We start from the raw sequence: 115,343 nt of genomic DNA, 5'->3' as shown, positions 1-115,343 counted from the left end.
TTTCCTTGATTCCCGGTTTTCCACCCTGCGCACAGCTGTCACCCATTCGTGTGGAAACGAATGCGGCAGCTTCACATATCAAGGAATCTGATAATGCGCAGCATCAATCCGTACAAAATTTGGCTTTCCCCTCTACGCAATTCCCAATCGCGTAACACCCTCCCCGACCGCCTCTCCCTCATCGGAGGTGGCCAATGACCGATCAACCCGAACTCAAAACCATCGGTTTCACCCCTGCCATCTACTGCTCCGATCAACCTCTGTTCCACGTCACCTGCAATGTCCCCCTCGGCGATGCGTTGGCCATGGCTTCTGATTTTCTGTTTCTCGCCAAGGCGCTGACCAAGGATGCGGCTTACGCCAAAGACTCGGATTACCACGCCTGGGCCGCGCATTATTTGACGGCGATGAGTAAGGCGGTGGTGGATGATGCGGTGAAGGTGCTGAATCGGGATCGGGATAATGAGCTGGCGTCCAAGCGGGCGGGGGCAAAGTCTGAGGGGCTGGGGGATCGGACGACTTAGGATGATGCCAGGGCCTTCCGCATTGATGTTGGCAGGTCTGGCGCTTTCGCGAGCAAGCTTTGTTCCTACAGGGTTTGCGGTGAATTGACTGGCATTGTTAGCCCCGAGTTCTTTCGGGGCTTTCAAACCTGTTGGTAAACACCACACCACCGCGCATGGATTTTCAGGAGTCGATGACTTCCTCCCCTTCCAGTACCAACCAAGCATAACTTCACGCCGTCGGCTTACCCGACTCTTCCCGCCCCGCCGCCCGAACTGCAACTTCTATCGCTCGAACGCTGATCGCCGCAAATATCGCCGTCATCAGCACCCCGTTGAACCCCAGCAAAATCGCCAGAATCCGCGAGACGCCCAGTTTCGGCACGAGTTCTCCATAGCCGATGGTCAAACCGGTCACGAAGCCGAAATAGATGCCGTCCAAAGGATCCCAGCCCTCCAGGTAGCTGATGATCAGGCCGAACAGTACGACCAGCAGAAACAGTACGGAAAAAATCGGCCAGACAACGCGCAAATAGAACCCGATGGCTTTGAAGAATTCTCGACGGACGTGCGATGCATGAGAGGGCTTCATGTCATGGGCTTCCTGAGGTTTGCCTGAACGGTAGGCGTGTTCGCATCCCATCAGCTTGGCACAGGCGCTGGAAACTGGTGGCCAACGGATCCATTTCACTCCCGCCTTGATCAAATCTTTGTCTTCCAACCCGCCCATGACGTCAACCAACGGAGGGGACAACGCCTCTGGCAGTGCTCATCTAGACTTAATGGATAGTCGTAGGCAGAACTGAACACGTCGCTTTGGTGCGGTCGAATCAAAAGCAGCGTGGCAAGCTGCTTCAATGCCCTATAAAAGGTGCGGCGAAGACCGTGCCGGGCACAACAAGATGCCCGCTCAGGGTGCCCTGGCCGACGGCCTGAAATTGCCACGATTCCGTGACGTGGTGTGAGTGCCGCAGCCGACACTTTCGGACGACCGACAACCCTCTGGTTTGTCCGTGACCGTGAGGAATGCTGAATGCCTGATGAGATGTTGCAATTGCCGATGGTCAACAGCGTGCTGGAGCGCCACAAGGGCTCTGCTGGCGCACTGTTGCCGATTCTTCATGAGATTCAGGAGGGCATCGGTTACATCCCCGATGCGGCCGTCCCCGAGATTGCCCACGCGCTGAACCTGAGTCAGGCCGAGGTTCGCGGGGTGATCAGCTTTTACCATGACTTCCGTACCGCGCCGCCGGCCCGGCATATCCTGCGGCTGTGCCGCGCCGAGTCGTGCAAGAGTCGCGGCGCCGAGCAGCTTGCGGCGCAGTTGCGCGAACGTCTGCAACTGGACGATCACGGCAGTAGCGCCGACGGCAGCATCAGTTTGCGTCCGGTGTATTGCCTCGGTGCTTGCGCCTGCTCGCCCGCTCTGGAACTGGATGGCCAAGTGCATGCGCGGCTCAGTGCTGAGCGTCTGGATGCCTTGCTTGATGCTTGCCGGGAGGACGCATGATGCCGCGCCTCTATCTGCCCTGTGATTCTCTGGCCCGCGCCGTGGGTGCCGACGAAGTGGCGGTCGCCCTTGCCGCGAAGGCCCAGGAACACAACTTGCCGCTGGACTTGCAACGCACCAGTTCGCGCGGCCTGTATTGGCTGGAACCGCTGCTGGAAGTGGACAGCCCGCAAGGCCGGATCGGCTTCGGCCCGCTGACCGCCGCCGATGTGCCGTCCGTGCTCGAAGCACTGAAAGGCGAGCCATCCGCGCATCCACTGGCTTTGGGCCTGGTGGAAGAACTGCCTTATCTGAAGACTCAACAACGCCTGCTGTTCGCCCGCGCCGGCATTACCCGGCCGTTGTCCCTGGATGATTACCGGGCCCACGGTGGCTTCGAGGGTTTGACCCGCGCCGTCGCAGTGGGCGGCGAGCAGACCGCGACGGAAGTGTTCGATTCAGGCCTGCGTGGCCGTGGCGGCGCGGCGTTCCCGGCCGGGATCAAATGGCGCACGGTGCGCGCTACCGAGGCTGCGCAGAAGTACATTGTGTGCAACGCCGACGAAGGCGACTCAGGCACTTTCGCCGACCGGATGTTGATGGAAGGCGACCCCTTCCTGCTGATCGAAGGCATGGCCATTGCCGGCATCACCGTCGGCGCCAGTTACGGCTACATCTATGTGCGCTCGGAATACCCACAATCCGTGGCCACATTGCGCGAAGCGTTGGACATCGCCCGGTCCGCCGGTTACCTCGGGGCCAATGTCGGCGGCAGCGGCCTGGCCTTCGATATGGAAGTGCGGGTTGGTGCCGGCGCGTACATCTGCGGTGAGGAAACCGCGCTGCTGGACTCGCTCGAAGGCAAGCGCGGAATTGTCCGCGCCAAGCCGCCGATTCCGGCCTTGAAAGGCCTGTTCGGTTTGCCGACGCTGGTGCACAACGTGCTGACCCTGGCCTCGGTGCCGCTGATTCTGGCCAAGGGTGCGCAGTACTATCGCGATTACGGCATGGGCCGTTCCCTCGGCACGATGCCTTTCCAATTGGCGGGCAATATTCGTCACGGCGGGCTGGTGGAACGGGCTTTCGGCCTGACCCTGCGGGAACTGGTGGAAGACTACGGCGGCGGGACCGCCAGTGGCCGGCCGCTGAAGGCTGCGCAGGTGGGCGGCCCGCTCGGCACGTGGGTGCCGCCGTCGCAATTCGATACGCCGCTGGATTACGAAGCGTTCGCCGCCATTGGCGCGATGCTCGGCCACGGTGGTGTGGTGGTGGCGGATGACACGGTGGACATGGCCCAAATGGCGCGTTTCGCCATGCAGTTTTGCGCCGAGGAATCCTGCGGCAAATGCACGCCGTGCCGCATCGGCTCGACCCGGGGCGTGGAGGTGATCGACCGCCTGCTCGCCGCGCCAGACCAGAGCGGTCGCGAAGAGCAGGTGATCATCCTCAAGGACCTGTGCGACACGATGCAATACGGTTCGCTGTGTGCGTTGGGCGGCATGGCCCCGTTTCCGGTGGCCAGCGCCCTCAAGTACTTCCCCGCCGACTTCGGTCTGCAATCTTCGGAGGCCGACCAATGATCACTCTCTTCGACCCGAAAACCGATATCGACCTGGGCACTCCTGCCCGCGACAGCGACGTGCAGGTGACCCTGAACATCGACGGGCGCAGCATCAGCGTGCCCGAAGGCACCTCGGTGATGCGCGCCGCTGCGCTGCTGGGCACCACCATTCCGAAACTGTGTGCCACCGACAGCCTGGAAGCCTTCGGCTCCTGCCGCATGTGCCTGGTGGAGATCGACGGCATGCGCGGCTACCCCGCGTCCTGCACCACGCCGGTCACCGAAGGCATGACCGTGCACACCCAGACGCCAAAACTCGCGACCCTGCGCCGCAACGTCATGGAGCTGTACATCTCCGATCACCCGCTGGATTGCCTGACCTGTTCGGCCAACGGCAACTGCGAGCTGCAAACCGTCGCCGGCCAGGTCGGCCTGCGCGAAGTGCGTTACGGCTATGAAGGCGACAACCACCTGGCCGACGTGAAGGACACCTCCAACCCCTACTTCGATTACGACCCGAGCAAGTGCATCGTCTGCAACCGCTGCGTGCGTGCCTGCGAAGAAACCCAGGGCACTTTTGCCCTGACCATTACCGGACGCGGTTTCGAATCCCGGGTCGAGGCCGCCGGTGGCGAGAACTTCCTCGACTCGGAATGCGTGTCCTGCGGCGCTTGTGTGCAAGCCTGCCCGACCGCGACCCTGATGGAAAAAAGCGTGGTCGAACTGGGCCAGCCCGAACGCAGCGTGATCACCACCTGTGCCTATTGCGGCGTGGGTTGCTCGTTCCGCGCCGAGATGAAAGGCGACCAGTTGGTGCGCATGGTTCCAGACAAGAACGGCCAGGCCAACCACGGCCATTCCTGCGTCAAAGGACGCTTTGCCTGGGGCTACGCCACCCACCCGGATCGCATCACCACACCGATGATCCGCAAAAACATCACCGACCCCTGGCAGGAAGTCAGCTGGGATGAAGCGGTGACCTACGCCGCCAGCGAATTCCGTCGGTTGCAGCAGAAATACGGCCGCGACTCGATTGGTGGCATCACCTCCAGCCGTTGCACCAACGAAGAAACCTATCTGGTGCAAAAACTGGTGCGCGCTGCGTTCGGCAACAACAACGTCGACACCTGTGCGCGGGTCTGCCACTCGCCGACCGGCTATGGCCTGAAACAAACCCTTGGCGAGTCCGCCGGGACCCAGAGTTTTGATTCGGTGATGCAGGCCGACGTGATCCTGGTGATGGGCGCCAACCCCAGCGACGCCCACCCGGTGTTCGCTTCCCAACTCAAACGCCGCTTGCGTGAAGGCGCGCGGCTGATCGTCATCGACCCACGACGCATTGATCTGGTGGATTCGGTGCATGCCCGCGCCGAACTGCACCTGGCCCTGCGCCCGGGCACCAACGTCGCCATGCTCAACGCCTTGGCCCACGTCATCGTCACCGAAGGCCTACTCAATCAGCCCTTCATCGACGCCCGTTGCGAAGGCACGGATTTCGCCCACTGGAGCGAATTCGTCAGCCGCGCGGACAACTCGCCGGAAGTCCTCGGCGCCATCTGCGGCGTAGACCCTGCCGACATCCGCGCCGCCGCTCGCCTGTATGCCACTGGCGGCAACGCGGCGATCTATTACGGCCTGGGCGTCACCGAGCACAGCCAGGGCAGCACCGCCGTCATGGGCATCGCCAACCTGGCCATGGCCACCGGCAACATCGGCCGCGAAGGCGTGGGCGTGAACCCGCTGCGCGGGCAGAACAACGTTCAGGGCTCCTGCGACATGGGCTCCTTCCCCCATGAGCTGCCCGGCTACCGGCACATTTCCAACGAGGTGGTGCGGACCCAGTTCGAACAGGCCTGGAATGTCACCCTGCAACCCGACCCGGGCCTGCGCATTCCCAACATGTTCGAGGCTGCGTTGAGCGGTAGCTTCAAGGGCTTGTATTGCCAAGGTGAAGACATCGCCCAGAGCGACCCGAATACCCAACACGTCACCGCAGCCCTGTCCGCCATGGAATGCATCGTGGTGCAGGACATTTTCCTCAACGAAACCGCCAAGTTCGCCCACGTGTTCCTGCCGGGCAGTTCGTTCCTGGAAAAAGACGGCACCTTCACCAACGCCGAACGACGCATCTCCCGAGTGCGCAAAGTCATGGACCCTCTGGGCGGCAAGGCCGACTGGGAAGGCACCGTGGCCCTGGCCAACGCCCTGGGCTACCCGATGAACTACGCGCATCCATCAGAAATCATGGATGAAATCGCCAGCCTGACGCCGACCTTCACCAACGTCAGCTACGCCGAACTGGATCGCCACGGCAGCCTGCAATGGCCGTGCAACGCCGCAGCACCGGACGGCACGCCGACCATGCACATCGAGGAGTTCGTGCGCGGCAAGGGGCGCTTCATGCTCACCGGCTACGTGCCCACCGAGGAGAAGGTCAACAATCGCTATCCGCTGCTGCTGACCACCGGACGCATTCTCAGCCAGTACAACGTCGGCGCTCAGACACGGCGTACCGAGAACGTTGCCTGGCACGACGAAGACCGCCTGGAAATCCACCCGACCGACGCCGAGAGCCGTGGCATCAACGAAGGTGACTGGGTCGGCATCGGCAGCCGCGCCGGCCAGACCGTACTGCGTGCGCGGGTCACCGAACGGGTCGCTCCGGGCGTGGTGTACACCACGTTCCACTTCCCTGAATCGGGGGCCAACGTGATCACCACCGACAACTCCGACTGGGCCACCAACTGTCCGGAGTACAAGGTCACGGCCGTGGAAGTCAGCCGCGTCTATCACCCGTCCGAGTGGCAAAAACGCTATCAGGAATTCAGTGACAACCAACACCGCCTGCTCGACGAACGCCGTAAGGCGCGTGGCACTAAAGCCGAGGTACGCCGATGAGCACTGAAAACCTGATCAAAATGGTCAACCAGATCGCCCAGTACTTCGCCACCGAACCGGATCAGCAACAGGCCGTGCTCGGTGTGCGTAATCATTTGCAGATGTACTGGACGCCCGGCATGCGCAAGGAATTGCTGGCCTGGCAGACGGAGCATCAAGGGGCAGACTTGCATCCACTGGCACAAGCGGCGGTCAGTGGCGCGGGCTGGGAGGCTTAGGCTCACACGATCCGTTAAGCCGTCACGCAATTTTTTGTAGCAGCTGGCGCAGCCTGCGTTCGGCTGCGCAGCAGTCGTGAAATAAGAAGATGCGGTGTTTCAGGAAGACCGCAAGCTCAGGTTTTACGACTGCTACGTCCGATCGCGGCCCGAACCGAACGCAGGCTCCGCCAGCTGCTACAAGATTGCGTCATTGCAGAAATTGCTTAACTGTCTGGGCGTTGGATGCACCGGCAACACCACCAACGCCTCCAACCCACCCTTCGACCGATTACGCAGTGTCAGCTCGCCTCCGTGTTCCAGCACAATCGCCCGCGCCGCTGACAACCCCAAACCAACACCCCCGGTGCTCTTGTTCCGCGAACCTTCCAACCGGAAAAACGGCACGAACACTTGTTCAAGGCTGGCCTCCGCAATCCCCGGCCCACGATCCAGCACTTTGATCCGCACCTCGCCAGCTGCGGGGCTCAGTTCAATCGCCGGCTCACTGCCGTACTTGATCGCGTTATCCAGCAGATTGGTCATCACCCGCTTAAGCCCCAACGGTCGCCCGAAATACACCCACCGCAGCGGCCCGCTGAACGTAATGTCGACGCCCTGATCCCGATAATCGTCCAGCAGCGTTTGCAGCAATTCCGCCAGATCGAACTGGGTCGCAGGCTCAAGCCGCGCATCATCGCGAAAGAACTCCAGCGCCGAGTTGATCATTGCCTGCATTTCATCCACGTCACGAAACAACCGCTGCTGTTGCTCGCTGTCTTCAATGAATTCCCCCCGCAAGCGCATCCGCGTCAGAGGCGCGCGCAGGTCGTGGGAGATGGCGGCGAGCATTTGCGTGCGGTCGCGGATGAAGTGCTGCAGTTGGGCCTGCATGGCATTGAACGCGAGGATCGCCTGGCGGATTTCGTGGGGGCCGAGCGGTTCGATCGGCGGTGCGCGAAAGTCCACTCCGAAGCGCCGGGCGCCCTCGGCGAAGTGCTGCAACGGTGTGGCGAGGCGCCGGGTGGCGATCAGTGCGACCACGGCGGTGGAGATCAGCACCAGCAGGATGACGATCAGGTAGCGTGGCGTTTCGTCGAGCCCCCAACTGCGCGAGGGCGCGGAGAACATCAGCCATGTCGAATCCGATAGCTCGATCAATAACGCGTAATGGGCATCGGCCGTGTGTTCCGTCCAGTCGGCCGGTTCATAGGCTTCGATGCGTCGGTCAGGGGTCTTGAGCATGGGCTGCAGAATGGTCGAGCCGATGCCGGATTTCGGATCTTCCACGGCGGGCAAATTGAGATCGTGCCTATCAGGATGCCAACTGACGGTAAAGCCGTTCTCGCTGGCCGCTTGCGCCAATGAGTTGCGCAGGGGCGCCGGAGCGGCCTCGACCACACGAGTGATGGCGGCAGCTTTTTCCAGCAGGCCGATTTCGGTCAGCGGCGGGCGCGCCCAGACGCCGGCCAGTTGGATAAACAGCCCATTGAGCGCCAGTGAAATGAGCATGGCCAGGATGATCGTCAACGCGATCCAGCGCGCCACCGTATCTTGCGGCCAGTCTCGGGCGCGCATCCGCTTCAACCCGCTCATCGCCGCGTCACGCTGGGCGTGAACAGGTAACCGCCGTTACGCACCGTGCGAATCATCGCCGGCCGCTTGGTGTCGGACTCGAGTTTGCGGCGCAGGCGACTGACCTGGACGTCGATGCTGCGATCGAACGCTTCATGACAATGCCCGCGCGCCAGGTCCAGCAATTGCTCGCGGGTGAGAATGCGTTGCGGGTGTTCGACGAAGACCAGCAGCAAGTCGAACTCACCGGCCGACAGCGGAATCATCACGTTGTCCGGCGAGCGCAGTTCACGTCGCGTGACGTCCAGGTGCCAGTCGGCGAAGTCGATCAGCGGCCGTGGCCGTTCCTGCAATACCGGACGGCGCTCATCCACGCGGCGCAGCACGGCGCGCACTCGGGCCAGCAGTTCACGGGCGTCGAAGGGTTTGGTCAAGTAATCGTCGGCGCCCAGTTCCAGGCCGACGACCCGATCACTGAGTTCCCCCATGGCGGTGAGCATGATCACCGGTATCGCGTATCGGATCCGCAGTTGCTGGCACAGGATCAGCCCGCTGTCCCCGGGCAACATCACATCAAGAATGATCAGGTCTGGCGGCTGTCGCTCGATGGCCGCCCACAGCGACGCGCCATCGGTGGCGACTTCGACGCTGTAGCCGTGCTGCACGAAGAATTTTTTCAGGAGATCGAGGACTTCAAGGTCGTCGTCCACAATTAAAAGGCTGTTCACCAAAGGTCACTTAAGGGGCGAATGGAACCGCCATCTAAAACCATTCACGGCAGCGCGTCATATATTTCAATCCTGTAATAAAACGTCAGCGGCGCAATAAACCAGACATCTTTGCGCAAGGCTTGGGGCTCAGCATCTCGGCGAATTCCTCCCGAGAATCGCATTCATGTTGCCTTTCAATTGTGCTCCCTGGCTGACCCGCAACACCTCGATTGCCGTGCTGGCCGCCGGGTTGGCGGGTTGCAGCAGTCAGCCGCCGGCCACCGATGTGAGTTGCGCCGACATCGCCTACACGGTGTACGACCCGGCGGAACCGTTCAACCGTGGGGTTTTTGCGTTCAATCGGGTGGTGGATGACTATGCCCTGGCGCCGGTCGCTCGCGGCTATCGCTACTCGCCGGACTTTTTCCAGACCGGTGTGCATAACTTTGTGGCGAACTTCGGCGAGCCCAAGGTGTTCATCAATGACCTGCTGCAAGGCAACCCGATGCGCTCGGCCAATACCCTGGGGCGTTTCGTGCTGAACACCACGGTCGGTGTAGTGGGCTTGATCGATGTCTCCGGCATGGCCGGCATCCCGCGTCACGACGCGGACTTCGGCCAGACGTTCGGCGTGTGGGGCATCGGCAACGGGCCGATCGTCGAACTGCCGTTGCTCGGCACTTCCAACAGCCGCGACGCCGTCGGCCGGGTGCTCGGTTTTGTGGTCGATCCGTTTGGCAGCAACAGCGATACCGTGGACACGTTATCCACTATCAGCACGGTCGGCGGCTTCGTCGATGGCCGCGCAGAAGCCTTACCGCTGACCGACAGCCTGCAAAAACTGCCGGACTACTACAGCGCGTTACGCAACGTGGTCGCCGAACATCGTGCCGCTTACGTCGCCGATGGAAAACAAGGCTCGGCACAAACAACCAAACCTCAATGCACAGGAGCACCGGCCGATGGTTTCTGAAGGCAATGGCCTGATTCTGCAGCAACGGGTCACCCAGCAAGACCCGGCCACTCTGCACTGTCGGGAAATCACCCTGCGCCTGTCGGCGGACTGTCGCCATCTGGTGCTCAGCCGCTACACCGAACACTATGGCCCGGCGCAAGTGCGATGCATCGAGCGGAGCCACACGGTGTCCGTCACAGAGCTGTTTCGCTGGCTGGTGGCCAATGGCGAGACGGATGTAATGACGGCGGGCAGCGAGCAGTTGCCTTGACTGTCAGATTCGAGCCAGTTGCGTTTCATTGACATCAGCTGCGTTATCATCGCGCGCTTCTCTGTTCCAGAAACCCGGATGTCCATGTCTTTGCCGCTGCCTGACGATCACCAATCCCTGCCCCCTGTCCTGGTCGGGCCGCTGTTGCGGCGTCTGGAGCCCACGCGGCTGGTGATGTGGCTGGTGGGGTCGCGGGCGCTGTCGCTGACGTTGCGTCTGCAAGACCGCGACGCTATCCACCTCGACGCGAGTCAGTGCACGGTCATTGCGGTGGGCACCCAGGCCTTTGTTCATTTGATCGATGTGTCGCTGGACGCCGCCCTGCCCTGCGACACGTTAATCGAATACGACCTGTTGATTGACGACGCCGGCATCGCCGCTTGGGCCCCGCACTTGCTGTACGCAGACGCCCGTAGCCCAAACTTCGTCCTGCGTACACGGGCCGATCATCTGTTGCACGGTTCCTGCCGCAAACCTCACCACCCGGCCACGGACGGTTTGCTGTGCGTCGATCGTTTGCTGGAGGCGGAGCCGGATGCACACAAACGCCCGGCGCTGTTGATGATGAGCGGCGATCAGGTGTATGCCGACGATGTCGCGGGGCCGATGCTGCGAGCCATCCATGCCTTGATCAAGCGGCTTGGGCTGTTCGAAGAGCACCTCGAAGGCGCAGTGGTCAGCGACAGCGCCAAACTCTACGAGCACCCCGCCAGCTACTACCATCGTGCGGATTTGTTACCGGCGCTGGAAAGCAACAAAACCCTGCGCGAGCGATTTTTCGGTGGGGCGCGTAAGCCGATTTTCACCAGCAGCAGTGCCGACAACCATCTGGTGACGTTCGCCGAAGTCATGGCCATGTACCTGCTGGTGTGGTCGCCGATTGCCTGGACATTGATCGCCCCGCAACCGCCGGTACTGACACCGGAAAGACGCGAGCGTTATGCGCTTGAGCAGACGCGCATCGATGGCTTCAAGGCCGGCCTGGGAGGTGTCGCCCGAGCGCTCGCGCACCTGCCGTGCCTGATGATTTTCGACGATCACGACATTACCGATGACTGGAATCTTTCCGCGCAATGGGAGGAAACGGCCTACGGCCATCCGTTCTCCAGGCGCATCATCGGCAATGCACTGATTGCCTACATGCTGTGCCAGGGCTGGGGCAACAACCCGGATGCGTTCGGCGCTGTGCTGAAGAAGGCCAGCGGATTGAGCGCGACCGGACATGACCGCTACCTCGACAGTGACATTCAGGACGAGTTGATTGACGAACTGCTGAGATTTCAGAACTGGCATTACGTGCTGCCCACCAGCCCGGCCATCGTCGTACTCGACACCCGCACCCGGCGCTGGCGCAGCGAGATGAACCTCAAGCAGCCTTCGGGTCTGCTGGACTGGGAAGCCCTCAGCGAACTGCAACAGGATCTGCTCGATCACCCGTCGGCCATCATCGTTTCGCCGGCACCGATTTTCGGCGTCAAACTGATCGAAACCGTGCAGCGCGTCTTCAGCTGGTGCGGTTATCCCCTGCTGGTGGACGCCGAAAACTGGATGGCCCATCGCGGTGCAGCCCAGGTGATCCTGAACATTTTCCGACACTCGCGTACACCCGGTAATTACGTGGTGCTGTCGGGCGATGTGCATTATTCCTTCGTCTACGAAGTACTGATCCGACACCGCAAGGGCGGCCCGCGCATCTGGCAGATCACCAGCAGCGGCATCAAAAACGAATTCCCGCCCGCGCTGCTCGAGTGGTTCGACCGCCTCAACCGCTGGCTCTACTCGCCCCGCTCACCGCTGAACTGGCTGACCAAACGCCGGCGCATGCGCATTGTTCCGCATGTCCCGGAACATGCTGAAGCGGGTGAACGGCTGTGGAATTCGGCGGGGATCGGGCAAGTGTTCTTTAATGAAAAAGGACAGCCGCTGGAGATCTATCAGCACAACTCAAACGGTTCGCCGAAGACCCGGATGGTTGCGCCTGTGAATGACGACTGAAGGCTGATCGTTCCGACATTTGATCGGTGTCGCTCATGAACCTCACCCGAACCCTGATCATCGGCAATTCCGGTTCCGGCAAAAGCTGGCTGGCGGAACGACTGGCCAAACACCTGCAAGTGCCGTGGGTCGATCTCGATTCGATTCACTGGTTGTCCGATGAACACAGCATTCCCCGCCCCCGTGCCGAGGCGCTGGGCATGGCACGGGTGGTGGCCGGTGAAGAGCGCTGGGTGATCGAAGGCGTTTACGGCTGGATCACCAGCGAACTCTTGCCCCGGGCGACAGCACTGATCTGGCTGAGTGTTGAAGAGGAGGAATGTGTTGCCAACATTCGTCAGCGAGAAGCGCAGCGGGACGAGAATGACGAGTTGTTGATTGCATTGCTCGCTTGGGCCGGCAGCTATCGCACGCGCGAAGATTCGAGTGGATTTGCCGCGCATCAGCATCTGTTCGAAGGGTTTGGCGGTTCGAAACTCAAGCTCAGGGATCGAACCGAAATCACAACATTCGCGAACACCGTGTTACAAGCCAGCTAACTCACAGTGTTTCGATCGTTCCCACGCTCCGCGTGGGAATGACTCTTGTGACGCTCTGCGTCACGCTTTTTAGGACGCGGAGCGTCCTGGGCTGCATTCCCACGCGGAGCGTGGGAACGATCAATGGTGTATCAGGCCGCGCTCACTGCCCGGCAAACCCCTCTGACAATCATCTCCACTTCCCGCTCATCAATCGTCAGCGGCGGCAGCAAGCGAATGGTCTTGCCTCGTGTCACGTTGATCAACAAGCCGTGATCCCGTGCAGCGATCGATCGTTCCCACGCTCCGCGTGGGAATGCCTCTTGTGACGCTCTGCGTCACGCTTTTTAGGACGCGGAGCGTCCTGGGCTGCATTCCCACGCGGAGCGTGGGAACGATCAATGGTGTATCAGGCCGCGCTCACTGCCCGGCAAACTCCTCGGACAATCATCTCCACTTCCCGCTCATCAATCGTCAGCGGCGGCAGCAAGCGTATGGTTTTGCCCCGTGTCACGTTGATCAACAAGCCGTGATCCCGCGCGGCGATCAGGGTCAGGTCGCGAATCGGTTGTTTGAGTTCGATGCCGATCATTAAACCCTGTCCGCGGATAGCCAGGACGTTCGGGTCGTCCGCCAATTCGATGCGCAATCTGGCGAGCAAACGTTCGCCCTGAAGTTTGGCGTTTTCCAGCAGTCCTTGTTCTTCGATGATCTCCAGCACGGTGCAACCCACGCGGCAGGCCAGTGGATTGCCGCCGAAGGTGCTGCCGTGACTGCCGGGGGTGAAGAGGTCGGCGGCTTTGCCCCGGGCCAGGCAGGCGCCGATGGGAATACCGTTGCCCAGACCTTTGGCCAGGGTCATGACGTCTGGAACGATGCCTTCGTGCTGAAAGGCAAACCACTGGCCGGTGCGGCCGATGCCGGTCTGGATTTCGTCGAGCATCAGCAGCCACGCCTGCCGAGTGCAGCGTTCGCGAATGGCTTTCAGGTAACCGGGCGGGGCCATTTGGACGCCGCTTTCACCCTGAATAGGTTCCATCAGGATCGCCACGATGCGCGGACCGTGGGCTTGTTGCACCTTGTCCAGCGCCTTGAGATCGCCGAAGGGCACTTTGACGAAATCCCCCGGCAACTCGTTGAAGCCCAGGCGCACGGCCGGGCCATCACTGGCGGACAAGGTGCCCAGCGTGCGGCCGTGAAAGGCGTTCTCCATGACCACCACCAGCGGTTGTTCGATGCCTTTGTGCCATCCGTACAACCGTGCGAGTTTCAATGCGGTTTCATTGGCTTCGGCACCGGAGTTGTTGAAAAAGGCTCGCTCCATGCCCGCCAATTGCGTCAGTTTCTGCGCCAGCCGCTGCTGCCAATCGATGCTGTAGAGGTTGGATGTGTGCAACAGCAGCCCGGCCTGTTCACTGATGGCCGAGACTATTTTCGGATGGCAGTGACCGACGTTGGTCACTGCCACGCCCGCCACCGCGTCCAGGTATTCACGACCGGCCTGATCCCACAGGCGTGTGCCCAGGCCCTTGCTGAAACTCAAGGCCAAGGGTTGGTAAGTGCTCATCAGGCAGGCGGCGGTCATGACATCAAGCTCCATCAATGGTCGGTGTTTTTGCAGTATGGTTAGCCACCTGAGCTGGATAAACGCTGCAACACTTCAATCATTTTAAAGCTGGACTTGATAATGGACTTATTCCAGGCAATGACCGTTTACGTGCGGGTGGTGGAAAGCGGCAGCATGACCGCCGCCGCGCTGCAGTGCGAAATGTCCACCACCATGGTCGGCAATCACCTGCGGGCGTTGGAGCAACGCCTGGGTATGCGCCTGCTCAACCGAACAACGCGACGCCAGCGGTTAACGGAATTCGGCACCGCTTATTACCAGCGTTGCCTCGAAGTGCTGGGGTTGGTGGCCGACTCCGAACGGTTGGCCGAGCAGGCCCTCGACGAACCGAGTGGAACCCTGCGCATCACCGCGCCGCTGACCTTCGGCACCGAAAAGCTGGCACCCGCCCTGAGTGAGTTCACTCTGCTGTGTCCACGCGTCAAATTGGATGTGGTCCTCACCAATCGCCGTCCGGACCTGCTCGAAAACGGTTTCGACGTGGCGTTTCGCCTGGGCAATACCCAGGAGACCCACCTGATCGCCCGTCCACTCCTCGACTACAACCTGACCATGTGTGCATCACCGGAGTATTTGGCGCGCAAAGGCACACCGGAAAAACCTGATGATCTGCAACACCATGACTGCCTGTCCTTTGCCTATCCGGCCGGGGATGACTGGCAGTCGGTGGAAAAACACTGGCGCCTGACCGGTCCCGAGGGAGAAGTGGCGGTAGCGGTCAATGGACCGATGTTGATCAACAGTTCGGCAGCACTGCTTCAAGCGGCGCGAACCGGCATGGGCATCGTGGTGCTGCCTGATGCGTTGATGGAGCAGGATCTCAAGGACGGAAAACTGGTGGCATTGATGCAGAGTTACTTGCCGCCAAGCCGACCGATGAACCTGATGTATGCCCAGGATCGTTACCGTTTGCCAAAACTGCGTAGTTTCGTCGACTTTGCCTTGCAGAGATGGGGCAAGTACTAGCCGACCGAATACCCCATCGACTAATCTCCTCGACGTGCGGGTCACTTGGCTATCAGGGCGACAGGGAGTGCGGAGATGGGTGAGGCGTCGAATATCGAGCCGTTGAAGTTCAATCTGTCGGATTTGAACGAAGACATGCTGCACACCATTATGGAACTGGTCAGCGACGGCATCTGGGACTGGAACGCCAACACCGGGTTCGTCTATCGCAACCCCGGGTGGTACGAGATGCTCGGCTACCCGCCTCATTCCCTGAATAACAACGTGTTGACCTGGGAAAACGTGATCCACCCCGACGATTACCCGCAGGTCATGGCGCTGTTCGACGACTATCTGAGTCAACGCGCGCCCGGCTATCAGGCCGAATATCGCTGTCGCATGCAGGACGGCAGCTACACCTGGATCGAAGACCGTGGCTACGTACTGGCACGCAATGCCGACGGCTCGGTGGCGCGAATGGTCGGCGCACACCGCAGCATCGACGACAAGAAGCGCCTGTACGAAGCGCTTGAACGGCGCAACCAATCCCTTGAAGCAATCGTTGAAGAACGCACCCGAGAGTTGTCTCGCGTCAATCAGCAACTGCAAATCCAACTCGAAGAAAACCGCAAACTGGCGGAAACCGACGCACTGACCTCAATCGCCAATCGCTATCTTCTGGAAAAAGCCCTGCCCCAGGAATGCGAACGCGCCCAGCGCTTTCGACAACCGCTGTCGTTGATCGCGATGGACATCGACGACTTCAAGAACATCAACGATCACTATGGCCACGCGCTGGGTGATGCAGCATTGGTGCAGGTGGTCGATAGCGTGAAGCACTGCGTGCGCGAGGGCGATCTGCTTGCGCGTTGGGGTGGCGACGAGTTCATCCTGATCCTGCCCAACACGCCACTCGCCAACGCTCGGGCGCTCGCCGAGCGTATCCGCCATGGCCTCGCATGCCTGGTGCCCGTGGGAGATTTTCCAATAACCATGAGTTTCGGCGTGGTTCAGCGCTTTGACGAAGAACAACAGACCGGGTTGCTGGCCCGGGCCGATCAGGCGCTGTATCGGTCGAAGATCGCGGGCAAGAATGTGATTTCGGGGTAAGGGCTATGCCCGTCAACCCTTACATCCCCGCCTTCACCAACACCGGTTTTTCCTGATACCGATCCGGATAAAGTTTTTTCAGCTGCGCGACCTTCGGCAGATCGTTGATCACGATGTAGGGATAGGTCGGGTGCTCGGTCAGAAAGTCCTGATGTTCCTCCTCGGCCGGGTAGAAACCGTTGTAGGTTTCCAGCGTGGTGACAATGGGTTTGTCGAACGACCGGGCAGCGTCCAGCTGGGCGATGTAGGCCTGGGCGACACGTTGCTGTTCGCTGTTTTCCGGGAAAAGCGCCGAGCGATACTGAGTGCCGTGGTCAGGTCCCTGGCGGTTGAGTTCGGTAGGGTTGTGCGCCACCGAGAAGTAGATTTGCAGCAAGGTGCCATAGCTGACCTGACGAGGATCGAAGGTGACTTCGACAGCTTCCGCATGACCGGTATCGCCACTGCTGACCCGCTCGTATTGGGCGGTGCTTGCAGCTCCACCGGCATAACCGGAGACCGCTTTCTTCACCCCTTTCACATGCTGGAACACGCCCTGGACGCCCCAGAAGCAACCGCCGGCAAAGACTGCCCTTTCGCTGTCGGCCTGGGTGGTTTCGTCGAGGGCGGGTGGAGGAATGATGACCGCGTCTTGCGCCGCACCGAAAGAGAACGCCAGGCATTGGCCGATGACACCGGCGGCGACCAGGCCCAACAGGGTGCGGCGCCAGGTAAACAGGGTTTTCATGAGGCTGATTCCTGAATGAATTAAATGAGTTCAACCGAACGTAGGAACGAAGCGCCGGGACGCGGCCGGGCATGGGCCTGCAAAAGTGAGTGAAAGTAAGTACCCGCGGATCAAGTTGCCTTTGGCACAAAAGTCATCGCCAGGCCATTCATGCAGTAGCGCAAGCCGGTGGGTTGGGGCCCATCGTCGAAGACATGGCCCAGATGACCGCCACAACGCCGGCAGTGGACTTCCTCACGCAGCATCCCGAAGGCGCGGTCCTGACGAGTGGCCACAGCGTTGTCCAGCGGTGCCCAGAAGCTCGGCCAACCGGTGCGGCTGTCAAACTTGGTCGCAGAAGAAAACAGCGGCAGGCCGCAACCGGCACAGGCAAACGTACCTTCACGGTGCTCGTTGTTCAGCGGGCTGCTGTAGGCCCTTTCGGTGCCCTCCTCGCGCAGGATTTCATACTGCTCGGCGCTGAGCATGGCGCGCCATTCGCTGTCGCTGTGAGTCACCTCGAACACCTCCGCAGCGCTGGCGTTACTGACCAGCGCAGAACTTGCGGCAAATTTTGGCAATACACCGATGACCAGGGCTGCAGCGCCTAGCCCGCCGCTCGCTACGAGAAACTGTCGCCGTGAAAACATGGTCGTCTCCGAAAATTCCAGGTGCCTGTCATGGAACACAGCCTAGGCTTGGGTTGATCGCCAAATCCTCACGAGAAGTTAAACAATTCGTGATAACTCAGGCCCCGGAAAACCCGCACAATGCGCTCATTGCGCCGAAGGATTGAGCTTGATGGAACAGACCAAACGCGTCCTCGTGGTCGAGGACGACCTGCATATCGCCGACCTTATCTGCCTGCATCTACGTGATGAGCAGTTCGAGGTGGTGCACTGCGCCGACGGCGATGAAGGCATGCGCCTGCTGCAGCAAGGAAGCTGGGACGCTCTGATCCTCGACCTGATGCTGCCCGGCGTCGACGGCCTGGAAATCTGCCGTCGCGCCCGCGCCATGGCCCGCTACACACCGATCATCATTACCAGTGCGCGCTCCAGCGAAGTACACCGGATTCTCGGGCTCGAACTCGGCGCCGACGATTACCTGGCCAAACCCTTTTCGATGCTCGAACTGGTGGCGCGGGTCAAAGCGCTGTTGCGACGGGTCGATGCCATGGCCCGCAATCTTAAAATGGACGCTGGCAGCCTGATCATGGACGGCCTCTCCATCGACCCGATCACGCGCGATGTGTCCCTTGACGGTCGCCGCCTCGACCTCACGCCACGGGAGTTCGACCTGCTGTATTTCTTCGCCCGTCAGCCCGGAAAAGTGTTCTCGCGCATGGACCTGCTCAACGCCGTCTGGGGCTACAGCCACGAAGGCTACGAGCACACGGTCAACACTCACATCAACCGCCTGCGGGCAAAGATCGAAGCCGATCCGGCACAACCTGCGCGCATCCTCACGGTGTGGGGGCGAGGCTACAAATTCGCGGCCAGGGAGGAGCAACCGTGAGACTGACCCTGACTCAGCGCCTGTCGCTGGTGTTCGCCGTGTTGCTGCTGGTGTGCTGCGGCACGTCGGCCTGGATGCAGGTGCGGTCCAACAAGATGCATGAGCTTGAGGTGGTGCAAGGGTTGTCGCGGGACCTGGCCCGGCACATCGCCCATGACACCGTGCTGATGGACGCCAAAGGCCTGATGCCCGACGCCGTGCGCGACCTGTTCAGCCAACTGATGCTGGTCAATCCCAGTGTCGAGGTCTATCTGCTCGACCCCGAGGGCCGGATTGTCGGCAGCGCTGCGCCCGAGGGTCGGATACGCCGGGAGCGGGTCGATCTGGCGCCGATCCAGCGCCTGATCAAGGGCGACGCCCTGCCGGTTCTTGGCGACGATCCGCGCAGCGTCGATGGCCGCAAAGTGTTCAGCGCCGCGCCATTGCAGGTCGATGGCAAACAGGTGGGTTATCTCTATGTGGTGCTGCTGAGCGAAGAGCACGACCGCTTCGCCGAACGCGGTGCCACCAGCGCCGCCCTGAATACCGCACTGTTGTCCATCGGGCTGGTGGCGTTGCTGTGCCTGATTGCCGGTCTCACGGCGTTCGCCCTCATTACCCGACCTTTGCGCCGTTTGACCGAAACCGTCAGCCGGTTCGACATTAATGGCGCTCCGGTGACCCCGCCGGCATCCGTCCCGGTGGAAAAGGCCGCCAGCCACGATGAAATTGCCATACTCGACGCGACCTTCCGGCAGATGCAGGCGCGCCTCGGCGAGCAATGGCGTTCGTTGACCCGCCAGGATCAGGAACGCCGCGAACTGGTGGCCAATATCTCCCACGATCTGCGCACGCCTCTGGCCTCGCTGCACGGTTACCTGGAAACCTTGTCGCTCAAGGACGCCACGTTGTCACCCGCCGACCGCCGCCGTTACCTGGGCATCGCGCTGGACCAAAGCCGCAAGGTCGGTGGGCTGGCGCAATCGCTGCTGGAACTGGTGCGCCTGGAACATGGTTTCGTGCAACCGGTGCTGGAGCGTTTCTCGTTGACCGATCTGGTACAGGACATTTTCCAGAAATTCGAACTGACGGCCGAGGCGCGCCAGGTCGAACTGAAGGCCACTTTTGCACCCAATGTTTCGGCGGCCTGCGCCGACCTTGGATTGATCGAACGGGTGCTCACCAACCTGTTCGACAACGCCCTGCGCCACACCCCGCCAAGAGGAGAAATCGAGCTCAGCCTGCGCCCTCAAGGACCGTTTATCGAAGTCACCGTCAGCGACACCGGCCCCGGCATTGCTGCCGAATTGCGCGAAGGTCTGTTCCTGCGCCCGTTCAACATTGGCGGCGCACGGCGTGATGGCGGACTGGGATTACGGATCGTGCACCGTATCCTGCAATTGCATGGCCGCGAGATCCAGCTGATTGAGGTTCCTGGCAGGGGCGCGACCTTCCGCTTTTCGTTGGCGGTGGATCAGCAAACAGCCGAACAATTGGCGGTTCGGTCGATGAATCTGAATTCGCTGGGGAAATAGTCGGCTGCCTGAGCCACAACAACGACTAATATCCCGGCTCCCATTTCGGCAAGGATGCTGCGCGATGCTCAATACCCTGCAAAACACCCCATTGTGGGTTTACGCGATATTTCTGCTGCTGTGCTACTACGGTGTCAAAGCCCTGTCCCCGAGCCGTGAAAGCAAAACTTCATTGCTCGTCACGGCGCCGATCTTGCTGGGCTGGTCACTGTATTCGCTGAACCTGACGCTGAATCCACTGCTATCGGTCAGCTGCTGGCTGGCCGCCGTCATCCTGGGCAGCCTCGCGGCGTTGCTGGTTTTCCCACGCAAGGGCATCGAGCTGGATGCTCCGCAAACCGGCCTGATCGTGCCGGGCACCGCAAAAACCCTGGTGCTGTATCTGCTGTTTTTTGCGGTGAACTATTACTTCGGTTACCAGGATGACGTTCACCCGGAAATGACCGCCACCCTTGAGATGTTGCTGCTCAAGGCGTCGGCTTCCGGCTTTGTCTGTGGGCTGATCAGCGGTCGGGCGTTGACGTTTTATCGTTTGCTGCTGTCACTTCAGGCAAAACGCCCCCCGATAGCCGCCGGTTAAAAGCCGCTGTACCAAAAATGATGACCAGCCGCCTGTTCATCCGTGACAACGCCGCCTCGGTCCAATAGATTAGGCGGCCTGAAAAGGCCCAGAGCTTTCTCGCCTCAATCCAAGTTAAAAGAAGTAGTGAAATTTCAATGTCCGATTCCAATACCGCTGAATCCGTAGTCACCTTGTCGTCCAAAGCGGAATACGAAAACTCCATCAATCTTTCACAGCACGTGCCCCAGGCCAAGACCATCAGCGAGATGGTCCTGGACGCTTTCCAGTCCACCCGGGAAAGCGACCAGATCCGCGAGCTGCGCGCCGCGATTCGCCAGGCTCACGACAGCTTCGACGACGATAAAGCCTACGAATTGATGGGTGAACTCAAGCAGCTCAAGGACGCCGAAGCTGCCGACATTGCTGCCCTGGAAGACTTGAGCAGCAAATTCCCGATCAGCCGGATTCTCTCCAGCTTCAAGGATGATCCGGCATTTCAGGAATTGGTCTATGGCCTCGCACTGAAAGTGCTGAACCAGACCCACCAGGCCATCAGCAACCCAAGCAGTGGCAAAAGCAAAGTGGCTCGCGCCAAGAAAGATGTCGAAGTGTTCACCATCAGCAAAGACGGCATCAGCGTCACACTGCCGTTGCGCACCCCGCGTTCGCGACTGAACGTTGACCGTGAAGCGCTGGAATTCCTGGGCTTCACCTTCGTCGGCGAAGGCGAAGAAGCGGAGCTGGAAAGCGAGACCTTCCTGGACAATGCCGGGGCCGAACAAGCGGTTAACCGCAAGAACATCATCACCGCGCTTCAGCAACAAACCGCGTTCGATGGCTACAGCATCGCCGCTCAGTAACACGCACCATCAGCGGCGCTTCGGCGCCACTGACCCAAGAGCCCCGCCCTAGAGCGGGGCTTTTTATTGCCCGTGGTTTTACAAAACCCACAATTTCCTTTCCTGTCATCGCCGCCCACACCGCGACAGTTGCAAAGTGCCACCCCGTTCGGCAATCAATGCCCACAGGCACTCATGCCACGGTGATTCGGCGCCAAAAAAACACTTTTCCTTAACCCTTCAGCACCACGGGTCCGCCTGCAGGGAGCGTCAACTCACTTTCCAGCCCAAGACTTCAGTGGTGCGATTGCTGAGGTCATCATGAACACAACTCCCCTTTACCGTCAGTTGGCCAACCACTACCTCGACGCGATCCGCAGCGGCACCTTGAAAACCGGTGAACGATTCCCCTCCATTCGGCTGATGATGGAAAAACATGCCGTTAGCCTGTCGACCGCCGTGCAGGTTTGCCGGGAACTCGAGGACTGTGGCGTGCTGGAAGCCCGGCCGCGCTCCGGCAACTACATTCGCCAGCCCGATACGTTGCGCAAACCCGTCCCGATCGCTCCCCCGCCGCCGCTGGACACCGGTGTCTATGTCGGCATTCACGAGCAGGTGTCATCAGTACTCAAGGCCAGTCAGCGCGCGACGATCAAGGTCAATTTCGCCAGTGCCTTCTGCGCGCCGGAACTCTATCCGTTGAAGATCCTGCAAGACCATATGATCAAGGCACTGCGTCACGATCCGCACTTGCTCGGTGCGGCGGGTTCCACCTGTGGCAATAGCACGTTGCGCAGTATTCTTGCGCGACGGGCGCTGACCACAAAGGCCAACCTGCCAGCGGAAAAAATTGTGATCACCAACGGCGCGACCGAAGCGATCAACCTGGCTTTGCGCGCAGTCACTCAACCGGGCGATACCGTCGCGGTGGAGTCGCCGACCTTTTATGGTTTGCTGCAAATTCTTGAAAGCTTGAATCTACGGGTACTGGAAGTACCGGCGACTTCGCATGCCGGCATCAATCTGTTCGCCCTCGAACAATTGCTACAAGGCCCCGAACGGATTCAGGCGCTGATCGTCATTCCCAATCTGCAAAATCCGCTGGGCAGCATCATGCCCGACGCCAACAAGGCGCGGCTGGTGCAGCTGTGCGCCGAGCATGCCACGGTGCTGATCGAAGACGACACCTATGGCGATCTGGTGGATACCGAACAGCCGCTGTCCACGCTCAAGCACTGGGACCGCACCGACAACGTGATCTATTGCGCCTCCCTGAACAAAACCCTGGCACCGGGCATTCGCCTGGGCTGGATCAGCGCGGGGAAATGGCACGACCGCGTGGAAATGCTCAAACACACTCAATCCCGGGGATGTGAGGCGCTGTCGCAACTGGCGGTCAGTGCGTTCATGAAGACACCGTCCTACGAACGTTACCTGCGCCGCTTGCGGAAAATCCTGACTCACCAACGCCAGCAAATGAGCGCTGCGATCCTTCGCTATTTTCCCGCCGGCACCAGCGTGACCACCCCTCGGGGCGGTACGTTGTTATGGGTGGAATTGCCGCGCCAGCATTCATCCATGGCGTTTTTCCATGAGGCATTGAAGGCCGGCATCCAGATTGCACCTGGGGATATCTTTTCCAATGCCCAGCGTTTCAATCACTTTGTGCGCATTGGTTGCGGTGCGCCGTATTCACCGCGGATTGAGGAAGCGCTGGCGACCCTCGGCCAACTCCTCAAAAACCAGGACTGAACACATCCTTGTAGCAGCTGCCGAGCCTGCGAGGCTGCGTTCGGCTGCGCAGCAGTCGTAAATCCTGCCATTTCGGTTTACCTGAAACACCGTAGTGGATGGTTTTACGACTGCTTCGCCGCCGAACGCAGGCTCGGCAGCTGCTACACGGTTTAGTGTTGGGTTCAGAGGGGGCTTTGGTGCAGGCAAATGATGTGCGGATCGTTATTCCAATGCGGGAAACGTTCAGCGATTAGAGGATCATGGCCGGGGATGACGTGATCTTCGCCGTCGGCAAGGCTGTCGATCAAGCTGAATGCTTCAAGCGTCTGCGCCAGATCATCCAGAATCGGAAACGGACTGCGCTGACGGATGTTCGCCCACAAGTGCGCGGCATCCGAGGCCAGGACAATCCACCCGCGCTCAGTGTTCACCCGCACCACTTGGCTACCCGGTGTATGCCCGCCCACCGGGTGCAACGTCACACCGGGAATCACCTCGACCGTGCCGGTGTGCAAACGCATCCGGCCTTCAAACAACGGCGGAAGCGCCGACATCACGTCGTCGACCTCGTAGGTTTTGTTAACCGTGTGATGGGCCATTTTCGGCCCGGTGCAAAAGCGCAGTTCCGCTTCTTGCAAATGCACCATGGCCTTGGGGAAAAGCCCCAGGTTGCCGGCATGGTCCCAGTGCAAATGGGTGAGGATCAGGTTGTCGACCTGCGCCGGATCAATATCCAGTTGGCGCAGGGATTCTTCCGGCAGGCGATACATCTGACGGTTGCGCCGATCCGCCGTGGCAGGTTGAAAACAGGTGTCGACCACGATCGCTTGCTGCTCGTTACGAATGACCCAGAAGTAATAATCCAAGGGCATCGACGCATTCGGATCACCGCAGCAAGCGTCGTATAGAAAGTTCTCCCGGGCGGTGCGCTGGGCATTGGCGCCGACACGGATCGCGAACACTTCGTACACAGGAACGGACATATTCACCTCCGGGTTCAGGCCGCTGCGGTGGCTTTGAGGGTCGGACGAAAGTCGAAATCAATCTCGTCGCTGATGCCCAGATCCTGGGCCAGACGATGCAGGCCGCTGTAGTCACGCATGATCGTGGCGTTCTTGTTGCTCTCCCGGGTGTCAGCGATGATCACCGCGGCGTCCTCGACCCCAAGCTGCGTGAGAATTGCCTCCCACATCGAGTAGTCCTGGGCGACAAAGGCACTCAGCGCCACCGACAACGTGCGAGTAAAAAACGCCCGATGGGTCGGCTGCATGTTCGCGTACATGACCTTCGCCACTTCCGCGAGAATCTTGCTGTGGGCATATTCATCGCGGTTATGCAGTTCGGCCACGCGGCGGTTTTGCGGTTGAATGCTCCGGTCGTCGGCCAACAGATCCAGATAAGCATTGACGCTGATCTCGGCCACCACCGCAAAGGTGATCGCTGCGAGGTCGCGCTGCCACTGCTCCGGCAGTTCTTCGCGAAGGGCGATCAGCCGCAGATAGGTGACTGACGGCGGCAACTCCAGATCCTGATCGAGTGCCCGCTCCAGCTTGGTCCGTTCGATGGCCCGCAGGTGCATGAGCGTGTGGTAGTGCTCGTCGATCAACGTCTGTTGCATGGCCTCGCGAAAATGCCAGTCGTCCTTGCCCAGGTATTGATTGGCGATGACGCTCAGCGCCGGGTTCACCACGTGTTCTTCGGCGGTCACCGTGCGCAGGTTGTAGCCGATCCAGCCCCAGGTCACCACGGTGCTCTTGAGTTCATCGCTCAGGGCCTGGAATTTCGGATGATGGAAAAACGGCACCATGCACTCCGGGTAATCCGGGCGCGTGGGATCGAACGCTTCGCTGGCCTCGGCCTTGTCCGGTGCGCACACCGTGGCTCTTTTGGTCCAGGCCTGATTGAGCCGCACGACCAGTTGATGATCGACCTTGGCGATCTCGATTGCTGTTTGCATGACGCGATACCTGTAGGACGCGTACCCGATGACGGGTACGCCAATGAAATTAAGGGCGACGGATGAATCAGGCCAGCCAGTAGCGGGTCAGGTTTCGCGCCGGGTCAGTGTATCGGCTGCGGGCATGGATCATCCGCCAGTTGTCCCAAATCAGCAGGCACCCATCGGGAATCAGCACCGGTGTGTTGTGCTCAACGAAATACGCTTCGCCCAGGACTGCAAACCTGGCCAGTGGCGACGAGCTGTTGGCGACTTGCGAGTGAAGCAGATCGTCCTTGGAAGGATTCACATCACCGTAGTGAAACTGGTTGTAGCTGAAGCGGAAAATGTCCCCGTCCTCTGTAGGCGTCAGGATGTATTCCTTGACCCGGCGTTGCGCGGCCTCACCGGGCTTGGCGGTGGCGACAAACTCCACAGGCGTGTCGTCGATCCATTCACGCAGCTCGGGATCGGTGCGCTCAAGGAACGCCAGCAATTCATACCCGTCCACCAACCCCGTGTGTCCGCCACCGCACGTGGCCTGTTGATGACAATGCAACGCCAGGTAGCGCGGCGGCGGACCGTACACTGGCGCTTCGGTGTGTGGGCCGATGCCGTTCATGCTCTGGGAATACGGCAAGTCTTCGTACCCCGGCTTGCGGGTGATGGCGAATGCGGTCTGCCCGTTGAATTGTGGTATGACCGAGCCGAACGCTTGCAGCGTGCCGAGCACATCGTCGGCGAACTCATCCGACGTCAACACCGTCCAGCCTCGCGCCGACAATTCTTCGTGGCGGTGGCCCAGTGAAACGTAAGGTTTGGACGCGACAATCCCTTGATCTGACATGGTGAGATTCCTGGCTGTTTATCAGGCGTTGACGGTTGAGGTGTAGGCGGCAATGAAGTCGCGACAGGCGTTGCCCGGTCGATAGCGATGTTCATCGATGAGCTGCACGGGGGTGATTTCGGCCGCGGTACCGGTGAGAAAACACTCGTCGAAGTCGCCAAGCTCCGTAGGAACAATGGTTCGCTCGACCACTTGGTAATCCAGCGCCTTGGCGAGTTCGATGACGGTCTGACGGGTAATGCCGTTGAGGAAACAATCCGGCACCGGGGTGTGCAACGTCCGACCCTTGACGAAGAACACGTTGGCGCTGGTGGCTTCGGCAACGTTGCCGCGCCAGTCGAGCATCAAGGCGTCGTGATAGCCGTTGTTTTCAGCATCGTGCTTGCTCAGGGTGGCGATCTGATAATGCCCGGATGCCTTGGCTTCAAACGGGCTGCAGCTCGGTGGCGGACGACGCCACTCGGCGGTCTTCAAGCGAATGCCGGCCATGTGCCCGGCCGGGTCGAAATAGCTCGGCCATTGCCAGCAGGCGATCGCCATATGGACGCTGTTGAAGCGGGCCGAGGTGGAAATCATTTCACTGCCGCGCCAGGCCACTGGCCGCAGATAACCGTCGACCACGTTGTTGCGCTGCAGCAGTTCATGGCTGGCCGCTTCCAGCTCGGCCAGCTCATAGGGAATGACAAAATCCATCAACCGGGCCGAGCGATACAAACGCTCGCTGTGTTCGCGCAGTTTGAAGATCTTGCCGTTGTAGACACGTTCCCCTTCATACACCGTGCTCGCGTAGTGCAAACCGTGGGTCAGCACATGCAGCCGAGCCTGGGACCACTCGACGAACTCGCCGTCGAGCCAGATGTAACCTTTTCGCTGATCAAACGGAATACTGCTCATGTCCATATCTCCTGATGAATCGTCCTACGCCGTTTCGAGCAGAACCGGTATTAATTCGGGCGCCGGCGCAACCACACGATCAGGCTCGGACTGAAAGAAGAACGAGCGCTCACCGAACGCCGGCCGCAACTCATCGAACCAGGTCGCTTGCGGATCGAAGCGCGCGTAGAACGTGCGCAACACCCATCGCGGATCGCGAGCCTGGAGAAACTGCAGCACGAAGACTTTCTCCCCGGCCACGGTTTCGATGCCGTTGATCAATACCTTGCCGTAGAAGGTGCTCATGGACGGACCGCGAACCGTGCGCGCCAACCCGGACACCGAGCGATACGCCGCCTGAAAGATCTCGAATGCCCGGGCCAGCGGCATCGCGAAGTAATGACTGGGGCCGGTATCGCGCTCGACAAACATGTAATAAGGCACTGCGCCGAGCCGCACGCCTTCGGTCCAGAGCGCCGCCCAATCCGCGGGGTTTTCGTTGATGTGCCGAATCACTGGAGCCTGCATGCGCAACGTCGCACCGCTGGAACGAATACGTTCGATGGCTTGGCGGGCGATGGCCTGGCGGATCTCCACCGGGTGGTTGTAGTGCCCCATGATCGAAAGGTTTTTCCCCGCCGCGACGATTCGCTTGAACAGCTCCAGCAACTCGGGCGCGTCCTTGTCGCTGACAAACCGTTGCGGCCAATACGCCACGGATTTGGTGCCGATGCGGATGTTTTTCAGGTGGGGCAAGTCCAGCAACGGCTCGATGTAACCGGCCAGCGAACGGGTGTTCATGATCATCGGATCGCCCCCGGTGATCAGCACGTCGGTGACCTCGGTGTGCACCCGCAGGTAACTCACCAACTCCTGGGATTCGCGCGCATTGAACTTGAGTTCTTCTTCGCCGATGAACTGCGCCCAGCGGAAACAGAACGTGCAGTAGGCGTGACAGGTCTGACCGGCACCGGGGAAAAACAGCACGGTTTCGCGGTACTTGTGCTGTATGCCCGGCAGGACCTTGCCATCAAGAGTCGCGCCGTTATGCGTCAGTTGCCCGGCCGGATGCGGGTTCATGCGCAACCAGATCGCCTCGATCCGCCGCTTGATGGCGGCAGTGTCATCCAGGTCGATCAGTTGCTTGAGCGAGGCGTATTCGTCCGGCAGCAGCATGTCCTTGTGGGGAAAGGTCATGCGGAAAATCGGATCGTCCGGGATGTTGCTCCAGTCGATCAATGTGCCCAGTACGTATTCATTGGTGCGAAACGGCATGACCCGGGCCACGACGGTCATGGCTTCCTGCAACGCCGGCGTGAGTTTCTGCCAGTACGGCGTGTCTCGAATGGTGCGTGAGTTATAAGGCTTGTATCTTTCCTGCTCCGACATTCCCTGCATGACAGCGCTCCTGGTGATTGGCTGGCAGTTCTTACTGGATGGCCGGCGCTGCGCGCTCTATGTCCATCCATGCCCGAACACTGTCGCGATCCCACTGGCGGCGGACGTACGCGGCGAGTCGGGAGGGAACCTCATCACCATTGGCGACCAGTCGGTTGAGCATGATTGCCAAGTCGGTGTCGGCAATGCTCCAGTCACCGAACAGATGCTCGGCGCCGCCCTCCAGCAACCGATCGGCGACAAAAAATAACCGGTCGACGGCGGCCAGGGCATCGTCGGACAGCGGGGTATCTTTTTTGCCGAAATAAATAAGATCCGCCGGGCGTTCTTTGCGAATGACCAACAAATCACTGCGCAACCAGGCCTGGAGTTGACGGGCTCGGGCGCGCTGCTTGATGTCCAGCGGCAATAGTCGGTTATGCCCCGGCGCTATTTCTTCCAGGTATTCGGCAATGGCCGAAGATTCCGACAATGCGAAGCCCTGGTGAATCAGCGTGGGAATCTTGCCGGTGAGAGACAGATCACGATAGTTCGCTTGATAGTTCTCGCGCGCTTTCAAATCCAGCGTGACAAGTTCAAATGAAAGTTGCTTTTCCTTGAGTGCCACAAAAGCCGACATCGCAAAAGCACTGACAAAATCTGCACCGACATAGAGTTTAAGCTTTGTACTTTCCATAGAACGCTCCCTTGCACTAACCACATTAATCCGTTGCCTTGGAAGTGATCGTAGTTAGTTGCTCAAGCGCTGAACAGATACAGAAATTATCTGTTTCTATCGATACAGAAAGTTAAAAAGCGCAGAACGCCGGGAGGATTTGACAGGGCCGCAGAAAAGAAAAAGGGAGTCAGCGAACGCTGACTCCCTGGTGTGCAACGAAGGGAAAGTGATGGTTGGACAGTGATCAGGCCTGGCGATCGTCCAGGCTGGAGAGCGACGCCATTTGCGGCATGTTGCTCATATTGAGCATCGCCAGCGGCTCGTCGTCGCTGGTGTTGACGAAGCCGTGTCGGGTCCATGCCGGCACCAGCAGCACATCGCCAGTGCTGACGCTTACTTCATCGGCATCCCCCAGGGTCAAGGTGCCGCGGCCGGACTGAATGATGAACAGGTGCCACCACGAATGAGCATGCCCATTCAACACCGCACCCGGTTTCAACCATTGCATGGACACCGCCATCCCTGGGGTCAACTTGCAACCTTCGATGCTGTTGTCGTGAGCCAGCGCAACAATATCGACGTCGCTGGCCTCGAGACTCTGCCGCATGTCTGTCAGTTCGCCCCTCTTCCACACCTGTGCACTGACCGACGGCTGATGCAAACTCTGGCGAAAGTCCTTATAGGAAAAAAACGCACCTTGAACATTATTCATCGCGAGTTCCAACTTATGTTGTCGACTTGATTGGCCGAACCTTAGGCCAACCATTCAACACTGTAAAGCCGAACAACCAACACTTATAACGCCGACGGTTTCAGCGCCACAATCATGTCAACTTCTATCGCGGCATTTTTCGGCAATTGATAAACACCCACGGTCGTTCGGGTATGTTTACCGGCGTCCCCCAGCACATGGCTGAATACATCCGACGCACCGTTGGCCACTTCACTGAGATCAACAAAGTCCGCCGTGGATTTGACATAGACCGTTATTCGTACCAGCGACTTTATTTTATCCAGCGAACCAATCGCATCAACGATCAGCGCCAGCCCGCGCATCGCGCTGATGCTGGCTGCGGTTTGCGCATCTGCCATGTTCAATTCCAGGCCGACTCTGCCGGGGTTCTGGATCTTGCCGTTCATGCGCGGCACCAGGCCACTGATGTACAGCTCGTCATGATGCCGAATCAGCGGGGCGTAATGCCCGCCAGCGGTGTTCTCGCCGTAGATGTCATAGCCAAGCTCTTTTGCCAGGTCGATGAAACGCTCATCACAGCTCTTTTGCTCAATCATTTACCAAACCCTCTGAATCAATCATGCAAAAAAACGCAGGTCCCGACGGCTCAGCCAAAGGCCCTCGTCGCCGGGGCCAGGCAGGTGACCTCGACGCGAGACTCGATCGCTTCTGCCAGCCGCAACAGGTTGTCGCTGAGTTGTCCGTAGTCCTTGCTGAACAACACGATGTGGCCGATGAATGAGGTGTTGTCCTTCACCAATGCCATGACCGAATCACCGACGCGCTTGGCATACACCGCTTCCACCAGTTCAATGTTCAGTTTTCGGGCCAGCGATTCGATGTCTGGCGTGGCGCGCAAAATACCGTCAGCCGGCGCTCTGAACAGACGGATGCCGCAATAACCCCGGGCGACGGGATCCCGGTGGTCGGCCTTGCCTTCCACCGCCCATCTGACCCATTTTTCCCACGGATCGAAATCCACGAACGCCAGGCGGGCCAGGTCCCAGATGTGCATGCCGCCGGGGCGCATGTTGGTTTCCACGGCAGAGGTCAGCCCGCCGGAGCGCAGGAACACTTCGTTGTGGTAGGCGCCGTTATCCACCGAGACCAACGCCGACATGTGCCGACCCGCTGCCGACAATCGAGCCTGCACGTCGGCCGTCAACGGCGCGGGCACTACCTGCTGGATTTCCGCGCGATAGGCGCCTTCGGTGGTGGTTTTTTCGGTAACCCAGGTGCTGCCGGCCACGTAATCCCAGCTGTATTCCCGAGCGTTCTGGATCAGCTCTTCAAGGACGATCCCGCCTTCGCGATACGGCTTGAGTGCGTGCCAGGCCTCGTCGCATTCGGATGGATGATGAATGACCCGACAACCTCTGCTCGCCCCTTCACAAGCGGGCTTGATAAAGGCTTTGCCGCCCAGCTCGATGACCCTCTGGCGCAGTTCGGCCAGGCTCGCGATGCGTGCGGAAAACACCGGACGGTAATGCTCCGGTGAAGTACTGGCAGCCGCTTCCAGCTTGCGAAAGATCTGCTTGTCCAGCCCGGCCCGCGCCTCGTCCGGGGTGATACCGGGCAGGCCGAAATGGGTAGCCAGTGCGGCACCGAGTAACACGCCACGGTCGGAAAATGGCAGAACGCCGATCAGCTTCCATCGATCGGCATTCAAGCATCCCACCACCAGCTCGAGGGAGGCCGCTACCTCTTCGGGCGCCAGTGAAGTGCTGCAGACGTGATCGGCCACTTGCTCGTCAGCGGGCTGAATCTGATCGACCACCAGGATAAGCCGGGCGTTATAGAGCGTCTTGCAGAGCTCGCGCAGTTTCTGGATGTCGTGCACCCGATTGCCGTTGTACCCGACCACGACTACGCATGATGTCGTATTCATGAAGCCTCCGACCTGTGAAGTGAGTAACGCAACCGAGATGAGTCAGTCGTGCAACGACGCATTGGATTTACGGTTGAGGTAGTACCAGGCGAGGATCCCGCCCGCGCCAATGGCGGCCAGCACCAGTGCGTTGTACGGCGGCGGCACGACCCGCATGATCAGCACCGTCAGGCCTGCGCCGACACCGAGGGAGACTTCCTTGACGAACATGTTGTTTTGTTTGACGGAGAAGTAATCGAGGTAGCTGAACGCACATTCGGCGAGGGACAGCAGCGCCACCCAGATCAACGCGCCGACGAGGGTTTCGACGTGAAAAGCGGCCGGAGACGAAAGCACCGCAAAACCGCCGACGATGATCCCGATCACCGCGACCACCTTGAATCGCCCGGTGCGTTCGATCAGCTTCATCATCGGCACCTGAGCGAACACCACCACCGCGCTGTTGAGGATCAGCATCAGGCCGTACCAGGCAGGTAATTCACCGGTTTCGAGCAGGATGGCTTGCGGCAGGATCGAGAATACGCCAAACAGTTTGATCCCCATGATGATGCCGGCGATCACCCACGGCAGTTTGTTGCGCCAGCCGCTGCCGTCGTGGGTCACCGGGTGGGCCACGACCGCTTGAGTGGTGAACGTCGCCCCCATGGCGATGGGCAGGCAGAGCAGCACGAAAGCGGCAGCGCCGAGGAAAAACATGGTTGGGGTCAACAAGGGCGACAGCAGGATCAACCCCGCCAACAGGCTGCCCATGTTCATGGCGACCCGGTTGTAGGCTGCGCCCTCTTTGGTCTGGGCCGCTTCGCTCTTGATCAGGTAGCCGGCGATGGCAATGCCGTAGGCAAACAACGCAGCGGCAAACATCACCATGCCCTGGTTGCTGGTGACCGCGAGCAAGACCAAGCCGAGGGCGGCGCACAGCAACGTAACGCTCAGCGAACGCCGGCCCAACACCAACAAGGTCAACGGCAACAGCAACAGCAAGGCCCGATAGCCGAGGGCGAGGATGCTGTTGGTGGCGGTGTCGAGCCAGACGTTGGCCTTGCCCAACACGGCAAACAGCGACACCGCCGTGATGATCCGGATTGTGAACAGGCGAATGTTAATCACCGGTTTGGCGATGGCGACCGTTGTTTCTACACTCATGCAACACCTCTGGAACCAAGCGATTGCCGAGGCCACAGCGCCGACAATCAAGAAAGTCTGTAAGGTGATGGTAGTGAGAGACGCTTGTTTTCATCAGAGCAAGTTCGTATAGAATCCAACGAACTTTACTGCCGGAGTGACCAGTAAAATGCAGGTTCAGCGCGCAGTGATCGCCGCTATCGAGTTCCAGCAGGGGGTACCGCTGGTTCAGCAGATCGTCGATCAATTATCGGAGGCAATCAGCCACGGAGGCCTGCCTCACGGCTCCCGGCTGCCGCCGATTCGCGAACTCTCCGAGTTGCTGAACGTGGGCAAATCCACGGTGGTGGATGCTCTGGACCGCTTGCGGGCCAAGGGTTTGGTGGTTTCACGCCAGGGCTCGGGGCATTACGTGCACCGTTCCAGCATCACGATCAAGACCGATGCCGGCCCGGACCTGCAACCTCAAGACACGCTCAGCGTGGTCCGCCGCGCGGTGCTGCTGGACAACGGGGCGCTACGCCCTGGGGCCGGTTTCCTGCCGTCCTCGTGGCTGCCGGCTGACGAGTTGCTGAAAGCCGTGCGCAGCACGTTGCGCGCCACCTCCCTGCGCATGGGCGAATACGGCGTCGCTGGCGGTTACCTGCCGTTGCGCGAGGCGTTGCGGGTCAAGCTGTCGGCCTTGGGCATCGAAGTGCCGGTGGAGCAGATCATCACCACGGCCAACACCGTGCAGGCCATCGACATGCTGATGCGCCTGCTGGTCAAGCCCGGCGACACGGTGCTGCTCGACGATCCGTGTTACTTCACCATGCACACCAATCTGGCCCTGCATGGTGTCAGGGTGGTCACCATCCCCCGCGGGAGCGACGGCATGGACCTCGAGACCTTCGAGCGACTGCTGATTGCCCATCGTCCCGTGCTCTACATGACCAACAACACCTTGCACAACCCGACCGGGCATTCGTTCTCCCCGGCCCAGGTTTATCGCTTGCTGGAGTTGAGTCACCGTTATGGTTTCCACATCGTCGAAGACGATTTGTATTGCGACTTGCAGCAACGAAGCACGCCACGCCTGGCAGCGGGTGGGCTGGACAATGTCAGTTACGTGTCCGGTTTCTCCAAGACCCTGACGGCTAACAGCCGCGTCAGCTACGCAGTGCTTTCACCGCAACTGGCCGCACGGCTGGTCACACTGAAGATGGCCGCTGGTGGCATGACCTCAGAACTGGCGGAGCAGATTATCTGCACGATGCTCAGTGATGGCAGCTATGCCAAACATACCCGGCGCACGGTGGATCGGCTTTACGAGTCGAGCAGTCGGGTGTCGAGTTGGCTGGTGGAGGCGGGTTGTTCCGTTTCTTCGCTGCCGCATGAAGGGTTGTTCATCTGGACGCGCCTGCCCGAAGGGCTGCATGCCGAAACACTGGCAAGGAAAGGCCTGGAAATCGACCTTGTACTGGCACCGGGCACCCTGCTCAGCAAAGCGCCGGACGCTAGCCGTTTCCTGCGTTTCAACGTGGCGCATAGCGATAACAGCCAGGTGCGGGAACGGTTTTTCCGGTTGCTTGATAGCTGAGTTTTCTCTCGGATAAACCGCGGTGCGGCCTTCGCGATCAATGCATACAAAAAAGCCCCGCTCTTCTCTCGAAGGCGGGGCTTTTTGTGCAGAGTCTGAACCTTAAGGCGCGTAAGTCAGCAACAGCTCACCCGGCACTTTGAAGTCCAGCGACATCATCACGCTCAACGCGGTAATGGTGAAGATCGAGAACACGAACAGCTTGCGTGCCCAGACCGTGTCATCCACTGCCTTGTAGCCGGTCCAGGCCATGTACAGCCAGTACATGCCCATGGCCGCGGCGACGGCGAGGTAGCTCATGCCGGCGTAGCCGCTGAAAGTCAGCATCAAGGTCGCCACGAGGAACGCCAGGATGTAGAGCAGGATGTGCTTCTTCGCCACTTCAATCCCGCGCTTCACTGGCAACACCGGAATCGATGCGGCCAGGTAATCGTTGAAGCGGAAGATCGCGATGGCGTAGGAATGCGGCATCTGCCACAGGCTGAACATCACCAGCAACGTCAGTGCGGCCATGTCGAAGTTGTTCGTCACAGCCACGTAGCCAATCACCGGCGGCATGGCGCCCGACAGACTGCCCACCAGCGTGCCGTGAACCGACTTGCGCTTGAGGTACAGGCTGTAGAAGCCGACGTAGATGACAAAGCCGATCACCGCGAACAAAGCGGCCAACGGGTTGGCCACTGTGTACAACAGTGCAACGCCGAAAACACCCAGGACGGTCGCAAAAGCCAGGGCCAGTTTCAGGGAGATCAAGCCCTGGACCAGCGCCCGGTTTTTGGTGCGTTCCATCTTAAGGTCGATGTCGCGGTCGATGCAGTTGTTGAACACGCAACCGGAAGCCACCACCAGCGACGTGCCGATCATGGCGGCCAGGAAAATGGCCAGATCGACATGCCCTTTCGAGGCCAGGAAAAATCCGCCTGCCACAGAAAGCACGTTACCGAAAATGATCCCCGGTTTGGTGATTTGGATAAAGTGCTTAAAGGACATCCGGACTTTCCTCAGTGCGCCATCATGTTGGTGTGGATGCTGAACATGATCCACAGCGACAGGCCAACCAGCAGGACAATCACGATCGCGGCGAAAACAAACGCAATCACGTTGTTACGCTGCGCGGCCGAACGGTCCAGGTGGAGGAAGTACACCAGGTGCACCAGCACCTGGATGACTGCGAAGGCCAGTACGATCCACAGGGTCATTGCTTTGGGCAGCGATGGGTACATCACCAGGCCGAAAGGAATGACGGTCAGGATCACCGACAGAATGAAGCCGATCGCGTAGGACTTGACGCTGCCGTGGCCGGCGTCGTGGCCATCGTGGGAGTGTGCGTTAGCCATTTACATAGTCCCCATCAGATAAACAACGGTGAATACGCAGATCCACACCACGTCCAGGAAGTGCCAGAACAGACTCAGGCAGCTCAGACGGGTCTTGTTGGTCGCCGTCAGGCCGTTCTTCTGCACCTGGTACATCATGATCGCCATCCAGATCAGACCGCTGGTCACGTGCAGACCGTGGGTGCCGACCAAGGTGAAGAACCCGGACAGGAAGCCGCTGCGGCTAGGACCGAAGCCCTCGGAAATCAGTACGTGAAACTCGTTGATCTCCATGCCGATGAAGCCGGCGCCGAACAGGAAGGTCATGCCCAGCCAGCCCAGGACCTGGTTCTTCTTGCCTTTGAACAACGCCAGCATGGCGAAGCCGTAGGTGATCGAACTGAACAGCAGCAGAGCGGTTTCGCCCAGTACGTACGGCAGTTCGAAGATGTCGTGGCCCGACGGGCCACCCGCTACGTTGTTAACCAGTACCGCGTACGCTGCGAAGATCGACGCAAACAGGATGCAGTCGGTCATCAGGTAGAGCCAGAAACCGAATACGGTCATCTCGCCCGAGTCGTGGTGATGGTCGTCGTGCCCATGGTCCGTGCCATGGGCGTGTCCAGCAGTGGTCACTAAGTTCGACATGGTTTAAGCCTGTTCCAACGAGGTTTCAACACGGGTGGCGGTGGCTGGAACTTTCCCGGCCGCTACCAGACGCTTGTGCTGCTCGGCTTCGATGCGCTCGATCACGTCGACCGGCACCATGTAGCCTTGATCATCACGGGCAGCGTGGATCACGAAATACACCACGGTGCCAACCAGGCCAACGATGGCCAACCACCAGATGTGCCAGATCATTGCGAAACCGAACACGGTCAACAGAGCACCCATGACCACACCGGTCGCGGTGTTGTTTGGCATGTGGATCGGTTCGTACCTGGCCGGAGCCTTGTACGCGGTGCCGTTTTCCTTGGCTTCGGTGAATGGGTCGATGGTTTCCGCTTTTGGCAGCACGGCAAAGTTGTAGAACGGTGGTGGCGACGAGGTCGACCATTCCAGCGTGTGGGCATTCCACGGGTCACCGTGTTCGCACATGTTTTCCGGCTTGTTGCGATCACGCACGCTGACGTACAGCTGGATCAGCTGGCAGGCGATACCGACCGCGATCATCACCGCACCGAACATGGCGACGTACAGGTACGGCACCCACTCAGGGTTGGTGGTGGCGTTCAGACGACGGGTCATGCCCATGAAGCCCAGTGCATAGAGCGGCATGAACGCGACGAAGAAGCCCGAGATCCAGAACCAGAACGCTGCCTTGCCCCAACCTTCGTGCAGCTTGAAGCCGAACGCTTTAGGGAAGTAGAAGCCGAAGCCTGCGATGTAGCCGAATACCGCGCCGCCGATGATCACGTTGTGGAAGTGAGCGATCACGAACAGGCTGTTGTGCAGGACGAAGTCCGCACCCGGAATGGCCAACAGTACGCCGGTCATGCCGCCGATGGCGAAGGTCACCATGAAGCCCAGGGTCCACAGAACCTGGCTGGTGAAACGCAGACGCCCTTGGTAAATGGTGAACAGCCAGTTGAATAGCTTCACCCCCGTCGGGATCGAAATCAGCATCGTCGCCAGACCGAAGAAGGCGTTGACGCTGGCACCCGAACCCATGGTGAAGAAGTGGTGCAGCCAAACCATGAAGCCCAGGATCGAGATCGCGCCCGATGCGTAGACCATCGAGTGGTGGCCGAACAGACGCTTGCCGGTGAAGGTCGATATGACTTCGGAGAAGATCCCGAACGCCGGCAGAATCAGGATGTAAACCTCGGGGTGACCCCAGGCCCAGAACAGGTTGACGTACATCATCGGATTGCCACCAAGTTCATTGGTGAAAATGTGGAAATCCATGTAACGGTCAAGCGTCAGCAGTGCCAGGGTAGCGGTCAGGATCGGGAACGAGGCCACGATCAGGACGTTGGCCCAGGTGCAGGTCCAGGTGAAGATCGGCATGTCCATCAGCTTCATGCCCGGTGTACGCATTTTCAGCACGGTGGCCAGGAAGTTGACCCCCGTCAGCGTCGTACCCAACCCGGATAGCTGTAGCGCCCAGATGTAGTAATCCATCCCCACGCCAGGGCTGTATTGCAGGCCCGACAGCGGCGGATAGGCAACCCAGCCGGTCTTGGCGAATTCGCCGACGCCCAGGGACAGGTTGATCAGCACCACGCCGGAAACCAGCAGCCAGAAACTCAGGGAGTTCAGGAACGGATAGGCAACGTCACGCGCGCCGATCTGCAGCGGCACTGCAAGGTTCATCAGGCCGGTGAAGAATGGCATCGCCATGAAGATGATCATGATCACACCGTGAGCGGTGAAGATCTGGTCATAGTGTTCAGGCGGCAGGTAGCCAGGCGAACCCTCGGTGGCCATGGCCAACTGGGTACGCATCATGATGGCGTCGGCAAAACCGCGCAGCAGCATGACCATGGCAACGATGATGTACATCACGCCGATTTTCTTGTGGTCGACCGAGGTCAGCCACTCGGTCCACAAATACGTCCACTTCTTGAAGTAGGTGATTGCAGCGAACAGCGCCAGACCACCGAGCGCGATCATGGCGATGGTAATCATCACGATCGGTTCGTGGAACGGGACCGCTTCCCAACTTAATTTACCAAACATCGTTTACTCCTCTGCCCCGGCAGCTGAATGCGAACTCATGTCCATCCCTTCCATGGCGGCCATTTCGTGCTCTTTCTTCTCGTGGTGCATCGGCTTGCCCGGTTTCATGCCTTCGTACTTGTCGACGATGATCTGGAACAGGTTCGGCGTGACCGAGGAGTAGAGCTCGACTGGGTTGTTCTGGCTTTGCTTGGACAGGGCTGCGTATTCAGCTTGTTCAAGCTGTTTAGGTGCCTTTTTGACTTCGCTGACCCAGGCGTCGAAATCTTCCTGAGAGGTGGCGATAGCTTTGAATTTCATGCCGGTGAAACCAGCGCCGCTGTAGTTGGCGGAGATACCGTCCATTTCAGCGTTCTGGTTGGCGATCAGGTGCAGCTTGGTCTGCATGCCGGCCATCGCGTAGATCTGGCCGCCCAGGGCCGGGATGAAGAACGAATTCATCACGGAGTCCGACGTCACCTTGAAGTTGATCGGGGTATGCGCCGGGAACACGATCTTGTTGACGGTGGCGATGCCTTGCTCTGGGTAGATGAACATCCACTTCCAGTCCAGCGCGACCACTTCAATGGTGATCGGCTTGACGTCGGATTCCAGCGGCTTGTAAGGATCCAGCGCGTGGGTCGACTTGTAGGTGACGTAGCCCAGGGCAATGATGATCAGCACTGGAACAGCCCACACCGCGATTTCGATCTTGGTGGAGTGCGACCATTTCGGCGTGTAGACGGCGTCGGTGTTGGACGCGCGGTATTTCCAGGCGAACAGGAAAGTCATGACGATGACCGGAACCACGACCAACAGCATCAGCAGCGTTGCGGTGATGATCAGGTTTCGCTCGTCCAGGCCGACCTGGCCCTTGGGATCGAGCAAGGTCATGTTGCAGCCTGACAGCAACAACGTGCCGATCAGCGGCAATAAGCCTAGTAGTCTGGGGTACCTGTTTTTACTCATCTCACGACCTCTAAAGCAGCTTGCGCAATGCAGTTGGGTTTTGATCGCCAACACTTCACCCTGCCAAGGGTTGGCATTTTTCTTGGATTGAATAAGTGGCTGCCCGTCGCGCGTCAGACGCTGCTCGACAAATCCTGGGCCAGCGTTGAGTTCTTATTCGAATTCGTGGTCAAAGGCCTTGTTACAGACCAATTCCATTTGGTGCGGATAATTGGAAGGCGCCGACACCTGGGAGTCGCATGAAGCCTAAGAGCCTCTCGACGCCCTATTCCTGCTCAGGGATGAGCAGTGCCGGGAATTCAGTGCGGGCGATTGTAGATATGTAACGTTTTATAAACCATGTCTCATCCCGAAATAATTTTTATCCATTCCAGCAACAATCATTAACGGTATTTGCAAAAGTGCGCCATGGTATCGAAATTCATTCTCAACAAAAACACCAAAAATTGTAGGTCTACCTCAGGCAGTTCAGACAGTATCGAAGGCTCTGCGACCACCTTCGACCCTGCCAAAGCCCCCATGTGACAAGGGCTTCGCCAATTCGCCAGGCCCTGTTAAAACTGCCTGTTCCGGATTTTTGGGGCTGAAGTTGCCCGACGTTTGAAAAGGCCAATTTTGTTGCGCGACCGTGTACCAATTCGGCGCCTGGAAATGCCTTGCGACACTCGCGCTGTGACAACATGTCGCACACATGCCGCGCCCAGACTTGTCGCGCATCAAGGTCATTTCACCCGAGCCCTGAAATGCAAAACGCCCCGGCCTCCTCAACGAGGGCCGGGGCGTTTTTTTTGTCGGCAGCGGTGCGGCGGATAACCTCAGCGCAGGGCTTTGCGGTTACGCGAAGTGAGCAGCGGCACCAGCACCACGATCAGCACAAAGGCCAGCAACGCCCATTGGGCAAGCGACAAACCGAGGATCGGCGGGTACGGCGTGGAGCAGAAGCCGTCGACCTGAAAGCCCAGCGGGAAGATCTTCGCCAGTGGCAAACCGTCGACGATCGGTTGCAGTACATCGATGCCGCAGCTGACTGCCGGATAGAACTGGGTATAGACGTGATGCCCGGCCACCCCGACGCCTGCAATTGCGCAGATCACCACCAGGGTTTCAAAAACCGTGATGCTGCGGCGGGTGCGCATGGCCGCGCCGATGAACGCGAAGAGCGCAATCAGCAACAACGCATAACGTTGCAGGATACACAGCGGGCATGGCGCCTCACCCAGCACAATTTGCATGTACAGCGCGCCACCAATCAGGCCCAGGCAGATGATGCCCAGCAACACCAGATAGCGCCGTTCACGGCCCAACCGCATCGTTTCCTCGCTCATTGCGTTTCCCTTCTAAATATCGATTGCCCGCAAGTCTACACGCTGGCCCTGACCTTTGAGAGTCCGGCAGGCGCAGCGGGGTATCGGGGAATAGACGACGGGCCGGTTAAGAAGGGATTAAATTCGGGCTATTTCCAGAGATGATTTGCATGATCCCGCGACCGCATCGCCAGCAGGCTGGCTCCCACTTTGGATTGCATTCACAGGCTGGCCCATTTTGGAATGCATTCGCAGGTTGGCTCCCACTTTGGAATGCACTCACAGGCTGGCTCACTTTGATTGCATCCACAGGCTGGCTCACTTTGGAATGCAGTCAACTGTGGGAGCCAGCCTGCTGGCGATGGGATTGATCAGTCGCCGTAGATATCGGACTTGAAGTACTTATCCGAAATCTTCTGGTATTCGCCACTGGCGCGAATGCCGTCGATGGCCGTGTTCAGCTCGGAGACCAACTCGGTGTTGCCCTTGCGCACCGCAATCCCGGCGCCCTCGCCCACGTACTTCGGATCCTTGAGCTCCGGCCCGACAAAGGCATACCCCTTGCCACGCGGCATCGTCAGGAAGTCATTCAGCGGGATGGTGTCGGCAAAAATGGCATCGAGGCGACCGGCCGCCAGATCCATGTAGATCTCTTCGTTGTTGCTGTAACGCTTGACGTTGATACCTTTGGGCTCAAAAACCTCGGTGGCATAACGGTCAGTGGTGGTTGCGCGTTGCACGCCAACTGTCTTGCCCTTGAGGCTGGCGTACTGATCATCCACTGTCGCGCCTTCCTTCATTACCAGACGCGATGAGGTGAAGTAATACTTGTGGGTGAAATCCACGGACTTCTTGCGGTCTTCGTTGATGGTCATGGACGACAGCGCCATGTCGATTTTCTTCACTTTAAGGGAAGGAATCAGACCGTCGAACTCACCTTCGACCCAGACACACTTGACCTTCATCTGTGCGCACAGGGCATTGCCGATGTCGTAGTCGAACCCGACAATCTCACCTTTCTCGGTTTTGGAGGCGAACGGCGGATAAGCCGCTTCGATACCAATGCGCAGGGTTTTATCGGCGGCAAACAGGGAACTGCACGCCAACAGGCTTAGAGCCAGACCGGTGATGAGGGGGAATTTCTTCATATTCGTTCTCTCGCGGGTTGTTGTTGGTTTGGCAAGACAGAAGAAAGAGCAGAAACGGGGGAAGCGCTTTTTTGTACTTATAAATCCATACTGGACTTTTATGTATTAATCGTCAATCGGGGCGATCGAGGATGTGTGGCCCGGTGGTCGGGCGGTGAGTATTGGGAGTTTTGGTGTTGCTTGTGGCCTCTTCGCGAGCAGGCTCGCTCCCACAGGGAATCTATGTCGTACACAGCATTTGTGTGGGAGCGGGCTTGCTCGCGAAGGCAGACGGCCTGTCAATAAGAACCAACTGGCTGTTTACCGCTTCCAGCGATCCGCCGCCGCATGATCGCTGTCACGCCCTTCAACCCAGCGCGCGCCGTCAGGGGTGTTTTCTTTCTTCCAGAATGGTGCGCGGGTTTTCAGGTAGTCCATGACAAAGGCGCAGGCATCGAACGCGGCCTGGCGGTGGGCGCTGGCGGCGCCGACGAAGACGATCGGCTCACCCGGTTCCAGGGCACCGATGCGATGCAGCACTTCAAGCTTGAGCAGCGGCCAACGCTGCTCGGCTTCTGTGGCAATCCTGGCGAGGGCTTTTTCGGTCATGCCCGGGTAGTGCTCAAGGAACATCCCGGCGACGTCGAGTCCGTCATTGAAGTCGCGAACATAGCCGACGAAACTCACCACAGCCCCAACGCCCACATTGGCGGCGTGCATGGCATTGACTTCAGCACCCGGATCGAACGCCGTGGATTGCACGCGAATCGCCATGGCTCAGCCTCCGGTCACGGTCGGAAAAAAGGCCACTTCATCGCCATCGCTCACCGGTTCATCGAGCTGGCACAGGTCTTCGTTGCGGGCGCACATCAGGTTTTGCTCGCTCAACACTTCGGCACCGTCACGCCGGGCCAGCAACGCACGCACATCGTCGACCGTGGCGAAATCACCTTCAACCTTCACCGAGTCCACGCCGAGCGCTTCACGGTAACGGGCAAAAAACTTCACGGTGACGTTCATGGCTGATCCGCCTGGAAATGGCCGCTCTTGCCGCCGAGCTTCTCCAGCAGCCGCACGCTTTCAATGGTCATGCCGCGATCCACGGCTTTGCACATGTCATAGATAGTCAGCGCCGCGACGCTGGCGGCGGTAAGGGCTTCCATCTCGACGCCGGTCTGCCCGGACAACTTGCAGCGCGCGACGATGCGCACGGTGTCGTCGCCTTCGGCACTGAGCTCGACCTTGACGCCGGTGAGCAGCAGCGGATGGCACAGAGGAATCAGATCGCTGGTTTTCTTCGCCGCCTGAATGCCGGCGATACGCGCCACGGCGAACACATCACCCTTGGGGTGACCGCCGCTGACGATCATCTGCAGGGTTTCGGGCAGCATGCGCACAAGCGCCTGGGCCGTTGCTTCACGGAACGTCATGGCTTTTTCAGTGACGTCGACCATATTGGCGCGACCTTGGGAATCGAGATGAGTCAGCACAGGGATACTCCTGATCAGGAGCCCCGATTGTAAACCTGTGGGTCAAAATTCCGCACGCTTGATTATCAGACCACCACATGGGATTTGTGTGAGCATAAAAAACCGGGCGACTTTGAGGTCACCCGGTTCTTGTGAAGGGTTTACAAATGCGATTCGGCGTATTCGGCCAGAATCGAGCGTGGCACCCCTTGCAGGGTGATGTGCACACCGTTGGGGAAATCCTTGAAGCGTTCTGTCAGGTACGTCAGCCCGGAACTGGTCGCGGACAGGTAAGGGGTGTCGATCTGCGCCAGGTTACCCAGGCACACCACTTTGGAACCGGCGCCGGCACGGGTGATGATGGTTTTCATCTGGTGCGGCGTGAGGTTCTGGCATTCATCGATCAGGATCAGACTCTGCTGGAAGCTGCGGCCTCGAATGTAGTTGAGGGATTTGAACTGCAACGGCACTTTGCTGAGGATGTAATCGACACTGCCATGGGTGTTTTCGTCATCCATGTGCAAGGCTTCGAGGTTGTCGGTGATGGCGCCCAGCCAAGGCTCCATTTTTTCCGCTTCAGTGCCGGGCAGGAAACCGATCTCCTGGTCCAGGCCCTGCACGCTTCGGGTCGCGATGATCCGGCGGTAGCGTTTGCTGACCATGGTCTGCTCGATCGCCGCCGCCAGTGCGAGGATGGTTTTACCGGAACCGGCTGCCCCGGTCAGGTTGACCAGGTGAATATCCGGGTCGAGCAAGGCGTACAGCGCCAGGCTTTGATAGATGTCACGCGGTTTCAGGCCCCAGGCTTCCTGGTGCAACAGGGGTTCCTGATGCAGGTCGAGAATCAGCAGCTTGTCTTCCTCGATCTCCTTGATCCAGCCGACAAAGCCCTGTTCATCGATGATGAACTCGTTGACGTGTACCGCCGGCAGGTTGTCGATCAACTGAACCTGGTGCCAGGTGCGGCCATGGTCCTGACGGGTATCGACATTCCTCACCCGGTCCCAGAAGGAGCCGGTCATGTTGTGATAACCGTTGGGCAGCAGCGATACGTCGTCGACCAGTTGGTCGGTGCTGTAGTCCTCGGCCGCGATCCCGCAAGCCCGGGCCTTGAGGCGCATGTTGATGTCTTTGGTGACCAGCACCACAGGCAGTTCCGGTTCCCGTGCGTGCAGGTCGATCAACTGGTTGATGATGATGTTGTCGTTCAGGTGCTCGGGCAGAATGAGGTTCGGTTCTGCTCGCTTGCTCATCAGAATTGACAGCAAACCCTTCGGTCCGCTTTTGCCGCGCTGGATCGGGACGCCGAGCTCGACGTCTTCAGGACTGGCATCGCCCAGGGTCTTGTCGATCAGGCGAATCGCCTGACGGCATTCCGCAGCCACGCTGTGATGCCCGCTCTTGAGCTTGTCGAGCTCTTCAAGCACGGTCATCGGGATGGCGACGTGGTGTTCTTCGAAGTTAAGAAGGGCGTTTGGATCGTGAATCAATACGTTGGTATCGAGTACATAAAGGATTGGCTGGTTGGAGGAAAAGCTACGTCCGTGATCATCCATACTCGGTCACCTTTGTGGGAGCCAGTCGACGCAATACCGTGACAGTGCTGCGCCTCGAAGTGGCCACCGAATTCACCTGCGAGGACTCAAGTGAATTGCACACAAATGGGGGTCTTGGAAGACGCCACCTGTCTGCAGGTTTCGGCGGTCTGTCTTCGTAATACTCCAAAACCTGTGACAGAAAAAAGTACTTTGACGTTTTTTTGAAGTTTATTTTTCAGAGTGACCAATAGCACTAGGCGGATGGCCATCACCCCGTTAAAGTCGGAAGTCCGCCTGCACCGAATTCTCGTCCAAAATCACCCTTTCCCCAATGTTTACGGCCTTTCGTCGTTTTCAGCGAAACGCGTCCTGACAGTCTTCCCAGCCGATTCCACTTTGCGCCGTTTGCGTGATGAGCCAGGGCATCGCCGCTTTCAGCGCATCCTGCTTCACGTTGAAGTTGATCACCCCGTGGCGCCACAACAACATCAGGCTCAACACCCGTTGCCCGCTCTGATTGGCTTTCAGCTTGCCGGCACCATCCTGGGCATCGATATCCCACAGCGCCACCTGCAAGCCCTGGGATTTGAAGAATCTTTCAGCGTCAGACCGACGCTGACCATCGGGCGGGCGAAACAATGGCACGTAGTTCTCGGGCAGTTTGCTTTTGACCAGTTCGACGCTGCGTCGCACCGAGTCCTGCCAGTCCTGCCAGTGGCTGTGGGAGCGAAATTCCCAGCCTTGCGCGCCAATGCACTGCTTCGAGTACGTCGCTTGCAGGCTGGCTACCGAACGATCGGCCAGACGGGCCTGGATGTCCTTGCCGAGGACGAAGAACGTGCCACTCATGTTCGACTTGCGCAGGTATTCCGCGGCCCAGGCAGTGTTATCCGGCACGGCATTGGCGCCGCTGTCGAAGGTCAGCAGAAACAGCCGATCATGCATCTGATCGCCGTTGCGCTCATAGTCGCCAAAACGATCGACTTCGCTGCTGGTTTGCGGAAACAGCGCGGCCTTGCGCAATTGCTCGTCCAGGTACTGGGCGTGGAACAGTCGACTTGGTTCGGCCCACTTTATGTAGTAGCTCTCATCGCTGACCTGAAACTTGGCGGCTTGCTGGCGCAGGGTGTCCATGTCCTCGACCAAAAAACAGAAGGAAGCATCCTGATCGCAGCTCTGCTGGGCGTAGTTGTAGTTGGTCAGCAGTCGCTGCCACATGCGCTGGCGCAGATTGTTGATCGATTCCAGATTGATTGTGCGCAACCCCAGGCGCTGGGCCAGGCTCGCTTCATCCAGGGATTCGCTGGCCAACAGAACGCGAGTAAACATCAGGATTTCGGCCCGTGATGCCACATCGAACAGGGTCGGGCTATTGAGCTGTTCAGGCCAGGTGCTGCGATCAAGCGTCGCCACATCGCCCGGCGCCGCCATGGCACCGAAGCTCAACAGCCAGGCCGAGAATAGAAAAACGATACGCAATGGGATGTCTCCATAACAAAACCCGCGCGGCACTATAGCTGATCGCAGCACACCGAACCCCTGTGGCGAGGGGGCTTGCCCCCGTTTGATCGCGAAGCGGTCACAAGTTCTATCTGAAGGAATCGATTTTAGGGCTGCTTCGCAACCCAACGGGGGCAAGCCCCCTCGCCACGGGGATCTCCCCCGCCATGAAGAAACTGATTCACCACCGATCACCTATGACACCCATAGCTGGAGTCAACAAGGACAACCCCCTAGAATCGCCCCACGATTAAAGGAGACGACTTCATGCTGATGGTGATTTCCCCCGCCAAGACCCTCGATTACGAAACACCGCCGGCGACCCAGCGCTTCACCCAGCCACAATACCTCGACCATTCCCAGGAGCTGATCCTGCAATTGCGCGAGCTGGCCCCAGCGCAGATCAGCGAGTTGATGCACGTCTCCGACAAGATCGGCGGGCTCAACGCCGCGCGTTTCGGCAGCTGGACACCCGCCTTCACTCCGGGAAATGCCAAACAGGCACTACTCGCCTTCAAGGGCGACGTCTACACAGGGTTGAATGCTCAAACCTTCAGCGAGGCCGATTTCGATTACGCCCAGCAGCACTTGCGCATGTTGTCCGGCCTGTACGGCCTGCTCCGCCCACTGGACCTGATGCAGCCCTATCGACTGGAAATGGGCACCAAACTGGCGAATGCCCGCGGCAAGGATTTGTATGCCTTCTGGGGCACACGGATCAGCGAATGGTTGAACGAAGCACTGGCCGATCAAGGCGATGACGTGCTGCTGAACCTGGCCTCCAACGAGTACTTCTCGGCGGTCAAACGCAACGCCCTGAATGCGCGCATCATCAATACCGAATTCAAGGACTTGAAGAACGGCCAGTACAAGATCATCAGTTTCTATGCGAAAAAGGCCCGCGGCATGATGAGTCGCTTCGTCATAGAAGAGCGCATCAATGACCCGCAAGCTCTCAAGCAGTTCGATGTACAAGGTTATCGCTACAGCGCCGAGCATTCCAAACCCGACAATCTGGTGTTCCTGCGCGATCACGCATCCGAGTAAACAGTCGGTTGGCGCACGCCTCATTTAAGGTCGTGCGCCACGCCTGTAGACCAACAATTCCCCGCGCTATTCGTCACTTCGCTGACGTCAAAAACCAATCACTCGATTTCCTAACTTTAGTTTCACTCGACTTCGCTGATTTTTTTCAGTAGTGGCACCAAATTTTTTTATCAGTAGTGGCAAATAACTATCTAGCCCGAGAATAACCCTATGTATCAAGGGCGAAACAGGTGTTGCTATCAATATGAAAGCAGTGCCATCTTTTTCAATATTTCAAGAAATTTCAGAATTCGCGATGGGCGGACAGGAACTATGTCCAGATGCGTCGCTCATACCACCGGTAACCATTCTCTCTGAGCTTGTACGAGATAACTTACACAGAGAAGAGATCCACATAGCAAAGTTGTCACATTAACTTCTGCTTACTGATCCCTGATTTGGGCAACACATGAAGGATAGGAGATAAGCCTCATAAATATCCCCTACAAGGCCAAGGCCGCGCCCCTATAAACGTGCTCACGTGAGCACTCAAGCGCTTGATTTACGGGCTTCTGGCCTGGCATTGAGCGCGCAAGACCTTTGCACGAATGTCTTCTGATTAGAAGATCAGCTGCATAACAGGGCACGCCATAACAATAAAAGCCTAGTTGCGCACATTTTGAGTGCACTTATTTAGACACTCGGAACTTATATGCCTGCACGCGGCATTGTGACGCCTTTAAGGCGCACTTCCGAGTGCACTACGACCGCTGAACACCATTAACTCCGGCCATGTTATGGCTTGATAAACACAGAGGTAATTGCGATGCGCATCAGCATATTTGGTTTGGGTTACGTCGGCGCAGTATGTGCCGGTTGCCTGTCTGCACGGGGCCATGACGTCGTTGGCGTCGATGTTGCCAAAGACAAAATCGATATGATCAACGCCGGTAAATCGCCGATCGTTGAACCGGGTCTGGGCGAACTTCTGCAGAAGGGTATCGAGACGGGCAAACTGCGCGGCACGACCAACTTCGCCGAAGCGATTCGCGACACCGACCTGTCGATGATCTGCGTCGGCACGCCGAGCAAGAAGAACGGCGACCTGGAGCTGAACTACATCGAAGCCGTGTGCCGCGAGATCGGTTTTGTCCTGCGTGACAAGACCACTCGTCACACCATCGTGGTTCGTAGCACCGTCCTGCCAGGCACTGTGGCAAACGTAGTGATCCCGATCCTCGAAGACTGCTCCGGCAAAAAAGCCGGTGTCGACTTCGGCGTTGCAGTGAACCCTGAGTTCCTGCGTGAAAGCACCGCGATCGCCGACTACGACCTGCCGCCAATGACCGTCATCGGTGAGTTCGACAAGGCTTCGGGCGACGTACTGCAATCGCTGTACGAAGAACTCGACGCTCCGATCATCCGCAAGGACATCGCAGTGGCCGAGATGATCAAGTACACCTGCAACGTGTGGCACGCCACCAAGGTGACCTTCGCCAACGAGATCGGCAACATCGCCAAGGCTGTCGGCGTCGATGGTCGCGAAGTGATGGAAGTGGTCTGCCAGGACAAGACGCTGAACCTGTCCCAGTACTACATGCGCCCTGGTTTCGCGTTTGGCGGTTCCTGCCTGCCGAAGGACGTTCGCGCCCTGACCTACCGCGCCGGCTCCCTGGACGTGGAAGCACCGCTGCTCAACTCGCTGATGCGCAGTAACGAGTCCCAGGTGCAGAACGCTTTCGACATCGTCACCAGCCACGGCAAACGCAAAGTCGCCCTGCTGGGACTTAGCTTCAAGGCCGGTACTGATGACCTGCGCGAAAGCCCGCTGGTTGATCTGGCGGAAATGCTGATCGGCAAGGGTTACGACCTGAGCATCTACGACACCAACGTCGAATACGCCCGTGTCCACGGTGCGAACAAGGATTACATCGAGTCGAAGATCCCTCACGTCTCGTCCTTGCTCAACGCTGACTTCGACGACGTGATCAACAACTCCGACGTGATCATCCTCGGCAACCGTGACGAGAAGTTCCGCGCCCTGGCGCAGAACGCTCCACACGGCAAGCAAGTGATCGACCTGGTCGGCTTCATGTCCAAAGCCACCGACGTGAGTGGCCGGACTGAAGGCATCTGCTGGTAATGCGGTCGTAGGAGCTGCGTAGGAGCTGTCGAGTGAAACGAGGCTGAGATCTTTCCAGATCCACTTGAGTTTCAAACGAAAGATCCAAAGATCGCAGGCTTCGCCAGCTCCTACAGGATTTCTGGCGTCATCCATACCGGATGTCGCCAGTTTTCGTAAGCCTGCCTTAACCCCATCGGGCCACCCCACAGGCTCGCCCGAGATAGAGACGGATGCAGATTATGCACAGGCTAAAGCACGGCCTACTTCAGGTCGCCGGTTGGCTGTTTTACTTAAGTATTTTGATGGGCATCGCCATGGCGTTGCCTGCGTCCACGTTCGACTCCGAGTCGAAGGACTTCATCTTCCTGATCGGTATCGTCGGTATCTGGCGCTACTCGATGGGTGCTACGCACTTTCTGCGCGGCATGCTGTTTCTGTACGTGGTCTACCCGCACCTGCGGCGCAAAGTGCGCAAGCTGGGTGAAGCGGCAAACCCGTCCCATGTGTTTCTGATGGTCACCAGTTTCCGTATCGACGCGCTGACCACCGCCCAGGTCTACGCCTCGGTGATTCGCGAAGCCATCGACTGCGGCCTGCCGACCACCATGGTCTGCTCCATCGTGGAAATGTCCGATGAGAAGCTGGTGAAAAGCCTCTGGACCAAAATGAATCCACCGGCTCGCGTCAAGCTCGACTTCGTGCGCATTCCCGGCACCGGCAAGCGCGATGGCCTGGCCTACGGTTTCCGCGCCATCTCCCGCCATTTACCGGACGACCGCGCCGTGGTTGCAGTGATCGATGGCGACACCGTGCTTGCCGAAGGCGTCGTGCTCAAGACCGTGCCGTGGTTCCAGCTGTTCGGCAATGTCGGCGGCCTGACCACCAACGAGTTCTGCGAAGTTCGCGGCGGCTACATCATGAGCGAGTGGCACAAACTGCGCTTCGCCCAGCGTCACATCAACATGTGCTCGATGGCCTTGTCCAAGCGCGTGCTGACCATGACCGGGCGGATGTCGGTATTCCGCGCCACTGTGGTGACCAACCCGGACTTCATCGCCGACGTGGAAAGCGATTCGCTGCAACACTGGCGCCTGGGTCGCTTCAAGTTCCTTACCGGTGATGACAAGTCGAGCTGGTTCAGCTTGATGCGCCTGGGCTACGACACGTTTTATGTGCCGGACGCCGCCATTCACACCGTGGAACACCCGCCGGAAAAAAGCTTCATCAAGGCCAGTCGCAAACTGATGTTCCGCTGGTACGGCAACAACCTGCGGCAGAACTCCCGCGCCCTGGGCCTGGGGATGAAACGTCTCGGCCTGTTCACTTCGGTGGTGCTGTTCGACCAGCGTGTGTCGATGTGGACGTCGCTGCTGGGCCTGACCGTCGCGCTCATCGCCACCTTCAAGTACGGCGCCGCGTTCATCCTGGTTTACCTGCTGTGGATCGGCATTACCCGCCTGATCCTGACCGTGCTGCTGTCTTTGTCCGGTCACACGATCGGCCCGGCCTACCCTGCGATTCTCTATTACAACCAGATCGTCGGCGCGCTGGTGAAGATCTACGTGTTCTTCCGCCTCGACCGACAGTCCTGGAGTCGCCAGCCCACTTCCCTGACCCGTGATCTCGCCAGCTTTCAAGGTTGGTTCAACACTTGGTCGTCTCGGACCATGACCTTCTCCGCCGGCAGCATTTTTGTTGCCGTGCTGCTGATGATGGTCTGACCGAACTCGCCTGAATTAACTAGGAAATCGTCCATATGAATACCGCCGTCAACGCCAACGTAGTGCATGAATCAGAAGCCCAGCGCCAGCATGCCCGGGTAAAAATCCCGGCCAAGCTGCGCTTCTTCGGCCCTGACCGGACCCCGGTAGAAGCTCGGGTCATCGACCTCTCCGCTGGCGGCCTGGCGTTCAACGCCGGTCAGCTGCCATTGAAGATCGGCGACGTGTACAAGGCGCGTTTGCAGTTCGTCATCGATAACCTTGGCCTGGCCATGGACGTCGAGTTACTGGTGCGCTCCCACGACCGCGAAACCGGTCGTACCGGTTGCCAGTTCCAGAACCTCGAATCCCAGGACATTTCCACCCTGCGCCACCTGATCACTTCTCACCTGGCCGGCGACATCGTCACCATGGGTGAAGTGCTGGCCACCCTGCAACGCGACAACTTCACCAAGGCGCGCAAGAACAAGGATGGCGGCCACGGCATGACCCCGTTCGGTCGTCTGCGTGCCGTGACCTTCAGCTTGGCGATCTTTCTCGTCGGCCTGACGGCATTCGGCTTCATCTTCAAGTCGGTGTACGGCATGTACTTCGTCAGCCACGCCCAGGCCGGTCTGGTCAGCGTTGCGGGCATGAACATCACCATGCCGCGCGATGGCACCGTGAAGAGCCTGATCAAGACCGACGGCGTTGCCGCCAAGGGCGCGCCGCTTGCGACCTTCAGCACCAGCATGCTCGATGTGCTCAAGGGCCATCTTGACGACAATCAATTGCAACCGGCCAAGGTTGAAGAACTGTTCGGCAAGCAAATGACCGGCACCCTGACGTCGCCGTGCGATTGCACCGTAGCGCAGCAAATGGTCGCCGACGGTCAGTACGCCAACAAGGGCGACGTGATCTTCCAACTGGTGCCGCGTAACAGCGAAGCCAACATTGAAGCGCGCTTCTCCTATCGCCAGTTCGGCGACGTGCTGCCAGGCAGCTCGGTCAGCTTCCAGATTGCCGGCGAAGACAAAACCCGCTCCGGCACGATCGTCAGCAGCACCAGCCTGAAAAGCGCCGACCTGTCGTCCGACATCCGCGTGCTGATCAAGCCTGATGAGCCGCTGGACAGCAAATTCGCCGGTCGCCCGGTTGAAGTCAACGCCAACCGCGGTCCGAACCTGAACTGGCTGATCGATAAAGCCATGGCCGCCGGTCGTTAAAAACAAGAGGACATGCCCCGTGACTAGCCCACTCAGAATCCTGCCAGTCCCGCTGACTCTGGCCATGGCAATCGCCCTGGCCGGCTGCGCAGGCCTGCCCGACCAGCGTCTGGCCAACGAAGCCCTCAAGCGTGGTGATACCACGCTGGCGGCGCAGAATTACCAGCAATTGGCAGACCTGGGCTACAGCGAAGCACAGGTTGGCCTCGCCGATATCCAGGTCGACAGCCGTGACCCGGCGCAGATCAAGAAAGCCGAGGCGACTTATCGCGCCGCGGCCAGCGTCTCGCCGCGAGCCCAGGCTCGCCTGGGTCGCCTGCTGGTGGCCAAACCTGGCTCCACCGAAGCCGAGCAGCACGAAGCCGAAGGCCTGTTGAAGAAAGCCACTGCCGCAGGCGAAGGCAACACCTTGATCCCGCTGGCGATGCTGTACCTGCAATACCCGCACAGTTTCCCGAACGTCAATGCGCAACAGCAGATCAGCCAATGGCGCGCCGAAGGCAAGCCGGAAGCGGGCCTGGCCCAAGTGCTGCTCTATCGCACCCAGGGCACTTACGACCAGCATCTGGACGAAGTGGAAACGATCTGCAAAGCCGCGTTGAACACCACCGACATCTGCTACGTCGAACTGGCCACGGTCTATCAGAAAAAAGCCCAGCCAGAGAAACAGGCCGAGCTGATCAAGCAAATGCAAGCCGGTCAGGCTCGCGGCGTGGTTTCCGCCCAGCGGGTGGACAGTGTGGCTCGCGTACTGGGCGATGCATCCCTAGGCACCACCGACGAGAAAACCGCCCAGTCGCTGCTCGAAGGCATCGCACCCGGCTACCCCGCTTCCTGGGTCAGCCTGGCGCAATTGCTCTACGACTTCCCGGAACTGGGTGACGTCGACACGATGATGAAGTACCTGGACAACGGCCGCGCCGCCGACCAGCCGCGCGCCGAACTGTTGCTGGGCAAGCTCTATTACGAAGGCAAAATGGTGCCGGCCGACGCGAAGCTCGCCGAAGAACACTTCAAGAAAGCCGTCGACAGAGAAGTGGCCGCCGATTACTACCTCGGCCAGATCTACCGCCGCGGTTACCTGGGCAAGGTCTATCCGCAAAAAGCGCTGGACCACCTGCTCAAGGCTGCGCGTAACGGCCAGAGCAGCGCCGACTTCGCCATTGCCCAACTGTTCTCCCAAGGCAAGGGCACCCGGCCCAACCCACTTAACGCTTATGTCTTCAGCCAATTGGCCAAGGCCCAGAACACCCCGCAAGCCACCGAGCTTGCGCAAACACTCGAAACCCAACTGCCGCCTGCCCAGCTCGCCGAGGCCCAACGCCTGTTGAAACAAGAACAGGCCGTTCGTGGTGCCTTGAGTCAGAACACGCTGGAACTGCATGCCCTGGAAGAAGAAGACGGCGAGGAATCCCTATGAAGTTGAATCCATTCGTTAAGGCCGGTATCGGCCTGTCATTCGCCCTGCTGTGGTCGTGCCCGACCCTGGCGGCCCTGACTGAAAGCAAGAACTACGGCCTTGACGTGAAAGTCACCGCCCAGTCCGAAGACGACACCGACCTCGGTACGCAGAGCGGCGGCGACGTCAACGGCGTAGGCCTCGACTTGCGTCCATGGATTTATGGCGAGAGCGGCGCATGGAGTGGCTACGCCATGGGTCAGGCGGTGACGTCCACCGACATCATCGAGACGGACACCCTGCAACAGTCCGACAGCGATGGCACCCAGGCCACCGACAGCGGTGATCGCAAAAGCAAGAAAAACTACCTGGCGATGCGTGAGTTCTGGGTCGGTTACAGAGGCCTTACGCCGTATCCCGGCGAGATGCTCAAGCTCGGTCGCCAGCGTCTGCACAATGACGATGGCCAATGGCGCGACACCAATATCGAAGCCCTGAACTGGACCTTCGACACCACTCTGTTGCGCGCCAACGCCGGTGTTGCCGAGCGCTTCAGCGAGTACCGCACTGACCTTACAGAGCTCGCCCCCAAGGACAAGGATCGCCTGCACGCTTTCGCCGATGCGGCGTACCAGTGGACCCCGGGCAACTGGGTCGGCATTCGCGGTCATCACACCCACGATGACGGCAAGCTCGACTACGCGCAGCCGGGTGTTCCCGCCGATTCCCTGGACAAGAAAGAGAACGGCGACATCAGCTGGATCGGCCTCACCGCCGACAGCGATGCCTACAACTGGCGCAACACCAACACCGTTAATTACTGGGGCAGCGTCACCGGCATGAGCGGCGACCGCGACAAGGTCAACCCGCTCAACGCCGATGGCACCGCTCCAGCACAAGCCAAAACCAGTGGCGATGTCGATGGCTGGGCCACTGACCTGGGCGTGCGTCTGCGCCTCGATCCGCAATGGCAAGTCGGTGCAGCCTATGCCCGTGCCAGCGCCGATTACGAACAGAACGGCCTGGAAAGCAACCGCTCGAACTACACCGGTACTCGCTCGCGGGTTCACCGTTTCGGCGAAGCCTACCGTGGCGAAATGCAAAACATGCAGTCCGCCACTCTGTTCGGTTCGTGGATGCTCAACGACGAATACGACGCCAGTGTGATCTACCACAAATTCTGGCGCGTAGACGGCAACAAGCCTGTCGGCAGCAACGGCATTAACGCCGTCGAGAACAACACCGACGACGCGACCGGCGCAATTCTTTCCACCACGTCCCTGCCGCTGGAAGATGGCAACAAAGACCTCGGCCAGGAAATGGACGTGGTCGTCACCAAGTACTTCAAGCAAGGCCTGCTGCCCGCGTCCTTGAGCCAGTCGATCGATGAGCCTTCGGCCCTGGTGCGCTTGCGTGGCGGTGTGTTCAAGCCCGGCGACGCGTATGGCAAAGGCGTCGACTCGTACATGCACCGCGCGTTTGTCGACGTGATCTGGCGCTTCTGATGCGAACCGCTAAGGGAGTTCCTGACATGAACAGTCCGAAGAGAGGCTCGATGACCTTGCTGGCCGGCGCATTGTTGCTCGCCAGCACGGCAGCCTTCGCCTCAGTGGAGCCGGCCTCGCCCGTTCAAAAAGGGCAACCGGCGACCATTGCCAAAGGGTTGCAACAGGCCAAGACCTACACCGTCAGCAGCGCCCCGACCGCGCCGCTGGAGCTGGCCGCGCCGAAACTGCCGGACACTTCAGGCTACACCGCCGAAGCCATCGCCGCGAAAATCGTGCGTAGCAAGCCCGGCAAAATCAGTGTGCGCCGGATGATGCAGGAAAACGCCCTGAAGGACTTCATTGGCGGCGATAACAAGATGGCCGAATGGGTCGTGCGTCAGCACGGTATCCCGCAGGCGATCTTCATCGACGACGGCTACATGAACCTCAAGGATCTGGCCAAGAAAGTACCCAAGCAGTACTTCAGCGAAACTTCGCCGGGTGTGTTCCTGGCGAAGCTGCCGATCGTGGTGGGTGAGAAAGGCATCCTGGAAATCGACAAACAGACCCAGGAACTGCGCCTGTCCCAAGAGGGCGGTTCGTTCCTGGTCAATGACGGCCAGTTGTTCGTGCGTGATACCAAAATCACCGGCTGGAGCGAGAAAGCAAACGGCCCGGCGGCCTTCAAGTCGGCGAAGGAATTCCGTCCGTTCCTGCTGTCCTGGGGCGGCACCCAGACCTACATCGCCAACAGCAAGATCGCCAGTTTCGGCTACGCCAACAGTAAGTCCTACGGCGTGAGTATTTCCCAATACACGCCGAACATGGCCAAGGTACTCAAGCGTCCTGAACCGAGCGGCTGGATCATCGACTCCGAATTCTCGGACATGTGGTACGGCTTCTACTGCTACGAAGCCCGCGACTTTGTGGTCAAGGGCAATACCTACAAAGACAACATCGTCTACGGCATTGACCCGCATGACCGTTCCCACGGTCTGATCATTGCCGACAACACGGTGTACGGGACCAAGAAGAAGCACGGGATCATTATTTCCCGTGAAGTGAACGACAGCTTCATCTTCAACAACCGCAGCTACGACAACAAGTTGTCGGGCCTGGTGATCGACCGTAACAGCGTCAACAACCTGATCGCCTACAACGAGATCTACAAGAACCACACCGACGGCATCACCCTCTACGAGAGTGGCGACAACCTGCTGTGGGGCAACAAGGTGATCAGCAACAAGCGCCACGGCATCCGGATTCGTAACAGCGTGAACATCCGCCTCTACGAAAACCTGTCCATGGCCAACGGCTTGACCGGTGTCTACGGGCACATCAAGGACCTGAGCGACACCGACCGTGACATCAAGCTCGACCCGTTCGACGCCCAGGTGTCCCTGATCGTGGTCGGCGGCGAACTGGCCGGCAACGGCAGCGGCCCGCTGTCCATCGACTCGCCGCTGAGCGTCGAGTTGTATCGCGTGTCCATGCTCGCACCGACCAAATCCAGCGGCATCAGCTTCTCGGGGATTCTCGGCGAGCGCCAGGATGAAATTCTCGACCTGCTGGTACGCCAGCAGAAAGCCGTGCTGATCGACCCTGTCGAACGCCAGACCGAAATGCGGGACTGAGGATAATTTTATGCACCCACACTTGATCAAATTACTCAGCCTGTCGGCCCTGACCGCCGGCATTCTCGCGGCCAGCACCGGTGTTCGCGCCGCTGACGCCGCCAGCGCAAGCGCACCGACATTCAAGGCCGATGATTGCTGCAATCTTTGCCCTGAAGCCCACGACCCGAAGAACTACACCACGCGTTACCAGCAGAACTTCACCACGCTGGTGCAGGCTCAGGGCGATTGGCTGTTCCGTACGCAAGAAGACTTGCGCACCGAGTTCAACACCACCCCCGCCGGCTACAAGCGCATGAAAGAGCTGCACGATGCGTTCAAGAGCAAAGGCGTGGAACTGGTCATCGTTTACCAGCCGACCCGTGGCCTGGTGAACCGCAACAAGCTCAACCCGGCAGAGAAGGCGAGCTACGATTTCGACAAGGCGTTGAGGAACTACAAGACCATGCTCGGACGTTTCGAGCAGATGGGCTACGTGGTGCCTGACCTGTCGCCGCTGACCAACGAATCGCTGCCCGAAACCCTGCCCGCCCACGACTTCTACTTCCGCGGCGACCAACACTGGACGCCGTATGGCGCCCAACGCACGGCGAAAATCGTTGGCGAGAAAATCAAGCATTTGCCGGCGTTTGCCGACGTGCCGAAGCGCGAGTTCGAGAGCCATAAGTCGGGTCGCATGGGCAAGACCGGAACGTTACACAACATGGCTGGTCAACTCTGTGGCACCAGCTACGCGATCCAGTACATGGATCAGTTCACCACCGAGCCGAAAGGCGAAGCAGCTGATGGCGATCTGTTCAGTGATTCCGGAAATCCGGAGATCACCCTGGTCGGCACCAGCCACAGCGGCAAGAACTACAACTTCGCCGGTTTCCTCGAAGAGGCCATCGGCGCCGACATTCTCAACGTGGCGTTCCCCGGCGGTGGCCTGGAAGGTTCGATGCTGCAGTACCTGGGCAGCGAAGAGTTCCAGACCAAGCCACCGAAGATTCTGATCTGGGAATTCTCGCCGCTCTATCGCCTCGACCAGGAAACCATCTACCGCCAGATGATGGCGCTGCTGGACAACGGTTGCGAAGGAAAGGATGCACAGCTGACCGGCAGCACCACGTTGAAACCGGGCAAGAACGAATTGATGGTCAACAGCAAGAACCTGAACCTGCAAAACAGCAGTCACCAGGTTGATATCCGCTTCGCCGATCCGTCGGTGAAAAATCTACAAGCCACCCTCTGGTACATGAACGGTCGCCACGAGGACATCAAGATCGAAAAGCCGGAAACCTCCGACACCGACGGGCGTTTCGCCTTTGAGTTGCGCACGGACGAAGACTGGGCCTCGCAGAATCTGCTGGCCGTCGAAATCCAGGGTCCTGAAGCAGGTGCCGCGCCACAGAAAGTCGAAGCGAAAATCTGCAAACGCAACGTGTTCCCTGGCGCTGGGCAGCGTACCGCTCAAGCCGGGCAATGAGGCAACCTCTATGACATGCATGCAAACCCGAACTTTGAAAAGATTGATCGCGCCCTCCCTGCTGACTCTGGCGATGTTCGCCGGAGCCACCCAGGCCGCCGCACCACTGCGCCCGCCACAGGGGTATTTCGCGCCGATTGAAAAAGTCAAAACCGGCGACAAGAGCGAAGGCTGTGACGCGATCCCGACGCCGTACACCGGTTCGCTGCAATTTCGCAGCAAATACGAAGGTTCCGACAAGGCCCGTTCGACCCTGAACGAGGCCTCGGAAAAAGCCTTCCGTGACACCACGGCCGACATCACCAAGATTGAACGCGGCACCAGCAAGCGCGTGATGCAGTACATGCGTGACGGTCGTCCGGAACAGCTGGAATGCACCCTGAATTGGCTGACCGCCTGGGCCAAGGCCGATGCGTTGATGTCCAAGGACTTCAACCACACCGGCAAGTCCATGCGCAAATGGGCGTTGGGCAGCATGGCATCGTCCTATATCCGCCTGAAGTTTTCCGACTCGCATCCGTTGGCGAACCACCAGCAAGAGTCGCAGTTGATTGAAGCCTGGTTCAGCAAAATGGCTGATCAGGTGGTCAGCGACTGGGACAACCTGCCACTGGAAAAAACCAACAACCACTCGTACTGGTCCGCCTGGTCGGTGATGGCAGCCTCCATCGCCACCAACCGCCGTGACCTGTTCGACTGGTCGGTGAAGGAATTCAAGGTCGGCGCCAATCAGATCGACGCCCAGGGTTTCCTGCCTAACGAGCTCAAGCGCGAGCAACGCGCCCTCGCCTACCACAACTACGCCCTGCCGCCGCTCGCGATGATCGCCAGTTTCGCTCAGGTCAACGGTGTGGACTTGCGTCAGGAAAACAACGGCGCATTGAAACGCCTCGGTGATCGAGTGCTCGCGGGTGTCGAAGACCCGGAAGAATTCGAGAAGAAGAACGGTAAGGAACAGGACATGACCGATCTGAAAGACGACTCGAAATTCGCCTGGCTCGAACCGTTCTGCACGCTCTACACCTGCTCGCCGGATGTGCTTGAGAAAAAGCACGAAATGCAGCCGTTCAAGACTTTCCGCCTGGGGGGTGACCTGACCAAGGTCTACGACCCGGCGTATGAGAAGGGCAAAAAAGGCAGTTGATTCATCGGTGATCGTTCCCACGCTCTGCGTGGGAATGCCGCCCGTGACGCTCCGCGTCACATGCCGAAGCGGACGCAGAGCGTCCAGTGAGGCATTCCCACGCAGAGCGTGGGAACGATCATATATCCCCCGGTTTTCGGTGGGGGGTTTGGGGGGGCTGCGGCCCTTGACTGTTGTTAAACATGGAGAGACCGGGATGGTATTTTCATCCAACGTGTTCCTGTTTTTGTTCTTGCCGATCTTTCTCGGCATGTATTACTTGAGCGGAATACGCTATCGCAACCTGCTGCTGCTGATCGCCAGCTACGTGTTCTATGCCTGGTGGCGTGTGGACTTCCTTGCGCTGTTCGCAGCCGTCACATTGTGGAACTACTGGATCGGCCTCAAAGTCGGTGCCGCAGGCGTTCGGACCAAACCGGCACAACGCTGGTTGCTCCTGGGCGTGGCCGTCGACCTGTGCATTCTGGGCTACTTCAAGTACGCCAACTTCGGCGTCGACAGCATCAACGCGATGATGACCTCCGTCGGTCTGTCGCCGTTCATCCTGACCCACGTGCTGTTGCCGATCGGGATCTCGTTCTACATCTTCGAGTCCATCAGCTACATCATCGACGTCTACCGTGGTGACACACCGGCGACCCGCAACCTGATCGACTTTGCCGCGTTCGTGGCGATCTTCCCGCACCTGATCGCCGGTCCGGTGTTGCGCTTCCGCGATCTCGCCGACCAGTTCAACAATCGCACCCACACCCTCGACAAGTTCTCCGAAGGTGCGACGCGATTCATGCAGGGCTTCATCAAGAAGGTCTTCATCGCCGACACCCTGGCGGTCGTGGCGGACCATTGCTTTGCCTTGCAGAACCCGACCACTGGCGATGCCTGGCTCGGCGCACTGGCCTACACCGCGCAGCTGTATTTCGACTTCTCCGGTTACAGCGACATGGCCATCGGCCTGGGCTTGATGATGGGTTTCCGCTTCATGGAAAACTTCAAACAGCCGTACATCAGCCAGTCGATCACCGAGTTCTGGCGTCGCTGGCACATCAGCCTGTCCACCTGGTTGCGTGACTACCTGTACATCACGCTGGGCGGTAACCGCAAAGGTACGCTGATGACCTATCGCAACCTGTTCCTGACCATGCTGCTCGGTGGTCTGTGGCACGGCGCGAACATCACGTACGTCATCTGGGGCGCCTGGCACGGCATGTGGCTGGCGATCGAAAAAGCCCTCGGCCTGAACACCTCGCCGCGCAGCATCAACCCGATCCGCTGGGCGCTGACCTTCCTGCTCGTGGTCATGGGCTGGGTGATCTTCCGCTCGGAAAACCTGCACGTCGCCGGTCGTATGTACGGCGCGATGTTCAGCTTCGGCGAATGGTCCCTGTCGGAACTCAACGCGGCCAGCCTCACCGGCCTGCAAGTGGCGACCCTGGTGGTGGCTTACATGACCCTGGCGTTCTTCGGCATTCGTGACTTCTACAGCAACCTGCCGCCTGAGAAGACCAAGCCTGCTGCGAACGTCGAGGCCGATGGCCCGGCTGCCGCAACACCTGGAATGATCAAAGCCGTACCGGGCGACAACCCGGGCAGCATCCACCAGCCTGGCTACACCGTCGGCGTTGAAGCGACTGTGCAACCGGCCTACTGGACCGCGGACTGGTCTCGTTACGTGATGCGCACGCTGGTACTGGTGCTGTTCATCGCCTCGATTTTCAAACTCTCGGCGCAAAGCTTCTCGCCGTTCCTTTACTTCCAGTTCTGAGGGATCTGACTATGACCCGCTCATTACGCATCCTCTACATCGGCCTGTTCATGGTGACGCTGTTGGTCCTGGGCTTGTGGTCCACGCGCAGCTTCCTGGGCTTCAGCACCTCTGCGGAAACGACGGTGCTCAACGGCCGCTGGGCCAAAGCCGTGGAGACGCACTACGACGAAGAGTTCCCGATCAAGCGCCTGGGCACCAACCTTTGGGCCGCGCTGGATTTCAAACTGTTCAACGAAGGTCGTCCGGGCGTCGTGCTCGGTCGCGATCAGTGGTTGTACAGCGATGAGGAATTCAACCCGATCGTCAACGAAGAGCTGAACCTGCAAGGCAACTACGCGCTGGTTGAAGGCGTGCGCCAGGAACTGAAGGCCAAAGGCGTGAAACTGGTCATGGCGATCGTGCCGGCCAAGACTCGCCTGTACCCGGAACACCTGGGTGAAGTGAAGCCTTCGAGCATCCACGCCAACCTCTATGAAGACTTCCACGCTCGTGTGGCGGCCAACAAGATCCTCGCTCCCGACCTGTTCGGCCCGATGTTGAAAGCCAAGCTGGACGGTCAGCAAGTGTTCCTGCGCACCGACACTCACTGGACCCCGGAAGGCGCGCAAATCGCTGCCGAAGCCCTGGCGAAAACCATCGCCGAAAAAACCCCGTTGAACGGCGAGCCGCAACACTTTGTCACTGAGCCTGCGGAGAAGGTGACTCACAAGGGCGACCTGCGGTTGTTCCTGCCGCTGGACCCACTGTTCGAAAACCTGATGCCCAAGACTGAGCCGTTGCAGAAGCGCAACACCGTTGCGGCGCAAGACCAGCCAGCCGGTGATGACGCCCTGTTCGCCAACGCTGAAGTGCCGGTGGCCCTGATTGGCACCAGCTACAGCGCCAACCCCAACTGGAACTTCGTCGGAGCGCTGAAACAAGCGCTGAACAGCGACGTGGTCAATTACGCCGAAGACGGCCATGGCCCGATTCTGCCGATGCTCACCTATCTGAAAAGCGATGCTTTCAAGAACAGCCCGCCACAGGTGCTGATCTGGGAGTTTCCTGAACGTTATCTGCCTGTGAACAACGAAATCGGCGACGCCGACCCGAAGTGGGTCGCAGAGCTCAAAGAAGCCGGCGCGCGCCAACAAAACGTAGCAGCAAACACTAAATCCGAGACGCCCGACCGGGCGCAAAACTGAAAGAGAGGTACACCATGACTTTCACTACTACTCCTCGCCGTCTCGCCAAGACCTTCGCACTCGTTGCAGGCATGAGCGTTCTGTCGATGTCCGCCTTCGCAGGCGACGCCGCGCTCTACGGCCCGACCGCACCGAAAGGCTCGAGCTTCGTGCGTGTCTACAACGCCGGTAACGCTGAAGTCAGCGCCACCGTCGGCACCACCAACCTGGCCGAAGTCGCGCCGCTGTCCAGCACCGACTTCAGTTTCATGCCGGGCGGCGACTACAGCGCCAAGGTCGGTAGCCAGTCCCTGCCGGTGAAACTGGCGGGTGATCACTATTACACCCTGGTCAACAACGCCAGCGGCGCACCGCAACTGATCGAAGAGCCGCCGTTCAAGAACAAGCAGAAATCCCTGGTCCGCGTGCAGAACCTCAGCGACAAGGCCCTGACCCTGAAAACCGCTGACGGCAAGACCGAAGTGGTTCCGTCCGTAGCGGCCAAAGGTCGTGGCGAGCGTGAGATCAACCCGGTCAAGGTCAGCCTGGCACTGTACGACGGCGCCACCAAAGTCGGCGACGTGAAACCGGTTGCCCTGGAACGAGGCGAAGCCGCAGTGCTGTACGTCACCGGCAGTGGCAGCAGCCTGTCGCCAGTATGGGTAAAACGCCCGGTTTCGACGCGCTAATACATTTGCCTGATTAACGCTGTTCCCTGTGGGAGCGAGCCTGCTCGCGATTGCGATCCGACATCCAGCATCGATGTCGACTGACACTCAGTCATCGCGAGCAGGCTCGCTCCTACAGTGGATCGAGGCGTCAATTGGGACACGGAACAAGAACAAGAGTGAAACGACAGAACGCAGTAGCTCTGACCCAATCGATTTAAAGGAGTAACAACATGATTCCGGTGATCTTGTCAGGTGGTAGTGGCTCACGTCTTTGGCCGCTTTCGCGCAAGCAATTCCCTAAGCAGTTTCTCGCCCTGACCGGCGAACACACACTGTTCCAGCAGACCCTGGAGCGCCTGGTGTTCGAAGGCATGGACACCCCCATCGTGGTCTGCAACAAGGAACACCGTTTCATCGTCAACGAGCAACTGAGTGCCCGTAACCTGGACACCCAGCGCATCCTGATGGAACCGTTTGGCCGCAACACCGCTCCGGCAGTTGCGCTGACCGCGATGATGCTGGTCAACGAAGGTCGCGACGAGTTGATGCTGGTGCTGCCGGCCGACCACGTGCTGGATGACCAGAAAGCCCTGCAACGCGCGCTGGCCCTGGCCACCGTCGCTGCCGAAAACGGCGAAATGGTGCTGTTCGGCGTCCCGGCCACCAAACCGGAAACCGGCTATGGCTACATCAAGTCGACCAATGATTCGCTGCTGCCAGAAGGCGTCAGCCGCGTTTCGCACTTCGTCGAAAAACCGGACGTGAAGCGCGCCACCGAGTTCGTCGAATCCGGCGGTTACTTCTGGAACAGCGGCATGTTCCTGTTCCGCGCCAGTCGTTTCCTCGAAGAGCTGAAAAAGCACGATCCGGACATCTACGACACCTGCGTGCTGACCCTGGAACGCAGCGTACAAGATGCCGACACCGTCGACCTCGACGCCGCCACCTTCGCTTGCTGCCCGGACAATTCCATCGACTACTCTGTGATGGAAAAAACCCAGCGCGCCTGCGTTGTACCGCTGACCGCGGGCTGGAGCGATGTCGGCTGCTGGTCGTCGCTGTGGGAAGTGAACAAAAAAGACGCCAACGGCAACGTCACCAAAGGCGATGTGATCATCCAGGACAGCAAAAACTGCATGATCCACGGCAACGGCAAACTGGTGTCGGTGATCGGCCTGGAAAACATCGTGGTCGTCGAAACCAAGGACGCCATGATGATCGCCCACAAGGACAAGGTCCAAGGCGTGAAACAGATGGTCAACACCCTCAACGAACTGGGCCGCAGCGAAACCCAGAACCATTGTGAAGTCTATCGTCCGTGGGGTTCCTACGACTCGGTGGACATGGGCGGTCGCTTCCAGGTCAAGCGCATCTCGGTCAAGCCGGGCGCGTGCCTGTCGCTGCAAATGCATCACCACCGCGCCGAACACTGGATCGTGGTCAGCGGCACAGCTGAAGTGACCTGCGACGAAAACGTGTTCCTGCTCACTGAAAACCAGTCGACCTACATCCCGATCGCCTCGGTCCACCGCTTGCGCAACCCGGGCAAGATCCCTCTGGAAATCATCGAAGTGCAATCCGGCAGCTACCTGGGCGAAGACGATATCGAGCGGTTTGAAGATATCTACGGTCGCTCCAACCCGATCGATCGCGGCGTGTCGGTGAAAACCATCGCGCAGTAAGCGTTCAGCAAAACAAGAAGCCCTCGTCCAGCCCGCTGCGTTTTCCCTATCCGCAGCGGGTTGGGTGGGGCTTTTAGCTTTTTTTGACCCATTTGGCCCCGAACTTGCTCGCGATCTTGGCGGAGCGTGGGTTTATCGCCTCGGTTATAACTCTTGTAACATTCATACTCTTCGACACGGACACTAATGACTGCACCGTCAAGTAAGTTCCTACTCCTCGCATAAGGGGTAATTCTCCCATCGAAGCATCGTTACTCATTTTCTCCCCCGGTCGCTCTTCAGCCCCCTGGGTGTCAGGGTGGACGATGGTTTGAACAACAGTTACTTCTGTCTTACCCTTTTCTGTAAAAGTGCTCAACTCGGTTAGCCCGTAAATTTTTCGCTGCTCAGGCAGCTTGCTCTTATCCGCCCTTTTCAGAACAGCAAAGAATCGTCGTTCAACGACAGTATCAGGATGCATATTGGGGGCGTTCAGAGTGTTTGACGCCACCACAAACGTGTCATTCGCACTTCGCAACATATAACCCGAAACACTTTCCCCGAGACTATTATTAGACTCTTCCCCTCCCACCTTTCTTTGCGGCGAAGCTTTCAAGCGGCGACTATAAATATCCTTATAGTCCCTCAAATTTTTCTTTACCTCATCGCCACCCACCAGATACTTGCTCTCCATTTCAACCTCTACAACTTTAAAGTCATTTGACTCTTTGTACTTGCCCGAGGCCTTATCAAAAATGCTGATTTTGCTCTTCAATTTCGCCACGTTCAGCAACAATCTCTGTTTCAACCCCACCTCCATTTCATAGTTTCCAGTTTTCGCTAACCCATTTGCATCCCGAAAAGTCATCGGGTTATTGATGACCATCAAATAAAAATTCAGACCATCCACATCCCCCGCAGGATCGGGATTCAACCAACGCTGCAACCACGGTACGTAGTACCGAAACCCATAGTAATAAAGCCCCGCCGCATCCCGCTCCTTACCCGAATAGCGAACGGTTTTGTAATCCCCATCGGTGTCGTTCGGGCCGGCAGACCAGGCTGTTGTACCAAACGGATGATACGTTTCCCGGCTGATGATGCGCGCATCGTCGGCGAGCTCCAGCGTGCAGGAATTCAGATGATCCACCAGGCTGTAACGGTACTGATCGTTGGTCACGCCGGACGGCGGATCGGTTTCCCAATGCAATACCCGAACACTGTTGAGCCCGGCCTGCGCGGTGATGACCTGCAGTGCCTCCCTGGTGCCACTGTCGGTGCGCAGTTCAAGTCCCGGCAAGTAACGCACTTCAGCCACCACGGTTCGGGCATTGGTGTTCAGTGAGCGGATTTTGCGCACGCGCTGGCCACCACCATCGTAGACATAGGACTCTTGATCATTGAGCCCCGACTCTCGCTCCACCGGGCTGATCGACTGCAACTGGTTCCGCAGGTCCCACCTCAGGAACCGTCCCTGATCCAGCTCCAGACAATTGCCCTTGGCATCGAACGCAGCAGCGATTTCCTCTTCGGTGGGCGGTACGCCGTTGCGCCAGGGCAAACAGCGGTTGCTGTACCGCGCCGCCTTCAATTCACGCCCCGGATTTTTCGCCCCGACGTGCGTCAGCTTCAGCAGGTTGCCGCTTTCGTCGTAACTGTAGGTCTGGCGGTAGTTGCTGACCGCCGCTGGATCGGCCTGCCCCACGGATTCCGGTCCCTGGTTGGGGCCGCCCGCCTCCCAGCCAGAAGCCTCGATCAATTGGTAAAGGCTGTCGTAGCTAAAGCGACTGATGGGCTCGATGCGCTGGTTGGCGAAGTAACGCACCGGCAGTGCCTTGTCCTCGATGCTCAGGACATTGCCTGTCCGGTCATAGTCATAGATCAAGTGCTGCAACCACCGGGCACTCGCGTCCTGTGCCCGACGCTCCCTCAACAGGCCATCTTCCGCGCTATAAAGAAGGGTTGTTTGTACATGGTTGCCGGCAGTTTCGTGCGTCACCTGCCCCTCGGCGTTGTACTGAATTTCTTTGACCAGCGTTTGCCAGGTAGTCAGCCCTTGAAGTTGCAGACGCGTCTCACGCAAGCGACCGTCAAGGGTCAGGCTGAAGACCTGGCGGTTGCCCTTGGCATCGACCTGTTCCAGCACATCCTTCAGCGGACCGAAGCTCCACGTCGAAACGGCACCGTCCCCCGGCTCAAGCAGCCGCTGGCGATCGGCTTCCAACTGTGGCCAGTCAGGTGCAACAGGGGCCAGGGTGAAATGACGGACTTGCTTCACGCATTTGCCGGTGATTGAAAACGCCTCGAACAGCACCGTCCCGGCGGGGTCGTCATGACGGATCAACTGTCCGCATTGATTCCAGACGTCATCATCGGGACCACTATAAGTCATGCGTTCAACCGCCTTTCGCGGCTCGGTCGTGCCTTGCTCGAACACCACTAATGGACGAAGCAAGTCATCGTATTCGACCTCACGTCCGGCACCTCGGCTGTCCCACCCCTGCAACACTTCATTGCCCAGACCTGGCAGGTTGAGCTGCCAACCGGCATCGACACTGTCAGTGAACAGCGCGTTACCCGCCAGCGAAAACACCGTCGTGAGGTTGGCGCGCCTCAACGGCTCTTCTTTTGGCAGCGCCCAAAGCCGTGGATCCCACTGTTCAACCGCACGGCCTGCGGCATCGTGAAAGGTGCGATTGATGCGTGCCTGCGTGGGATCACCTTCGACCTCGCGCCAATAATCAACCGAACGGATCGGCAGACCACGCGGGTCGACAACGGACAATCCGGGTGTTTGGTGGTCCATTCCCATCGTCGAGGCCTGCATGCCGGTCGCGTCCCTGTTTGCCAGCAGTCATCTAACCGTTCGTGGGCAGGTCAGGCTACTGTCAGAAATTACAGTGCCGACCAACGGCATTAATAGCATGCGTCCTCTGCGCCAACGAACGCGGCGTGTCGGTGAAAACCATCGCGCAGTGATTGATCTGTAACACAAGAAGCTCCCTCCCGACCCGCTGCGTTTTCCCTATCGCAGAGGGTCGAACGGGGGGCTTTTTACATCTGGATCATCATAAAAAAGGTTTCCATTGAGTACTCTTCGCCTCCCTGACGGCAACGATGTAGGCATTCGGAATCGGGGTAATGAAGGTCATTTCCACTGTCACAGGTGGAATAATCGCCACGAATTCGGCCCCATCAAGCGTGTCATCACTCATCAAAAGTCTGGTGTCTAATCGTCCTTTGGGAGTGAATTCGAAGGGCGCCCCGAGCCCCAGCGTCTGATCATTGATGTCTCGCTCTTTCAATCCCGGAATTTCCATCCGGTACTGGTAGGCTCTTGTGTCACCGAACCCCCCTGAAACTTCATCCATGCCGGTAGATACGTACCCAGGAAACGGGCTTCTAACGTGTTCCTGGGCCAGGGTGTTAATCCCATTGGACACTACTGCCCGCCTGAACTCATCCTTGATTTTGGGCCCTCTATTATCTCTAGGAAAAAAACCACCCGCTTTACGTATTGTTTTGGGGGAACGATTGTCCGCCCTCGTGGCTATGACGGAACCCGATGTAGCAAGCATCAATTGGTGTGAGCCCACAGTCATTGAACCGCCAGCATAGGAAGGAAGCGCTTCATTTGACTTATCCGCCGTTGGCAACGATATAGGAGGCGGTCTTCGAGGCGCGACCACCGAGGCTTTCGAGGGCTGAACCGTTTGCTCCGCGTTCGGCCAAGGTGCAATAGCGGCTGGCGCAAGTGAAGCCGGTCTTGCCGGGACCAACGGACGTACTGGTGCCGGTTGAGGAGACGTACTGAGTCCGCTAAACATTCCTCTGAGTCTTGAAACTGCATTGCCCTGACCGTCCTTTGGATCAGGTGCGAGCCCATCTACATCAACCAACCCTACCGGGTTGTTTCGGACCATTCGATAAAGATTGAGACCATCGATTGCCCCGGCAGGATCGGGATTCAACCAACGCTGCAACCACGGTAGGTAGTACCGAAATCCATAGTAATAAAGCCCCGTCGCATCCCGTTCCTTGCCCGAATAGCGAACGGTTTTGTAATCCCCATCGGTGTCGTTCGGGCCGGCAGACCAGGCGGTTGTACCAAACGGATGATACGTTTCCCGACTGATGACTCGTGCATCATCGGCGAGCTCCAGCGTGCAGGAATTCAGATGATCCACCAGGCTGTAACGGTACTGATCGTTGGTCACGCCGGACGGCGGATCGGTTTCCCAATGCAATACCCGAACACTGTTGAGCCCGGCCTGCGCGGTGATGACCTGCAGTGCCTCCCTGGTGCCACTGTCGGTACGCAGTTCAAGTCCCGGCAAGTAACGCACTTCAGCCACCACGGTTCGGGCGTTGGTGTTCAGTGAGCGGATTTTGCGCACGCGCTGGCCACCACCATCGTAGACATAGGACTCTTGATCATTGAGCCCCGAGTCGCGCTCCACTGGGCTGATCGACTGCAACTGGTTACGCAGGTCCCACCTCAGGAACCGTCCCTGATCCAGCTCCAGACAATTGCCCTTGGCATCGAACGCAGCAGCGATTTCCTCTTCGGTGGGCGGTACGCCGTTGCGCCAGGGCAAACAGCGGTTGCTGTACCGCGCCGCCTTCAATTCACGCCCCGGATTTTTCGCCCCGACGTGCGTCAGCTTCAGCAGGTTGCCGCTTTCGTCGTAACTGTAGGTCTGGCGGTAGTTGCTGACCGCCGCTGGATCGGCCTGCCCCACGGATTCCGGTCCCTGGTTGGGGCCGCCCGCCTCCCAGCCAGAAGCCTCGATCAATTGGTAAAGGCTGTCGTAGCTAAAGCGACTGATGGGCTCGATGCGCTGGTTGGCGAAGTAACGCACCGGCAGTGCCTTGTCCTCGATGCTCAGGACATTGCCTGTCCGGTCATAGTCATAGATCAAGTGCTGCAACCACCGGGCACTCGCGTCCTGTGCCCGACGCTCCCTCAACAGGCCATCTTCCGCGCTATAAAGAAGGGTTGTTTGTACATGGTTGCCGGCAGTTTCGTGCGTCACCTGCCCCTCGGCGTTGTACTGAATTTCTTTGACCAGCGTTTGCCAGGTAGTCAGCCCTTGAAGTTGCAGACGCGTCTCACGCAAGCGACCGTCAAGGGTCAGGCTGAAGACCTGGCGGTTGCCCTTGGCATCGACCTGTTCCAGCACATCCTTCAGCGGACCGAAGCTCCACGTCGAAGCGGCCCCCTCCCCCGGCTCAAGCAGCCGCTGACGATCGGCTTCCAACTGTGGCCAGTCAGGTGCAACAGGGGCCAGGGTGAAATGACGGACTTGCTTCACGCATTTGCCGGTGATTGAAAACGCCTCGAACAGCACCGTCCCTGCGGGGTCGTCATGACGGATCAACTGCCCGCATTGATTCCGGGCGCCATGATCGGGACCGCCATAAGTCATGCGCTCAACCGCCCTTCGCGGCTCGGTCGTGCCTTGCTCGAATACCACTAACGGACGAAGCAAGTCATCGTATTCGACCTCACGTCCGGCACCTCGGCTGTCCCACCCCTGCAACACTTCATTGCCCAGACCTGGCAGGTTGAGCTGCCAACCGGCATCGACGCTGTCAGTGAACAGCGCGTTACCCGCCAGCGAAAACACCGTGGTGAGGTTAGCGCGCCTCAATGGATCTTCTTCTGACAGCGCCCAAAGCCGAGGGTCCCACTGTTCAACCGCACGGCCTGCGGCATCGTGAAAGGTGCGATTGATGCGTGCCTGCGTGGGATCACCTTCGACCTCGCGCCAATAATCAACCGAACGGATCGGCAGACCACGCGGGTCGACAACGGACAATCCGGGTGTTTGGTGGTGCATTCCCATCGTCGAGGCCTGCATGCCGGTCGCGTCCCTGTTTGCCAGCCGTCATCTAACCGTTCGTGGGCAGGTCAGGCTACTGTCAGAAATTACAGTGCCGACCAACGGCAACGGACCTTGATCGGCGAATGTCCATTCCTTCAGCCCTTCGGTAGGATGGTGGTCATGAGTTCAAGGAGCGTTCAAACATGTTCATCGGCGTCCTGTTGGTTATCACCTGGCTGATTTTGTTGCTGCGCTACCCGACCAAGGCGTTGCCGGTCTCCGTGGCGGCGGCCATCGGATTGGGTGTGGTGGCCATGTGGGTGATCTGGATGGACAACCGCGAGGTCAAGCAACTGGCGCGCCTGGAGTTGCGCATCGCCTACGCACCCGAACGCTGCCCGGCGGACCGGCCGTTGCATCTGACAATGAACAACGGCAACGACGTGCCGCTGACCGAGTTACGCTGGCGCGTCGCCGCGTATGCGCCGGGCGATACGGTCAACCTGGCCGACAATCAATACGCCGCCCCGCGCTATCGCGGCCCCGGTGAACTGCAGGCTGGCGCCAATTGGGAAGACTGTTTACCGATGCCGCCGCTGCGCCCTGGCTATCGCCCGCAAACACTGGAGTTTCGCGCCGAGCGTTTGCAGGGTAGTTTCTCCGATTAATCCCCTTCTTCTTTTTTTGCACAAGGACCGCGCCATGCCCGTTGCGTTGATTACCGGTTGTTCCAGCGGCATTGGCCGCGCCCTCGCCGATGTTTTCAAAAATGCCGGATACGACGTCTGGGCCAGTGCCCGCAAGGCTGAAGACGTGGCGGCGCTGGCCGCTGCCGGTTTTACCGCCGTGCAACTGGACGTCAACGACGGCGCTGCACTCGAACACTTGAGCGAGCGCATCAACCAGCAACATGGCGGCCTCGACGTGCTGATCAACAATGCCGGTTACGGCGCCATGGGGCCGTTGCTCGACGGCGGTGTTCCGGCCATGCAGCGGCAATTCGAAACCAATGTGTTCGCCATCGTCGGCGTCACCCGCGCCCTGTTCCCGGTGCTGCGTCGCGCCAAGGGCCTGGTGGTGAACATCGGCAGCGTGTCCGGGGTTTTGGTCACGCCATTTGCCGGTGCCTACTGCGCCTCGAAAGCGGCAGTGCACGCCTTGACCGATGCCTTGCGCATGGAACTGGCGCCGTTTGGCGTGCGGGTCATGGAAGTTCAGCCGGGCGCCATCGCCTCGAGTTTTGCCACGAATGCCGGCCATGAGGCGGAGCAACTGATTACCGAACAATCACCGTGGTTTCCGCTGCGTGACGGCATTCGCGCACGGGCCAAGGCCTCCCAGGACAACCCGACCCCGGCCAGTGAATTTGCCGCCGGTTTGCTCAAGGCCGTGCAGCACAGCAAACCGCCGCGCCTGATTCGTCTGGGCAATGGCAGTCGGGCGTTACCGTTGCTGGCGGGGTTGTTGCCTAAAGGGCTGCTGGAGGCGGGGTTGATGAAGCGGTTCGGGTTGCGCGGGCAACTCTGAGACCGAGTCGACGCCATCGCGAGCAGGCTCGCTCCCACCGGGATCTTTGGTGTGAATACAATTTATGCCACGCAGCAGAACCCTGTGGGAGCGAGCCTGCTCGCGATGGCGTCAGAACCCACGCAGAAAATTTCAGGAAACATGTCCATGACCGACTACACCGAATACTTCGACGAAGTGATCCAAGCCCACGTCGCCATCGAGCAATGGCTGGCCGAGGAACAGGACGAGCCGGCGCTTGAACAATTGCTGATGCGTTTTTCGCCGCAGTTTTCCATGGTCTCGCCGTTGGGCCGGGTGCTGGATTTCGACGCGTTGAGCGAATTGTTCTTGATGGCGGGCGGCAAGAAGCTCGGGTTCAGAATTGAGCTCAGCGAGTTGCGTGGCATCGCGCTGTACGACGGTGGTGCAACGGTGAGTTATCGCGAGCAACAGGCGGATGCAACCGGTCTGCATTCTGACCGGCGGTCGACGGTGGTGTTTGAGAAACAGGCGGATGGCAAGGTGGTTTGGCGGCATTTGCATGAGACGTTTTGCAAGGGCTGAACTGCCGCTATCTGTCAGTGGGACCGAGTCGCCTTCATCGCGAGCAGGCTCAATCCCACAAGGGGTGGCGTCGTTCACAAAATCTGCATTCGAACTCGGTCAATGTGGGAGTGAGCCTGCTCGCGATGCAGGCGACTCGGTCTTACAGTCAGTTAACTACAACGGTGCAAGTAATCCCCGCCGCCAACAGCACCCCCTCCGGCACTTCATCTATGTGAATCCGCACCGGCACCCGTTGCGCCAGACGCACCCAGTTAAAGGTCGGGTTCACATCGGCAATCAGCTCGCGACTTTCCGGGTTATCACGGTCGTAGATACCGCGAGAAATGCTTTCCACATGCCCCTTCAACACTTCCCCGCTCATCAGTTGCATGTCGGCTTTATCGCCGACCCGCACGTGGGGCAATTTGGTTTCTTCGAAGAAGCCGTAGACCCAGAACGAGTTCATGTCGACCACGGCCATTTTCGCTTCGCCGATGCGCGCGTAGTCGCCGCGATGCACATTGAGGTTGGTCACATAACCGTCCACCGCTGCGCGGACCTCGGTGCGTTTGAGGTTGAGTTCGGCGGCTTCGAGCTGTGCCTGAGCATGCTGGTAATCGGCCAGGGCCGATTCGGCGATGTTGCTGGCGTCGTCGCGGTTTTCCCTGGAGATCACCAGGTTGTCCATGTCGGCGCGGCGGTGAGCGTTGACCTTGCGCATTTCCCAGGTCGACTTGCGCGAGGCCACCAGCGCCTGCGCCTGCTTGACCGCGATGCGGTAGTGCTCGGGGTCGATCCGCATCAGCAAATCGCCCTTCTTCACCTGTTGGTTGTCGCGTACCGGCACGTCCACCACTTCCCCGGTGACGTCGGCGGCGACGTTGATGATGTCGGCGCGCACCCGGCCGTCGCGGGTCCATGGCGTGTCCATGTAATGCACCCACAGGGTCCGGCCGATCCACATCGCAAGGGCCAGCACCAATAAAGTGGCGAGCAGGCTGAAAAGCTTTTTCATCAGGGCCTCAACGGTAAACAGTCAGCGCCAGGGCGCCGAACAGACAGGTAAACAGGCTCAGGCGCAGCAGCGCCGGGTGCCAGAAGAAGCGGTACAGATCAAACCCGGACAGGAACCGGTCGAATGCCCAGGCCAGCGCTGCCGCGATGAAAAACATCAGGGTCATGGTCGGCATGTACACGCCGTGGAAGGCAATTTCACGAGGCATGTTCAAGTCCTTTGGCATAAGCGGCGAGCGGTGATTGCGGGTCCAGCAACGAAGTGCGGATGAAGTGCAAATAGCTCTTCACCCGACGCAGGGCCGAGGTGTCGAAGTGCGGCGCGAAAGGTTCGTCGGTGGCTTGCACGCGGCTGATCGCATGATCGACGGCGATCAATCCACGCTCCAGATTGCTCTGGCTCGGTTGCAGAAACAGCCGCACCAGCGAGCGCCCCATCACCCGGATCGCCTGACGCCACGGCTGCGATTCGGCATAGGCCGGATGCACCGGCAGGATTGCCTGTTCCTTGCGCAACTCGATAATCGCGTGGCCGACTTCCTGCACCACGAACATCCAGCGCAGCAAGTCCCGTTGCACCTGCGGCTGCCCTGTGGCGAGACCGTAGGCCTGATGCAGCAGGTCGCGGGTGCGGCTTTCGAAACTCGACGCCAGCCCCTTGAGTTTGCCGCTGATGGCGTACACCACTTGCCCGCGTAAATCCTGCTCCAGCCGACGCCACAACCAGCGGCTGTTGGGCGGCAGAATGATCGCCCCGGCCGCCGCGCACACCAGCATACCGAGCACCATGGCGATGTAGTCGTTGATAAAGGCGTAAGGGTTGTAAACAGTGAGGTTGTCCGGCACCGAACCGGTGCTGAAGAAGATCAGCAAACCGAGACCGACACCGGCGTATTGCGGCCGCGAAGTGAGAAACGAACCGAGCACGATCACCGGCGCGAGCATCACGCAGAGCAATGGAAAACCGTCGATCCACGGGAAGATGAAAAACATCTCGACGAAACCGATCAATGCCCCAAGGAACGTCCCGCAAGCCATCTGAAAGGCCATGCGTTTTGGGTTCGGCGTCGCCGCCGAAAGGCCCACGGTCGCGGCGGCGATCAGGGTCATCGTCGCCCCGCTCGGCCACGCGGTGGCGACCCAATAGCTGCCCAGAACCACCAGAATGAATGCCGCGCGAATCCCCGAGGCGGCCGACGCCATCCAGTTGGTTTGCGGAGTGAACGGCTCATCCCATTGCTCGCGCGCGTGGCTGTGATCGGCCAGCGACGCGTGGGTCTGTGCATAACTGTGCAAATCGTCGACGAAGCGATAGAGCAGTTCATACGCGGTATGAAAATCCAGCTGCTCGGCGTCGCTCGGGGCGCTCTCCTGAAAAACCGCTCGCAAGCTGCGAACCCGCGCCGGCAGACCTTCTTTATAGGCGGTCAGCGCGATGACCAGACGGCTCGCATCGGCGTCGGTCAGGGCACGGCCGCTGAAGCCATCGAGCAGTTCGGCGAGGTCCTGCAAACCCGGCTTGATCGCCGTCACCACGTGATCCGCCTCACTGCTGCGCAGGCGTTCGAGCAACTGGTGCAAGGCATTGAAGCGCGTGGTGACACCCATGAACTCGCTGTTCAAGCGGCTGAGCCGACCGTTGCGCCGACGCATGTGCGGGTCTTCGAACACGGTGACGCTGCGCAACCCTTCCAGCCCCACGGCCTCGGCGATGAAGCGCACGTTGCTCGCCTCGAAAGCTTCCCGTTTACTGCGACCGCGCAAGCCATCCGTGACGAATAGCGCGAACACCCCGAAGCGCTGATACAAGGCGTTGCGCATGGCGGCACTGGCGGATTGCGGCAGGATCGCGGCGCTGACCAGCGTGGAGCAGATAATTCCCAGGGAGATTTCCAGCACCCGCCAGACGGCGGCCATGAACGCGCCGTCCGGGTGCGCCAATGCGGGCAAACCGACCATCGCGGCGGTGTACCCGGCGAGCACAAAACCATAGGCGCGGAAGTTGCGATAGCGCGCCGCGCCCGCCGAACAGATGCCGACCCAGATCGCCAGCGAACCGAGGAACAACTCGGTGTTCTGCGCAAACAAGGCAATCAGCGCGACCATCACCGCCGAGCCGGCCAATGTCCCAAGGAAACGATAGAAACTCTTGGCCAACACGTGACCGCTTTGCGGCTGCATGACGATGAACACGGTAATCATCGCCGTGCGCGGTTGCGGCAACTCCAGGCGCATGGCCAGCCACAGCGTCAGAAACGCGGCGAACAGCACCTTGAAAATATAGACCCAGGTCACGCCATCACTGCGCGCCCAGTCGAAAAAACCCCGGCGCCATTCAAGGGAATACAGCCAGCGCAAAGGTGCGGGCAAGGGAGTCATGGAATCCTGCTCATTGAAATTAAGACCGGGCGCGGCACCAGTGGGAGCGACGGTGCGACGATTCGACCTGCTCGCGATTGCGGTGTGTCAGGCGACATCATCATTGACTGACACACCGCAATCGCGAGCAGGCTCACTCCCACAGGTTTTGTGTTCAATTCGAGAGGCTCTTAAGCAGGGCCGGGGTTTTCGGCGCCTGGGTCTGGCTGTCTTTCGGCACGTCGTCACCCGCACCCAATCCGCCGCCGAGTGCCGTCACCAGCTCAGCATGAGCACCGAGGCGCGCCGCCTGCACCTGCTGCTGAACCTGCTGCTGTTTGAACAACAACGTCTGGGCGTTGAGCACGTTGAGGTAGTCGGTGAGCCCGCGCTGGTAGGCGATCATCGCGATGTCGTAAGTCTTCTGGGCCGTGGCCACCGACTCGGCGGCGAAGGTTTGCTGCTTGTCCATGGATTCGCGGCGGATCAACTGGTCGGAGATGTTTTTCAGCGCGTTGACCAGCGTCTGGTTGTACCGGGCCACGGCGATGTCGTAACCCGCCGAGGCTTCGCCCAGCTCCGAGCGCAAGCGGCCGCCGTCGAAGATCGGCAACGAGATCGCCGGGCCGACGCTGTAGTTGAGCTTCTTGCCGGTCAAAAACTCCAGCGCTCCACCGCCGGTGGCCATGTAGCCGAGGCTGCCGACCAGGTCGACGTTGGGGTAGAAACCAGCGTGCGCGACATCAATTCCCCGTGCCTGGGCCGCCACTTGCCAGCGACTGGCGACCACGTCCGGGCGTTGACCGAGCAACTGCGCGGGCAACGACGACGGCAGTTTCAGCGCGGCGCCTAACGACAACGTTGGCCGCTGCAATTGCGCGCCCTCCCCCGGACCTTTGCCGGCAAGGGCCGCGAGCTGGTTGCGACTCAGGGCGATTTCTTCGTCCAGTGCATCGATCTGGCGGTGGGTTTCCGGCAGCGGCGTTTCAGCCTGACTGACTTCGAAATGGGTGCCGATGCCACCGCTCAGGCGCTTCTGCGCGAGGTCGAGAATTTGCTGCTGCTGATTCAGGGTCGCCTTGACGATGTCCCGTTGCGCGTAATGCAACGACAGCTCGATGTAGGCGCGCACTATGTTGTTCTGCAATTCGAGCTGCGCCAGCCGTGCTTCGGCGGCCGTCATGTGAGCCATATCGACGGCGCGCTCGGTGGCGTTGCTTTCGCGCCCCCAAAGATCGAGGGCGTAGCTGAAGCCCAGCGCGGCGTTGTTGTCCCAGGTGGTGGTGTTGGCCAACTCGCCCGGCCCGTAGAACTGATCGGTGGGCCAGTTGTGGCGTTTGAGCGTGGATTGGCCATTGATCTGTAGCGACTCGGCGGACTCGGCGATCCCGGCCATGGATTTGGCCTGGCGCACTCGCGCCGCCGCCATGGCCATGGTCGGGCTGCCTTGCAGCGCAAGGTCGATCCAGCGGTTCAATTGCGGGTCGCCATAGGCCTGCCACCATTGCGCGGTGGGCCAGTGAGCGTCCTGTTCGGCGTTCTGGATGGCTTCGTCGGTGGCCAATGAATTGGCCTCCAGCGCCTTACCCTGCGGGGCAATACCTCCGGTACCGATGCAGCCGCTGATTGTCAGGGTTAAAGCCAAAACACTGAGCGTCTGAAGCGCTCTGTTGATGCGACGCGGCACTGCTGCGATTTCCTGAGGTGGGGAGTTGTTCCTGAGGTGGGCAATTCTAGGGGGCGGCCTTGTTGGCGATAAGCTGGGAATCCTGTGAATCTTTGTTACCGTTAACGCGATAATCCGTTAGTCGGGGTCTCAGACCCTGAAACTTCGTGTCACAATTTGCCATCGCCTCCGAGAGCACCCCATGGACACCTTGCAAAACATGCGCGCCTTCAGTTACGTGGCCGAGGCTGGTAGCTTCACCGCCGCCGCCGTGCAACTCGACACCACCACGGCCAACGTTTCGCGCGCGGTCTCCAACCTGGAAGCCCACCTGCAAACCCGCCTGCTCAACCGCACCACCCGCCGAATCGCCCTGACCGAGGCCGGCAAGCGCTACTTATTGCGCTGCGAGCAGATCCTCGCCTACGTCGAAGAAGCCGAAGCCGAAGCCAGCGACGCCCACGCTCGCCCGGCCGGGCAGCTTAAGGTGCACACCATGACCGGCATCGGTCAGCACTTCGTGATCGACGCCATCGCCCGCTATCGCAAAACCCACCCGGACGTGACCTTCGACCTGACCATGGCCAACCGCGTGCCGGATCTGCTGGACGAGGGCTACGACGTGTCCATCGTCCTCGCCAGCGAACTGCCGGACTCGGGCTTCGTCTCCCAGCGCTTGGGCATCACCTACAGCATCGTTTGCGCCTCGCCCGCGTATGTAAAAGCCAACGGCTGCGCGCACAAGCCCAGCGATTTGCTGAACCACGCGTGCCTGCGTCTGGTGAGCCCGGTGATTCCGCTGGAGAAATGGACCTTCGACGGCCCCGAAGGCCAGGAAATGGTGACGATCAATAGCTCACCGTTTCTGGTGAACTCCGCCGACGCGATGAAGACAGCGATCATCAGCGGCATGGGGGTTGGAGTGTTGCCGGTGTATGCCGCGATTGAAGGGTTGCGCAACGGTACGCTGGTGCGGGTGATGCCGAACTACCGGTCGCAGGAATTGAATCTGTATGCGATCTACCCGTCGCGGCAGTATCTGGACGCGAAGATTAAAACGTGGGTCGAGTATTTGCGCGGCTCCTTGCCGGAGATATTGGCGGCACATCAGGCGGAATTGGTGGCGTATGAGTTGAGCGGGAGCATGGGCGGGGTTCGGGTGGCGAACTGATTTCCAGCCCAACCGATCGATCGTTCCCACGCTCTGCGTGGGAATGCATCCCGTGACGCTCCGCGTCACAGCGGCGTACACCCGGCAATCCGGGCACTCGCATAAAAGCTCGGAAGAATGTTAGCGTGCTTGGCATTCACCTTCGCCCGAGAGCCCTCCTCCCATGAAAAAGACCGTCCTCGCCTTCAGCCGCGTCACCCCCGAAATGGTCGAACGCCTGAAGCAAGACTTCGACGTTATCGTGCCAAACCCAAAAAATGGCGACATCAACGCCCAGTTCAACGAAGCCCTGCCCCACGCCCATGGCCTGATCGGCGTCGGTCGCAAACTCGGTCGCGCACAGTTGGAAAACGCCGCCAAACTGGAAGTCGTCTCCAGCGTCTCGGTCGGCTACGACAACTACGACGTCGCCTACTTCAACGAACGCGGGATCATGCTTACCAACACCCCCGACGTCCTCACCGAAAGCACCGCGGACCTGGCCTTCGCCCTGCTGATGAGCAGCGCCCGCCGCGTCGCCGAACTGGACGCCTGGACCAAGGCCGGCCAATGGCAAGCCACCGTAGGGGCGCCGTTATTCGGCTGCGATGTACACGGCAAGACCCTGGGCATCGTCGGCATGGGTAACATCGGGGCGGCCATCGCCCGTCGCGGGCGGCTGGGCTTCAACATGCCGATCCTCTACAGCGGCAACAGCCGCAAGACCGAACTGGAGCAAGAACTCGGCGCGCAGATGCGCAGCCTGGATCAACTGCTGGCCGAAGCTGATTTCGTCTGCCTGGTGGTGCCGCTCAGCGAAAAAACCAGACACCTGATCAGCCATCGTGAACTGGCATTGATGAAACCCGGCGCGATTCTGGTGAACATTGCCCGCGGCCCGGTGGTGGACGAACCCGCCCTGATCGAAGCCCTGCAAAACAACCGGATTCGTGGCGCCGGGCTGGACGTTTACGAGAAAGAACCGCTGGCTGAGTCCCCTCTGTTCCAACTGAAAAACGCGGTGACATTGCCGCACATCGGCTCGGCCACTCATGAAACCCGCGAAGCCATGGCCAACCGTGCCTTGGCTAACTTGCGCAGCGCTTTGCTGGGTGAGCGACCACAAGATCTGGTGAACCCGCAAGTGTGGAAAGGTTGATCAATACGGGCAGATGTTTTTAAACGTCTGCCCACTGGTTTACACAACTTGCAATTCAGTCAATCCACGTAAAACAGTTAAGCACTATAAACTCCCCGCTACTTATCCGACTCAACGGAAAACAGTGACGGAGAACACAAGCTTGAACAACCTTACAACCGACAAGCTCATCAGATATATAAAAATCCTGCTAATTATCTATATAAGCTTTTTTGGCCTGCTAGTGATGTACAGCAACTTCACCGACTACGCATCAAACTATGAATACGTCGGCCACGTGCTAAGCATGGACACCACCCGGAGCAACCCCAGACTGAGTTACAGGGCAATCACCTCGCCCATGCTTCACCACCGAATTTACTGGTTAATCATTACCTTGGAAGTTACCTTCACAACCTATTGCCTGATAGGCGCCTTTCATCTTTATCGACAAATAAACGGGTCTGCGGAAGAATTTCACGAGGCAAAAAAGTTTTCACTCATTGGTTTAATGATTGGTATTTTTGTCTATTACGTTTGCCTGCAGGTTATCGGAGTCGAATGGTTCAACATGGACACCTCACAAGTTTGGAACGCCAAGGACTGGGCTCGGCATATAGTTGATTTCCTACTTCCATTGCTGATATTCGTCGCGCTCAAGACCGAGCGCTGAGCTGCCTCAACGCTCCACCCGAACCTTTACGCGAGTTTGCCGTTGCCCTGCACCATCGGCACCCTGGGCTTACGAAACACCAGCACATTGCCCAGCATCACCAGTACCAAACCCACCAAGGCGGGCGCGGTCCATTGATAGCCTTCGGCAAACGCCGACACGTTCAGCGCCACAACGGGGAACAGTACGGTGCAATAGGCGGCGCGCTCGGGCCCCATCCGCCCGACCAGTGTCAGATAGGCCGTGAAACCGATCACCGAACCCGGAATCACCAGGTACAGCAGCGAGCCGATGTAGCGCGCATTCCATTCCATGTCGAACGGAATGCCTTTGACCAGACACCACACCGACAGCATGGCCGCGCCATAGGCCATGCCCCAGGCGTTGGTGGTCAGCGGTTTGAGCCCGGCTTTCTGTTGCAGGCTCGACAGCATGTTGCCCGCCGAGAAGCACAGTGTCCCGAGCAACGCCAGGCCCAACCCGAGCAAGGTTTGCGGGCTCGCGGTGTGGCCCGCCACCTCAGGCCAGAACAACAGGCCAAGCCCAAGCAGCCCCAGCGCACCGCCCATCAGCACATTGCGCGCGACTTTCTGGCCGAAGAACACGCGCGCATTGAGTGCGTTCCACAACGTGGCGGTGGAAAACACCACCGCGACCAGACCACTGGGGATCCACTGGCTGGCCGTCAGGAAACACATGAAATTGATGCAGAACAGGCACAACCCCTGCGCCAGACAGATCAGGTGCCCGCGACGGTTCATCACTTGCAGGCGGCGACTGAGCAGTAGCATCACGAACAGCACCAACGCTGCGAGGCCGAAGCGATAAACGATCGACACCGGAATCGCCACCACGCCCAGTTGCCATTTCAAGGCAATCCAGGTGGTGCCCCAGATCAGCACGGTCAGCAGATACAACGAAAGGTTCATGGCAAAGACTCTCCTGAATAGGCCTTCAGTGTCCTGCGCCAAAGCCTTTCGCACTTGCATAAACTTGCGCTTTTGTCGGGCCACAGGCTGGCAGCCGAACGGCTACGGAGTAGGATGCAAGGCGTCAACGAGAAGCCATCATGCCTGCACTGGAAACCCTGCAAGTCTTTCAAGCCCTCAACCGCTCGCCCAATGCTCGCCTCGAGCACAGCGCCGAGCTCGGTGACGGCATGGCTGCAGCCTTGTGGAGCAACCATCACGACGCCCAGGATTACGAAGCGCCGAGTCATCACACCCTGTCCTGCTACATCGCCGGCGGCACCGGCACTTTTCGCCGCGACCAGCCCGGCACCAAGGGCGGCCCGGACAAGCTGTGCATCCTGCCGGCCGAGCATCAATCGGGTTGGGTGATCAACGGCGACATACGCCTGGCCCACGTGTATTTCAGCCCCGAACAATTCGCCCTCGGTTGCGTCACGCTGCTTGACCGCGAACCTCGCGAACTGCAGCTGCGCGAAGCGACCTTTCTGGACGACCCGGCACAAGCCCGGCGCTTTCGGCAAATGCTCACACTCAACTGGAACGAGCCCGGCGAACGCGTGCTCACCAGCAGCCTGGCCCATGAAATGCTCAGCCACGTCCTGCTCGGCCAGGTCGGGATGCGTGAGGGCTTGCGGCTGAAAGGCGGATTGGCTGCGCATCAGCGGCGGCAGTTGGTGGAGTTCATCGACAACCAATTGGCCGAGGCCATCAGCCTGGGGCAGTTGGCGGCGTTGTGTGCGTTATCCGAATACCACTTTGCGCGGATGTTTCGCGAGAGTTTTGGCTTGCCGCCGCATCAGTATGTGTTGTCGCGGCGACTGAGCCGGGCGCGGGAGTTGTTGCGTTCAACGTCGCAGCCATTGGGGGAAATTGCACTGGCGTGCGGGTTTGCCAGTGCGAGTCATTTCACCAATCGGTTTCGGCAGGCATTGGGGGGAACGCCTGGGGAGTATCGGCAGGCGTTTTTGCGGTAGGCCTGAAGTCTTCAGTATCTGGGATGCCGCCATCGCGAGCAGGCTCACTCCCACATTTGGAATGCATTCCCATGTAGGAGTGAGCCTGCTCGCGATGAACGATGACGCGGTCTGCGGTTAGAACTCCAACGTGCTCGACAAGGAGATCTGCCGCGAATCCCCCATCGACACAAAGAACCGGCTCGCCGCCGAGGTGTAGTAAGTGCGGTCAAACAGGTTCTTCACGTTGAGTTGGAACTTGACCTTCTGCCCCTCGACTTTGGTGTCGTAGGTTGCGAACGCATCGGCCACGGTGTAGCTCGGCAGGTCGAAATCGTTCACCGCGTTACCCGCTCGCTCACCGACATAGCGCGCGCCCGCGCCAACCCGCAGCTGATCGCCACCGACGATAGTGCCGAAGTCATAAACCGCCGACAGCGAGCCACTGTTCTTCGCTACGTTTTGCAGTTTCTTGCCTTTGTAGATCGGGTCTTCCGTGACTTCGGCATCGGTGTAGGCATAGCTGCCGATCATGCTCCAGCGATCACTCAACTGACCGCTCAAGTCCACTTCCAGCCCTCGGGAGCGCACTTCACCGGCGGCGCTGTAGATCGTCACCGGGCCTTCGGAATTAGCCACCAGCACGTTGCGTTTCTTGATGTCGAACAGCGCGACGTTACCGGTGACGCGGCCCGGCATGTCGAGCTTGGCGCCGATTTCCCAGGACTTGGCTTCTTCCGGCGCGACGCTGCCGTCCAGCACGGTGCTGCTGCCGCTCAACGGTGCGATGGTCGAGTTGGGTTTGAACGACTCGGTGTAGCTGCCATAGAACGACAGTTCATCGGTGTAGCGGTACACCAGGCCGGCGCGAGGCACCCATTTCTGGCCGTTGCTGTCAGTGTTGGCCTTGAACGGTACGCCTTTGCCGGCGTACTGGTCGTATTCCTGGAAGCGCGCGCCGGCGACGAAAATCCATTGATCGGTCAGGTGAATCGAGTCCTGCAAAAACACCGAATCGCTGCGCAGTTTGTCGGTCTGCGCGCTGTCGGCCGGGCTGACCGTGGTGCCGGCGACTTCGCGACCGTAAACCGGGTTGAGGTAACTGAAGGTGCTCAGGCTTTTCTGACGGATCAGGTCTTCGCGGTAGATCTTGCGGTATTCATCATCGACGCCGAACACCAGGTCATGTTTCATCCCAGCGAGCTGGACATTGCCTTCCAGGCTGGCGGTGGTGAAGCGGTCGGTGCTGATCGCGTTCTGAGTGCCGTCCATGCTGCGGGTCAACGTGCCCTTTTTGGTGTCGATGGCGGTGATGCGCACCTGGCTGGCGTCGTAGGTTTCGCGGTTCCAGCTGTAGCCGAAGTGGGCTTTCCAGTTGTCGTTGAGCTCGTGATCGGCCTCGAAGTGATACAGGTCCGAGCGGCCTTCCATGTTATTGAAGGGCTCGTCGAGGCGACGCTCGCGGGAGATGTCCAGCGGATGGTTATCACGCGGGTCGATGATCGTGCCGCGGTCGAACGGGGTCAGGAACTCGCGGTGTTCGTAGGCGAACAGCAGTTTGGTGCTTTCGCCGAACCAGGCCAGTGACGGTGCGACCAATGTCTCGCGGTGAGTACCGAAGTTGCGCCAGTAATCTTCGTCTTCGTGGTCCAGGATCATGCGATAGGCCAACCCTGATTCACCCAGCGCACCGGTGCTGTCGAGGCCGCCACCGCTGCCGTTTTTGCCGTCGCCATAGGTCGAGCCACGCAGGGTCAACGCGTTGTACTGCTCAAGTTCGGGCTTTTTGCTGACCATGTTGACCACGCCGCCCGGGTCCTGGATGCCATAAAGAAGCGAGGCCGGGCCCTTCAGCACTTCGACCCGGTCCACGGTCGCATTCATGCCACGGCCCTGCACGATCGGCATGCCGTCGCGCATGATCGAGCCGTTGCGGTTGTCACCGAAACCGCGAGTCATCACCGAGTCCTGAGTGCTCGCCAGCGTGTTGCCTTGAGTAATGCCGCTGACGTTGGCCAGCGCGTCATCCAGATTGCGCGGCGCCTGATCGCGAATGACCTGCGCCGGAACCACGTTGACGGTCTGGGGGATTTCCTGGATCAAGGCCGACGAGCGCATCACCGAACTGGTGGGCGGTGGCTGATAGCTCATGGATTGATCGGCCACCGAGGTAATGGTGGTCGCGCCCAGGTTCAAGGCACCATCGGTAGGCAATGGCTCCAGCGCCAAGGTGTGGCCGTCAGTGCGACGGAAGGTGAACCCCGAACCGCTGAGCAAACGCTGCATCGCCTGCTCGGCACTCATCTGCCCGCTGAGCGCTGGAGCGTTGATGCCGTACGGCGCCTCATCGGTGTAGACCACGCTGATACCGGTGATCCGGCTGAAATCGCTCAAGGCCTGGGGCAACGGTTTGGAGGCCATTGCAAAGGTGAACGGCGCACTCTGTCGGGCACTGCCAGCCTCAGCCGCCACCGCCACAGTCAACGGCAGCAACGCCAACGCCGAAAAGCTCAAGGCACACGTACCCAACCATTGTTTGACCGAACCCGATTTTGCCCTGGACTTCATTGCTCATGACCTGTGTAGAACCTACGGAATGCGAATGACTCGCAGTTTCAGTCACTACACGGATGGCGTCGGGGTTTACCTCACCAGAATTTTGAAATTATTTTCAAAACACTTCGCTCGTTCCCACAGGGGAATGTAGTCAATTGTGGGAGCGAGCCTGCTCGCGATGGGGCCAGCAGCCTCAGCGCAAAATAATCAGATGCCCCAAAACCTTGTGCTGCTCAAACCCCAACACCCCTTGCAACGAACTCAACACCGCGAGCGGATCCTTGCTCGGAAAACTGCCACTGACCCGCCGCGCCGCCAGTTCATCGTTGAGCAGCACAATCCGTCCCGGGTAATAACGCCCAAGGTCTTGCACCACCTCAGCGAGTGTCGCCTTGTAGTAATTGAGCCATCCCTGACGCCACGCCAATTGCGCTTCGCTGTCGACCGCATGGAGTTTTTCCGCCGAACCCTCGCCATAGGCCACTTGCTGGCCAGCGCTGAGAATTTGTTGCTCGGCGTGCCTGTCCGCCGTCACGCCCACCCGCCCGGACAACACCGTGACCTGCGCACCGTGCGGTTGCAGCCGCACTTCGAACTGAGTCCCCAGCACCCGCGCCTGGCCTTTTTCAGCGTCCACCACGAACGGCTCGCCGGTGTGGGTCACGCTGAAAAATCCGGCGCCGCGCCGCAGCTCAACCCGCCGCTCGCCACGACTGAAATCCACCGCAATCGCGCTGTCGGCATCAAGCGTGACGTGTGACTGATCCGCCAGCGTGACGGTGCGAATTTCCCCCGGCGCCGATACATAGTCCGCGCCCAGATCATCGACCCAGCGCGACGGTTGCCAGCCAGCACCGACGCCGATCATCAACACCATGCACGCGGCCATCGCCAACGCACCGGACCAACGCAGAACGCGGGTACGGCGCGAGCGATTCATGGCGCTGAGGTAACCCTGCAAGGCAAACGCCTCTTCGTCGGCCAACGTTCGGGCCGGTGTTTCGGTCAACTCCCACACCACTTGCGCCTGGGCGTAAGCCTCGGCATGGGCAGGGTCGGCCTGTAGCCAATGGCTGAAGGTGGCCTGATCGCCGCTGCTGGGCTGGTCATGCAACAGACTCAGCCAGGCGAAGGCCGCCTGTTCCTGAGCAGGCGTCGGGGTGACGCGTTCGGTGTTGTTCACGGTGCTTTCCCTGGCGTGCGCGGTTCGGGTTCCCGCAGGCTGGCCTTGCAAGCCTCGAGGGCGCGCATCATATGTTTTTCCACCGCGCTTTGGGACAACCCCATGGCCTTGGCGATTTCGGCGTATTTGCGCCCGTGAATACGGTTGAGCAGAAAAATCTGTCGGGTGCGCTCAGGCAGCGCACGCAACGCCGCTTCGACGTGACGCAAATCGTTGCCCGCCTCCAGCGCCGCTTGCGGTTCGCTGCCGTGACTGTCCGGTTGATCCGGCATCCAGCCCTCGTTGACCCGCACCCGCGTGCCTTCGCTGCGCAAATGATCGATGGCGATGTTGCCGGCGCAGCGCAACAGGTAAGTGCTGAGCTCTTCGACCTGCACCAGCGGCCGACGCCAGAAACGCAGGAACAAATCCTGCACCAGATCCGCGGCGGTCGCCCGACAACCGACACGGCGGCTCACCAGTGCTTCCATTTGCGACCGCTGGGAAAGGAACACCTGCAGGAAATGCGCACGCGCACCGCGATGTTCGTCGTCATGGGATTCCGGGGGGCTGCTGATCATCAGGTCAGCCTTGCGCAAACACGGCGACGGGGCTGGCGAGCACGCTCAACCCGGCCAACGCCAGGGCCAGGCGCGGGCGATACGGCATCAACCACACCAGCAGCAAAGCGCTGAGCATCAACACCGCAAACCACTCCACCAATCCAAGCCCCCACCCCGTCGAGGACACTGCGGCCCACAGCGATAACGCCAGCAACAGCCAGCCACTGAATTTCATCCCTTGGCGGCGACGGGCCGAGGGCTTGCGTCCCAGCAGTTCAGCGTGATGCCGATCCATCGATAAACAGAGCGCGGTGAAACCGCCGTAGCACAGCAACAAGGCCAGGAACATTCAGTGCGCCTCTTGCGCAAGCGCTATCGATTTCGCCCGCGGCCGGGTGACGATTCCAGCCTGCCCCGCGCGCTGTTTTTTCCACGCAGCCCACGCGAAAAACAGACCGCTGCCCAGGCACGTCAGATCGAAACCGGCCATGACCCAATCGCCCTGCATCAGAGTGACGCCCAAGTGATACGGCGTGGTCAGCGCGTTCAGCAGCGGCAGCGCACAGAACAGCAACGCCGTCAGCGCCAACTGTTCGACCCACGCGGCGCGACCACGGCGGACCATGGCGTGCAACACACTCAAGCCCCAGACGATAAAGAAGCTGTTCACTTCCCAATCCGCCCGCCCGGCCATTCCTACCGGTAACAATCGATTGGCCCAGAAGAACGCCGCCACCGCGACCATCAACCCCGACATGCTGGCGATATTCAGCACTTCCACCAACCGCAACTCAAACGGCATCACACCGCTCTTCGCATGTTTGAGCTGACGCTTGCCGAGCCAGATCACCAGCCCGGTACCGATCATTGCGGTGCCCGCCAACCCACAGATGAAGTACAGCCAGCGCAACACCGGACCGGCAAAATGGCCCATGTGCAAGCCGTAGAAACTGCCGGCAATAGCCATGGGCAATGCTTGCTTCGGCGTTGCGCCGAGCAATTGCCCGGTCACGCCATGGAATGTCAACGCGCTGCCAAAGTCGTGGACCACTCGGTCGGCGCCGTCCCGCGCAAGAATGATCGAGGCATTCGCATCGCCCGGATTGTTCACCGTCAGCCGCCCGGTTCGCCCGCCCCCCCACTGCTCGCTGGCCCGTTCCAGCAGCGGAGACAACGGGGCCAACTGACCCGGTTTGCCTGCCATTTCAGGCGGATTGGACGCTGGAATCACCTCATCGTAAAACGCCTCGACACCGCCTTCGTACGAGGCAAGGATGCTCGCCGGCATCACCATCACCATGAAAATCACCAGGCTGCTGTAGGTGATCATCAGATGAAACGGCAACACCAGAACGCCCACCGCGTTGTGCCCGTCGAGCCAAGAGCGCTGGCCCTTGCGCGGACGGAAGGTGAAGAAGTCCTTGAAGATTTTCTTGTGGATGATGATCCCGCTGATCAGCGCGACGAACATCACCATCGCGGCGATCGTCGACAGCCAGCGCCCCCACGGATAGGGCATCTGCAGCTGAAAGTGGAAGCGGTAAAAGAACTCGCCACCGCGGGTGTCCCGGCCCTGCACTTCTGTACCGGTTTGCGGATCGAGGAGTTTTTCGGTGAATTGACCGCGCGTGCCGGGCTTGGTCGCTGCTTGCTGCCACCTCACCGACAGCCCGGGTTCGCGAGCGTCCGGTAAATCGATGAGCCATCGCGAGGCTCCCGCGGCGTGCTGCTCGAGATAACGCTGGGCCAGGGTCAGACTGGCTTCGGAGGACAGCGAACGGGCGGGAATTTCCGGCTGCATCCAGTGGCTGATCTCATCCTTGAAATAAGCGAGCGTGCCGGTAAGGAAAATCGCGAACAACAGCCAGCCGAAGATCAACCCGGCCCAGGTGTGCAGCCAGGCCATGGCCTGTCGAAAGCCCTCTTTCATCAGTGGTCCATCCAGAACGCCAGCCCCGACACCGCCGCCAAAACCACGCTTGGCACGATCAACCCGAACCAGGCTTGCCACGCACTGCGGCAGGCAAAGCACCAGAGTACGGCGACCAGATAGACCAGAAACGAGGTCATCATCCCGGTGACCACCGATTCACTACGAGCCAAGGGCAGCCACATTGCCAGGGTGACACTGGCCAATGCCGCGACGACGTACCCTCCCAGCACAGCGGCCAACACTCGGGAAGTGACGGCCAGTCGGTAGGAAACGGGGAGCGCAGTGATTTTGCCTTTCATGTTTCGACCTTGAAACGGGTGAGACCCCGTGAATGTCACGGAGCCGACAAGGCCGCAATATTAATGATAAATATTCTCATGTGCAAAAGAGATCCGACGGGATCGTTGTTACAGCAGTCAACGTTCAGTCAGCACGAACAAAAACGGGCCTGCATAAGCAGACCCGTTTGTCAGTGGTGGAAGGTAAAAACCTAATCAAATATCAGCCGTTTTGAGCAGCCTGTTCGTTCTCGAGAAACTCGTCTTCCAGCAGCGCATCGGCTGCAACTCTCTCGAACGGCACCACAGCGGCACGTGGTTTGCCCCGCAGTTTGCCGAACAGGTGCTCAAGCGCATGTTCAAGTTTTTCGGCCGCCCCGTCGATCGCCAGTTCCAGGGAGTCGGCTTTATGGGTTACAGAAATCGGTTGGTGGCCTTTTGGCCGCGCTTCCAGCTGACAGCGCATGTCATGGGGACCGGGCTTGTCGCCGTTCTCGTCCCGCAGATGAACCTCGACGCGTGTCAGGTCCTCCTCATAACGTTCGAGCGTGCTCTCAATGGTAGTACGTACCCACTCCTCCAGTCGGATGCTGCTTTGAATATGGTTATCGCTGTTGACTTGGATTTGCATAGTTCATCCCTTATTTCAGCTAGCTCGCGAGAGGCACATCGGCTGGCCCTTGGGCGTCATCACCGTGACCTCTTACTTACACAATCGGTCTGCGCGCAGAACAATTCAACCCCTAAAAAAAGATAAATTTTGATTCGCAAAAAAAGCCGGACAAGGAGCAAAAGCGCTGTTAAGGTCGGGAGTTGGGTCGCCGGACTCTTTTGTCACAATTGCTCACATCTGCCGCTCCGCCAGCGGATGCAGGCTTCGAAATATCCCCGCCTCTTCCACCAGCCAGTCATGCACCGCGCGCACGCCCGGATGGCTCAGCGCCCCCGGCGCATAGAGCAGCACGTAACGCTTGTGATTGGGTACCGCCAGGCCAAACGGCACGATCAACGTCCCCCGCTCCAACTCGTCATTGAGCAAGGTTCGCCGCGCAATCGCCACGCCCATCCCGGCAATCGCCGCTTCGATGGTCAGGTGATTGCGATTGAAAGTGTGCCCGCGCCGCACGTCCGCACCTTCGAAGCCGATGGCGTTGAGGTAAAACTCCCATTCCGCGTACTCGTAACTGCCGCGCCAGGCGGTAATGTCGTGCAGCAACGGGAAATGCACCAGGTCCGCCGGACCATGCAGCGGCGGCCGACCACGCAGCAGGCTTGGGGCACAGACCGGGAAGATCTGCTCGTCGAGCAAGGTTGTGGATAACAAACCGGGATAGCTGCCGTCATTCAGGTCGATGGCCAAATCGAAGTCGCCTTCGTGCAAGGGCACGCTGCTGTCCTCGGCCACCAGCCGTAATTGAATGTCCGGAAAGCGCTGCTGCAAGCGCGGCAACCTTGGGGTCAGCCATTTGCTCAGGAACGATGGAATCGAACGCAGCCGCAGGATGCCGCTGATCATGCCCGCATCCAGTCGTCGCAATTCCGCATCGATGCTGCCGTAAGCCTCGTTGACGGTGATGGCCAGTCGCTGGCCTTCGGCGCTCAATTCCACGCCGCGAGCGCGACGATGAAACAGGCGAAAGCCCAGTCGCTCTTCCAGCTGTCGGATTTGCTGGCTGACCGCACCCGGCGTGATGTGCAGTTCTTCGGCGCAACGGGTGAACGACAAGTGCCGCGCGGCACAGGAAAACACGTGCAGCCAGACGTAAGTCTGGGCGTGCAATTGGCGACTCATTGTTTAGTCCTGCTAAAGGCTGTCTTAGGAAGTTTCGTTGGTCACGTAGGACCGAGGTAGGCAGTATCGCCGACATTGCGCTTGTCCTACAAAAATGGCAGCGATTTCTCTTCCATTGCTTGTATAGGCTTTAGCATGGCTATCAGTGTTTTCGATCTCTTCAAAGTCGGCATCGGTCCGTCCAGTTCCCATACCGTCGGCCCGATGCGCGCCGCCGCGACCTTCGCCCAAGCCCTGATTGACCAACAATTGCTGGCCGACGTACGGCGCGTAGAAATCCGACTGTATGGCTCGCTGTCGGCGACCGGCGTCGGTCACGCCACAGACCGCGCCTGCGTCATGGGCCTGATGGGCGAGTGGCCGGACAGCATCGATCCCACGTCCATCGACAGCCGAATCCAGACCCTGCGTGAAACCGGCGAACTGTCCCTGGCAGGCAAAACCTCCATCGCCTTCAACTGGCAACACGATCTCCTGCTTCTGGACGAGAGCCTGCCCTACCACCCCAACGCCATGTCCCTGACAGCCTTTGGCGAAACCGGTGAGCTATCGGAGCAAACGTACTACTCGATCGGTGGCGGTTTCATCATTGAAGCGGCCGAAGCCGAGTCCGGTATCGCGCCCACCAGCGATGTGGTGCTGCCGTACGATTTTTCCAGCGCCGCCGAGCTGCTCAAGCTCTGCAACCTGCACGGCCTGCGCGTTTCCGAGTTGATGATGGCCAATGAACTGGCCTGGCGCAGCGAAGCGGAAATCCGTCAGGGCCTGCTGCACATTTGGTCGGTGATGCGTGAATGCGTCGAGCAAGGGCTGCGCCATGAAGGCATCCTGCCCGGCGGTCTGAATGTTCCCCGTCGCGCGGCGAAATTGCACCGCAGCCTGTTGGAAATCGGCAAGCCGAATGTCATCACCTCCACGCTATCGGCCATGGAGTGGGTGAACCTGTTTGCCCTCGCCGTGAACGAAGAAAACGCAGCGGGCGGGCGCATGGTCACGGCGCCGACCAATGGCGCGGCGGGGATCATTCCGGCGGTGCTGCACTACTACATGAAATTCAACCCGGACGCGTCGGACGATGACGTCGTCGCGTTCTTCTTGGGCGCTGCGGCCGTAGGAATTCTCTGCAAGAAAAACGCGTCCATCTCCGGTGCCGAAGTCGGCTGCCAGGGCGAAGTCGGCTCCGCCTGCGCCATGGCCGCCGCCGGGCTGGCGGACGTACTCGGCGCCACGCCCGAGCAACTGGAAAACGCCGCCGAAATCGGCCTTGAGCACAACCTCGGCCTGACCTGCGACCCGGTCGGCGGCCTGGTGCAAGTGCCGTGCATCGAGCGCAATGCGATTGCTGCCGTGAAGGCGATCAACGCTACGCAAATGGCCCTGCGCGGCGACGGCAAACACTTCATTTCCCTGGACCGGGTCATCCGCACCATGCGCGATACCGGCGCCGACATGCATGACAAATACAAAGAGACTTCACGGGGCGGCCTGGCTGTCAGCTGGGTGGAGTGCTGAGGAGCATTCCCGACGCCCGTAACACGTGAGCCCGAGCAAGAACAATAACGAGGCCAAACGATGACCGATGTACGTACACCTGCTGCCGATAATCCTGCTATAGACCTGACACGCAATAGCGAAATAACCCACAAAGGCTGGAACAAACACGACACCACCTGGATGCTTGGCCTTTATGGCACAGCCATCGGCGCCGGCACGCTGTTCCTGCCGATCAACGCCGGCGTAGGCGGTTTCTGGCCGCTGCTGATCCTGGCAGTACTGGCGTTCCCGATGACCTTCTACGCCCACCGCGGCCTGACCCGTTTCGTGTTGTCCGGGCGTTCCGGGGACATCACCGAAGTGGTGGAAGAACACTTCGGCATCGGTGCCGGCAAGCTGATCACGCTGCTGTATTTCTTTGCGATCTTCCCGATTCTGCTGGTGTACAGCGTGGCGCTGACCAACACCTTGAGCAGCTTCATGGAGCATCAGTTGCACATCGCCCCGCCACCACGGGCGATTCTGTCGCTGGCGCTGATCCTCGGCCTGATGGCCATCGTCCGTTGCGGCCAGGGTGTCATCGTCAAATGCATGAGCGTGCTGGTTTATCCGTTCGTTGCAGCGTTGCTGCTGCTCGGTTTGAGTCTGATCCCGAACTGGAACGGCGCATTCTTCGCCACCGCCAGTGAAGGCATGCCGATGCCGCTGTTCTTCAAGACGTTGTGGCTGGCGATCCCGGTGATGGTGTTTTCGTTCAACCATTCGCCGATCATCTCTGCCTTCTCCGTCGATCAGAAACAACGTTACGGCGAACAGGCCGAACGCAAAAGCAGCGGCATCCTCGCCATCGCCCACGCCATGATGGTGGTGACGGTGATGTTCTTCTGCTTCAGTTGCGTGCTGGCCTTGTCGCCGGCTGATTTGGCGGCGGCGAAGGCGCAGAACATCTCGATCCTGTCGTACCTGGCCAACCACTTCCAGACGCCGGTCATCGCTTACGCGGCGCCGCTGATTGCGCTGGTGGCAATCACCAAGTCCTTCCTCGGCCATTACATCGGCGCCAGCGAAGGCTTCCAGGGCCTGATCGTAAAAAGCCTGCGCGGTCGTGGCCGGGTGATGTCGGCGAACTGGCTGAACCGCGTGACCGCGCTGTTCATGATCCTCAGCTGCTGGGCCGTGGCGACGTTCAACCCGAGCATCCTCGGCATGATCGAAACCCTCGGTGGGCCAATCATCGCGTGCCTGCTGTTCCTGATGCCGATGTACGCCATCCGTCGAGTGCCGGCCTTGCGCCAGTATTCGGGTCAGGTGTCGAACGTGTTCGTGGTGTTGATCGGTTTGATTGCACTGTCTGCGATCATCTACTCATTCATGCCCTGAAACGGGCAGGAAAAAAGAAGGCGGGCCACAGAGTCCGCCTTCTTTTTTGCCGTGTCTATTGTTCGACAATTTTTGCGGCATGGCCCTTGCTACGTCACCTGTGAGGCAAAAGGACTTTTGAAAACCTCAGCGAGAGCGATGTGCCGGTGGTCTGGTGTTGCGAACTAACCCCGATCATGGCCGGTCAACAACTGCACGTTCAATTCAGGCGGTGACGCATCATGGACAACCCTTTTCAGCTCATTACCGATGCTTTTGCAGCGGATTATCAAATTAACCTGAGCATTCAGGGCCTGGATGGCAGCATTATGCTGACCCTGTCCAACAACGGTCATGTGGTCGCCAAACGGATGATCAGCGCCGAACAACGCAATGACCCCCTGCGCCTCAAACGCCTGGTGCAAAGCATTCAGTTCGGCATTGCCATCGAACAGGGCCACAGCGCCGTGGCCATCCTCGAAGCCATGACCGACGGCGACCACAACCTGCCGCCGCCACGCGTCAAAGGCCACAGCCGGCCCGCCATGAGGTTCTAAATCTCGCCCTTCTCCACTTCGGGATGCTCACCGGAACCCGCACCGATCTTGCGTTGCGGGTGTTCGATCTTCACCGAAGGGAATTGCGACGAGGCGTAACGCACCACCAGAATCGCAAACGCCAGCAGCAAAATCCCGCCGCACAGGTAGATGATGCCGATGTCCGGCGGGTTGTGATGCGAGACGTTGGAGATCAGCAGTCGCGTCAGCGCGGTGATCGCCACGTAGATCAGGAAACGCACCGGCATGTGGTTGGTCTTGAAGTAAATCCCGACCATCGCCCCCAATTCCAGGTAGATGAACAGCAGCAAGATGTCATCGATCTTGATGTGCCCTTCTTCGATCATCCCCAGAAATTCCATCACCGCCGCCCACGCGGTGACTGCACCGATGGCGAACAGCGCCAGGTAGTGGAAGGTCTCGACAAACAGGTTGCCCAGGGACTCGGCCAATTGATGCACGTTCTGCCGCAGTTTCTCGGCCCAGTTGATTTTCACGGTGATTCTTCCTTAGCTCGGTTCGAGCGGATGATGCGGGTTTGACGTGACGGTTGTTCTGCATGCAGAAAAAAGGCCAGAGGCGCCTGCCACATGATGGCGAGGTGCTCTAAAACGCGCTCCGTGGCGTTTGGTCGCACCTGCACCTCACAAACCCTGATTTCGGTCTACATTAAAAAGCCACTACCCAAAGCGCAGGGATTCGCTTATCCTTTTCGCTGTATATAAATACAGTAGTCAACAAGACAACTTAATGTGAAGGCATGTGAGGTGGTGAATGGCCGTCGAAGTGGTATACCGCAGCAGCCGAGATCTGGAGCGCTTGTTCATGGATAAAGCCGAAGCTGACCGTCATGACAAAATGCTCGAACTGGCCGAGTTGCTGGCCGAAGTGTTGCAAAAAGCCGTTCCGTCCCTGACCGAACAGCAAGTGGAAGAAGCCGGGATCTACATGGCGAAGAACCGCGATGTGTTCGCCAAGGCGTTCAAGAGCCAGCCGGATGCGTTGTCCGAATTGCTCAATGCGCCGGCTGAAGTCGTTGAAAAGGCTGCCCCCGTTGAAGCGCCTGCACCTGTTGAAGTCGCTGAGCCGACCAAGCCAGTTAAAGCGCCCAAGGCTGCCAAGTAAGCAACGCCCGAATTGAATAGGCCCTGAGTCAAACGACTCAGGGCCTTTTTCATGCCTGCGATAAACCTAAGCGTCGGGTTGTTCCAGCGCCTCGACCAGTGCCTTGAAGAATCGTGCCGCCTCGCCCCCCGTCACCACGCGATGATCGAAGGTCAGGGACAGCGGCAAAACCGGATGCACCACCACCGCGCCGTCAACCGCCACCGGTTCATCGCGGATCGCGCCAGCGGCGAGAATCGCCACTTGCGGCGGCACCACCACCGGGTTGGCGTAGCGGCCGAACAAGGTGCCGAAATTCGACAGCGTCAGGGTCGCTCCCATCATTTCCTTGGGCGGAATCGATCGCGCCTGCACGTCGGCCCTTAATCGCATGACGCCTTCCTTCAAATCAGCCGAAGTGCGATGACCGACATCGCGCAGCACGGGGACGAACAAGCCGTCCGGGGTGTCCACGGCGATGCCCAGGTCGAGCCGTTCGTGTTGTTTGATCGACAGGCTTTTGCCGTCGAAAGCGCTGTTGAGCACCGGCTCCACGGCGCACGCGGCCGCCATCGCCTTGGCGAGACGAATCAGCGGTTCGCGGGCCTGACCCCAGCGATGCAGGTCGGCATCACCGAAAATCGTCACCGGCACGACTTCGGCGTGGGACCGGGCCATGTTCAGCGCCATGCTGCGCCGCACACCGCGCAACCGTTCGCCGCCGAAGCGATCCAGTTCAGTTTGTGCCGCGTTTTCCACATCCGTACGGGTGATTTGCCCCTCGTGGCCAGAACCCGTCACCCCGCTCAACTCCACGCCGAGTTGCCGGGCCAGTTGCCGCACGGCCGGGGTGGCGCGAGTCGCCAGGTGTTCTCGGGTCGAGGGAGCCGCGCCGATGAAAAACGAGTCTTCCTGACTGCTGCCGCCACCTTCGAGTCGCCCCACTACGGTGCCCGCATCGGCTTCGCCTTCGTAACCGAGCAAGGGCTCACCAACGTGAACGATGTCGCCCTCTCCGCCGTAAAGTTTTGCCACTACGCCGTCGTAGGGTGCGGGAATATCCACCAGGGCTTTGGCGGTTTCTACCGATACCAGCAATTGATCGGCCTTGACGTCATCGCCAATGTTGACGTGCCAGCGGACGATTTCCGCCTCCTGCAAACCTTCGCCCAGATCCGGCAGTTTGAAATATTTCATCGTGACCTCCTTGGGCTCAGGCAAAGTGAAGAACGTTGTCGCAGCCCTGAAGAATGTCCTCGACGTTGGGCATGTACAGCAATTCCAGTCGATACAGCGGCGGCGGAATGTCCGGCGCGGTAACGCGCTGGATCGGTGCCTGCAAATCCAGCAACACCCGCTCATAGAGGCTCGCGGCGATTTCCGCACCGACGCCACAGGAGCGCGGCGCTTCATGAACGATCACGCAACGGCCGGTCTTGCGCACCGAAGCTTCCATCGTGTCGAGGTCCAGTGGCTTGATACTCGCGACATCGATCACTTCCGCCGAGACGCCCCGCTCGGCCAATGCGGTGGCGGCTTGCAGGGTTTCCATCACACTGGCGCCCCAGCTGATCAGCGTGATGTCGCTGCCTTCGCGCAGGGTGAAACAGCTGTCCAGCGGCAGGCGCTTGCCATCGTCCAACAGAGGTTGCGGGTTCATGCGATAGAGCCGGGTCGGTTCGAGGAACAGCACCGGGTCCGGGTCATCGATGGCCGCCAGCAACAAGCCATAGGCCCGGGCCGGCGATGACGGAATCACCACCCGCAGCCCTGGAACGTGGGCGAACAATGCTTCAGTGCTTTCGCTGTGATGTTCCGGCGCGCGAATCCCTGCGCCCATCGGTGTGCGCATCACCATCGGGCAGGTGATCCGCCCGCGGGTGCGATTGCGCATGCGGCTGGAGTGGGACACCAGGTGTTCCATGGCCGCGTAGATGAAACCCATGAACTGGATTTCCACCACCGGTTTCAGGCCCTGGGCGGCCATGCCGACCACCAGTCCGCCTAGCATGGTTTCGGCCAGCGGCGAGTCGATGACACGCTTGAAGCCAAAGCTGTCGCGCAGCCCTTGGGTGGCGCGAAACACGCCGCCGTTCACCCCGACATCCTCACCGAGGACGATGACGTTCTCGTCTTCGCTCATGGCCCGATGCAGCGCGAGATTCACCGCTTCCAGCAACGTGACTTTGCCGTTACTCATGGCTCGCATCTCCCGCGCGGCGCGCCGCCCTTTCGAGCAACTCTTCACGCTGCCCGGCGAGGGACGCCGGCCACTGGGCGTAGACGTGATCGATGATCGATTCGGGCGCCTGAAGACCCGCCGCTTCGAAGTTATCCACAGCGCGCTGCACCAAGCCCTGGCATTCGCTGATCAGCGCCTGTTCGCGGCCTTCGTCCCACACGCCCTGGTCGACCATGAAACGTTGCAGGCGTTTGACCGGTTCTTCGAGCCAGGCCTGCTTGACCTCGTCTGCCGACCGGTAGCGTGTGGCATCGTCGGCTGTCGTGTGGTCGCCGAGGCGGTAGCTCAGGCATTCCAGCAACACCGGGCCTTTACCGTGACGCGCCCGTTCGAGGGCCACTTGTACCCGGTCGTAAACCGCGAGCATGTCATTGCCGTCGACCTGCTCACCGTGGAACCCGGCACCGATCGCTTTCTGTGCCAGGGTCGGGGCGCCGCACTGAATCCGTCGTGGCACCGAGATCGCCCATTGGTTGTTATTGACCACGAATACCACCGGCAACTGCCAGGCACCGGCGACGTTGAGGGCTTCGAGGAAATCGCCCTTGCTGGTGGCGCCGTCGCCGCAGGTAGTGACAGCGACCCGATGTTCGCCGCGGATTTTGAATGCACTGGCTACGCCGCAGGCATGCAGGGCCTGGGTAGCAATCGGCACACAGATCGGAAAGTCTTGGGCCGCCGCCGGTTCGGCAAAGTCGCTGCCGCGCTCGTCACCGCCCCAATACAGGAGAATTTCTTCCATGCGCACGCCGCGCATCAATTGCACGGCGGTGTCGCGGTAATACGGAATCAGCACGTCTTCGGCGTGCATCAAGCTGCCCACCGCCACGCCAATGGCTTCCTGGCCCAAGGTCGGCGCATACGTGCCGATGCGCCCGGTGCGTTGCAGGGCGACGGCTTTCTGATCAAAAAGGCGGGTCAGGACCATCTGCCGATAAAGGCGCGTCAGCAAATTGAAATCGTCGGCCCAGGCAGGAAGTTCGCCGAGCAATTGGCCGTCAGGGGATAAAAATCGGGTGTAAGGCAGCTCAACCTTGTGAGGCATCACAGGGGCTCCTGGCACGCCGCGTCAGCGTGCGTCAGTCAAGCCTGACGCTCGTGGCGCCAAGGCTTTGGGAGCAAGTCTGCCGGATAGGCCCTCACTCCTTCATCGGTTCAACTTCATCGATACAGCACTTTCTCCGCCAACTCGTCAGCCACGCGGGCCGGCGAGCGTTTTTCCGCTTGGGCATGGGCGAAGACTTCGGTCAGCCGGGAGCTGATTTTCGACAGGTGTGCGGTGATGGTCGATAGCTCTTCACCACGGTGCTTGAGCGAGACGTAGATCAGCCCGCCGGAATTGATCACGTAATCCGGCGCATACAAAATGCCCCGCCGCTCCAGTTGATCCGCGACTTCCAGGTGGGTCAGTTGGTTGTTCGCCGAGCCCGCCACCGCCGCGCAGCGCAATTGCGTCACGCTGTGGCTGTTGAGCACGCCGCCGAGACCGCAGGGCGCAAGAATGTCGCAAGGAGTGCTGAGCAGCGCGTCGTTGGCGATCGGATGAGCGCCAAGTTGTTCCATCGCCAGTTGGACCTTGCCGTGATCGATGTCGCTGACCAGCAGTTCGGCACCGGCGGCGTGCAGCTGTTCGGCGAGGGCATAGCCAACGTTGCCAAGCCCTTGAATCGCCACTCGCAGGCCTTCGAGGTTATCGCTGCCCAGCCGGGCCATGGCGGTGGCACGAATACCGGTGAACACGCCCATCGCCGCGTGCGGTGCCGGGTCGCCCGCCGCGGTGGTGCTGGTGACGTACTGGGTCTGTTGGGCGATGCAATCCATGTCCGCCACTGAGGTGCCGCTGTCGATGGCGGTGATGTAGCGGCCGTCGAGCTGGTTGATGCAACGCCCGAAAGCTTCGAATAGCGCGGCGCGGTTTTCCACATGCACCGGGCGGACGATCACCGCCACGCCGCCGCCCTGAGCCAGGCCGGCCAGCGCCGCCTTGTAACTCATGCCCTGGGCGAGACGCACCGCATCCTCGACGGCGGATTCGTCGCTGGGATAGGCAAGGTAACGACACCCGCCCAGGGCTGGTCCCAGACGGCTGTTATGAATGGCAATGACCGCCTTCAACCCGGTGACCGAGTCGACGCTCAGATGCAGGGATTCAAGGCGAGTGCTTTGCATGAGAGCGAACATCGTAGGGCTCCCGAATCACTTCTTGTAGTCGCCAGTATAGGCTTGCGCCCGAAAATTGCAGAAGCGCGCCGGAATAAGCGACCTCGCCTTGCAGACTTTCGGACATAACCGGCAACCGCCCATGTCCGGCACTGGACGAATGCCGGAGACGGGGCTAAAACGAGGCATTAGCCGGAGATTTTGATGACCCCCCGCCAACGTTTTTTCGACTGTCTGCAACGTTCACCGCCCGCGCTGTTCGAGGCGGCGCTGTGGATTGCCGCCGAACACGACAGCGAAGTCACTTCCGAGGCAGTGCTGAACGATCTCAAGGACCTGCAACAACGGGTCAGTCTAGGCTTGCCGATGTTGCCGGTGAGCGAGTTGGCCCAGCCGTTGTTACGGCGTATGAATGACCTGGGATTCGCTCAGGACTCCTCCACGCCATTGCGCCCGCAAGTCGCGCTGGTCAATAAAGTGCTGGAACGCAGGCGCGGGCAGCCGCTGAGCCTGGGATTGGTTGCCCTGGAACTGGCCAGAGGTCTGGAGATCCCCATGGTCGGGGTCAACTTCCCCGGGCATTTCCTGTTGCGGGTACCGGGCGCCGATCACTTGCTCGACCCCTGCGGCGGGCGTCGTTTGTACCCCAACGACTGCCGGGAACTGCTGCAACGCCAATACGGCCCGAACATGAAACTCAGCGCCGAGCATTTGCTCACCGCCGAGCCGGTGCAAATGTTGCAGCGGTTGTCGCGCAACCTGCGTCAGTTACACCTTTCCAACGATGACTACATCGGCGCCCTGATCGACGCCGAACGCGTGCTGGAACTGGGCAACGCCAGTGCTTCCGACTACCTGGCCCGGGCCAGCCTCTATCAACGGCTGGATTGCCCGAACGCCGAGCGCTTCGACCTCGAACATGCCCTGCTGCTCAGTGACGACCCGATTCAGCGGATTCGCCTGACTGAACGATTAGGGCATTTGCCGCCAAACTCCATCGTCCATTAAAAGCAAAAGATCCGATGGTTTTAAGGGGTGTCTGGCTGATTCGCCGGATGCGCCTCGATGAATGCCGGATGCGTCGCCGCCAACGCCGCCACTCGACGAATCCGCGGATACGCCTCAAGTGAAATGCTGAAGCGCTCGGCCGCGTACAGCTGCGGGATCAGGTAAACATCCGCCAGCCCAGGTGTCGGACCAAAGCAATAACCCTCGTCGCCGATCAACTGCTCCACCGTCGCCAACCCTTGGCTGATCCAGTGCCCAATCCACTCCACCACTTGCGGTTCATCGTGGCCCAACTGCCGCAGCTTGTTGAGCACGCTGACGTTGTGCAGCGGGTGCACGTCGCAACCAATCACTGCCGCCACGCCACGCTCATGGGCGCGAGCGGCGAGGTCTTTGGAGAGCAGCGGAACCTGTGGATAACGTTCCTCCAGGTATTCAATGATCGCCGGCGACTGGATCAGCAGCTCGCCTTCGTCGGTGCGCAAGGCCGGCACGCGGCCTTGTGGATTAATGCTCAGATACGGCGGCTGCCGATGTTCACCACCTGGCGGCGCGATCAGGTTGATCGGCAACGCCTGGTAATCCAGGCCCTTGAGCGCCAACGCAATGCGCACCCGGAAGGACGAAGTCGAACGGTAGTAGGTATAGAGTTCCATGACCCGATCCTCTTAGCGCGCCGGCAGCACTTTGCCCCGGCATTCGCCGAAACCGATGGAGGCAAAACCCTCGCGGCTGCAACGGGCACGCAGGATGATTTCGTCGCCGTCCTCAAGGAATTTGCGCACCTCGCCAGACGCGAGTTCGATCGGCTTTTTACCGCCCTCGGTGATTTCCAGCAGGCTGCCGAACTGACCGTTCTCAGGCCCCGACAACGTGCCCGAACCGAACAGGTCACCGGCCTGCAACTGGCAGCCATTGACGCTGTGGTGCGCGACCATTTGCGCCACGGTCCAGTACATGTGTCGGGTATTGCTGAGGGTCAGGCGATGAGCCGGCAGTTTTTGTTCGCGCAGGCCTTCGGTGAGCAGCAGCACTTCCAGTTCGATGTCGAACGCACCTGCCGCTTGATCGCGTTTGTCGAACAGGTACGGCAGCGGCTGTGGATCGCCTTCCGGACGTGCCGGCTGAGCACGACGGAACGGCTCCAGCGCTTCGGCCGTCACCACCCAAGGCGAGATGCTGGTGATGAAACTCTTGGACAGGAACGGCCCCAGCGGCTGGTATTCCCAAGCCTGGATGTCCCGCGCCGACCAGTCATTGAGCAGGCAGAAACCGGCGATGTGATCGGCAGCGTCACCGATGGCGATCGAGTCGCCCATCTCGTTGCCCTGACCGATCCAGATGCCCAGCTCCAGCTCATAGTCCAGACGCGCGCACGGACCAAAGGTTGGCTCGGTCTGGCCGGCTGGCAGCGTCTGGCCTTTCGGACGGCGAACATCGGTACCGGACGGGCGAATGGTCGAGGCGCGGCCGTGATAACCGATCGGTACGTACTTGTAGTTCGGCAGCAACGGGTTGTCGGGACGGAACAGTTTTCCGACGTTCTGCGCGTGCTCGATGCCGACGTAGAAGTCGGTGTAGTCGTTGATTTTCGCTGGCAGGTGCATCTCGCAATTGGCCGCCAAGGGCAGCAGTTTTGCGCCTTGGGCTTCGATCTTGCCGCGCTGGGTGCTGCCTTCCTTGAACAACTCGATCATGCGTTGACGCAGGGCGACACGAGCCTCGCGACCCAGCTCGAAAAATGCATTCAACTGGCCGCCACGGGTGGCTTCAACGGCGGTCCGCGCGGCACCGTCGTCGAACAGCCCGGCATCGAGTGCCGCTCCCAGATCAAAGATATGGTCGCCGATCGCCACGCCACTGCGCGGCGCGCCGCCCTTCACGCTGAACACGCCCAACGGCAGATTTTGCAGCGGGAAATCCGCATGGCCGTTGGCGGAGGCAACCCAGCTACGAGTGATAGTTGTCTGAGTCATGGGTTATCTCCGGGTCGGGTCGAAAGTGGCGGGCAGCGTGGCCCAGCAGGCATCGTAATTGTTTTGCAGTTGCGGGCAATCGAGGGCGAATCGGCTCGGGCGCAGCACCTGGCTGGTCTCGAACATGAACGCCATGGTGTTGTCGATTTTCGCCGGGGCCAGTTCGGCGTTGATCGCCTTGGTGCAGGTTTCGCCGTCCGGGCCGTGGGCGCTCATGCAACTGTGCAAGGACGCGCCGCCGGGCACGAAACCTTCGGCCTTGGCGTCGTATTCACCCTTGATCAGGCCCATGAATTCGTTCATCAGGTTGCGGTGGAACCACGGTGGCCGGAAGGTTTTCTCGGCGACCATCCAGCGTGGCGGGAAGATCACGAAGTCGAGATTGGCCAGACCGGGGACGCTCGTCGGCGACGTCAGGACGGTGAAGATCGACGGATCCGGGTGATCGAAACTGACCGTGCCGATGGTGTTGAAACGGCGCAGGTCATATTTGTACGGCACGTTATTGCCGTGCCAGGCGACCACGTTCAGCGGCGAATGATCAAGCTCGCAGCCCCACAACTGGCCGAGGAATTTCTGCACCAGGGTGGTCGGTTGCTTGAGGTTTTCGTAATGCGCGACCGGGGTCAGGAAGTCCCGCGCGTTGGCCAGGCCGTTGCTGCCGATCGGCCCCAGATCCGGTAGGCGCAGTGGCGCGCCGTGGTTCTCGGCAATGTAGCCGCGAGCTTGCGGATCAAGCAGTTCGACGCGAAATTTCAGGCCGCGCGGCAGCACGGCGATTTCCAGCGGCTCCAGTTCCAGCACGCCCAATTCCGTTGCGATGCGCAAGCGTCCCAGTTCCGGCACCAGCAGCAGTTCGCCGTCGGCGTTGAAAAACACACGCTCCATGGAGCGGTTGGCGCGGTAACTGTAGATGCTGATCCCGGCCGGTTTTTCCGCGCCGGAGTTGGCAGCCATGCTCACCAGGCCGTCGATGAAATCGGTTGGCTCGCTGGGGATGTCCAGCGGGTTCCAGCGCAGGCGATTGGGGGTCACTTCCCCCAACGGGCCGCCGGCCAGTTGCCGATCCAGTTTGACGAACGCCGGGTGATTGGCCGACGGCTGAATGCGGTACATCCAGGTGCGCCGCGCTTCGCTGCGAGGCATGGTGAACGCGGTGCCGGAGAACAGTTCGGTGTAGAGACCGTACGGGGCTTTTTGCGGGGAGTTCTGGCCGACGGGCAGTGCGCCGGGCAGCGCTTCACTGCTGAATTCGTTGCCAAAGCCGGACTGATAAGCCAGCTCGGGCGCCGTTGAATCGAGGTTCATGGAGCCTCCTGAACAGGGAGTAGGCAATGGCCTGTCACTCCGTCGAAGAGCTCTCGGCACGCCTGGGTTATTTTTATCGTAATTCGATTACGCTTAACGTAATTTGATTGGTATTGACCGTCAAGCTATAAAGACGCCCATTCGTCCCGGGATCAGACCACCTCCATGGAAACGCCGCGCAGCAACGATAAACAGAAAGTCCGCTCGGCCGAGGTCGGCACCGACATCCTCAAGGCCCTGGCCGAGTTGTCGCCATCGACTTCACTGTCGCGCCTGGCCGAACACGTACAGATGCCGGCAAGCAAGGTTCACCGCTATTTGCAGGCGCTGATCGCCAGCGGTTTTGCTGAACAGAATGCGGCCACCAACCATTACGGTCTGGGCCGCGAAGCCTTGCGAGTAGGGCTGGCAGCACTCAACAGTATGGACGTGCTAAAAGTCGGCGCCCTGCCCCTGGCTGAATTGCGCGATGAGTTGAACGAAACCTGCTTTATCGCCGTGTGGGGCAACCAGGGCGCGACCGTGGTGCACATCGAGCCAGCAGTGCGCGCGGTGACGGTGGTGACGCAATTGGGTTCGGTGTTGCCGTTGCTCAGTTCGTCCACAGGGCTAGTGTTCGGCGCCTATCTGCCCAAGCGTGAAACCGTCGAATTGCGCGAGCGGGAACTGCACAGCAGCGCTTCACATGCGCTGGCGGACGATCAGGCCTACCAGGCGTTGTGCGAACAGATCCGCGAACGCGGTCTGCATCATGTGCATGGTTTGCTGATGCCGGGCGTGGACGCCTTGTCGGCCCCAGTGTTCAACGCGGTCGGACAGATCGCCGCCGTGCTGACCATCGTCGGTCCGGCTTCGTTGTTCCATGCCGACGAAAACGGCCCGGCGGCGCAGCGGTTGCTGGCTGCGACGAGGGCCGTGAGTTGGCGGATGGGGTATCAGCCGATCCCGGATTCATCGACATGAGATTTGTGCTGCACAAACTTTAAAAGACACTTTTAAAGTTAATCAACGTATGTATCAGACGACATCCGGGAGGGATGTCTTGACCCAGCCGTTACAGCAGACGAGTTTTGCTGTCGAGGGCTTGTGGATCACTGAGAATAGCTTGAATGACCTCGAGCGCCTGTAAAGGCAATTTCTGTTGCCCGGTCGCCTGGCTGTAAAACTTCTGAACCGAATACACATCGCCCAACAAGCCGATAAAGTCCTTCTGCAACTTGGTTGCCCCCCCCTTGCTCAAACCGGCTTTACCCAGCGACGCCAGTTCGATCAGTGCATCCAGAAAATGCCATGCGGCAGTGGCGCGATCACCGTCGTTATAGGCTTCGGCACCTTCCAGCACACTTCTGGTGAGCAACACCACACTCATTGCAATGCCCACCGGCGGAATCACCACGCTGACAACGGTGGCCGCAGCCTCGACCGCGCCGAACACCAGTTTGAAGATGATTTCGTCGAGGCTTTCGGTCTTTTCATCGACATCGGAAATCGTGCGATAAATCAGATCGTCATAACTCCTGCCCAAGTCCCTGACGCGACTGTCGCGTAGCAGAACCGGAGCCTCATTGAAGTTACCAAGCTCTTCCAAATCAGTGATGTACGTCCGCACCACTCGCTGATCCTTATAACGAACCCGGTCATAGAAATAGTTGCCGAATTTGAGTTTCTTGACGGCGGATACAAATTCCGAGAACGGACGAATCAGTCGGCCATCAGGTGCGTCAGGCGTATACAGGAACTCCTCAACGCGATCACCAATGATCAATCGGAAAACGAATACCCCGACCACCAGTTTTTCTCGCAAATGCAACTTGAACATTGCGCTGAAGCGAACATCACTCGGGTATTCACCCATCGGACTCATCGTTCGTGTGTCAATTTTTTCCAGGTTTTCAATAACAGTCATCAGTTGCCGATACTGCTCGGCAGTCAAACGACCGTTAAAACGCTCCTGCATCACCCCTACTTTCATCTGGCGGCGCTGTACCTCGAGGTGAACCATTCGTTTAAACGCACCCTCGGGATGGCTTCTATCCAAATGCTTCGAACGTAGCATCTCGATGTACTTTTCGCCCGGGCGCAGCGTACGCGACCAGCCGGCAATATCCCGGATATCAAGTTTACTGATCGGTGGATGATCATGTTCCAGGGTAAACCGTGGATAACTCCAAGGCGTTTGTTGTTCATCGGCGTAAAAATGCGTTTCGGTGCTGATCAGTTCGGTCAGCGTCATTCCCAATTGCGGACTGACGGAGACAAAGATGCGATCAGGATTGACCGTGGCCCGCTCCCCCCTGTCAGCCAGCACTTGCTCGATTCGCTGTTTAATCAGATCGAAGCAGAACTTGCCGTAGGTAATGAAACCGCCCTCACGTGTGGCAATGACCTGCAAGGCCTTGAGTTCACAACGAGTACGGGCAAAGTTCTGGCGTTGAGCATCAGAAGCCGTGCGATAAGCGTAAGGTGTCCGGGACTCTTCCTCCGCCACTCGCCATGCGCGAATGTTTTCAATGGTGGCGGTCAGGACTTCAGCGCCTTTGTAAGGCGATGCAACCAGGCTCACTCCTTTCCAGGTACTCGGCAGCCGTTCGACCTGTTTCAAATAGGTGGCAATGACTTCTCGATCCACAGCGTGAGATTGCCAGGTCAGGTAGTCCCGACCTTTGGCATCCATTGTCCATTCGCCAACCCGTATGCCTACATGTTGCAAATTCTGGAGTTCGTACCAGTCCTGTCCACCTGGCGAGCCTGGCGCATACAGCAAGAAACCGTCTTGCCCATCGAGTCTTGCAACCAGAATCAAATGCTGGAGCGCTCGTGTGTCGTCGATGAGGCGCACGCCATCAATAGTGAATGCCTGGTCGCCGTATAAGGCAGAGACAATCCGTGCGAAGTTCTTGTCGTTGATGTGCCCCTGATGGCGAGCAGCCAACGCACTCAGCAACAGGCGCTGGCTCATGACGTTCTTCAAGGCTTGCATGACGTCTTGACGCTCATACCGAGAACGGAACTGGGCACCATAGGCAGCCCGGGCATCAGCGCTCATCATCTCTTCAAACCATTGCTGATTCAGCTCGGCGGGAAGTTCGTCTCCCATGAATACGAGATGGGCTCTTTGCCCTTCCTCGTAAAGGCCGTAGATGAACTGCTCGGTCAGGGTGCGAGTATCTTCCTGCTCGATCTTCCGTCCTCCCACCTCGAATGTATAACGAGCATTACACACAATTTCATCGGCATCCCGATCCTGGCCAAATTCCAGTTTAATGTTCTGATTGACAATGCTACGGGCATAATCCTTAAGCGAACTGAAGTGCCCCAACTGCTTTGCCAATTCACTCTCCCTCGTAACTAGCCATGCTTCGTGGGCCAAATAGAGCTCGCGATCTTCCTGACTTATTCCGTCCAGCCACGGTTTTGCGCTAGCAATCAAAGTATCTGCATTAAATAAACTATTCACATTCATTGTCCTTTGTTAACACATTTATGCCTGACCTGGTGTCAAAGCACTTAGCGAAAACTTATTCCAGAACAACACAAAGAAACACGAGTAAAAAAATACAAGATATGATAAACGCGAACAATTTATTACCAGAAACAACAACACACAAGTCCAACTCTATATAAATAAAATCAAGCACAGGCACTTTTACGAGCACACACCTAACAACTTAGCCTTGGCCACAGCTTGCGTTCTTCGCTCAACCCCCAACTTTCCATTAATTCTACGGGCATGAGTTTTTACTGTATGCAACGAGATAAACAACACATCGGCAATCTGTTGATTGGAGTTGCCCTGTGCGATCAGCTGCAAAACTTCAAGCTCCCGTTTACTGAGGGGACTGGAACTGTGCGCCTCAACAGACAATTCGGTGATCGACATTTCAGATGTACGCAGCCACTGGGGTTGCCGCAATTGCAACTCACGCCACGCTTGCCGCCCTTGGCAACGGCTAATCATTTGCTCCCCTTCTTGCAAAGCTGCAGTGGCCAGATGCGATTCCCCCTCCAGCCAGATCACTTCGGCCCGCGCCAGATGCAATTCCGCTTCGAGGGCGTACATGCCATTGGCGTGCGCATTGTCGATCAGTGTTTGAAGCAACGCTTCGGCGTTGCTGAGCTGTTGCAGATAAACCTCGGCCAGAATCAACAGATACTCAATCCGTGGAATTAGCTCCAGTGTGGCCGGGGGAGCCTGGCGAGCCTGCGGCCCACAATAATGACGCAGTACCCGCGCCAGTGCCTCATGGGCCAGTTGCGGTCGCCCCTGCTGCAACCAGAACTGACTGCTGACTTGCAACAGGACGCCACGATAGACGGTATCCGGAATTTTCCGCTGCTGCATCAGCCGTTCAGCATCGCGCAATTGTACAAACGCCTGGGTGTAATCACCCTGATTGGCCGCCAGTTGCGCGAGACCAAGAAATCCATATAACACACGCTTGTCGTGACTGCGCAGACACAACTCAAGACCGCGCTGAAAGCACTCGCGTGCATGTTCATCCTGGCCCATGGTTAACGCCAGTCGCCCACGTCGTAAAGCGATACGCCCAAGCAACGGCGCGGGCCGGTCGGCCTGCTGGCAGAGCAGTTCATGTATGTTGAGCAATAAACTCTCGGCGCGAGCCGGGGCACCCCGCTGCTCCAGCCATTGCGCGTGATCGAGCTCCATCAGGCCCTCGAACACCAGCGAGCCTTGCGCCCGCGCCAGGCACAGCGCGTCGCGGTTGTGGGCTTGCGCCACGTCGAGTTCGCCCCTTAGCAATGCCTGTTGCGTCAAACCGGACAAACACATCAGGCGCGCCGTCCAACACTCGGGATCGAGCGCGCTCAACGCGTCAAGAAAGTGCGCGCGCGAAGCCTCCATTCGGCCCTGTAAATGCAGCAACCAACCTTGCAGGGCCTGCCAACGTGCAATCAGTTGACGCTCAAGCACTGCCGAGGGTTGAGGCGTGAAATGCGCCAAATGAGCGATGCAGGCAGTCGCCTGGTCGAAACGTCCGGCGAACAACAGCGCAGCTGTAATCAATCCGACCAATTGCGGGCTGCCCAGCGTCAGCTCTTCACCTTGCTGCTCATGCAAACGCAACAACAGCACCACCGTTTGCTCCTCGAACAAATGCTCGAAACTGAAGTGCTGCAACAGGCTGACCGCCACTTCGTACTCCTCGGCGAGCAAGGCCTGTTCGAAGGCCGATTTCCAGTCCTGTTCGGTACAGAACCATTGGCAGGCACGCCGATGCCAGGAGCGTCCCGCCGGCCATTGCTCATCGCGCAACAACTGGGTGAACGGGGTGAATATCTGCAGCCAATCGGTGGAGTCGCCCCAAGGTTCGATAAAACAGCCCAGCGTTTGCAAGGTCCGCAAGTACTGAGCGCCCTCTCCGGCCCCGAACAGGTGATCGCACAGCCGGGCATTGAAGCGGGGCAAGTGGGCCAGCACGCGCCAGGCTTCGCTCAACTCAGGCGTCAGCGAGTTGAACAACTCATGCTCCAGATAATCGAGCAAGGTGTCCGCCCGTCCCAGGGGTTTGTTCTGCCGCGACCAATCGCACTTTTGCAGCAATGCAATCCGCACACCGGCACACCAGCCGCCGGTGCGCTGGATGATCCGACTGGCCACTTTGCCGGCCTGCTCCGGTACCCATGGCTGCACGATCTGCTCGACTTCATCTGCCGTAAAAGCCAGCGAGGTGCTTTCGCATTCGTACAACTCATCGTCGAGCAGCAATCTTGGCCAGTTGCAGGGCGGGCGGCGGCGAGCACCCAGCCACCAGGTCAGCATCGGGCTGCTGGTCGCCAGCATGCGATCGAGCAACAGGTCCAACTCCGGGTCAGGCAAGCGGCAATAATCATCGAGAAACAGCCAGGTCGGCGTCTGCAATCGGGCCAGATAGCCCAGCAACTCGGATTCGTCCGACGAAGCCAGCCCCAGGGTTTCCGCCAGACGATGACGAAAATCCGCCGCGCTCAACACCACGCCAGACAATGGCAACCAGAACACGCGGCAATGGGGCGGGGCCTGCAACAGGCATTCGGCGAGCAGCGCAGTCTTGCCGCTGCCGGCCGGCGCGCAGAGTAATTTCACCCGTGCCGTGGAGGCCAGTAACGGCTCGGTCAAGCGAGACCGTGACAGGTGATGGGTGGACAGACGGGGCAGGAATCCAGGACGGTCCAGACACGGGATCATGGCGGTCATTGCGGCGTGCCTTTTTATAATTGTCCGGCAACCCTAGCCCTCTCTTAGCCGCTTGTTGAGAAGTATTCAGCACGCTGATTGGCAGCCATAAAAAAGGCGACCACCCGGTCGCCTTTTGTACTGCTGATGTATCAACCCACTACCGAACGCCCTCGGCGCGCAAGGCCGATGGCGTGTAGTCGGCAGCCTTGGCTTCGAAGCCGAATTCGAAACTGCGCTTCTCTTCGTTCTTCATTCCCAGGGCAATGTATCGGCCGGCAATGATGTCGTAGAGCGCTTCGAGGGTGTAGGCCGGGGTCTGATGATCGTAGTAGTACTGAGCGTGCCCCTCGGCCACTCGCCACAGCTGACCGCGACCGTCGTAATGGTCCGCCAGCGCCACTTGCCAGCTGTCTTCGTCGAGGTACATGTGGCGTTTGGCGTAGATGTGCCGTTCGCTCGCCTTGACCGTACCGATCACTTCCCAGACCCGGTGCAATTCATAGCGGGTCAGGTCCTGATTGATATGCCCGGCCTTGACGATGTCGTCGTACTTGAGGCTCGGCGAGTCGAGTTTGTAGCTGTTGTAAGGGATGTACATTTCCTTCTTGCCGACCAGTTTCCAGTCGTAGCGATCCGGTGCGCCGGAGAACATGTCGAAGTTGTCGGACGTGCGCAGGCCATCAGCGGCAGTACCCGGCCCGTCATAAGCCACTTGCGGTGCGCGACGTACACGGCGCTGGCCGGCGTTGTAGATCCACGCCAAGCGCGGTTCTTTCACCTGATCGAGGGTTTCATGCACCAGCAGCACGTTACCCGCCAGGCGTGCCGGGGCCGTCACCGATTGCTTGAAGAAGGTCAGCACGTTGGCGGCTTTTTCCGGGTCCAGGTCCTTCATCAGTTGCGGTACGGCGATCTCTTCTTCGAAGCGGATCGGCGTGTAGCTGCCGTTCGTTTGCGGGGTCACCTGAGTGATGATGCGGCGCAGGTTGCCGCCGTGATAGCGGGTGATGTGGTTCCACAACACCTCGACGCCGTTCTTCGGAATCGGGAACGCGTAGTAGCGGTTGCCGGTGAAATTGGCCAGGCCGTTCCCGTCATTGATGCTGTTCACGTTCAGCGCACTGCGCTTGGCCGACTCGTAAATCTCCGGGGGCAGGCCCACGGTGCGGTGAGTCGGGTAGACCGGGATCTTGTAGGTTTCAGGGTAGCGTTTGAACATCGCTACCTGGCCATCCGACAACTTGTCTTTGTACTTGTCGACCGTCGCGGCGGTGATGGTGAACAGCGGTTTTTCACTGGCGAACGGGTCAGCCAGGAAACCTTTGCTGTCCACTGCGCCGGCATTTTTCGGGATGCCGCCGGTCCAGGCCGGGATCGAGCCGTCGGCGTTGCCGGCCTTTTCGGCGCCCAACGGCGTGAGGCTGGAGGCAAGCTTGTTGGCTTCTTCCGGCGAGACCGCCGCCATTACGTTGGCAGCCAACAGACTCAAGGCCAGGGCGCCGCATTGCAGAATCGTCTTGCGCATTGAAATCATCCTTCTCAGCCAGATCAGAAGTTCACGCCGAAACTCAGCGCCAGGAAGTCGCGGTCTTCCAGGGTGTTGTAGTCACCGCCGAAGAAATCGGTGTAACTGAGGCTCGCGGTATAGGTGTTGCGGTAGTCGGCATCGACGCCGACGCTGACGGCCTTGGCGCCTTCGTTGAACAGCCCGTTGGGGCCGTAGCCGGCGACGTCATGGGACCAGGACAGGTTGGGCTTGAGGTTGATCCCGCCAATCACGTTGGCGTAATCGAGGATCGCCCGGGCGCGGTAACCCCAGGAGGTCGAAGTGACAAAGCCGTCGGTATCGCCGCCAAAACCATACTGGCCATAGACCGAGTCACGGCCGTAACGCAATTCGGATCGCGACTCCAGGCCACCGACGTGCACCACCGCCGCCTCGCCAACCAGGGTCAACCGCTGGGCGCCCAGCACTTGGTCGAAGAAGTGCGTCAGGGTGCTCTGGACCTGTGTCACTTCCTTGCGGCGGTAGCCTTTGTTGTCGGCACCTGGCGTGGTGGCGACAGGCGATGCCGCGCCGCCTGCAATCGGGTTGAGCAAGGCCAGGGTCAGGTCGTTGGTGTTGACTTGCACCGGAGCGTTGGGGCGATAGCTGATCTCGCCGGTCCACGCCGTACCGGTAGGCAAGGTGGTGGAAAAGCTCGCGCCGTAGAGGCGAATGTCTTCCGGGTACTCGAGGTAATACTGGCCGCGTCCGAGCATCACACTTTGAGCCAGTGCCGAACCGGTGCCGGGCGCGATTCTGTTGGCGGCACCGACGATGGCCGGGATCCGTGCCAGCGTTGTCAGGCCGGCGGTGGTCGTGCCGACCGTCGGGCTACGGCTGTGATAGTTCATGAAGTACAGGCCGTACTCGGTGTCGTCGCCGAGCCAGCGCAGCGCCGTCCCCCACTGCCCGGAGTCGCGGGCATCGCGGTCACCACCACGCGGTACGATCACACCTTCCTGACTGACTTCGAAGCCTTGGCCAAACGCGGCAGCGATCGGTTGCAACGGTGCGATCGCCGGGCTGGCCACCGTGTAATTCTTGTTGCAACCGTCTGCCACCACGTCGTTACCGAAGAAGGTGCCGCAGTTGTCGACGACGGTCTGGTCCCACTCAAGTTGATAGAAACCTTCCACCGAGAGTTGGTCGGTCAGGCCTTGAGAGGCGAACAGCATGTTCACCGGAATCAGGCCTTCCTTGATCTCGGCGCCAGGACGGCGAAACGCTGAAACATCGATCGGGTTGATGCTGTTGATCGAGTTGCCGATGAAGGTACTTTCACCCCAACTCACCACCTGCTTGCCGGCGCGCACAGTGCCCGGCAGGTCGGCGATGGAATAGTTGTGATAGACGAAGGCGTCGAGCAGTTGCGCCCCGGAAGACTTGGCGCCTTCTTTACGACCGCTGTCACTGATCGCTTTGAACTCACGGTCCTCGTCCTTGAGTTCGAAGTCGTACCAGTACTTGCCACGCACGAACACCCCAGTGTCGCCGTACTTCAATTCAAGGTCATGAATACCCTTGAAGATCTTGGAGAAGGTTTCGCCCTTCTTGAAGTTCAGCCGCCCGTCATCCCCGGTCGAAGACTGGCCGGTCCCGCCATTGACGACACCTACCAGGGATTTGTCGGCATCACGCATGCCCCAGCTCGCGCCGACGGACAGCGAAGAGTCAAATGTCCCCTCGATTTCGCCAATGTTGAATGAAACAGCCTGCGCCTGGGCGCAGCAACCCAAGGCAACCGCAGCAGCGAGCGCTTGCGGCGTGAAGATGGCGCGCATTGTTGTTTTTGTCATGCGTCTTCCCCGGTGAGTGACAGAAGGCCCCACCCTACTGCCCCACGTTGGGAGCGATAAGCGCACCAAGGAGGTATTCGCGATGTACCTCCAAAGGATGAATGCCCGCATGGGACGGGGGTTTGCGCGGGTTATGGATGGGCTGGATGGGGGGTTATCAGCCAGGTGCATAGGGCGTTGTGCTCGCAAACCTGTTGCAGCAGCCGCCCCAGATCCCATGACAAATGGAACTGTTGCCGAGACTGCAACAGTGCATGTCTTGAATCGCTATTTTTCCTTTTGGCTCAACGCCTTATTCTTGCCGGGCTTTCACGGCAACCAGCCGCAAAGCACGAAGCAATGGCGGTGGCCAGTCCACGCCATTGGTATCAGATTTCAGATGAATTGAAGATGTTCGACTCATCGCCCCGTGTTCACTGACGTTGATTTATTGCTCCTTGATCAATCGTCTTGCTTTGGCCGCTGCGTTTGCAGCGGCCTTTTTTATGGGCGGTTGTTCTTTGTGCCAGCCCGTTTTACTAGATATTTAAAACAAGTCCTACAAGACATTTCCTGTAACTGCATAAGAAACATCTTTTAATGCAGAGGACAATCGCGCCCGTATTCCCACCTTATCGAAACTCCCCTCAAGTTTATATGCAAAAGCCTACACGCCTCTCAGACCCATTACTTTTCATTTAGCTGTAACTTGAAGTTGCACGACAAAACTGTTGGCAGTGCATGCACTCCAAAAAACTTACATCTTAAATAGCGCGCAAATTCAAAAGGATATGAATATGCAAAAATCACCAAAACCGCCGCAGGAAAATAACTCGCCGCCAGGTTTTCTAGAAATAACTACCCCTGTACATACAGTAGGCATCGCACCCGATCACTTTACACCTCCGCCTCGAAGTGGAACTCATTTGCAAGCAGGACCATTTGGACCCGGCGTTTCGACTTACAATCAAAATCGAGGCACCGTAATAAATACGACGAAGGCGCTGGAACAGGAATATCAGACCCGGTCCAGCCAACTACCGCAAACCATCGAGGCAGAACTGGCAGCGACCCGATATGAAGGCCCTACGAATCCAGTTCCACCTTTGCAATCAGTCGCCCGGGAATTAGAGGTACTGAACAAACTCACTGAACGCAAAACAGCAGAGTTCCACAGTAAAACAGCCACTGCCAACGCGTTTTATGGAGGTGATCCATTTAACCGGCATATCAATGAGTTCATGATCAAGGCCACAAAGATTGAGAAGTGGCCGGGGCCGAATGGCGTTGCCATGCAGGCCTTGAATCAATCACTCAGAGCCGCGATCGATGCCAGATTACTGTCTCAAACCTTGCAGTCACTCCACCAGCGAACAGCCAATCTTCAACACACCCTCAGTGCCATGCAGGCCGCTGAACAAGCACGAATGGCTGCGGAACGTGAAACACAGCGCATTGCCGCTGAGCGGGCACAACTCGCAGCGCAACAAGAATCGCAACGGGTCGCGGCGGAAGTGGCACGCTTGGCAGCAGAAGAAAAACAACAAGTGGCTCGCCGTAAAGAGGAACACGCGCAATGGATGGCGGCGGAATTAGCCCGGATACAAATCGAAAACGCTGAACGTCTCGAGCACCTTAGATCGGAATTTGCTGCCGAATTACGGGCTGAAGAAGCGCGAAAGCAGGATCGTATCGCAGGATTAAAAGCTGCTTTGGCTGAGGCTGAAGCCAATGAGGTAGAGGCAGCTCGTCGTTTCGCAACCGAACAAGCTCGTCTCCATACGGAAATAGAGCAGCGCATCGAACAGATACAAAGGCAACTGCAAAAGGAAGGAGAGATTCTGGAGCTTCGCCGGAAAATCATTGATACAGCGACTACCGTGGCTGAACGTCAAGCTCAACTAGCGAATCTGAAAATAGCGGCACAGGCTG

General features: G+C 59.2%; 98 protein-coding genes and 1 pseudogene (1 of these 99 cut by a window edge). 44 read left to right on the top strand and 55 right to left on the bottom strand.

What is annotated here, in order from left to right:
• The first annotated feature begins 194 nt into the window (after positions 1–194).
• On the top strand, positions 195–524 hold the full coding sequence (locus BLW70_RS10335) for a DUF3077 domain-containing protein (protein ID WP_074873930.1): 330 nt from the start codon (positions 195–197) through the stop codon (positions 522–524).
• A 211-nt stretch (positions 525–735) separates the two neighbouring features.
• On the opposite strand, the gene BLW70_RS10330 is transcribed toward BLW70_RS10335, so the two are convergent.
• Positions 736–1,095, bottom strand: coding sequence for a potassium channel family protein (locus BLW70_RS10330; protein ID WP_074880493.1), 360 nt, complete (start codon positions 1,093–1,095; stop codon positions 736–738).
• A gap of 441 nt (positions 1,096–1,536) precedes the next feature.
• Here BLW70_RS10330 and BLW70_RS10325 point away from each other — a divergent pair, with 441 nt between their 5' ends.
• The 4 genes from BLW70_RS10325 to BLW70_RS10310 are packed head-to-tail and all read left to right on the top strand — an operon-like array spanning position 1,537 to position 6,669.
• Positions 1,537–2,013, top strand: a complete 477-nt coding sequence (locus BLW70_RS10325) for a formate dehydrogenase subunit gamma (RefSeq protein WP_074873929.1) — start codon at positions 1,537–1,539, stop codon at positions 2,011–2,013.
• A complete protein-coding gene (locus tag BLW70_RS10320; RefSeq protein WP_174553764.1) occupies positions 2,010–3,572 on the top strand; it encodes a formate dehydrogenase beta subunit in 1,563 nt (520 codons plus the stop codon). The genes BLW70_RS10325 and BLW70_RS10320 overlap by 4 nt, the downstream gene beginning before the upstream one ends.
• Entirely contained in the window at positions 3,569–6,451 is a 2,883-nt protein-coding gene (gene fdhF / locus BLW70_RS10315; protein WP_074873928.1) for a formate dehydrogenase subunit alpha, read from the top strand. The genes BLW70_RS10320 and fdhF overlap by 4 nt, the downstream gene beginning before the upstream one ends.
• Positions 6,448–6,669 carry a formate dehydrogenase subunit delta gene (locus BLW70_RS10310; RefSeq protein ID WP_074873927.1) on the top strand — a complete coding sequence of 74 codons (222 nt, stop codon included), beginning with the start codon at positions 6,448–6,450 and terminating at the stop codon, positions 6,667–6,669. The genes fdhF and BLW70_RS10310 overlap by 4 nt, the downstream gene beginning before the upstream one ends.
• Before the next feature lie 177 nt (positions 6,670–6,846).
• On the opposite strand, the gene BLW70_RS10305 is transcribed toward BLW70_RS10310, so the two are convergent.
• Both BLW70_RS10305 and BLW70_RS10300 read right to left on the bottom strand, forming a co-directional pair.
• Positions 6,847–8,244, bottom strand: coding sequence for a sensor histidine kinase (locus BLW70_RS10305; RefSeq protein WP_074873926.1), 1,398 nt, complete (start codon positions 8,242–8,244; stop codon positions 6,847–6,849).
• Positions 8,241–8,951 carry a response regulator gene (locus tag BLW70_RS10300; protein ID WP_074880485.1) on the bottom strand — a complete coding sequence of 237 codons (711 nt, stop codon included), beginning with the start codon at positions 8,949–8,951 and terminating at the stop codon, positions 8,241–8,243. Before BLW70_RS10300 ends, BLW70_RS10305 begins: the two co-directional genes overlap by 4 nt.
• Before the next feature lie 166 nt (positions 8,952–9,117).
• Here BLW70_RS10300 and BLW70_RS10295 point away from each other — a divergent pair, with 166 nt between their 5' ends.
• The 4 genes from BLW70_RS10295 to BLW70_RS10280 all read left to right on the top strand — a co-directional run bounded on the left by BLW70_RS10295 (position 9,118) and on the right by BLW70_RS10280 (position 12,693).
• Positions 9,118–9,906, top strand: coding sequence for an MlaA family lipoprotein (locus BLW70_RS10295; RefSeq protein ID WP_074873925.1), 789 nt, complete (start codon positions 9,118–9,120; stop codon positions 9,904–9,906).
• The gene (locus BLW70_RS10290; RefSeq protein WP_074873924.1) at positions 9,896–10,159 is read left to right on the top strand and encodes a hypothetical protein; all 264 of its coding nucleotides are present in this window, start codon (positions 9,896–9,898) and stop codon (positions 10,157–10,159) included. Before BLW70_RS10295 ends, BLW70_RS10290 begins: the two co-directional genes overlap by 11 nt.
• A gap of 78 nt (positions 10,160–10,237) precedes the next feature.
• Positions 10,238–12,154 carry an alkaline phosphatase D family protein gene (locus tag BLW70_RS10285; RefSeq protein WP_074873923.1) on the top strand — a complete coding sequence of 639 codons (1,917 nt, stop codon included), beginning with the start codon at positions 10,238–10,240 and terminating at the stop codon, positions 12,152–12,154.
• Positions 12,155–12,189: 35 nt separating this feature from the next.
• Positions 12,190–12,693, top strand: a complete 504-nt coding sequence (locus BLW70_RS10280; protein ID WP_074873922.1) for a P-loop NTPase family protein — start codon at positions 12,190–12,192, stop codon at positions 12,691–12,693.
• 388 nt (positions 12,694–13,081) lie between these two features.
• Here the strand turns inward: BLW70_RS10280 and BLW70_RS10275 are convergent, their stop codons facing one another.
• Positions 13,082–14,257, bottom strand: coding sequence for an aspartate aminotransferase family protein (locus BLW70_RS10275; protein ID WP_074873921.1), 1,176 nt, complete (start codon positions 14,255–14,257; stop codon positions 13,082–13,084).
• 102 nt (positions 14,258–14,359) lie between these two features.
• On the opposite strand from BLW70_RS10275, the gene BLW70_RS10270 reads away from it, so the two are divergent.
• Entirely contained in the window at positions 14,360–15,265 is a 906-nt protein-coding gene (locus BLW70_RS10270; RefSeq protein WP_074873920.1) for a LysR family transcriptional regulator, read from the top strand.
• A gap of 75 nt (positions 15,266–15,340) precedes the next feature.
• Positions 15,341–16,354, top strand: a complete 1,014-nt coding sequence (locus BLW70_RS10265) for a sensor domain-containing diguanylate cyclase (protein ID WP_074873919.1) — start codon at positions 15,341–15,343, stop codon at positions 16,352–16,354.
• 19 nt (positions 16,355–16,373) lie between these two features.
• On the opposite strand, the gene msrA is transcribed toward BLW70_RS10265, so the two are convergent.
• Both msrA and msrB read right to left on the bottom strand, forming a co-directional pair.
• Positions 16,374–17,081: a peptide-methionine (S)-S-oxide reductase MsrA gene (gene msrA / locus BLW70_RS10260; protein ID WP_074873918.1), complete on the bottom strand. Its 708-nt coding sequence runs from the start codon at positions 17,079–17,081 to the stop codon at positions 16,374–16,376.
• A 110-nt stretch (positions 17,082–17,191) separates the two neighbouring features.
• A complete protein-coding gene (gene msrB / locus BLW70_RS10255) occupies positions 17,192–17,710 on the bottom strand; it encodes a peptide-methionine (R)-S-oxide reductase MsrB (RefSeq protein ID WP_074873917.1) in 519 nt (172 codons plus the stop codon).
• A gap of 151 nt (positions 17,711–17,861) precedes the next feature.
• Here msrB and BLW70_RS10250 point away from each other — a divergent pair, with 151 nt between their 5' ends.
• The 5 genes from BLW70_RS10250 (at position 17,862) to BLW70_RS10230 (ending at position 23,245) form a co-directional block, all read left to right on the top strand.
• The gene (locus tag BLW70_RS10250; RefSeq protein ID WP_074873916.1) at positions 17,862–18,578 is read left to right on the top strand and encodes a response regulator transcription factor; all 717 of its coding nucleotides are present in this window, start codon (positions 17,862–17,864) and stop codon (positions 18,576–18,578) included.
• Complete coding sequence (locus tag BLW70_RS10245; protein ID WP_074873915.1) at positions 18,575–20,092, top strand: sensor histidine kinase; 1,518 nt, start codon at positions 18,575–18,577, stop codon at positions 20,090–20,092. The genes BLW70_RS10250 and BLW70_RS10245 overlap by 4 nt, the downstream gene beginning before the upstream one ends.
• A gap of 64 nt (positions 20,093–20,156) precedes the next feature.
• Positions 20,157–20,672, top strand: coding sequence for a hypothetical protein (locus BLW70_RS10240; RefSeq protein WP_074873914.1), 516 nt, complete (start codon positions 20,157–20,159; stop codon positions 20,670–20,672).
• 137 nt (positions 20,673–20,809) lie between these two features.
• On the top strand, positions 20,810–21,514 hold the full coding sequence (locus tag BLW70_RS10235) for a hypothetical protein (RefSeq protein ID WP_074873913.1): 705 nt from the start codon (positions 20,810–20,812) through the stop codon (positions 21,512–21,514).
• Positions 21,515–21,814: 300 nt separating this feature from the next.
• Positions 21,815–23,245, top strand: coding sequence for an aminotransferase-like domain-containing protein (locus BLW70_RS10230; RefSeq protein ID WP_074873912.1), 1,431 nt, complete (start codon positions 21,815–21,817; stop codon positions 23,243–23,245).
• A gap of 164 nt (positions 23,246–23,409) precedes the next feature.
• Here BLW70_RS10230 and BLW70_RS10225 read toward each other — a convergent pair whose 3' ends face one another.
• From BLW70_RS10225 to BLW70_RS10180, 10 genes are all read right to left on the bottom strand, one after another.
• Positions 23,410–24,210, bottom strand: a complete 801-nt coding sequence (locus tag BLW70_RS10225) for an N-acyl homoserine lactonase family protein (RefSeq protein ID WP_074873911.1) — start codon at positions 24,208–24,210, stop codon at positions 23,410–23,412.
• Between the two features lie 14 nt (positions 24,211–24,224).
• Positions 24,225–25,184 carry a diiron oxygenase gene (locus BLW70_RS10220; protein ID WP_074873910.1) on the bottom strand — a complete coding sequence of 320 codons (960 nt, stop codon included), beginning with the start codon at positions 25,182–25,184 and terminating at the stop codon, positions 24,225–24,227.
• A gap of 67 nt (positions 25,185–25,251) precedes the next feature.
• A complete protein-coding gene (locus tag BLW70_RS10215; RefSeq protein WP_074873909.1) occupies positions 25,252–26,010 on the bottom strand; it encodes a TauD/TfdA family dioxygenase in 759 nt (252 codons plus the stop codon).
• 21 nt (positions 26,011–26,031) lie between these two features.
• On the bottom strand, positions 26,032–26,904 hold the full coding sequence (locus BLW70_RS10210) for a branched-chain amino acid aminotransferase (RefSeq protein ID WP_074873908.1): 873 nt from the start codon (positions 26,902–26,904) through the stop codon (positions 26,032–26,034).
• 24 nt (positions 26,905–26,928) lie between these two features.
• Entirely contained in the window at positions 26,929–28,281 is a 1,353-nt protein-coding gene (locus tag BLW70_RS10205; RefSeq protein ID WP_074873907.1) for a KamA family radical SAM protein, read from the bottom strand.
• A gap of 31 nt (positions 28,282–28,312) precedes the next feature.
• Positions 28,313–28,957 carry a glutathione transferase gene (gene yfcF, locus BLW70_RS10200; protein ID WP_074873906.1) on the bottom strand — a complete coding sequence of 215 codons (645 nt, stop codon included), beginning with the start codon at positions 28,955–28,957 and terminating at the stop codon, positions 28,313–28,315.
• A gap of 226 nt (positions 28,958–29,183) precedes the next feature.
• Positions 29,184–29,651 carry a cupin domain-containing protein gene (locus tag BLW70_RS10195; protein WP_074873905.1) on the bottom strand — a complete coding sequence of 156 codons (468 nt, stop codon included), beginning with the start codon at positions 29,649–29,651 and terminating at the stop codon, positions 29,184–29,186.
• A gap of 83 nt (positions 29,652–29,734) precedes the next feature.
• On the bottom strand, positions 29,735–30,229 hold the full coding sequence (locus BLW70_RS10190; protein WP_074873904.1) for a RidA family protein: 495 nt from the start codon (positions 30,227–30,229) through the stop codon (positions 29,735–29,737).
• A 50-nt stretch (positions 30,230–30,279) separates the two neighbouring features.
• Positions 30,280–31,560 carry a biotin carboxylase gene (locus BLW70_RS10185; RefSeq protein ID WP_074873903.1) on the bottom strand — a complete coding sequence of 427 codons (1,281 nt, stop codon included), beginning with the start codon at positions 31,558–31,560 and terminating at the stop codon, positions 30,280–30,282.
• A 42-nt stretch (positions 31,561–31,602) separates the two neighbouring features.
• Positions 31,603–32,703 (bottom strand): hypothetical protein, encoded by a 1,101-nt coding sequence (locus BLW70_RS10180; protein WP_074873902.1) that lies wholly within the window; start codon positions 32,701–32,703, stop codon positions 31,603–31,605.
• 148 nt (positions 32,704–32,851) lie between these two features.
• Between BLW70_RS10180 and BLW70_RS10175 the strand changes: the two genes are divergently transcribed.
• A complete protein-coding gene (locus tag BLW70_RS10175) occupies positions 32,852–34,261 on the top strand; it encodes an aminotransferase-like domain-containing protein (protein WP_074873901.1) in 1,410 nt (469 codons plus the stop codon).
• A gap of 102 nt (positions 34,262–34,363) precedes the next feature.
• Here the strand turns inward: BLW70_RS10175 and cyoE are convergent, their stop codons facing one another.
• From cyoE to BLW70_RS10110, 12 genes are all read right to left on the bottom strand, one after another.
• On the bottom strand, positions 34,364–35,251 hold the full coding sequence (cyoE, locus tag BLW70_RS10170) for a heme o synthase (protein WP_074873900.1): 888 nt from the start codon (positions 35,249–35,251) through the stop codon (positions 34,364–34,366).
• A gap of 11 nt (positions 35,252–35,262) precedes the next feature.
• The gene (gene cyoD / locus BLW70_RS10165; protein WP_074873899.1) at positions 35,263–35,598 is read right to left on the bottom strand and encodes a cytochrome o ubiquinol oxidase subunit IV; all 336 of its coding nucleotides are present in this window, start codon (positions 35,596–35,598) and stop codon (positions 35,263–35,265) included.
• A complete protein-coding gene (locus tag BLW70_RS10160; RefSeq protein ID WP_074873898.1) occupies positions 35,599–36,225 on the bottom strand; it encodes a cytochrome o ubiquinol oxidase subunit III in 627 nt (208 codons plus the stop codon).
• 3 nt (positions 36,226–36,228) lie between these two features.
• Positions 36,229–38,259: a cytochrome o ubiquinol oxidase subunit I gene (gene cyoB / locus BLW70_RS10155; RefSeq protein WP_074873897.1), complete on the bottom strand. Its 2,031-nt coding sequence runs from the start codon at positions 38,257–38,259 to the stop codon at positions 36,229–36,231.
• Positions 38,260–38,262: 3 nt separating this feature from the next.
• A complete protein-coding gene (gene cyoA / locus BLW70_RS10150) occupies positions 38,263–39,207 on the bottom strand; it encodes a ubiquinol oxidase subunit II (RefSeq protein ID WP_074873896.1) in 945 nt (314 codons plus the stop codon).
• Positions 39,208–40,022: 815 nt separating this feature from the next.
• The gene (locus BLW70_RS10140; RefSeq protein WP_074873894.1) at positions 40,023–40,532 is read right to left on the bottom strand and encodes a disulfide bond formation protein B; all 510 of its coding nucleotides are present in this window, start codon (positions 40,530–40,532) and stop codon (positions 40,023–40,025) included.
• Positions 40,533–40,882: 350 nt separating this feature from the next.
• Positions 40,883–41,659, bottom strand: coding sequence for an ABC transporter substrate-binding protein (locus tag BLW70_RS10135; RefSeq protein ID WP_074873893.1), 777 nt, complete (start codon positions 41,657–41,659; stop codon positions 40,883–40,885).
• Between the two features lie 300 nt (positions 41,660–41,959).
• The gene (moaE, locus tag BLW70_RS10130; RefSeq protein ID WP_074873892.1) at positions 41,960–42,412 is read right to left on the bottom strand and encodes a molybdopterin synthase catalytic subunit MoaE; all 453 of its coding nucleotides are present in this window, start codon (positions 42,410–42,412) and stop codon (positions 41,960–41,962) included.
• A gap of 3 nt (positions 42,413–42,415) precedes the next feature.
• Positions 42,416–42,658: a molybdopterin converting factor subunit 1 gene (gene moaD, locus BLW70_RS10125; RefSeq protein WP_074873891.1), complete on the bottom strand. Its 243-nt coding sequence runs from the start codon at positions 42,656–42,658 to the stop codon at positions 42,416–42,418.
• Positions 42,655–43,128 carry a cyclic pyranopterin monophosphate synthase MoaC gene (moaC, locus tag BLW70_RS10120; protein WP_074873890.1) on the bottom strand — a complete coding sequence of 158 codons (474 nt, stop codon included), beginning with the start codon at positions 43,126–43,128 and terminating at the stop codon, positions 42,655–42,657. The genes moaD and moaC overlap by 4 nt, the downstream gene beginning before the upstream one ends.
• Before the next feature lie 140 nt (positions 43,129–43,268).
• Positions 43,269–44,663, bottom strand: a complete 1,395-nt coding sequence (locus tag BLW70_RS10115; RefSeq protein ID WP_074873889.1) for a PhoH family protein — start codon at positions 44,661–44,663, stop codon at positions 43,269–43,271.
• Positions 44,664–44,999: 336 nt separating this feature from the next.
• Positions 45,000–46,124, bottom strand: a complete 1,125-nt coding sequence (locus BLW70_RS10110) for a polysaccharide deacetylase family protein (RefSeq protein WP_074873888.1) — start codon at positions 46,122–46,124, stop codon at positions 45,000–45,002.
• A gap of 288 nt (positions 46,125–46,412) precedes the next feature.
• Here BLW70_RS10110 and yaaA point away from each other — a divergent pair, with 288 nt between their 5' ends.
• From yaaA to BLW70_RS10045, 13 genes are all read left to right on the top strand, one after another.
• The gene (yaaA, locus tag BLW70_RS10105) at positions 46,413–47,192 is read left to right on the top strand and encodes a peroxide stress protein YaaA (protein WP_074873887.1); all 780 of its coding nucleotides are present in this window, start codon (positions 46,413–46,415) and stop codon (positions 47,190–47,192) included.
• Positions 47,193–47,997: 805 nt separating this feature from the next.
• Positions 47,998–49,314, top strand: coding sequence for a nucleotide sugar dehydrogenase (locus BLW70_RS10100; protein ID WP_074873886.1), 1,317 nt, complete (start codon positions 47,998–48,000; stop codon positions 49,312–49,314).
• 221 nt (positions 49,315–49,535) lie between these two features.
• Positions 49,536–51,017: a mannuronan synthase gene (gene alg8, locus BLW70_RS10095; RefSeq protein ID WP_371916898.1), complete on the top strand. Its 1,482-nt coding sequence runs from the start codon at positions 49,536–49,538 to the stop codon at positions 51,015–51,017.
• 35 nt (positions 51,018–51,052) lie between these two features.
• Positions 51,053–52,222: an alginate biosynthesis protein Alg44 gene (locus tag BLW70_RS10090; RefSeq protein WP_074873884.1), complete on the top strand. Its 1,170-nt coding sequence runs from the start codon at positions 51,053–51,055 to the stop codon at positions 52,220–52,222.
• Positions 52,223–52,286: 64 nt separating this feature from the next.
• Positions 52,287–53,642: an alginate biosynthesis TPR repeat lipoprotein AlgK gene (gene algK / locus BLW70_RS10085; protein WP_074873883.1), complete on the top strand. Its 1,356-nt coding sequence runs from the start codon at positions 52,287–52,289 to the stop codon at positions 53,640–53,642.
• Entirely contained in the window at positions 53,639–55,126 is a 1,488-nt protein-coding gene (locus BLW70_RS10080; protein ID WP_074873882.1) for an alginate export family protein, read from the top strand. Before algK ends, BLW70_RS10080 begins: the two co-directional genes overlap by 4 nt.
• 26 nt (positions 55,127–55,152) lie before the next feature.
• The gene (gene algG / locus BLW70_RS10075; protein WP_074873881.1) at positions 55,153–56,742 is read left to right on the top strand and encodes a mannuronan 5-epimerase AlgG; all 1,590 of its coding nucleotides are present in this window, start codon (positions 55,153–55,155) and stop codon (positions 56,740–56,742) included.
• A 10-nt stretch (positions 56,743–56,752) separates the two neighbouring features.
• Complete coding sequence (locus tag BLW70_RS10070) at positions 56,753–58,210, top strand: alginate O-acetyltransferase (protein WP_074873880.1); 1,458 nt, start codon at positions 56,753–56,755, stop codon at positions 58,208–58,210.
• Positions 58,211–58,220: 10 nt separating this feature from the next.
• A complete protein-coding gene (locus BLW70_RS10065; RefSeq protein ID WP_074873879.1) occupies positions 58,221–59,354 on the top strand; it encodes a mannuronate-specific alginate lyase in 1,134 nt (377 codons plus the stop codon).
• 196 nt (positions 59,355–59,550) lie between these two features.
• On the top strand, positions 59,551–61,116 hold the full coding sequence (locus BLW70_RS10060) for an MBOAT family O-acyltransferase (RefSeq protein ID WP_074873878.1): 1,566 nt from the start codon (positions 59,551–59,553) through the stop codon (positions 61,114–61,116).
• Positions 61,117–61,127: 11 nt separating this feature from the next.
• Positions 61,128–62,303 (top strand): alginate O-acetyltransferase, encoded by a 1,176-nt coding sequence (locus tag BLW70_RS10055; RefSeq protein ID WP_074873877.1) that lies wholly within the window; start codon positions 61,128–61,130, stop codon positions 62,301–62,303.
• A gap of 14 nt (positions 62,304–62,317) precedes the next feature.
• Complete coding sequence (locus BLW70_RS10050) at positions 62,318–62,971, top strand: alginate O-acetyltransferase AlgF (RefSeq protein ID WP_074873876.1); 654 nt, start codon at positions 62,318–62,320, stop codon at positions 62,969–62,971.
• A gap of 212 nt (positions 62,972–63,183) precedes the next feature.
• Positions 63,184–64,635, top strand: a complete 1,452-nt coding sequence (locus tag BLW70_RS10045; RefSeq protein WP_074873875.1) for a mannose-1-phosphate guanylyltransferase/mannose-6-phosphate isomerase — start codon at positions 63,184–63,186, stop codon at positions 64,633–64,635.
• Positions 64,636–64,708: 73 nt separating this feature from the next.
• On the opposite strand, the gene BLW70_RS10040 is transcribed toward BLW70_RS10045, so the two are convergent.
• On the bottom strand, positions 64,709–67,441 hold the full coding sequence (locus BLW70_RS10040; protein ID WP_235864994.1) for an RHS repeat domain-containing protein: 2,733 nt from the start codon (positions 67,439–67,441) through the stop codon (positions 64,709–64,711).
• A 241-nt stretch (positions 67,442–67,682) separates the two neighbouring features.
• A complete protein-coding gene (locus BLW70_RS10035; protein WP_235865032.1) occupies positions 67,683–70,463 on the bottom strand; it encodes an RHS repeat-associated core domain-containing protein in 2,781 nt (926 codons plus the stop codon).
• A gap of 182 nt (positions 70,464–70,645) precedes the next feature.
• On the opposite strand from BLW70_RS10035, the gene BLW70_RS10030 reads away from it, so the two are divergent.
• The 3 genes from BLW70_RS10030 (at position 70,646) to BLW70_RS10020 (ending at position 72,515) form a co-directional block, all read left to right on the top strand.
• The gene (locus tag BLW70_RS10030; RefSeq protein WP_074873874.1) at positions 70,646–71,110 is read left to right on the top strand and encodes a multidrug transporter; all 465 of its coding nucleotides are present in this window, start codon (positions 70,646–70,648) and stop codon (positions 71,108–71,110) included.
• A gap of 34 nt (positions 71,111–71,144) precedes the next feature.
• Complete coding sequence (locus BLW70_RS10025; protein WP_074873873.1) at positions 71,145–71,969, top strand: SDR family oxidoreductase; 825 nt, start codon at positions 71,145–71,147, stop codon at positions 71,967–71,969.
• Positions 71,970–72,116: 147 nt separating this feature from the next.
• Positions 72,117–72,515: a DUF4440 domain-containing protein gene (locus tag BLW70_RS10020; RefSeq protein WP_074873872.1), complete on the top strand. Its 399-nt coding sequence runs from the start codon at positions 72,117–72,119 to the stop codon at positions 72,513–72,515.
• Positions 72,516–72,663: 148 nt separating this feature from the next.
• Here the strand turns inward: BLW70_RS10020 and BLW70_RS10015 are convergent, their stop codons facing one another.
• The 4 genes from BLW70_RS10015 to BLW70_RS10000 all read right to left on the bottom strand — a co-directional run bounded on the left by BLW70_RS10015 (position 72,664) and on the right by BLW70_RS10000 (position 77,556).
• Positions 72,664–73,512 carry an efflux RND transporter periplasmic adaptor subunit gene (locus tag BLW70_RS10015; protein WP_074873871.1) on the bottom strand — a complete coding sequence of 283 codons (849 nt, stop codon included), beginning with the start codon at positions 73,510–73,512 and terminating at the stop codon, positions 72,664–72,666.
• Between the two features lie 7 nt (positions 73,513–73,519).
• Positions 73,520–73,720 carry a DUF1656 domain-containing protein gene (locus BLW70_RS10010; RefSeq protein ID WP_074873870.1) on the bottom strand — a complete coding sequence of 67 codons (201 nt, stop codon included), beginning with the start codon at positions 73,718–73,720 and terminating at the stop codon, positions 73,520–73,522.
• A complete protein-coding gene (locus BLW70_RS10005; protein WP_074873869.1) occupies positions 73,710–75,890 on the bottom strand; it encodes an FUSC family protein in 2,181 nt (726 codons plus the stop codon). The genes BLW70_RS10010 and BLW70_RS10005 overlap by 11 nt, the downstream gene beginning before the upstream one ends.
• Before the next feature lie 154 nt (positions 75,891–76,044).
• The gene (locus BLW70_RS10000; RefSeq protein WP_074873868.1) at positions 76,045–77,556 is read right to left on the bottom strand and encodes an efflux transporter outer membrane subunit; all 1,512 of its coding nucleotides are present in this window, start codon (positions 77,554–77,556) and stop codon (positions 76,045–76,047) included.
• 181 nt (positions 77,557–77,737) lie between these two features.
• Between BLW70_RS10000 and BLW70_RS09995 the strand changes: the two genes are divergently transcribed.
• The 3 genes from BLW70_RS09995 (at position 77,738) to BLW70_RS09985 (ending at position 80,496) form a co-directional block, all read left to right on the top strand.
• Complete coding sequence (locus tag BLW70_RS09995; RefSeq protein ID WP_074873867.1) at positions 77,738–78,706, top strand: LysR family transcriptional regulator; 969 nt, start codon at positions 77,738–77,740, stop codon at positions 78,704–78,706.
• Positions 78,707–78,869: 163 nt separating this feature from the next.
• On the top strand, positions 78,870–79,844 hold the full coding sequence (locus BLW70_RS09990) for a 2-hydroxyacid dehydrogenase (RefSeq protein WP_074873866.1): 975 nt from the start codon (positions 78,870–78,872) through the stop codon (positions 79,842–79,844).
• A 142-nt stretch (positions 79,845–79,986) separates the two neighbouring features.
• Positions 79,987–80,496 carry a DUF2165 domain-containing protein gene (locus BLW70_RS09985; protein ID WP_074873865.1) on the top strand — a complete coding sequence of 170 codons (510 nt, stop codon included), beginning with the start codon at positions 79,987–79,989 and terminating at the stop codon, positions 80,494–80,496.
• A gap of 26 nt (positions 80,497–80,522) precedes the next feature.
• Here the strand turns inward: BLW70_RS09985 and BLW70_RS09980 are convergent, their stop codons facing one another.
• The gene (locus BLW70_RS09980; protein WP_074873864.1) at positions 80,523–81,425 is read right to left on the bottom strand and encodes a DMT family transporter; all 903 of its coding nucleotides are present in this window, start codon (positions 81,423–81,425) and stop codon (positions 80,523–80,525) included.
• Between the two features lie 140 nt (positions 81,426–81,565).
• Between BLW70_RS09980 and BLW70_RS09975 the strand changes: the two genes are divergently transcribed.
• Entirely contained in the window at positions 81,566–82,441 is an 876-nt protein-coding gene (locus BLW70_RS09975; protein WP_074873863.1) for an AraC family transcriptional regulator, read from the top strand.
• 117 nt (positions 82,442–82,558) lie between these two features.
• On the opposite strand, the gene BLW70_RS09970 is transcribed toward BLW70_RS09975, so the two are convergent.
• The 8 genes from BLW70_RS09970 to BLW70_RS09935 all read right to left on the bottom strand — a co-directional run bounded on the left by BLW70_RS09970 (position 82,559) and on the right by BLW70_RS09935 (position 90,704).
• Complete coding sequence (locus tag BLW70_RS09970) at positions 82,559–84,988, bottom strand: TonB-dependent siderophore receptor (RefSeq protein WP_074873862.1); 2,430 nt, start codon at positions 84,986–84,988, stop codon at positions 82,559–82,561.
• 181 nt (positions 84,989–85,169) lie between these two features.
• Positions 85,170–86,159 (bottom strand): FecR family protein, encoded by a 990-nt coding sequence (locus BLW70_RS09965; protein WP_074873861.1) that lies wholly within the window; start codon positions 86,157–86,159, stop codon positions 85,170–85,172.
• Entirely contained in the window at positions 86,156–86,719 is a 564-nt protein-coding gene (locus tag BLW70_RS09960) for an RNA polymerase sigma factor (RefSeq protein ID WP_102615086.1), read from the bottom strand. The genes BLW70_RS09965 and BLW70_RS09960 overlap by 4 nt, the downstream gene beginning before the upstream one ends.
• A 4-nt stretch (positions 86,720–86,723) precedes the next feature.
• Positions 86,724–87,050 (bottom strand): DUF3325 domain-containing protein, encoded by a 327-nt coding sequence (locus tag BLW70_RS09955; protein ID WP_074873860.1) that lies wholly within the window; start codon positions 87,048–87,050, stop codon positions 86,724–86,726.
• Positions 87,051–88,631: a PepSY-associated TM helix domain-containing protein gene (locus BLW70_RS09950; protein WP_074873859.1), complete on the bottom strand. Its 1,581-nt coding sequence runs from the start codon at positions 88,629–88,631 to the stop codon at positions 87,051–87,053.
• Positions 88,631–88,933, bottom strand: a complete 303-nt coding sequence (locus BLW70_RS09945) for a DUF3649 domain-containing protein (RefSeq protein ID WP_074873858.1) — start codon at positions 88,931–88,933, stop codon at positions 88,631–88,633. Before BLW70_RS09945 ends, BLW70_RS09950 begins: the two co-directional genes overlap by 1 nt.
• Before the next feature lie 202 nt (positions 88,934–89,135).
• Positions 89,136–89,543, bottom strand: coding sequence for an HPF/RaiA family ribosome-associated protein (locus tag BLW70_RS09940; RefSeq protein ID WP_074873857.1), 408 nt, complete (start codon positions 89,541–89,543; stop codon positions 89,136–89,138).
• Positions 89,544–89,756: 213 nt separating this feature from the next.
• Positions 89,757–90,704: a LysR substrate-binding domain-containing protein gene (locus BLW70_RS09935; RefSeq protein ID WP_074873856.1), complete on the bottom strand. Its 948-nt coding sequence runs from the start codon at positions 90,702–90,704 to the stop codon at positions 89,757–89,759.
• Positions 90,705–90,839: 135 nt separating this feature from the next.
• Between BLW70_RS09935 and BLW70_RS09930 the strand changes: the two genes are divergently transcribed.
• The 3 genes from BLW70_RS09930 to BLW70_RS09920 all read left to right on the top strand — a co-directional run bounded on the left by BLW70_RS09930 (position 90,840) and on the right by BLW70_RS09920 (position 94,114).
• A complete protein-coding gene (locus tag BLW70_RS09930; RefSeq protein WP_074873855.1) occupies positions 90,840–92,216 on the top strand; it encodes an L-serine ammonia-lyase in 1,377 nt (458 codons plus the stop codon).
• Between the two features lie 60 nt (positions 92,217–92,276).
• On the top strand, positions 92,277–93,578 hold the full coding sequence (locus tag BLW70_RS09925) for a serine/threonine transporter (protein WP_074873854.1): 1,302 nt from the start codon (positions 92,277–92,279) through the stop codon (positions 93,576–93,578).
• A 221-nt stretch (positions 93,579–93,799) separates the two neighbouring features.
• Positions 93,800–94,114, top strand: a complete 315-nt coding sequence (locus BLW70_RS09920) for a DUF3509 domain-containing protein (RefSeq protein ID WP_074873853.1) — start codon at positions 93,800–93,802, stop codon at positions 94,112–94,114.
• Here the strand turns inward: BLW70_RS09920 and BLW70_RS09915 are convergent.
• A complete protein-coding gene (locus BLW70_RS09915; protein WP_074873852.1) occupies positions 94,111–94,611 on the bottom strand; it encodes a phosphate-starvation-inducible protein PsiE in 501 nt (166 codons plus the stop codon). The two genes, BLW70_RS09920 and BLW70_RS09915, sit on opposite strands and share 4 nt — an antisense overlap.
• A 277-nt stretch (positions 94,612–94,888) precedes the next feature.
• Between BLW70_RS09915 and BLW70_RS09910 the strand changes: the two are divergent.
• Positions 94,889–95,143 (top strand): annotated as a pseudogene (locus BLW70_RS09910) (YebG family protein); the annotation flags it as partial.
• Between the two features lie 162 nt (positions 95,144–95,305).
• Here BLW70_RS09910 and BLW70_RS09905 read toward each other — a convergent pair.
• The 4 genes from BLW70_RS09905 to BLW70_RS09890 form a co-directional block, all read right to left on the bottom strand.
• Positions 95,306–96,415, bottom strand: coding sequence for a dihydrolipoamide acetyltransferase family protein (locus tag BLW70_RS09905; protein WP_074873850.1), 1,110 nt, complete (start codon positions 96,413–96,415; stop codon positions 95,306–95,308).
• A gap of 16 nt (positions 96,416–96,431) precedes the next feature.
• Complete coding sequence (locus BLW70_RS09900) at positions 96,432–97,418, bottom strand: alpha-ketoacid dehydrogenase subunit beta (RefSeq protein ID WP_074873849.1); 987 nt, start codon at positions 97,416–97,418, stop codon at positions 96,432–96,434.
• Entirely contained in the window at positions 97,411–98,505 is a 1,095-nt protein-coding gene (gene pdhA / locus BLW70_RS09895) for a pyruvate dehydrogenase (acetyl-transferring) E1 component subunit alpha (protein WP_074873848.1), read from the bottom strand. Before pdhA ends, BLW70_RS09900 begins: the two co-directional genes overlap by 8 nt.
• A gap of 116 nt (positions 98,506–98,621) precedes the next feature.
• The gene (locus BLW70_RS09890) at positions 98,622–99,641 is read right to left on the bottom strand and encodes a Glu/Leu/Phe/Val dehydrogenase family protein (RefSeq protein ID WP_074873847.1); all 1,020 of its coding nucleotides are present in this window, start codon (positions 99,639–99,641) and stop codon (positions 98,622–98,624) included.
• 183 nt (positions 99,642–99,824) lie between these two features.
• Between BLW70_RS09890 and BLW70_RS09885 the strand changes: the two genes are divergently transcribed.
• Positions 99,825–100,628, top strand: a complete 804-nt coding sequence (locus tag BLW70_RS09885; RefSeq protein ID WP_074873846.1) for a SirB1 family protein — start codon at positions 99,825–99,827, stop codon at positions 100,626–100,628.
• 20 nt (positions 100,629–100,648) lie between these two features.
• On the opposite strand, the gene maiA is transcribed toward BLW70_RS09885, so the two are convergent.
• From maiA to hmgA, 3 genes are read right to left on the bottom strand one after another with little or no spacing between them, the layout of a single operon-like run.
• The gene (maiA, locus tag BLW70_RS09880; protein WP_074873845.1) at positions 100,649–101,284 is read right to left on the bottom strand and encodes a maleylacetoacetate isomerase; all 636 of its coding nucleotides are present in this window, start codon (positions 101,282–101,284) and stop codon (positions 100,649–100,651) included.
• Positions 101,285–101,296: 12 nt separating this feature from the next.
• Entirely contained in the window at positions 101,297–102,604 is a 1,308-nt protein-coding gene (fahA, locus tag BLW70_RS09875) for a fumarylacetoacetase (RefSeq protein ID WP_074873844.1), read from the bottom strand.
• A gap of 3 nt (positions 102,605–102,607) precedes the next feature.
• Positions 102,608–103,912 (bottom strand): homogentisate 1,2-dioxygenase, encoded by a 1,305-nt coding sequence (gene hmgA / locus BLW70_RS09870; protein ID WP_074873843.1) that lies wholly within the window; start codon positions 103,910–103,912, stop codon positions 102,608–102,610.
• A 165-nt stretch (positions 103,913–104,077) separates the two neighbouring features.
• Here hmgA and BLW70_RS09865 point away from each other — a divergent pair, with 165 nt between their 5' ends.
• Entirely contained in the window at positions 104,078–104,875 is a 798-nt protein-coding gene (locus BLW70_RS09865; protein ID WP_074873842.1) for an IclR family transcriptional regulator, read from the top strand.
• A gap of 91 nt (positions 104,876–104,966) precedes the next feature.
• Here BLW70_RS09865 and BLW70_RS09860 read toward each other — a convergent pair whose 3' ends face one another.
• From BLW70_RS09860 to BLW70_RS09845, 4 genes are all read right to left on the bottom strand, one after another.
• On the bottom strand, positions 104,967–107,375 hold the full coding sequence (locus tag BLW70_RS09860) for a dermonecrotic toxin domain-containing protein (protein WP_074873841.1): 2,409 nt from the start codon (positions 107,373–107,375) through the stop codon (positions 104,967–104,969).
• Between the two features lie 183 nt (positions 107,376–107,558).
• Complete coding sequence (locus tag BLW70_RS09855; RefSeq protein ID WP_074873840.1) at positions 107,559–110,108, bottom strand: LuxR C-terminal-related transcriptional regulator; 2,550 nt, start codon at positions 110,106–110,108, stop codon at positions 107,559–107,561.
• Between the two features lie 139 nt (positions 110,109–110,247).
• Positions 110,248–111,615 carry a DUF1329 domain-containing protein gene (locus tag BLW70_RS09850; protein WP_074873839.1) on the bottom strand — a complete coding sequence of 456 codons (1,368 nt, stop codon included), beginning with the start codon at positions 111,613–111,615 and terminating at the stop codon, positions 110,248–110,250.
• A gap of 23 nt (positions 111,616–111,638) precedes the next feature.
• Positions 111,639–113,432 carry a DUF1302 domain-containing protein gene (locus tag BLW70_RS09845; protein ID WP_074873838.1) on the bottom strand — a complete coding sequence of 598 codons (1,794 nt, stop codon included), beginning with the start codon at positions 113,430–113,432 and terminating at the stop codon, positions 111,639–111,641.
• A gap of 776 nt (positions 113,433–114,208) precedes the next feature.
• Here BLW70_RS09845 and BLW70_RS09835 point away from each other — a divergent pair.
• Positions 114,209–115,343, top strand: the start of a protein-coding gene (locus BLW70_RS09835) for an S-type pyocin domain-containing protein (RefSeq protein WP_074873836.1). It continues 1,163 nt past the right edge of the window; only the first 1,135 of its 2,298 coding nucleotides appear in the window; its start codon is at positions 114,209–114,211; the stop codon falls past the right edge of the window.

It is taken from the genome of Pseudomonas frederiksbergensis, from assembly GCF_900105495.1.
Lineage (GTDB): Bacteria > Pseudomonadota > Gammaproteobacteria > Pseudomonadales > Pseudomonadaceae > Aquipseudomonas > Aquipseudomonas frederiksbergensis.
Note: the sequence above shows the minus strand (reverse complement) of the source record. Positions and strands in the feature narration are given on the sequence as shown.

Coding starts and splice junctions, on each gene's coding strand:
- BLW70_RS10335 (WP_074873930.1), top strand. CDS start 195: ATGACCGATCAACCCGAACTCAAAACCATCGGTTTCACCCCTGCCATC.
- BLW70_RS10330 (WP_074880493.1), bottom strand. CDS start 1,095: ATGAAGCCCTCTCATGCATCGCACGTCCGTCGAGAATTCTTCAAAGCC.
- BLW70_RS10325 (WP_074873929.1), top strand. CDS start 1,537: ATGCCTGATGAGATGTTGCAATTGCCGATGGTCAACAGCGTGCTGGAG.
- BLW70_RS10320 (WP_174553764.1), top strand. CDS start 2,010: ATGATGCCGCGCCTCTATCTGCCCTGTGATTCTCTGGCCCGCGCCGTG.
- fdhF (WP_074873928.1), top strand. CDS start 3,569: ATGATCACTCTCTTCGACCCGAAAACCGATATCGACCTGGGCACTCCT.
- BLW70_RS10310 (WP_074873927.1), top strand. CDS start 6,448: ATGAGCACTGAAAACCTGATCAAAATGGTCAACCAGATCGCCCAGTAC.
- BLW70_RS10305 (WP_074873926.1), bottom strand. CDS start 8,244: ATGAGCGGGTTGAAGCGGATGCGCGCCCGAGACTGGCCGCAAGATACG.
- BLW70_RS10295 (WP_074873925.1), top strand. CDS start 9,118: ATGTTGCCTTTCAATTGTGCTCCCTGGCTGACCCGCAACACCTCGATT.
- BLW70_RS10290 (WP_074873924.1), top strand. CDS start 9,896: ATGGTTTCTGAAGGCAATGGCCTGATTCTGCAGCAACGGGTCACCCAG.
- BLW70_RS10285 (WP_074873923.1), top strand. CDS start 10,238: ATGTCCATGTCTTTGCCGCTGCCTGACGATCACCAATCCCTGCCCCCT.
- BLW70_RS10280 (WP_074873922.1), top strand. CDS start 12,190: ATGAACCTCACCCGAACCCTGATCATCGGCAATTCCGGTTCCGGCAAA.
- BLW70_RS10275 (WP_074873921.1), bottom strand. CDS start 14,257: ATGACCGCCGCCTGCCTGATGAGCACTTACCAACCCTTGGCCTTGAGT.
- BLW70_RS10270 (WP_074873920.1), top strand. CDS start 14,360: ATGGACTTATTCCAGGCAATGACCGTTTACGTGCGGGTGGTGGAAAGC.
- BLW70_RS10265 (WP_074873919.1), top strand. CDS start 15,341: ATGGGTGAGGCGTCGAATATCGAGCCGTTGAAGTTCAATCTGTCGGAT.
- msrA (WP_074873918.1), bottom strand. CDS start 17,081: ATGAAAACCCTGTTTACCTGGCGCCGCACCCTGTTGGGCCTGGTCGCC.
- msrB (WP_074873917.1), bottom strand. CDS start 17,710: ATGTTTTCACGGCGACAGTTTCTCGTAGCGAGCGGCGGGCTAGGCGCT.
- BLW70_RS10250 (WP_074873916.1), top strand. CDS start 17,862: ATGGAACAGACCAAACGCGTCCTCGTGGTCGAGGACGACCTGCATATC.
- BLW70_RS10240 (WP_074873914.1), top strand. CDS start 20,157: ATGCTCAATACCCTGCAAAACACCCCATTGTGGGTTTACGCGATATTT.
- BLW70_RS10235 (WP_074873913.1), top strand. CDS start 20,810: ATGTCCGATTCCAATACCGCTGAATCCGTAGTCACCTTGTCGTCCAAA.
- BLW70_RS10230 (WP_074873912.1), top strand. CDS start 21,815: ATGAACACAACTCCCCTTTACCGTCAGTTGGCCAACCACTACCTCGAC.
- BLW70_RS10225 (WP_074873911.1), bottom strand. CDS start 24,210: ATGTCCGTTCCTGTGTACGAAGTGTTCGCGATCCGTGTCGGCGCCAAT.
- BLW70_RS10220 (WP_074873910.1), bottom strand. CDS start 25,184: ATGCAAACAGCAATCGAGATCGCCAAGGTCGATCATCAACTGGTCGTG.
- BLW70_RS10215 (WP_074873909.1), bottom strand. CDS start 26,010: ATGTCAGATCAAGGGATTGTCGCGTCCAAACCTTACGTTTCACTGGGC.
- BLW70_RS10210 (WP_074873908.1), bottom strand. CDS start 26,904: ATGAGCAGTATTCCGTTTGATCAGCGAAAAGGTTACATCTGGCTCGAC.
- BLW70_RS10205 (WP_074873907.1), bottom strand. CDS start 28,281: ATGCAGGGAATGTCGGAGCAGGAAAGATACAAGCCTTATAACTCACGC.
- yfcF (WP_074873906.1), bottom strand. CDS start 28,957: ATGGAAAGTACAAAGCTTAAACTCTATGTCGGTGCAGATTTTGTCAGT.
- BLW70_RS10195 (WP_074873905.1), bottom strand. CDS start 29,651: ATGAATAATGTTCAAGGTGCGTTTTTTTCCTATAAGGACTTTCGCCAG.
- BLW70_RS10190 (WP_074873904.1), bottom strand. CDS start 30,229: ATGATTGAGCAAAAGAGCTGTGATGAGCGTTTCATCGACCTGGCAAAA.
- BLW70_RS10185 (WP_074873903.1), bottom strand. CDS start 31,560: ATGAATACGACATCATGCGTAGTCGTGGTCGGGTACAACGGCAATCGG.
- BLW70_RS10180 (WP_074873902.1), bottom strand. CDS start 32,703: ATGAGTGTAGAAACAACGGTCGCCATCGCCAAACCGGTGATTAACATT.
- BLW70_RS10175 (WP_074873901.1), top strand. CDS start 32,852: ATGCAGGTTCAGCGCGCAGTGATCGCCGCTATCGAGTTCCAGCAGGGG.
- cyoE (WP_074873900.1), bottom strand. CDS start 35,251: ATGTCCTTTAAGCACTTTATCCAAATCACCAAACCGGGGATCATTTTC.
- cyoD (WP_074873899.1), bottom strand. CDS start 35,598: ATGGCTAACGCACACTCCCACGATGGCCACGACGCCGGCCACGGCAGC.
- BLW70_RS10160 (WP_074873898.1), bottom strand. CDS start 36,225: ATGTCGAACTTAGTGACCACTGCTGGACACGCCCATGGCACGGACCAT.
- cyoB (WP_074873897.1), bottom strand. CDS start 38,259: ATGTTTGGTAAATTAAGTTGGGAAGCGGTCCCGTTCCACGAACCGATC.
- cyoA (WP_074873896.1), bottom strand. CDS start 39,207: ATGAGTAAAAACAGGTACCCCAGACTACTAGGCTTATTGCCGCTGATC.
- BLW70_RS10140 (WP_074873894.1), bottom strand. CDS start 40,532: ATGAGCGAGGAAACGATGCGGTTGGGCCGTGAACGGCGCTATCTGGTG.
- BLW70_RS10135 (WP_074873893.1), bottom strand. CDS start 41,659: ATGAAGAAATTCCCCCTCATCACCGGTCTGGCTCTAAGCCTGTTGGCG.
- moaE (WP_074873892.1), bottom strand. CDS start 42,412: ATGGCGATTCGCGTGCAATCCACGGCGTTCGATCCGGGTGCTGAAGTC.
- moaD (WP_074873891.1), bottom strand. CDS start 42,658: ATGAACGTCACCGTGAAGTTTTTTGCCCGTTACCGTGAAGCGCTCGGC.
- BLW70_RS10115 (WP_074873889.1), bottom strand. CDS start 44,663: ATGGATGATCACGGACGTAGCTTTTCCTCCAACCAGCCAATCCTTTAT.
- yaaA (WP_074873887.1), top strand. CDS start 46,413: ATGCTGATGGTGATTTCCCCCGCCAAGACCCTCGATTACGAAACACCG.
- BLW70_RS10100 (WP_074873886.1), top strand. CDS start 47,998: ATGCGCATCAGCATATTTGGTTTGGGTTACGTCGGCGCAGTATGTGCC.
- alg8 (WP_371916898.1), top strand. CDS start 49,536: ATGCACAGGCTAAAGCACGGCCTACTTCAGGTCGCCGGTTGGCTGTTT.
- BLW70_RS10090 (WP_074873884.1), top strand. CDS start 51,053: ATGAATACCGCCGTCAACGCCAACGTAGTGCATGAATCAGAAGCCCAG.
- algK (WP_074873883.1), top strand. CDS start 52,287: ATGGCAATCGCCCTGGCCGGCTGCGCAGGCCTGCCCGACCAGCGTCTG.
- BLW70_RS10080 (WP_074873882.1), top strand. CDS start 53,639: ATGAAGTTGAATCCATTCGTTAAGGCCGGTATCGGCCTGTCATTCGCC.
- algG (WP_074873881.1), top strand. CDS start 55,153: ATGAACAGTCCGAAGAGAGGCTCGATGACCTTGCTGGCCGGCGCATTG.
- BLW70_RS10070 (WP_074873880.1), top strand. CDS start 56,753: ATGCACCCACACTTGATCAAATTACTCAGCCTGTCGGCCCTGACCGCC.
- BLW70_RS10065 (WP_074873879.1), top strand. CDS start 58,221: ATGACATGCATGCAAACCCGAACTTTGAAAAGATTGATCGCGCCCTCC.
- BLW70_RS10060 (WP_074873878.1), top strand. CDS start 59,551: ATGGTATTTTCATCCAACGTGTTCCTGTTTTTGTTCTTGCCGATCTTT.
- BLW70_RS10055 (WP_074873877.1), top strand. CDS start 61,128: ATGACCCGCTCATTACGCATCCTCTACATCGGCCTGTTCATGGTGACG.
- BLW70_RS10050 (WP_074873876.1), top strand. CDS start 62,318: ATGACTTTCACTACTACTCCTCGCCGTCTCGCCAAGACCTTCGCACTC.
- BLW70_RS10045 (WP_074873875.1), top strand. CDS start 63,184: ATGATTCCGGTGATCTTGTCAGGTGGTAGTGGCTCACGTCTTTGGCCG.
- BLW70_RS10040 (WP_235864994.1), bottom strand. CDS start 67,441: ATGCAGGCCTCGACGATGGGAATGGACCACCAAACACCCGGATTGTCC.
- BLW70_RS10035 (WP_235865032.1), bottom strand. CDS start 70,463: ATGGGAATGCACCACCAAACACCCGGATTGTCCGTTGTCGACCCGCGT.
- BLW70_RS10030 (WP_074873874.1), top strand. CDS start 70,646: ATGTTCATCGGCGTCCTGTTGGTTATCACCTGGCTGATTTTGTTGCTG.
- BLW70_RS10025 (WP_074873873.1), top strand. CDS start 71,145: ATGCCCGTTGCGTTGATTACCGGTTGTTCCAGCGGCATTGGCCGCGCC.
- BLW70_RS10020 (WP_074873872.1), top strand. CDS start 72,117: ATGACCGACTACACCGAATACTTCGACGAAGTGATCCAAGCCCACGTC.
- BLW70_RS10015 (WP_074873871.1), bottom strand. CDS start 73,512: ATGAAAAAGCTTTTCAGCCTGCTCGCCACTTTATTGGTGCTGGCCCTT.
- BLW70_RS10010 (WP_074873870.1), bottom strand. CDS start 73,720: ATGCCTCGTGAAATTGCCTTCCACGGCGTGTACATGCCGACCATGACC.
- BLW70_RS10005 (WP_074873869.1), bottom strand. CDS start 75,890: ATGACTCCCTTGCCCGCACCTTTGCGCTGGCTGTATTCCCTTGAATGG.
- BLW70_RS09995 (WP_074873867.1), top strand. CDS start 77,738: ATGGACACCTTGCAAAACATGCGCGCCTTCAGTTACGTGGCCGAGGCT.
- BLW70_RS09990 (WP_074873866.1), top strand. CDS start 78,870: ATGAAAAAGACCGTCCTCGCCTTCAGCCGCGTCACCCCCGAAATGGTC.
- BLW70_RS09980 (WP_074873864.1), bottom strand. CDS start 81,425: ATGAACCTTTCGTTGTATCTGCTGACCGTGCTGATCTGGGGCACCACC.
- BLW70_RS09975 (WP_074873863.1), top strand. CDS start 81,566: ATGCCTGCACTGGAAACCCTGCAAGTCTTTCAAGCCCTCAACCGCTCG.
- BLW70_RS09970 (WP_074873862.1), bottom strand. CDS start 84,988: ATGAAGTCCAGGGCAAAATCGGGTTCGGTCAAACAATGGTTGGGTACG.
- BLW70_RS09960 (WP_102615086.1), bottom strand. CDS start 86,719: ATGATCAGCAGCCCCCCGGAATCCCATGACGACGAACATCGCGGTGCG.
- BLW70_RS09955 (WP_074873860.1), bottom strand. CDS start 87,050: ATGTTCCTGGCCTTGTTGCTGTGCTACGGCGGTTTCACCGCGCTCTGT.
- BLW70_RS09950 (WP_074873859.1), bottom strand. CDS start 88,631: ATGAAAGAGGGCTTTCGACAGGCCATGGCCTGGCTGCACACCTGGGCC.
- BLW70_RS09945 (WP_074873858.1), bottom strand. CDS start 88,933: ATGAAAGGCAAAATCACTGCGCTCCCCGTTTCCTACCGACTGGCCGTC.
- BLW70_RS09940 (WP_074873857.1), bottom strand. CDS start 89,543: ATGCAAATCCAAGTCAACAGCGATAACCATATTCAAAGCAGCATCCGA.
- BLW70_RS09935 (WP_074873856.1), bottom strand. CDS start 90,704: ATGAGTCGCCAATTGCACGCCCAGACTTACGTCTGGCTGCACGTGTTT.
- BLW70_RS09930 (WP_074873855.1), top strand. CDS start 90,840: ATGGCTATCAGTGTTTTCGATCTCTTCAAAGTCGGCATCGGTCCGTCC.
- BLW70_RS09925 (WP_074873854.1), top strand. CDS start 92,277: ATGACCGATGTACGTACACCTGCTGCCGATAATCCTGCTATAGACCTG.
- BLW70_RS09920 (WP_074873853.1), top strand. CDS start 93,800: ATGGACAACCCTTTTCAGCTCATTACCGATGCTTTTGCAGCGGATTAT.
- BLW70_RS09905 (WP_074873850.1), bottom strand. CDS start 96,415: ATGAAATATTTCAAACTGCCGGATCTGGGCGAAGGTTTGCAGGAGGCG.
- BLW70_RS09900 (WP_074873849.1), bottom strand. CDS start 97,418: ATGAGTAACGGCAAAGTCACGTTGCTGGAAGCGGTGAATCTCGCGCTG.
- pdhA (WP_074873848.1), bottom strand. CDS start 98,505: ATGCCTCACAAGGTTGAGCTGCCTTACACCCGATTTTTATCCCCTGAC.
- BLW70_RS09890 (WP_074873847.1), bottom strand. CDS start 99,641: ATGTTCGCTCTCATGCAAAGCACTCGCCTTGAATCCCTGCATCTGAGC.
- BLW70_RS09885 (WP_074873846.1), top strand. CDS start 99,825: ATGACCCCCCGCCAACGTTTTTTCGACTGTCTGCAACGTTCACCGCCC.
- maiA (WP_074873845.1), bottom strand. CDS start 101,284: ATGGAACTCTATACCTACTACCGTTCGACTTCGTCCTTCCGGGTGCGC.
- fahA (WP_074873844.1), bottom strand. CDS start 102,604: ATGACTCAGACAACTATCACTCGTAGCTGGGTTGCCTCCGCCAACGGC.
- hmgA (WP_074873843.1), bottom strand. CDS start 103,912: ATGAACCTCGATTCAACGGCGCCCGAGCTGGCTTATCAGTCCGGCTTT.
- BLW70_RS09865 (WP_074873842.1), top strand. CDS start 104,078: ATGGAAACGCCGCGCAGCAACGATAAACAGAAAGTCCGCTCGGCCGAG.
- BLW70_RS09860 (WP_074873841.1), bottom strand. CDS start 107,375: ATGAATGTGAATAGTTTATTTAATGCAGATACTTTGATTGCTAGCGCA.
- BLW70_RS09855 (WP_074873840.1), bottom strand. CDS start 110,108: ATGACCGCCATGATCCCGTGTCTGGACCGTCCTGGATTCCTGCCCCGT.
- BLW70_RS09850 (WP_074873839.1), bottom strand. CDS start 111,615: ATGCGCAAGACGATTCTGCAATGCGGCGCCCTGGCCTTGAGTCTGTTG.
- BLW70_RS09845 (WP_074873838.1), bottom strand. CDS start 113,432: ATGACAAAAACAACAATGCGCGCCATCTTCACGCCGCAAGCGCTCGCT.